114 protein-coding genes, 1 tRNA gene and 1 pseudogene (2 of these 116 only partly in view) are annotated in these 112,267 nt (G+C 55.6%); 46 read left to right on the forward strand and 70 right to left on the reverse strand.

Annotated elements, in window-relative coordinates; genetic code table 11:
- Both ACYVHB_RS15900 and ACYVHB_RS15905 read left to right on the forward strand, forming a co-directional pair.
- Positions 1–301, forward strand: partial view of a Uma2 family endonuclease gene (locus ACYVHB_RS15900; protein ID WP_461052746.1) — the 3' portion only. 74 nt of this gene lie to the left of the window's left edge; 301 of the gene's 375 nt are visible here — the last part of the coding sequence; its start codon lies off the left edge, out of view; its stop codon occupies positions 299–301.
- A gap of 17 nt (positions 302–318) precedes the next feature.
- Complete coding sequence (locus tag ACYVHB_RS15905) at positions 319–498, forward strand: hypothetical protein (RefSeq protein WP_461052747.1); 180 nt, start codon at positions 319–321, stop codon at positions 496–498.
- Between the two features lie 47 nt (positions 499–545).
- Here ACYVHB_RS15905 and ACYVHB_RS15910 read toward each other — a convergent pair whose 3' ends face one another.
- From ACYVHB_RS15910 to pdxH, 10 genes are all read right to left on the reverse strand, one after another.
- Positions 546–1,745 carry a hypothetical protein gene (locus ACYVHB_RS15910; protein WP_461052748.1) on the reverse strand — a complete coding sequence of 400 codons (1,200 nt, stop codon included), beginning with the start codon at positions 1,743–1,745 and terminating at the stop codon, positions 546–548.
- Between the two features lie 106 nt (positions 1,746–1,851).
- The gene (locus tag ACYVHB_RS15915) at positions 1,852–2,397 is read right to left on the reverse strand and encodes a Uma2 family endonuclease (RefSeq protein ID WP_461052749.1); all 546 of its coding nucleotides are present in this window, start codon (positions 2,395–2,397) and stop codon (positions 1,852–1,854) included.
- A gap of 149 nt (positions 2,398–2,546) precedes the next feature.
- Positions 2,547–3,275 carry a 3-keto-disaccharide hydrolase gene (locus ACYVHB_RS15920; protein WP_461052750.1) on the reverse strand — a complete coding sequence of 243 codons (729 nt, stop codon included), beginning with the start codon at positions 3,273–3,275 and terminating at the stop codon, positions 2,547–2,549.
- Positions 3,276–3,315: 40 nt separating this feature from the next.
- On the reverse strand, positions 3,316–4,746 hold the full coding sequence (locus ACYVHB_RS15925) for a PQQ-dependent sugar dehydrogenase (RefSeq protein ID WP_461052751.1): 1,431 nt from the start codon (positions 4,744–4,746) through the stop codon (positions 3,316–3,318).
- A 198-nt stretch (positions 4,747–4,944) separates the two neighbouring features.
- Entirely contained in the window at positions 4,945–5,235 is a 291-nt protein-coding gene (locus ACYVHB_RS15930; protein WP_461052752.1) for a protealysin inhibitor emfourin, read from the reverse strand.
- A gap of 29 nt (positions 5,236–5,264) precedes the next feature.
- Positions 5,265–6,299: a M4 family metallopeptidase gene (locus ACYVHB_RS15935; protein WP_461052753.1), complete on the reverse strand. Its 1,035-nt coding sequence runs from the start codon at positions 6,297–6,299 to the stop codon at positions 5,265–5,267.
- Between the two features lie 170 nt (positions 6,300–6,469).
- Positions 6,470–8,365: an acetate--CoA ligase gene (gene acs, locus ACYVHB_RS15940; RefSeq protein ID WP_461052754.1), complete on the reverse strand. Its 1,896-nt coding sequence runs from the start codon at positions 8,363–8,365 to the stop codon at positions 6,470–6,472.
- Positions 8,366–8,448: 83 nt separating this feature from the next.
- Positions 8,449–8,670 (reverse strand): DUF6814 family protein, encoded by a 222-nt coding sequence (locus ACYVHB_RS15945; protein WP_461052755.1) that lies wholly within the window; start codon positions 8,668–8,670, stop codon positions 8,449–8,451.
- Between the two features lie 72 nt (positions 8,671–8,742).
- Positions 8,743–10,305: an MFS transporter gene (locus tag ACYVHB_RS15950; RefSeq protein ID WP_461052756.1), complete on the reverse strand. Its 1,563-nt coding sequence runs from the start codon at positions 10,303–10,305 to the stop codon at positions 8,743–8,745.
- 164 nt (positions 10,306–10,469) lie between these two features.
- Positions 10,470–11,111, reverse strand: a complete 642-nt coding sequence (gene pdxH, locus ACYVHB_RS15955) for a pyridoxamine 5'-phosphate oxidase (protein ID WP_461052757.1) — start codon at positions 11,109–11,111, stop codon at positions 10,470–10,472.
- A gap of 95 nt (positions 11,112–11,206) precedes the next feature.
- Here pdxH and ACYVHB_RS15960 point away from each other — a divergent pair, with 95 nt between their 5' ends.
- The gene (locus tag ACYVHB_RS15960; protein WP_461052758.1) at positions 11,207–13,696 is read left to right on the forward strand and encodes a DUF349 domain-containing protein; all 2,490 of its coding nucleotides are present in this window, start codon (positions 11,207–11,209) and stop codon (positions 13,694–13,696) included.
- A gap of 126 nt (positions 13,697–13,822) precedes the next feature.
- Positions 13,823–13,906 (forward strand) — tRNA-Thr (locus ACYVHB_RS15965).
- Positions 13,907–14,195: 289 nt separating this feature from the next.
- Here the strand turns inward: ACYVHB_RS15965 and ACYVHB_RS15970 are convergent.
- Complete coding sequence (locus ACYVHB_RS15970; protein WP_461052759.1) at positions 14,196–14,924, reverse strand: LytR/AlgR family response regulator transcription factor; 729 nt, start codon at positions 14,922–14,924, stop codon at positions 14,196–14,198.
- A 17-nt stretch (positions 14,925–14,941) separates the two neighbouring features.
- Positions 14,942–16,063, reverse strand: coding sequence for a sensor histidine kinase (locus ACYVHB_RS15975; protein ID WP_461052760.1), 1,122 nt, complete (start codon positions 16,061–16,063; stop codon positions 14,942–14,944).
- 277 nt (positions 16,064–16,340) lie between these two features.
- On the opposite strand from ACYVHB_RS15975, the gene ACYVHB_RS15980 reads away from it, so the two are divergent.
- Together ACYVHB_RS15980 and ACYVHB_RS15985 are read left to right on the forward strand one after the other, a co-directional pair.
- On the forward strand, positions 16,341–18,806 hold the full coding sequence (locus ACYVHB_RS15980) for a TonB-dependent receptor domain-containing protein (RefSeq protein WP_461052761.1): 2,466 nt from the start codon (positions 16,341–16,343) through the stop codon (positions 18,804–18,806).
- A gap of 297 nt (positions 18,807–19,103) precedes the next feature.
- Entirely contained in the window at positions 19,104–19,832 is a 729-nt protein-coding gene (locus ACYVHB_RS15985) for a DUF547 domain-containing protein (RefSeq protein WP_461052762.1), read from the forward strand.
- Here ACYVHB_RS15985 and ACYVHB_RS15990 read toward each other — a convergent pair.
- Positions 19,819–19,989, reverse strand: coding sequence for a hypothetical protein (locus ACYVHB_RS15990; protein ID WP_461052763.1), 171 nt, complete (start codon positions 19,987–19,989; stop codon positions 19,819–19,821). The genes ACYVHB_RS15985 and ACYVHB_RS15990 overlap by 14 nt on opposite strands.
- A 166-nt stretch (positions 19,990–20,155) precedes the next feature.
- Between ACYVHB_RS15990 and ACYVHB_RS15995 the strand changes: the two genes are divergently transcribed.
- From ACYVHB_RS15995 to ACYVHB_RS16020, 6 genes are read left to right on the forward strand one after another with little or no spacing between them, the layout of a single operon-like run.
- Positions 20,156–21,712, forward strand: coding sequence for a GMC oxidoreductase (locus tag ACYVHB_RS15995; RefSeq protein WP_461052764.1), 1,557 nt, complete (start codon positions 20,156–20,158; stop codon positions 21,710–21,712).
- A gap of 43 nt (positions 21,713–21,755) precedes the next feature.
- Positions 21,756–23,084: an alpha/beta hydrolase gene (locus tag ACYVHB_RS16000; RefSeq protein WP_461052765.1), complete on the forward strand. Its 1,329-nt coding sequence runs from the start codon at positions 21,756–21,758 to the stop codon at positions 23,082–23,084.
- A complete protein-coding gene (locus tag ACYVHB_RS16005) occupies positions 23,081–24,112 on the forward strand; it encodes a VOC family protein (protein ID WP_461052766.1) in 1,032 nt (343 codons plus the stop codon). Before ACYVHB_RS16000 ends, ACYVHB_RS16005 begins: the two co-directional genes overlap by 4 nt.
- A gap of 42 nt (positions 24,113–24,154) precedes the next feature.
- A complete protein-coding gene (locus tag ACYVHB_RS16010; protein ID WP_461052767.1) occupies positions 24,155–24,706 on the forward strand; it encodes a YHS domain-containing (seleno)protein in 552 nt (183 codons plus the stop codon).
- Positions 24,707–24,734: 28 nt separating this feature from the next.
- Positions 24,735–25,211 (forward strand): GlcG/HbpS family heme-binding protein, encoded by a 477-nt coding sequence (locus ACYVHB_RS16015; RefSeq protein WP_461052768.1) that lies wholly within the window; start codon positions 24,735–24,737, stop codon positions 25,209–25,211.
- A 1-nt stretch (position 25,212) separates the two neighbouring features.
- Entirely contained in the window at positions 25,213–26,847 is a 1,635-nt protein-coding gene (locus ACYVHB_RS16020; protein ID WP_461052769.1) for an SMP-30/gluconolactonase/LRE family protein, read from the forward strand.
- Between the two features lie 4 nt (positions 26,848–26,851).
- Here ACYVHB_RS16020 and ACYVHB_RS16025 read toward each other — a convergent pair whose 3' ends face one another.
- Positions 26,852–26,989: a hypothetical protein gene (locus ACYVHB_RS16025; protein WP_461052770.1), complete on the reverse strand. Its 138-nt coding sequence runs from the start codon at positions 26,987–26,989 to the stop codon at positions 26,852–26,854.
- 152 nt (positions 26,990–27,141) lie between these two features.
- Between ACYVHB_RS16025 and ACYVHB_RS16030 the strand changes: the two genes are divergently transcribed.
- The 8 genes from ACYVHB_RS16030 to ACYVHB_RS16065 are packed head-to-tail and all read left to right on the forward strand — an operon-like array spanning position 27,142 to position 35,565.
- On the forward strand, positions 27,142–27,957 hold the full coding sequence (locus ACYVHB_RS16030; RefSeq protein ID WP_461052771.1) for an SDR family oxidoreductase: 816 nt from the start codon (positions 27,142–27,144) through the stop codon (positions 27,955–27,957).
- Between the two features lie 17 nt (positions 27,958–27,974).
- Positions 27,975–30,629 (forward strand): MGH1-like glycoside hydrolase domain-containing protein, encoded by a 2,655-nt coding sequence (locus tag ACYVHB_RS16035; RefSeq protein WP_461052772.1) that lies wholly within the window; start codon positions 27,975–27,977, stop codon positions 30,627–30,629.
- A gap of 11 nt (positions 30,630–30,640) precedes the next feature.
- Positions 30,641–32,602: an amylo-alpha-1,6-glucosidase gene (locus ACYVHB_RS16040; protein WP_461052773.1), complete on the forward strand. Its 1,962-nt coding sequence runs from the start codon at positions 30,641–30,643 to the stop codon at positions 32,600–32,602.
- A gap of 11 nt (positions 32,603–32,613) precedes the next feature.
- The gene (locus ACYVHB_RS16045) at positions 32,614–33,453 is read left to right on the forward strand and encodes an MIP/aquaporin family protein (protein ID WP_461052774.1); all 840 of its coding nucleotides are present in this window, start codon (positions 32,614–32,616) and stop codon (positions 33,451–33,453) included.
- Positions 33,454–33,457: 4 nt separating this feature from the next.
- Positions 33,458–34,141, forward strand: a complete 684-nt coding sequence (locus ACYVHB_RS16050; protein ID WP_461052775.1) for an SDR family NAD(P)-dependent oxidoreductase — start codon at positions 33,458–33,460, stop codon at positions 34,139–34,141.
- An 11-nt stretch (positions 34,142–34,152) separates the two neighbouring features.
- Complete coding sequence (locus ACYVHB_RS16055) at positions 34,153–34,395, forward strand: hypothetical protein (protein WP_461052776.1); 243 nt, start codon at positions 34,153–34,155, stop codon at positions 34,393–34,395.
- Entirely contained in the window at positions 34,392–34,811 is a 420-nt protein-coding gene (locus ACYVHB_RS16060; protein ID WP_461052777.1) for a hypothetical protein, read from the forward strand. Before ACYVHB_RS16055 ends, ACYVHB_RS16060 begins: the two co-directional genes overlap by 4 nt.
- 43 nt (positions 34,812–34,854) lie before the next feature.
- Entirely contained in the window at positions 34,855–35,565 is a 711-nt protein-coding gene (locus ACYVHB_RS16065; protein ID WP_461052778.1) for a response regulator transcription factor, read from the forward strand.
- Positions 35,566–35,609: 44 nt separating this feature from the next.
- On the opposite strand, the gene ACYVHB_RS16070 is transcribed toward ACYVHB_RS16065, so the two are convergent.
- Positions 35,610–36,425 carry an enoyl-CoA hydratase/isomerase family protein gene (locus ACYVHB_RS16070; protein WP_461052779.1) on the reverse strand — a complete coding sequence of 272 codons (816 nt, stop codon included), beginning with the start codon at positions 36,423–36,425 and terminating at the stop codon, positions 35,610–35,612.
- A 294-nt stretch (positions 36,426–36,719) separates the two neighbouring features.
- On the opposite strand from ACYVHB_RS16070, the gene ACYVHB_RS16075 reads away from it, so the two are divergent.
- The 7 genes from ACYVHB_RS16075 to ACYVHB_RS16105 all read left to right on the forward strand — a co-directional run bounded on the left by ACYVHB_RS16075 (position 36,720) and on the right by ACYVHB_RS16105 (position 43,213).
- Positions 36,720–37,610: a helix-turn-helix domain-containing protein gene (locus ACYVHB_RS16075; RefSeq protein WP_461052780.1), complete on the forward strand. Its 891-nt coding sequence runs from the start codon at positions 36,720–36,722 to the stop codon at positions 37,608–37,610.
- A gap of 176 nt (positions 37,611–37,786) precedes the next feature.
- Positions 37,787–39,013 (forward strand): hypothetical protein, encoded by a 1,227-nt coding sequence (locus tag ACYVHB_RS16080; protein ID WP_461052781.1) that lies wholly within the window; start codon positions 37,787–37,789, stop codon positions 39,011–39,013.
- A 216-nt stretch (positions 39,014–39,229) separates the two neighbouring features.
- The gene (locus ACYVHB_RS16085; protein WP_461052782.1) at positions 39,230–39,772 is read left to right on the forward strand and encodes a carboxymuconolactone decarboxylase family protein; all 543 of its coding nucleotides are present in this window, start codon (positions 39,230–39,232) and stop codon (positions 39,770–39,772) included.
- 72 nt (positions 39,773–39,844) lie between these two features.
- Entirely contained in the window at positions 39,845–40,303 is a 459-nt protein-coding gene (locus tag ACYVHB_RS16090) for a nuclear transport factor 2 family protein (protein ID WP_461052783.1), read from the forward strand.
- Positions 40,304–40,331: 28 nt separating this feature from the next.
- A complete protein-coding gene (locus ACYVHB_RS16095) occupies positions 40,332–41,243 on the forward strand; it encodes a helix-turn-helix domain-containing protein (RefSeq protein ID WP_461052784.1) in 912 nt (303 codons plus the stop codon).
- Between the two features lie 88 nt (positions 41,244–41,331).
- On the forward strand, positions 41,332–42,393 hold the full coding sequence (locus ACYVHB_RS16100) for a Rieske 2Fe-2S domain-containing protein (RefSeq protein ID WP_461052785.1): 1,062 nt from the start codon (positions 41,332–41,334) through the stop codon (positions 42,391–42,393).
- The gene (locus ACYVHB_RS16105; RefSeq protein ID WP_461052786.1) at positions 42,380–43,213 is read left to right on the forward strand and encodes a hypothetical protein; all 834 of its coding nucleotides are present in this window, start codon (positions 42,380–42,382) and stop codon (positions 43,211–43,213) included. The genes ACYVHB_RS16100 and ACYVHB_RS16105 overlap by 14 nt, the downstream gene beginning before the upstream one ends.
- A 95-nt stretch (positions 43,214–43,308) precedes the next feature.
- On the opposite strand, the gene ACYVHB_RS16110 is transcribed toward ACYVHB_RS16105, so the two are convergent.
- The 28 genes from ACYVHB_RS16110 to ACYVHB_RS16245 all read right to left on the reverse strand — a co-directional run bounded on the left by ACYVHB_RS16110 (position 43,309) and on the right by ACYVHB_RS16245 (position 69,291).
- On the reverse strand, positions 43,309–43,623 hold the full coding sequence (locus tag ACYVHB_RS16110) for an integrase core domain-containing protein (RefSeq protein ID WP_461052787.1): 315 nt from the start codon (positions 43,621–43,623) through the stop codon (positions 43,309–43,311).
- Between the two features lie 733 nt (positions 43,624–44,356).
- Complete coding sequence (locus tag ACYVHB_RS16115; protein WP_461052788.1) at positions 44,357–44,929, reverse strand: DinB family protein; 573 nt, start codon at positions 44,927–44,929, stop codon at positions 44,357–44,359.
- A 78-nt stretch (positions 44,930–45,007) separates the two neighbouring features.
- Positions 45,008–45,754 (reverse strand): hypothetical protein, encoded by a 747-nt coding sequence (locus ACYVHB_RS16120; protein WP_461052789.1) that lies wholly within the window; start codon positions 45,752–45,754, stop codon positions 45,008–45,010.
- 95 nt (positions 45,755–45,849) lie between these two features.
- Positions 45,850–46,239: a cupin domain-containing protein gene (locus ACYVHB_RS16125; RefSeq protein WP_461052922.1), complete on the reverse strand. Its 390-nt coding sequence runs from the start codon at positions 46,237–46,239 to the stop codon at positions 45,850–45,852.
- A gap of 172 nt (positions 46,240–46,411) precedes the next feature.
- A complete protein-coding gene (locus ACYVHB_RS16130) occupies positions 46,412–47,467 on the reverse strand; it encodes a ScyD/ScyE family protein (protein ID WP_461052790.1) in 1,056 nt (351 codons plus the stop codon).
- A gap of 48 nt (positions 47,468–47,515) precedes the next feature.
- Positions 47,516–47,830 carry a S8 family serine peptidase gene (locus tag ACYVHB_RS16135; protein WP_461052791.1) on the reverse strand — a complete coding sequence of 105 codons (315 nt, stop codon included), beginning with the start codon at positions 47,828–47,830 and terminating at the stop codon, positions 47,516–47,518.
- A gap of 33 nt (positions 47,831–47,863) precedes the next feature.
- Positions 47,864–48,205 carry an agmatine deiminase family protein gene (locus ACYVHB_RS16140; RefSeq protein ID WP_461052792.1) on the reverse strand — a complete coding sequence of 114 codons (342 nt, stop codon included), beginning with the start codon at positions 48,203–48,205 and terminating at the stop codon, positions 47,864–47,866.
- Positions 48,202–49,176 (reverse strand): agmatine deiminase family protein, encoded by a 975-nt coding sequence (locus tag ACYVHB_RS16145; protein ID WP_461052793.1) that lies wholly within the window; start codon positions 49,174–49,176, stop codon positions 48,202–48,204. Before ACYVHB_RS16145 ends, ACYVHB_RS16140 begins: the two co-directional genes overlap by 4 nt.
- Before the next feature lie 186 nt (positions 49,177–49,362).
- Positions 49,363–50,025 carry a DinB family protein gene (locus ACYVHB_RS16150; RefSeq protein WP_461052794.1) on the reverse strand — a complete coding sequence of 221 codons (663 nt, stop codon included), beginning with the start codon at positions 50,023–50,025 and terminating at the stop codon, positions 49,363–49,365.
- 27 nt (positions 50,026–50,052) lie between these two features.
- Positions 50,053–50,448: a hypothetical protein gene (locus ACYVHB_RS16155; protein WP_461052795.1), complete on the reverse strand. Its 396-nt coding sequence runs from the start codon at positions 50,446–50,448 to the stop codon at positions 50,053–50,055.
- Positions 50,449–50,556: 108 nt separating this feature from the next.
- Entirely contained in the window at positions 50,557–51,402 is an 846-nt protein-coding gene (locus ACYVHB_RS16160) for a helix-turn-helix domain-containing protein (RefSeq protein ID WP_461052796.1), read from the reverse strand.
- 37 nt (positions 51,403–51,439) lie between these two features.
- Positions 51,440–51,937, reverse strand: coding sequence for a GNAT family N-acetyltransferase (locus ACYVHB_RS16165; protein ID WP_461052797.1), 498 nt, complete (start codon positions 51,935–51,937; stop codon positions 51,440–51,442).
- A 30-nt stretch (positions 51,938–51,967) separates the two neighbouring features.
- Positions 51,968–52,336, reverse strand: a complete 369-nt coding sequence (locus tag ACYVHB_RS16170) for a hypothetical protein (protein WP_461052798.1) — start codon at positions 52,334–52,336, stop codon at positions 51,968–51,970.
- A gap of 412 nt (positions 52,337–52,748) precedes the next feature.
- On the reverse strand, positions 52,749–53,711 hold the full coding sequence (locus tag ACYVHB_RS16175; protein ID WP_461052799.1) for a cytochrome-c peroxidase: 963 nt from the start codon (positions 53,709–53,711) through the stop codon (positions 52,749–52,751).
- Positions 53,708–54,097, reverse strand: a complete 390-nt coding sequence (locus tag ACYVHB_RS16180) for a hypothetical protein (RefSeq protein WP_461052800.1) — start codon at positions 54,095–54,097, stop codon at positions 53,708–53,710. Before ACYVHB_RS16180 ends, ACYVHB_RS16175 begins: the two co-directional genes overlap by 4 nt.
- Positions 54,098–54,147: 50 nt before the next feature.
- Entirely contained in the window at positions 54,148–54,522 is a 375-nt protein-coding gene (locus ACYVHB_RS16185; protein ID WP_461052801.1) for a hypothetical protein, read from the reverse strand.
- Positions 54,523–54,931: 409 nt separating this feature from the next.
- The gene (locus ACYVHB_RS16190; RefSeq protein ID WP_461052802.1) at positions 54,932–55,864 is read right to left on the reverse strand and encodes an alpha/beta hydrolase; all 933 of its coding nucleotides are present in this window, start codon (positions 55,862–55,864) and stop codon (positions 54,932–54,934) included.
- A gap of 1 nt (position 55,865) precedes the next feature.
- Entirely contained in the window at positions 55,866–56,480 is a 615-nt protein-coding gene (locus ACYVHB_RS16195; RefSeq protein WP_461052803.1) for a hypothetical protein, read from the reverse strand.
- Positions 56,481–56,569: 89 nt separating this feature from the next.
- On the reverse strand, positions 56,570–57,238 hold the full coding sequence (locus ACYVHB_RS16200; RefSeq protein WP_461052804.1) for a hypothetical protein: 669 nt from the start codon (positions 57,236–57,238) through the stop codon (positions 56,570–56,572).
- 222 nt (positions 57,239–57,460) lie between these two features.
- Positions 57,461–58,096 carry a DUF3575 domain-containing protein gene (locus ACYVHB_RS16205; RefSeq protein WP_461052805.1) on the reverse strand — a complete coding sequence of 212 codons (636 nt, stop codon included), beginning with the start codon at positions 58,094–58,096 and terminating at the stop codon, positions 57,461–57,463.
- Between the two features lie 26 nt (positions 58,097–58,122).
- On the reverse strand, positions 58,123–60,540 hold the full coding sequence (locus ACYVHB_RS16210; protein WP_461052806.1) for a M20/M25/M40 family metallo-hydrolase: 2,418 nt from the start codon (positions 60,538–60,540) through the stop codon (positions 58,123–58,125).
- 59 nt (positions 60,541–60,599) lie between these two features.
- Entirely contained in the window at positions 60,600–62,372 is a 1,773-nt protein-coding gene (locus ACYVHB_RS16215; RefSeq protein WP_461052807.1) for an erythromycin esterase family protein, read from the reverse strand.
- Between the two features lie 18 nt (positions 62,373–62,390).
- Positions 62,391–63,035 (reverse strand): hypothetical protein, encoded by a 645-nt coding sequence (locus ACYVHB_RS16220; RefSeq protein WP_461052808.1) that lies wholly within the window; start codon positions 63,033–63,035, stop codon positions 62,391–62,393.
- Between the two features lie 106 nt (positions 63,036–63,141).
- Positions 63,142–64,941, reverse strand: a complete 1,800-nt coding sequence (locus ACYVHB_RS16225; RefSeq protein WP_461052809.1) for an amidohydrolase family protein — start codon at positions 64,939–64,941, stop codon at positions 63,142–63,144.
- 64 nt (positions 64,942–65,005) lie between these two features.
- Positions 65,006–65,950 (reverse strand): alpha/beta fold hydrolase, encoded by a 945-nt coding sequence (locus ACYVHB_RS16230; protein ID WP_461052810.1) that lies wholly within the window; start codon positions 65,948–65,950, stop codon positions 65,006–65,008.
- Between the two features lie 37 nt (positions 65,951–65,987).
- Entirely contained in the window at positions 65,988–68,072 is a 2,085-nt protein-coding gene (locus tag ACYVHB_RS16235) for a phospholipid carrier-dependent glycosyltransferase (RefSeq protein ID WP_461052811.1), read from the reverse strand.
- A 261-nt stretch (positions 68,073–68,333) separates the two neighbouring features.
- Positions 68,334–68,807, reverse strand: coding sequence for a hypothetical protein (locus tag ACYVHB_RS16240; protein WP_461052812.1), 474 nt, complete (start codon positions 68,805–68,807; stop codon positions 68,334–68,336).
- Positions 68,808–69,069: 262 nt separating this feature from the next.
- Entirely contained in the window at positions 69,070–69,291 is a 222-nt protein-coding gene (locus ACYVHB_RS16245) for a hypothetical protein (RefSeq protein WP_461052813.1), read from the reverse strand.
- A 199-nt stretch (positions 69,292–69,490) separates the two neighbouring features.
- On the opposite strand from ACYVHB_RS16245, the gene ACYVHB_RS16250 reads away from it, so the two are divergent.
- Both ACYVHB_RS16250 and ACYVHB_RS16255 read left to right on the forward strand, forming a co-directional pair.
- Complete coding sequence (locus ACYVHB_RS16250; RefSeq protein ID WP_461052814.1) at positions 69,491–69,868, forward strand: hypothetical protein; 378 nt, start codon at positions 69,491–69,493, stop codon at positions 69,866–69,868.
- Between the two features lie 176 nt (positions 69,869–70,044).
- A complete protein-coding gene (locus ACYVHB_RS16255) occupies positions 70,045–70,623 on the forward strand; it encodes a dTDP-4-dehydrorhamnose 3,5-epimerase family protein (protein WP_461052815.1) in 579 nt (192 codons plus the stop codon).
- Here the strand turns inward: ACYVHB_RS16255 and ACYVHB_RS16260 are convergent.
- The 6 genes from ACYVHB_RS16260 to ACYVHB_RS16285 form a co-directional block, all read right to left on the reverse strand.
- The gene (locus tag ACYVHB_RS16260; protein WP_461052816.1) at positions 70,532–71,425 is read right to left on the reverse strand and encodes a glycosyltransferase family A protein; all 894 of its coding nucleotides are present in this window, start codon (positions 71,423–71,425) and stop codon (positions 70,532–70,534) included. The two genes, ACYVHB_RS16255 and ACYVHB_RS16260, sit on opposite strands and share 92 nt — an antisense overlap.
- A 14-nt stretch (positions 71,426–71,439) precedes the next feature.
- On the reverse strand, positions 71,440–72,339 hold the full coding sequence (locus ACYVHB_RS16265; RefSeq protein ID WP_461052817.1) for a Gfo/Idh/MocA family protein: 900 nt from the start codon (positions 72,337–72,339) through the stop codon (positions 71,440–71,442).
- Between the two features lie 79 nt (positions 72,340–72,418).
- Complete coding sequence (locus ACYVHB_RS16270) at positions 72,419–73,921, reverse strand: tagaturonate reductase (protein ID WP_461052818.1); 1,503 nt, start codon at positions 73,919–73,921, stop codon at positions 72,419–72,421.
- Positions 73,922–73,990: 69 nt separating this feature from the next.
- On the reverse strand, positions 73,991–74,674 hold the full coding sequence (locus tag ACYVHB_RS16275) for a bifunctional 4-hydroxy-2-oxoglutarate aldolase/2-dehydro-3-deoxy-phosphogluconate aldolase (RefSeq protein ID WP_461052819.1): 684 nt from the start codon (positions 74,672–74,674) through the stop codon (positions 73,991–73,993).
- A gap of 115 nt (positions 74,675–74,789) precedes the next feature.
- A complete protein-coding gene (locus ACYVHB_RS16280; protein ID WP_461052820.1) occupies positions 74,790–75,797 on the reverse strand; it encodes a sugar kinase in 1,008 nt (335 codons plus the stop codon).
- A 6-nt stretch (positions 75,798–75,803) separates the two neighbouring features.
- Positions 75,804–77,147, reverse strand: a complete 1,344-nt coding sequence (locus ACYVHB_RS16285; RefSeq protein WP_461052821.1) for an MFS transporter — start codon at positions 77,145–77,147, stop codon at positions 75,804–75,806.
- 150 nt (positions 77,148–77,297) lie between these two features.
- Here ACYVHB_RS16285 and uxuA point away from each other — a divergent pair, with 150 nt between their 5' ends.
- Complete coding sequence (gene uxuA / locus ACYVHB_RS16290; RefSeq protein WP_461052822.1) at positions 77,298–78,485, forward strand: mannonate dehydratase; 1,188 nt, start codon at positions 77,298–77,300, stop codon at positions 78,483–78,485.
- A gap of 48 nt (positions 78,486–78,533) precedes the next feature.
- Here uxuA and ACYVHB_RS16295 read toward each other — a convergent pair whose 3' ends face one another.
- On the reverse strand, positions 78,534–79,085 hold the full coding sequence (locus ACYVHB_RS16295; RefSeq protein ID WP_461052823.1) for a putative glycolipid-binding domain-containing protein: 552 nt from the start codon (positions 79,083–79,085) through the stop codon (positions 78,534–78,536).
- 247 nt (positions 79,086–79,332) lie between these two features.
- Between ACYVHB_RS16295 and ACYVHB_RS16300 the strand changes: the two genes are divergently transcribed.
- The 6 genes from ACYVHB_RS16300 (at position 79,333) to ACYVHB_RS16325 (ending at position 83,950) form a co-directional block, all read left to right on the forward strand.
- Entirely contained in the window at positions 79,333–80,214 is an 882-nt protein-coding gene (locus ACYVHB_RS16300; protein ID WP_461052824.1) for a cell division protein FtsX, read from the forward strand.
- A gap of 119 nt (positions 80,215–80,333) precedes the next feature.
- Complete coding sequence (locus ACYVHB_RS16305) at positions 80,334–80,690, forward strand: DUF3098 domain-containing protein (protein WP_461052825.1); 357 nt, start codon at positions 80,334–80,336, stop codon at positions 80,688–80,690.
- Between the two features lie 85 nt (positions 80,691–80,775).
- Entirely contained in the window at positions 80,776–81,621 is an 846-nt protein-coding gene (locus tag ACYVHB_RS16310; protein WP_461052826.1) for an undecaprenyl-diphosphate phosphatase, read from the forward strand.
- A 44-nt stretch (positions 81,622–81,665) separates the two neighbouring features.
- Complete coding sequence (locus ACYVHB_RS16315) at positions 81,666–82,274, forward strand: hypothetical protein (protein WP_461052827.1); 609 nt, start codon at positions 81,666–81,668, stop codon at positions 82,272–82,274.
- On the forward strand, positions 82,275–83,024 hold the full coding sequence (truB, locus tag ACYVHB_RS16320; protein ID WP_461052828.1) for a tRNA pseudouridine(55) synthase TruB: 750 nt from the start codon (positions 82,275–82,277) through the stop codon (positions 83,022–83,024). It abuts the gene before it with no gap.
- The gene (locus tag ACYVHB_RS16325) at positions 83,021–83,950 is read left to right on the forward strand and encodes a bifunctional riboflavin kinase/FAD synthetase (protein WP_461052829.1); all 930 of its coding nucleotides are present in this window, start codon (positions 83,021–83,023) and stop codon (positions 83,948–83,950) included. The genes truB and ACYVHB_RS16325 overlap by 4 nt, the downstream gene beginning before the upstream one ends.
- Here ACYVHB_RS16325 and ACYVHB_RS16330 read toward each other — a convergent pair whose 3' ends face one another.
- Positions 83,951–85,180, reverse strand: a complete 1,230-nt coding sequence (locus ACYVHB_RS16330) for a BaiN/RdsA family NAD(P)/FAD-dependent oxidoreductase (protein WP_461052830.1) — start codon at positions 85,178–85,180, stop codon at positions 83,951–83,953.
- Between the two features lie 157 nt (positions 85,181–85,337).
- Between ACYVHB_RS16330 and ACYVHB_RS16335 the strand changes: the two genes are divergently transcribed.
- A complete protein-coding gene (locus ACYVHB_RS16335; protein ID WP_461052831.1) occupies positions 85,338–86,426 on the forward strand; it encodes a DNA/RNA non-specific endonuclease in 1,089 nt (362 codons plus the stop codon).
- Positions 86,427–86,971: 545 nt separating this feature from the next.
- On the opposite strand, the gene ACYVHB_RS16340 is transcribed toward ACYVHB_RS16335, so the two are convergent.
- Complete coding sequence (locus tag ACYVHB_RS16340) at positions 86,972–87,712, reverse strand: MarR family winged helix-turn-helix transcriptional regulator (protein WP_461052832.1); 741 nt, start codon at positions 87,710–87,712, stop codon at positions 86,972–86,974.
- Positions 87,713–87,843: 131 nt separating this feature from the next.
- Between ACYVHB_RS16340 and ACYVHB_RS16345 the strand changes: the two genes are divergently transcribed.
- The 7 genes from ACYVHB_RS16345 (at position 87,844) to ACYVHB_RS16375 (ending at position 94,184) form a co-directional block, all read left to right on the forward strand.
- Positions 87,844–88,527, forward strand: coding sequence for an ABC transporter ATP-binding protein (locus ACYVHB_RS16345; RefSeq protein ID WP_461052833.1), 684 nt, complete (start codon positions 87,844–87,846; stop codon positions 88,525–88,527).
- Positions 88,528–88,547: 20 nt separating this feature from the next.
- Positions 88,548–89,573, forward strand: coding sequence for an HlyD family secretion protein (locus ACYVHB_RS16350; RefSeq protein ID WP_461052834.1), 1,026 nt, complete (start codon positions 88,548–88,550; stop codon positions 89,571–89,573).
- 2 nt (positions 89,574–89,575) lie between these two features.
- On the forward strand, positions 89,576–90,700 hold the full coding sequence (locus ACYVHB_RS16355; protein ID WP_461052835.1) for an ABC transporter permease: 1,125 nt from the start codon (positions 89,576–89,578) through the stop codon (positions 90,698–90,700).
- A gap of 54 nt (positions 90,701–90,754) precedes the next feature.
- A complete protein-coding gene (locus tag ACYVHB_RS16360; RefSeq protein WP_461052836.1) occupies positions 90,755–92,074 on the forward strand; it encodes a TolC family protein in 1,320 nt (439 codons plus the stop codon).
- Positions 92,075–92,085: 11 nt separating this feature from the next.
- Positions 92,086–92,751 (forward strand): YdeI/OmpD-associated family protein, encoded by a 666-nt coding sequence (locus ACYVHB_RS16365; RefSeq protein ID WP_461052837.1) that lies wholly within the window; start codon positions 92,086–92,088, stop codon positions 92,749–92,751.
- 95 nt (positions 92,752–92,846) lie between these two features.
- Positions 92,847–93,461 (forward strand): TspO/MBR family protein, encoded by a 615-nt coding sequence (locus ACYVHB_RS16370; RefSeq protein WP_461052838.1) that lies wholly within the window; start codon positions 92,847–92,849, stop codon positions 93,459–93,461.
- A 54-nt stretch (positions 93,462–93,515) separates the two neighbouring features.
- On the forward strand, positions 93,516–94,184 hold the full coding sequence (locus tag ACYVHB_RS16375) for a GNAT family N-acetyltransferase (protein ID WP_461052839.1): 669 nt from the start codon (positions 93,516–93,518) through the stop codon (positions 94,182–94,184).
- Between the two features lie 195 nt (positions 94,185–94,379).
- Here ACYVHB_RS16375 and ACYVHB_RS16380 read toward each other — a convergent pair whose 3' ends face one another.
- From ACYVHB_RS16380 to ACYVHB_RS16425, 10 genes and pseudogenes are all read right to left on the reverse strand, one after another.
- Entirely contained in the window at positions 94,380–95,468 is a 1,089-nt protein-coding gene (locus ACYVHB_RS16380; protein WP_461052840.1) for an NAD-dependent epimerase/dehydratase family protein, read from the reverse strand.
- Positions 95,469–95,532: 64 nt separating this feature from the next.
- Positions 95,533–96,111: a Crp/Fnr family transcriptional regulator gene (locus ACYVHB_RS16385; protein WP_461052841.1), complete on the reverse strand. Its 579-nt coding sequence runs from the start codon at positions 96,109–96,111 to the stop codon at positions 95,533–95,535.
- A gap of 72 nt (positions 96,112–96,183) precedes the next feature.
- Positions 96,184–96,912, reverse strand: a pseudogene (locus ACYVHB_RS16390) (SDR family oxidoreductase).
- Between the two features lie 65 nt (positions 96,913–96,977).
- Positions 96,978–97,259, reverse strand: coding sequence for a hypothetical protein (locus ACYVHB_RS16395; protein ID WP_461052842.1), 282 nt, complete (start codon positions 97,257–97,259; stop codon positions 96,978–96,980).
- A gap of 78 nt (positions 97,260–97,337) precedes the next feature.
- On the reverse strand, positions 97,338–98,969 hold the full coding sequence (locus ACYVHB_RS16400) for an MBL fold metallo-hydrolase (RefSeq protein ID WP_461052843.1): 1,632 nt from the start codon (positions 98,967–98,969) through the stop codon (positions 97,338–97,340).
- A gap of 330 nt (positions 98,970–99,299) precedes the next feature.
- Positions 99,300–100,505 (reverse strand): DUF763 domain-containing protein, encoded by a 1,206-nt coding sequence (locus tag ACYVHB_RS16405; protein ID WP_461052844.1) that lies wholly within the window; start codon positions 100,503–100,505, stop codon positions 99,300–99,302.
- A gap of 25 nt (positions 100,506–100,530) precedes the next feature.
- The gene (locus ACYVHB_RS16410; RefSeq protein ID WP_461052845.1) at positions 100,531–101,163 is read right to left on the reverse strand and encodes a DNA-3-methyladenine glycosylase I; all 633 of its coding nucleotides are present in this window, start codon (positions 101,161–101,163) and stop codon (positions 100,531–100,533) included.
- A gap of 26 nt (positions 101,164–101,189) precedes the next feature.
- Positions 101,190–102,791, reverse strand: coding sequence for a DHA2 family efflux MFS transporter permease subunit (locus tag ACYVHB_RS16415; RefSeq protein ID WP_461052846.1), 1,602 nt, complete (start codon positions 102,789–102,791; stop codon positions 101,190–101,192).
- Between the two features lie 25 nt (positions 102,792–102,816).
- Entirely contained in the window at positions 102,817–103,932 is a 1,116-nt protein-coding gene (locus ACYVHB_RS16420; RefSeq protein ID WP_461052847.1) for an HlyD family secretion protein, read from the reverse strand.
- 20 nt (positions 103,933–103,952) lie between these two features.
- Positions 103,953–105,224 (reverse strand): TolC family protein, encoded by a 1,272-nt coding sequence (locus ACYVHB_RS16425; protein ID WP_461052848.1) that lies wholly within the window; start codon positions 105,222–105,224, stop codon positions 103,953–103,955.
- 287 nt (positions 105,225–105,511) lie between these two features.
- Here ACYVHB_RS16425 and ACYVHB_RS16430 point away from each other — a divergent pair, with 287 nt between their 5' ends.
- Positions 105,512–106,174 (forward strand): MarR family winged helix-turn-helix transcriptional regulator, encoded by a 663-nt coding sequence (locus tag ACYVHB_RS16430; protein WP_461052849.1) that lies wholly within the window; start codon positions 105,512–105,514, stop codon positions 106,172–106,174.
- Positions 106,175–106,619: 445 nt separating this feature from the next.
- Here ACYVHB_RS16430 and ACYVHB_RS16435 read toward each other — a convergent pair whose 3' ends face one another.
- The 3 genes from ACYVHB_RS16435 to ACYVHB_RS16445 form a co-directional block, all read right to left on the reverse strand.
- On the reverse strand, positions 106,620–106,766 hold the full coding sequence (locus ACYVHB_RS16435; protein ID WP_461052850.1) for a hypothetical protein: 147 nt from the start codon (positions 106,764–106,766) through the stop codon (positions 106,620–106,622).
- An 18-nt stretch (positions 106,767–106,784) separates the two neighbouring features.
- Positions 106,785–107,201, reverse strand: coding sequence for a Crp/Fnr family transcriptional regulator (locus ACYVHB_RS16440; protein ID WP_461052851.1), 417 nt, complete (start codon positions 107,199–107,201; stop codon positions 106,785–106,787).
- 452 nt (positions 107,202–107,653) lie between these two features.
- Positions 107,654–108,592 carry an SDR family oxidoreductase gene (locus ACYVHB_RS16445; RefSeq protein WP_461052852.1) on the reverse strand — a complete coding sequence of 313 codons (939 nt, stop codon included), beginning with the start codon at positions 108,590–108,592 and terminating at the stop codon, positions 107,654–107,656.
- A 110-nt stretch (positions 108,593–108,702) separates the two neighbouring features.
- On the opposite strand from ACYVHB_RS16445, the gene ACYVHB_RS16450 reads away from it, so the two are divergent.
- Positions 108,703–109,062, forward strand: a complete 360-nt coding sequence (locus ACYVHB_RS16450) for a winged helix-turn-helix transcriptional regulator (protein ID WP_461052853.1) — start codon at positions 108,703–108,705, stop codon at positions 109,060–109,062.
- A 237-nt stretch (positions 109,063–109,299) separates the two neighbouring features.
- Here ACYVHB_RS16450 and ACYVHB_RS16455 read toward each other — a convergent pair whose 3' ends face one another.
- From ACYVHB_RS16455 to ACYVHB_RS16475, 5 genes are all read right to left on the reverse strand, one after another.
- Positions 109,300–110,112: a type 1 glutamine amidotransferase domain-containing protein gene (locus ACYVHB_RS16455; RefSeq protein WP_461052854.1), complete on the reverse strand. Its 813-nt coding sequence runs from the start codon at positions 110,110–110,112 to the stop codon at positions 109,300–109,302.
- 318 nt (positions 110,113–110,430) lie between these two features.
- Positions 110,431–110,898 (reverse strand): RidA family protein, encoded by a 468-nt coding sequence (locus ACYVHB_RS16460; RefSeq protein WP_461052855.1) that lies wholly within the window; start codon positions 110,896–110,898, stop codon positions 110,431–110,433.
- Between the two features lie 13 nt (positions 110,899–110,911).
- A complete protein-coding gene (locus ACYVHB_RS16465) occupies positions 110,912–111,082 on the reverse strand; it encodes a hypothetical protein (RefSeq protein WP_461052856.1) in 171 nt (56 codons plus the stop codon).
- 21 nt (positions 111,083–111,103) lie between these two features.
- On the reverse strand, positions 111,104–111,853 hold the full coding sequence (locus ACYVHB_RS16470; RefSeq protein ID WP_461052857.1) for an SDR family oxidoreductase: 750 nt from the start codon (positions 111,851–111,853) through the stop codon (positions 111,104–111,106).
- Positions 111,854–111,979: 126 nt separating this feature from the next.
- A protein-coding gene (locus ACYVHB_RS16475; RefSeq protein WP_461052858.1) for an SDR family oxidoreductase crosses the window boundary here: on the reverse strand, positions 111,980–112,267 show its 3' portion. The gene runs 426 nt beyond the window's last position; 288 of the gene's 714 nt are visible here — the last part of the coding sequence; the start codon falls outside the window, past its right edge; its stop codon occupies positions 111,980–111,982.

A 112,267-nucleotide genomic window follows, 5' to 3' on the forward strand; every position in this document is an offset into this window, starting at 1 on the left:
TCCTGAACTGAAGATTGAGCGCGATGAGAACGGAGATTTATTCATCGATATGTCTCCCACCCACCTTCTGACAAGTACAAATAACAGCGAACTGAACGGTGAATTTGTTATCTGGAACCGCAAAACTAAAGCCGGTAAAGTGGTTGATTCAAACGGCGGTTTTTTTCTGAACGACAAATCCATGAAGGCTCCCGATGTGGCTTGGATTCGGCGCGAACGCTGGGAAGCATTGAGCAAAAAAGAGAAACATTCATTTCCGTATCTCGCTCCTGAGAGTTGGTCAGTGATTCGGACAACCTGAATGCCGTAAAAGCGAAGATGGAGAAGTGGCTCGCCAACGGCGTCCGGCTGGCGTGGCTGGTTTCGCCCGACGAAAAAATCACGTATATCTACCGCCCCGACCAACCCGCCGAAACTAAAACCTTCATCGAAACACTGTCGGGTGAGGATGTATTAGTGGGCTTTGAAACGGTACTGGCGGAGATTTTGGAGGAGTGAGGTTACGTTAAAACTCAATGAGTCGTTGTTGATCCGCAAGCTGCCGTTCAGTTTTTGTGAGCCAACGTAAATTCCTTTTGTTTTCCGTCCTGGCCCAACAAGATGATCCGATAATTATCCGAAGGCAGCACCAAGGCTTTTTTCTCGTCTGCCCGTTTCAACTCAATAACATCTACGGGTATTGCCTGATCGAATGGCTTCGTTCGGCTGCTGGTTTCGCCCGCCCGATAGGCCAGAACGAGACACGGAAAATCAAACGATAACTGCTCTTTCGTCAGAAAGTAAGGTTTCCACCCGCCGTCTCTATACAACCAAGTTGGGCGGCCGTGCCGGTATGTGGTGCGGGGATGAACAACCTGAATATCAGTTTGGGCAGCAGTTGTGGCGGGGTAGGCTTTCCCGGCTGCATTGATGTAGACAGAAGGCTTTTTGACGTTCATCAATTTATACAAAGGCTCCTCTTTTGACGACTCACCCGACTCGGTCCATCGTTGTTGATTGATAGTAAACGGATTGATTCCGGTGAACTCTTTTACCCGACCTGCCATCGCCTTTTCCCAATCACTTTCTAAGGGAGTCTCAATAACGTGAGAATAACCGCAATGAATCAGAATCTTTGCTTTGGGGTCTCGCTTGATTATTGTTTCGATGTGACGGGCTTGAGCAATCTCCCTGGTTTTGCCACTGGCGAACTCTTCCGGAGTAGCGGCTTCGTAGGGAAATAACTGATAGCCAAGTTGAAGAGCTTCCCGAATCAGGTTACTGTATTGAGGTTCTTTCGTGTAATAGCCTGATGCTAAAGTGGGGTATTTGCGCTGATTCAGCAAACTATCTTCGTGGCTCAATGTCTCCGCACCCAGATAGCGGAAACCTGACTGATACAATTCTTTCAGTAGAGTCGATGTGAACACCCGGTGTATGGGAATGTGGTGCGCTTCATTAAGAATAATAATCTGTTCGTTTTTGGCCCGTTGTATGATGTATTCTTTAGCATCTATTGGTTTAAAAGTGAGAAAGTTAAGGCTATCACTGGTTGCCAGGCGTTCCTTTTTTGCGTCTTCCTGATCAAGATAGACTAAAGCTTGCTGATAGTCGCCAATGTACGAGAAGGCGTAAGACGCCATGTAAATTCGACTGTGTGTCGTGTCTTTTTTGTACGAGTCTATAATCTGACTGGTTAGCTGGTACGGAAAAGCAGGTTCGTCGTCAAGCAACTGCCAGCTACTCAGGATTACCAAGGCAAGCAACCATACAACACGGTGGATATTCTTTCTTGGTAGAGCCGGTTTAAAGGATTTCATAAGACGGTAACTTACAAATAGTTTATGGGTTAAATAAGCCGGTGATACAAGGTTATTTCCTGAACAACTCCGCTACCGTCATTGTCAATTCCGGCAGGGCCGGGGCCGCACTCAGCATGTCATCGTCGGTGCAGATGGTGACGGTTTTGGGCGAGGTATAGACGTAGACTTCTTTGGGCGAGGTATAGACGTAAACTTCTTTGTACAAAGGATATACCCACCAAAGGACCCTCACACCGGCCGCGAAGTATTCATGTCGTTTAATCAGACTTTTTATTTCGATATCACTCTCAGATAAGAGTTCAACAACGAAACTGGGGACGACTGATTCGCCAGTGGCCATCAAACGAAGTTGGTCGGCTGTAAAATAGGCTATATCAGGGCGACGCATTTGCTTTTGGGTAGGCCAGACATCCATTTCAGCGCGTAAGCGGTCACCGGTTCTGAATGAATCCGTTTGATAAAACCGATTCTCCATATTAGTCAATAAGTAGTCTTCGTCCTGTCTCATGCCAGTGGTGGGTTCAAGTACGCCGTCGTTGAATTCGTAGACGTAGTTATCGTCCGATTCCCAACGCAGGAAGTCGTCCTTAGTCATAGTTAGGCCAGCGTACTTCGGGACCCCGTATCGCTCGTTACCTATGGTGGCTATCGTTTCCATATTTGTATGCGTCTTTTCACCAAAGATAACCAAAAACGCCGGACGTTTTCGCCCGGCGTTTTGCCCATGACTCCATCAGAAACGCGCTACAACCGGCGAATCTTGACGTTGCGAAACCAGACGGGACTGCCCCAGTCCTGCAAGCCGATGCGACCGGCAAACTGACCTTTGCCGATGGGGGCATCTTTCAACTTACTGGCCGCTACGCGCTGTTTCCAGTCGGGGCTGCTGAGGTCGTGTTCGTGAATGGTAAAGCTGTTCAACGAAACGGTTAGCTTGTTCTTTTTTAGCACGAAATGCACCTGATTCCACGCGCCCACCGGGTTCACTTCCCGCACCCGCGCGTTGGCAACGCTGAAGAAATCGCCCGCCCGGTGTTTGTTTTCGTCGGCCCCCTCATAAATCGCATTGTCGAGCACCTGGAGTTCGAGTCCCGTGTCATATGGATTTTTGTAGGTGGGCGTTTCCTGCACGAAGAAGAAAATGCCGCTGTTGGTTAGCCGCTCCACTTTCCAGTCCGCCTTAAGCTCAAAATCGCCGGAGAACGCGGCATCCGTGACTAAGTCACCCCCGTTTTCCGCTTTGTTGCCCATCCGTTTTGGCACGGACAAATGCAGCGCACCCTGCTCCACGCGCCACGCTGACCCAACGCCCTTGCTGCCGTAGGTGTGCCAGCCTGCCACATCACGACCGTTGAACAGCAGTGACCAGCCCTCTTTTTTCTCTTGGGGCGACAAGGTATTGAGCGCTTGCGCCTGCCCCGATAAGTGGGCGAAACTGAGCAATGATGCGAGTAACAGAAATCGGAAATGCATGGTAATAAAGGAGTTAGTCAGTGAGGTATAGACCATTACATTACTGACTAACGGGCATCAGCCGGAACACGTACCCGGGGTCCTCGACCGATACGTACAGGTAGCCATCCAGCCCCATGTTGATGTTACGGAGTCGGCCGATGTTTTTCAGAATATTCTCCTGGCTAACGATTTTGTTGCCGTCCATCACGCAACGATTTAAATACTGGAATCGGAGTGAGCCAACCATCAGATTGTCTTTCCAGCCGGGGTATTTTGTGCCTTTCACGAAAGCCATGCCGCTGGGTCCGATAGACGGAAGCCAGTAGGTGAGGGGTTGTTCCATGCCTTCTTTGGCCGTCAGGTTGGTGATCGGTTTACCGTCGTAGTTGATGCCGTAGCAGATAACCGGCCAGCCGTAGTTCGCCGACTTTTTGATGATGTTCACCTCATCGCCCCCGCGCGGACCGTGCTCGTGCGTCCAGATGGCGCCCGTGGTGGGGTGCATCGCCATGCCCTGTGGGTTGCGGTGACCGTACGAATAGACGGATGGGTGTGCGCTTTTGTCCTTCACGAACGGGTTGTCGGCCGGAATCCGACCGTCGTCGTGCAGGCGGTGTACTTTGCCGCCATCGCGCTCCAATGACTGCGGGTTTTCCTTCTCGTTGCCCCGGTCGCCCACCGACACGTAGAGGAACCCCTTTTTGTCAAACTCCAGCCGGGAGCCGTAGTGGTGGCGGGTTTTGGCGTAAGGCAGTGCCTCGAAGATGACTTTCTGGTTGGTCAGCGCACCACCCGACAGTTCGGCCCGCATCACGGCCGTGGTCGACAGGGTATCGCCACCTTCGCTCTTGAACGCCGAGTAGGACAGGTACACCAACTGATTTTTGGCAAAATCGGGGTGTAGTTCCACATCTAATAAGCCACCCTGTCCCTGAGCCAGCACCGACGGCCCACCCGACAGTTTGGCTTTCTGCCCGGCTTTATCGACCCGGTACACCTCGCCAGAGCGGTCGGTAATCAGCATACCGCCATCGGGCAGAAAAGCCAGTCCCCACGGCGACTTAAGCCCGCTGGCCACTGTGTCTAATTTAACGGTCATGCCCTCGGAGGTGAACACGTTGGACGTCGGCTTGTTAGCGAACTTATACTGATCGACGTTTTTCAGGCTGACCAGAATCAGGTCGGCCATGTCGTTGGTTTCCTGCTCACTCAGGACCCCTTTCCAGGCGGGCATGCCTAAGTCGACATAGCCGTGCGTAATGCTCTTTACCAGATCACTTTTTTCGGTGCCGTGTTTCCACCTGCGATCCACGAAGGCTTCTACTTTCTCGCCGTGGCACGAGGAGCAATAGTTTTCGTAATTCTCACGGGCCGTTTTGGCCCGGTCCCGGCGGGGAACCGCTGAATTGGCGGCTGGCTTTCGGTCGATAAGGAAACTGCTCAGGCAAAAAACGGCGACGAAGGCCGCGCCGATGGTGTAACGTAGCATAGTGGTTGTATGTGTTTGATGTAGAAACGCGGTATTTGCGATTTTTCTACTGATTGCTCGGAAAGTTGCCTGTCTGTCTTTACCGAGTTTACCCAACCACAACGTAAAAACGCCTGACTCAGTGGCCCGGCGTTTTTACGTTGTATCAACGTTGTACACGATTACGCGCCCATTTCCGATGCTCGACAATTAATCTCACTACGGCTTTTTGGTGCGTTTTTGCAGGTAGTCAATCAACGGCTGAACGTCGTCGGGTAAGCTGGAATCATCGAATGTCAGGCTGACTTTTTTGCGGCCTTTCTTTAGTTCCAACCGGTACTGGTAACCGTCCCGCAGATTGGTATTCATGGACCGGGACGCGTACGACTTCGGGTCCGCCAAAACAGCATCGACCACCTTTTGTAGGTTGGCGGGCAGATCAGTAGTGTCAACCTCCGTGTGCGCTACCTGGGGAAATAAGCCACCCTCGCGTGAATACACCACTTTCATAGGTCAGACTGCCGAAGCGGTTGTTTTACTCACAAACCGACCGACTGAAACGATTGTTTGGCCACGTTTTCTGCATCCGTTGGTATGCTCCCGGCTTTGGCCAATTTCTTAGCCTGCTTCAACAATGCCGTCTTGAAACTCGTGAAGTTCATGGTTGGCTTCAACGTTTTCAGGGTCTCAAACCAGAGCAGAGCGGCTTTGTCGGTTCCCATGGCCGTAGCAGCCAGAAAAAACACTTTGTTTGGAATACCGCTGTTGATGTGTACCCCACCGTTATCAGCCGATCCTTTATAGAGCCTATCCATGTGGTCGGGTTGCGGATCTTTCCCCATTAACTCATTGTCATAGGCGGTGCCGGGAGCTTTCATCGAGCGCAGCGCCTGACCTCGAAGCGTCGGCCCCATGATCTCGTCACCAATGAGCCAGTCGGCGGTGGCTGCGGTTTGCTTCTTGGCTACCTGCTTGATCACCGAGCCGAACACGTCGGCAAAATGTTCGTTGAGTGCTCCCGATTGTCCCTGGTATTTTAATCCAGCGGTGTATTGCACGACCCCGTGCGTAAGCTCGTGAGCGGTTACGTCGAGGGCAATGGCCAAATTCGTGAATACTTCCCCGTCGCCGTCGCCAAATGTCATCTCGTCGCCATCCCAAAAGGCGTTGGCGTAGGCCTTTCCGAAATGCACGTTCAGGATCAGGTCCGCGCCGTGATTGTCCACCGACAGGTACTTGAGCGCCGTCTTGAAGTACTCCCGCACCGAACCGGCGTTTTCGTAAGCGGTGTTCACGACGGAGTCTTGGGAGGCCGCACCTCCTTCCTTACGCACCAGCAGCATCCGCTGATTCTGGGTCGTTTTTGAATCATACACGAAGCGATCCGCGTTCTTATCGGGTGGTGGTATTATCGAATCGGCGGCACTCCGAAGCGCGAGCTGTTCGGCCCGGCGTGTCCGCAATTCCCGGTCAATGCTTTTCGTTTGGGAGGCTACATCAACGCCTGATTTCTTAAGCTGATCCACCACAAAGGGCGGAATAATGTGACAATTGCAACGGTGGTGATTTTTCATGCGACAGTAGAATTGGGGAGGTGGCTGGAGAACCGGAATCAAACAAGCCGGTTCTGCAAAGTTTTCCAATAAATCCCCCAAAGTCAACCCGGACTTTCCCCATTTTACCCCGTATTTCTACCTTTTTTCTGCCCTGCAAGGTCTTTTTGGAGACTTTGCAGGGTTAACCGTCACACCGCCCCCGCTTTGATCGCATCGACCACCGCCGGGTCGAGCAGGGTTGTTGTGTCGCCGAGGTTGCTTGTTTCGCCCTCAGCGATTTTGCGCAGGATTCGGCGCATGATTTTGCCGGAGCGCGTCTTGGGCAAACCCGTCACAAACTGAATTTTGTCGGGTTTGGCAATGGCACCGATAACGCGGCTGACGGTCGCCAGAATGTCGCGCTTAGTCAGGTCCGCGTCGTGGTCTTCGGGCATCTGATCAATGATCACGTAGGCGTAAATGCCCTGCCCTTTGATGTCGTGCGGATAGCCAACAACGGCGCTCTCGACCACGCCCGTGTGCATGTTGATGGCATTTTCGACCTCGGCCGTACCGATGCGGTGCCCCGACACGTTCATCACATCGTCTACCCGGCCCGTGATGCGGTAATAGCCGTCCTCGTCGCGCAGGCAGCCGTCGCCCGTGAAGTACAGGCCTGGATACGTGGCGAAGTAGGTGGTGCGGCAGCGTTCGTGGTCGCCGTAGGTCGTGCGCAGAATACCCGGCCAGGGAAATTTCAGACACAGGTTTCCCGAAACGCCGTTGCCTTCAATCTCCTTGCCGTTTTCATCGACAAGCACCGGTTGAACACCCGGCAGGGGCAGCGTGGCGTAGGTCGGTTTGGTTTTGGTAATGCCCGCCAGCGGTGAGATCAGGCAGCCGCCCGTTTCGGTTTGCCACCACGTATCGACAATCGGGCAGCGGTTTTTGCCAATATTATCATCGTACCAGTGCCAGGCTTCCTCGTTGATCGGCTCCCCCACCGATCCCAGCACCTGCAAACTGCTCAGGTCATGGTCCTTTACGAAGTCGAGTCCAAAACCCATCAGCGACCGGATGGCCGTGGGAGCTGTGTACAGAATGTTGACCTTGTGCTTGTCGGTAATGTCCCAGAAGCGCCCGGCGTCGGGGTAAGTCGGGATGCCCTCGAAGAGCAACGACGTAGCGCCACAGGCCAGTGGGCCGTATACGATGTAGCTGTGTCCGGTGATCCAGCCGATGTCGGCCGTGCAGAAAAACGTCTGGCCAGACTCGTACTGAAATACATTCTGGAACGTGTAAGCGGCATAAACCATGTAGCCCCCACACGTGTGCACCACGCCCTTGGGTTTGCCCGTTGAGCCAGACGTGTATAAAATGAACAGCATGTCTTCGGCGTCCATCTCCTCGGCGGGGCAGTCGGCCGTGACCTGCTTCAGTTCCTGCTCCCACCACACGTCGCGGCCTTTGCGCATCGACACCGGTGTTCGGGTGCGGGTCAGCACAATTACGCGCTCCACGCTTGGACAACCAATCAGCGCATCATCGACCGTGTTTTTCATCGATATTTCCTTATTGCCCCGGTAGGCCCCGTCCGACGTAACGATGAGTTTACACTGCGCGTCGTTGATGCGGTCGGCAATGCTCTGCGCCGAAAATCCGCCAAACACCACCGAATGCACGGCCCCAATGCGGGCGCAGGCCAGCACGGCAATGGCCAGTTCGGGCACCATCGGCATATAAACGCACACGCGGTCGCCCCTCACGACGCCATTGCGTTTGAGCACATTGGCAAACCGGCACACCTGATCGTGGAGCATCCGGTAGGTCAGTGTGGTGCCGGTTTCGTGGGGATCGTTGGGTTCCCAGATGATAGCCGGTTGGTCGCCCCGCTCGGCGAGGTGCCGGTCGAGGCAGTTTTCGGTGATGTTGAGCTTGCCGCCCACGAACCACTTGATGCTGGGTTCCTCGAAATTCCACTGCAGCGTTTTGGTCCAGGGTTTGCGCCACTGAAACTCCTGCGCAATTTCGGCCCAGAAGGATTCGGGGTCTTCAACGCTTTTCTGGTAAGCGGCCTGGTATTCGTCAAGGGTTCGGATGCGCATGATTTTTAAAGAGCGAAAGCGTGAAAGAGCAAAAGAGTGAATAAAAGAGTGTCGCAAATCTATCCGCTCTTTCGCTCATTCACTCATTCACTCGTTGAATACTCGCCGTCCATGGCGTATTTGCCGAACAAAATGAGTCCACCCACAACAATGGGGACCAATACGCACAACACAACGTAGCCGAACACGCGGTCTTCCAGGTTTGCGCTGCCGATTTTGGACCAACTGTCCGTGATGCCGTAGTAAGCGACGTAGACCCCCAGCAGCATCCAGAGAACGCCGAGGTATTTTTTGAGTTGTTGCATGTAGTCTGAGTCAGCCACTGGCTGCCTCGTTTATGATCCGCGAAAGAGCCAGCCAGAGGCTGACTCAGACTGTCAATCCTCCGCCGTGCGGTAATTTTTGTTGTCCAAATAAAGCAGTCCGATCAGGAAGCAAACACCAGCCACGATGATTGGATACCAAAGCCCCTCCAGATATGGTTTCCCGACTGATCCCGGCACAGCTTCGTTGGCTTTGTTAGCCGTGGCCACCAGGGCTGTGGCAATGAACGGGGTCAGCCCGCCGAAAATACCGTTGCCGATGTGGTAGGGCAGCGACATGGACGTGTACCGAATGCGGGTCGGGAACAACTCGACTAAGAAAGCCGCAATTGGGCCGTACACCATCGTCACGTACAACACCTGCACAAACACCAGTAGAATCATCAGAATTAGGTTGTTGGTCGGCATCGTCACCGCTTTCGTCAGCTCCGGTTTGGCCAAAGCCGCGTCAACCGCCAAGCCAGTCTGCTTCGTTATTTCCTTGTACGTCGTGCCGTCGGCGTAGACGTGCGTAGTCGTGGTGGTGATGATTGGATCGCCGTTGGGTTGATTCGTCTGCTTACGGTCGATCCGGCGGGCATCGGTGATCTCTTGTTTCTGGCTCAGGTCGGTCAGCCCATACATGGCGGTGTAGATGGGTCGGTAGGTCAGGATACCCAGCAGCATCCCGGCCAGCATGATGCTTTTGCGCCCAATGCGGTCCGAGAGTCCGCCGAAAACGAGGAAGAACGGCGTAGCCGCCAGCAGCGCTATAGCCACCACGATGTTCGACTGCACGAACTCGACGTTGCAGGCTTTCTGAATGAACGACAGCGCATAGAACTGCCCCGTGTACCAGATCACACCCTGCCCGGCCGTGGCTCCGAACAGGGCCAGCAACACCATTTTTAGGTTCTGCTTCTTGCCGAAGCTTTCTTTCAACGGGTTCTTTGAGAGCGTCCCGGCGGTTTTGAGTTTAGCAAACAACGGCGACTCGGCCATACGCAGTCGAATTACAATCGACACGCCCACCAGCACAATCGACAGAATAAACGGCACCCGCCAGCCCCAGTCGGCAAACACGTCGACGCCCAGTGTTTGCCGCGTAATCAGGATCACGCCCAGCGACACAAACAGCCCCAGCGTGGCCGTTGTCTGGATAAAACTCGTGTAAAATCCCCGTTTGTCTTCGGGCGCGTATTCGGCTACGTAGGTTGCCGCCCCGCCGTACTCGCCCCCCAGCGCCAGTCCCTGAATCAGCCGGAGCAACAAGACCAGCAGCGGTGCCCAGAAGCCAATAGTGGCATAGCCGGGAATTAAACCGATGGCAAACGTGCTGCCCCCCATCAGCACCAGCGTGACTAAGAACGTGTATTTCCGCCCAACCAGGTCACCCAGCCGCCCGAATACCAGTGCCCCGAACGGCCGCACCACGAACCCGGCCGCAAACGTCGCCAGCGTGGACAACAGCGCGGCCGTAGGATTGTCTTTGGGGAAAAACTGCGTCGACAGAATAGCCGCCAACGAGCCGAATATGTAAAAATCGTACCACTCAATCAACGTCCCCACCGACGAGGCCCCGATGACACTAAAGAGCGTACGTTTATCAACGGCTGGTTTGGCTTTTTTTGCGAGCATAAAGCAGAACAGTAAAAAGAGTAGTCATGGAAAAAGGGACAACGTGGGTGCTTTATACCGGTTTAATTCGGGTATTTCGTGTTTAGGTGCATGCGTGTCATAGGTTAAATTCGCACACACTCAAACACTAAACACTTAAAAACCTAACCACGCATACACTTCCCCTACGGCGACAGCCGCTCAACAACCCAATTCTGACCCTCTTTCCGGTAGCGAATCCGATCGTGCAGACGGCTGGGACGGCCTTGCCAGAACTCCAGCATGTCGGGTACTACGCGGAAGCCGCCCCAGTGGGGTGGGCGCGGCACCGGTTGACCCTCAAACTGCGATTCGAGTTCGCGCTGGCGATTCTCCAGCACCTCGCGGCTCTCGACAAGGCTGCTCTGCTGCGACACCCACGCGCCAATCTGACTCCCGCGCGGGCGGCTGTTGAAGTACGCGTCGGACTCGTCGGTGCTCACTTTCTCGACTCGCCCTTCGATGCGGATCTGGCGTTCGAGTTCGGGGTAAAAAAACGTAAGTGCGGCAAATGGGCGCTCGGTGAGCTGGCGCCCTTTGCGGCTTTCGTAATTGGTATAGAACACGAAACCCGCGTCCGACACGTCTTTAAGCAGCACAATCCGCCCATCGGGTCGATTGTCGGCGGTAATGGTGCTGACGTGCATGGCATTGGGTTCGGGCACACCAGCCCCGAGCGCGGCCTCGAACCAGACCTGAAACTGCGCAATGGGATCGGACAAAACGTCAGCTTTGTCCAGGCCATTGAGTGCGTATTCTTTTCGTAAATCACTGATTGCTGAGGGCATCAAGAGGGGTTGGTTACCGGCTTTTCACGGGGCCGACGTACAGGTAAATTCGCATTTTGTCGTACTTTTGCAAAAGTAATCGGTACGTTCCCAACATGGCAAACGAAGAACAGGAAATTAACCAGCAGCCGGACAACGCATCCCCGGTGACCGACGCGCTGGCCGTTAATACACCCGAAGAAACCGCAGGTAGTGAGCCTACAGCCACTGACGCGGTCGAATCGCAATCCGATGAATTAAGCGGAGACGTAACTGCTACGCCCGAATCATTGGTCGAAACATCCGATGTCGAGCCAATGGCCGATCAGCCTGTTGCGGTGACCGATCAGTCGGGGCCAACTGGTGTTGGTGAAGATGCCACAAGCGAATCCGAGCCGGACAGCCCGGACTTGTCAGTGCCCGACGATGTCGCTGCTGAACCGGCGGGCGAACCCGCCGTGACGGCGGTTGACGAAACGGATGAGCCGATGGCTGATACCGATGCGGCCGATACGCACACGGCAGAAGTTACTGAAACCCCTACCGCTGAACCGACTACAGACGAACCCGCTTCGGAAACTGTAGAAACGGATTCTGAAGTTGCGGCCGCGCCGGAGTTGACCGATGAACCGGCGGTTGATGAGACCATTACAGCGCAGTATGCCGACGTAGCCGAGGAGGCTGAAGAGGAAACGCATACTCAGCCCGCCGTCGATTATACGCAGTTCTCGAAGCAGGACTTCGTTTCCCTGCTCGAAACAAAGCTGGCGTCAATTAGTGGTACATCTGTTTCGCCCGGCGATTTCAAAAAAGCTGATCAGACGCTGAAAGAAGTTAAGCCCCTGTTCGATCAGATGAAGCGGGCCGAGCGCGAAATAGCCCTGCAAGCTTATGTAGCGGAGACCGGTTCTGAAGAAGGATTCGAGTATAAAAATGACGATACGGTTCAGCAGTTCGATGACCTCTACAAGCAGATCAAGAGCCAGAAGAATACGTATTTCCAGAATTTAGACAAAGCCAAGGATGGCAACTTCGCGTCTAAGACCGAGTTGCTGACCCGTCTGCGCGTGTTGGTCGAAACCGACGAAAGCAACGCGGGCGATCCCAAAACGAGCTGGAACGAGTTTAAGAAAATTCAGGACGACTGGAAAGCGGCCGGAAACATGAACTCGCCACATAACGCCACTCTGTGGGCCACGTACCACGCGCTCGTTGATCGATACTACAGCAACCGGAATATTTACTTCGAACTGAAAGAACTCGACCGCAAGCGCAACGTCAGCCTGAAAACGGAAGTGATCGAGCGGGTTGAAGCAATGGCGAAGGCATCGGAGGAGACGCCCGTTACGCGGCAGACCATCGACGACGCCAACGCGCTGTTTGAAGAATATAAGCACATTGGCCCGGCTCCCAAAGCCGATCAGGAAGTGCTGTGGGGACGGATGAAAGCGGCCCTCGACGTGCTGTATGACAAACGCCGGGGCCAAACCAACGAGCAGCGGAAGGAGTCAGCGCAGTTGTACGAAGAGAAATCAGCGATCTACGAGGAACTCGTGCCGCTGACCTCTTTCGCATCCAATAGCATCAACGACTGGAACGATAAGACGAAAGCCGTGATGGCATTGCAGGACCGCTGGAACGCCATTAAAGGGCCAATGCCCCGCGAGGAAGGCAAAGAGTTAAGCAAGAAGTTCTGGGCTGCGCTGAAGACGTTCTTTCATAACAAAGGTGAGTTCTTCAAGCAATTGGAAAGCAAGCGCGAAGAGAACCTGCGGGCTAAAGCGGATCTCTGCGAACAGGTCGAAGCGATTCTGGCATCGGGTGAAGAATCGCCCGAAGCGACGCAGACAGTCATTGAGCTTCAGCGTCAGTGGAAAAACATCGGGCAAGTTCCGGAGAAGCAGAAAAACTCCATTTTCGACCGCTTCAAAGCCGCCTGTGATGCGTTTTTCGATAAGAAACGCCTGAAAAATCAGGATACGGAGCGCGAGTTTGAGGGTAATTTAACCCAAAAAATCGCCCTGATCGAGCGCATCGAAGCGGCCGCGAACAGCAACGCTGACCTCTCGCAACTGGACGAGTTCAAAAAGGAGTGGACCAGCATTGGGTTCGTGCCCAAGAAAGATAAAGAATTAACTCAGAAGCGGTACATCAACGCAGTGAATGCGTTGGTGAGTGCCACGGGCAAGATTCCGGCAAAAGACAAGGAGCGGATCATGCTCCAAAGCGAAGCCGAAACGGTCAGAACCGGTGCTGCCCGGTCTGGGGGAGCGCGGAATGGTGGGGGCCGTGACCGAGACAGTCGGCCTGACCGGGGCGGTGACCGCTTCGACCGGGGTGGCGACCGTGGGTTCAGCCGGGATCGGGATGACCGGGGCGACCGCGATTACAACCGGAGTAGCGATACGGGCAACAAGCGCGAAAACGACATTCGTCGGCGCATGACGGCCATTGAGAACGATATTGCCACGTACCGTAACAACATTGAGTTCTTCGCCCGCTCCAAAAACGCCGATCAGCTTCGCGCCGATATTGACAAGAAGATTGCCGATGCGGAAAAGCAGTTGGACGAACTGAAACATCAGTTAAAAGTGGCACAGGCGTAACAAGTACTATACCAATCGATGGCTAACAAAATTGCCATCTGATGGGTAATATCAAGGCTTCACCTTGCAGAAAAGCCGCGAAAGTCTTACTTTTGCATCACGATTCGGAAACGGATTTTGGGTTCTGCCAGTGTCGGATAGCGGTCGATTCCGCCTGATTTGTAATCAGGATGCGCAAGCGCGTCGGGGGTTCGAATCCCTCCACTGGCTCGTTGATTAACAGCCACTTAGCATTTCTGCTGAGTGGCTGTTTTGTTTGGCGTGCAATGTAATGTGCAATGCGTTTGCGTAGATTGTCGACTCAGGGTTCTTTTGTATTCTCACGTTAAAATAGGCAGTAAACTTTCTGTAGCTCTGTTAAAATGGTAGCAGTTGATGAGAGTGACGGGTGTCTGATAAGTAATTTTCAGAAAAACGTTGATGACGGCGGGTTGAAGCAAGAATAGGGAGTGTACCGCAATAGATATAGATGTCACATAAGGAAAGCACTAAGCCATTCTTATTTTTTCCAGATTTTATTGGTCAAGATTTTAGTCATCACCTGATCGCGGTAGTGTCGGCTGATTGGAATGCGAGAAGACTGAATAAAAATTTCGTTGCCTTCAATACTGTCTATTTTATTGAGAGCAACCAGGTAGGATTTATGCACCCGGAGGAAGGAAATACTCGCCAGATTTTGCTCCAGACTCTTTAAATTCAACAGCGTTACGTACTTATTTTTATCGGTAACGATAGTTACGTAATTCTCCAGGCCTTCTACGTACAGAATAGCATCGAAATGAATCTTTTCGTATTTACTGCCGCATTTAACGAAGAAATAATCGTCAACCGTTTCTCCTTTCTGCGGGTCTGGGGAGCCGGATTTGCTGAGGAGCCGATAATAGTCTTTGGCTTTATTAGCGGACTTGGAAAAGCGGTCGAACGTGATGGGTTTTAGCAGATAATCCAGCACATTTAACTGAAAGCCTTCCAGCGCGTAACTGGGAAACGCTGTCGTGATAATGACCATGGGTGGGTTTGGTACGATTTTCAAAAAGTCGATCCCACTCATCTTCGGCATCTGAATATCCAGAAACAACAGATCTACCGGTTGCTGGTCTAACCGGGTGACCAGTTTAAGTGGGTTTTCGCATATGCCAGCCAAGTGCAGGAAATCGACTTCCCGTACGTAACTGGCCAGACCTTCTCTGGCTAATGGCTCGTCATCAATAATTATACAACTGAGCATCGTATAGGACTGTATGGTTAGGCAGGTTGTAGGGCTGGTATCGACACAAAATCGGTGAGCGTTATCTCTAATTGTACATCAAACCGATTCGGCTCCCGTTGAACCGACAGCCGATACTGGTCAGGATACAATAAATCCAGTCGTCGCTGTACGTTTTTCAGGCCAATGCCCCCGTATTCAACAATCGGGTTAGCTCTCCCCGGAGAAGTGCTGTTGGCCACCTTAAAGGCCAGTTGTTTTCCATCCAGTTCCAGTTTTACTGTAATCCAGTTGGGTTGATTGCTGTGTTTGGATACGTGTTTAAACGCATTTTCAACAAAGGTCATCAGGATAAAAGGGGCAATACCCAAATGATCCGTGTAAGCAGGCTCTATTTCCACTGTAATTGCATTGTTGTTATTCTGGCGAAGTTTTTCCAACTCAATAAAATTTTCCAGATAAGCGATCTCCTTACCGAGCGAAATCTGGTAACCATTGCATTCGTAAAGTTGATACCGGAGCAAGTCGGAGAATTTGGCTAATGAATTAGAGGCCATATCCGGGTTTTTATGAATGAGAAAAAAGATGGAGTTGATAGTATTGAACAGGAAATGCGGATTAAATTGATTTTTGAGAAACGTCAGCTCCGTTTCCAGTTTTTCGGTTTCCAGCAATTGCTGACGTTGTCGGGTCTGTATCCAGTTTTTGGTCAATTTAATACTCATCCCCAGCGTCATACTGGCCACTGTCGAGGGCAACGCATTTCCCAAAAACGAATTGAAGCAGGCATATTCACCATACAGATCGTTTATCGTTCGGCCACTCACGTAGGCGCTGAAATAATACCCACCGACCGTGCACAGCGTCGCACAGAACACCGTCAGCAGTAAATAGCTGATGTAAGCGGTAAATCTGTTTTTTTCGAGGTACCTCGGAATGAGAACGTATAGGTTAAAATAGACCGCCAGTGCCTGAAAAATGACGTAGAAACTGTACTTGATTGCATAGGGTAAAATAACAATGGTATGAAAGACTTTAACCGGATTGCCCAACGTAACAATCCACCAGAGGTAATGGTAAAGAAACCAGAACGGAAGGTGATGTAGTTTGTATCTGAAAAACCAGTACTGGTTTAACTGACTATCAGGCAGTGCGATCATGGTCGTTTGGCACGGTTAGCCGGTTTGTAGCTCCTGCGTCTCCAAGTTACATCGATTGCCTGGATTTGGCCTGTTCTGCTACGTGAACGAGTCAAACTAATTGACCAGCTACCGGTTTGGCTGGATAACCGGTATTCCCGCCCTGACAAAGCCGCCTGCTTCCAGTTTCGGGCGGTTTTCGGGTACGTCATCAAGTAGTTTCAACGGGTTATCATTCAGCTTACTGAATCGGTTGCGGTCCTTATTTCTTTGCCTGCGGAGTTTTACCAAAGCAGCTATGAAAACCGTACTCGCCAACCTGATTTTGTTCTGGATGTCCCCAATAGCCTTTGGTCAAGTGTCCGGCCAACTGACCACAATCGCTGGCCACCCCATCCCATTTGCCAGTGTATTGCTCCTGCGGAGTGTGGATTCGTTGTTGGTAAAAGCCACGCTGACGAACGATGCCGGGTTTTACCGATTTGACACCACTGCATCGGGAATGTATCGCCTGCGGGCTGGCAGCTTAGGTTACCAACCCTGGCATTCTCCGGTTTTTGAACTGACCGCTACCCAAAGGGCGAAGGATTTTGGAACCCAGGTTATGAAGGACGATACCAAGCAATTGGGAGAGGTAATCGTGCGGGCCGCAAAACCCCTTTATCAACCAATTACGGAAGGAACGGTAATCAACATCGAAAGCAGTGTATTGTCGAAAGGCAGTTCTGCCCTGCAAATTTTAGAGCGTTCGCCCGGTGTGGTGATCGACTATCGGAATAGCAGCATTGGGCTGAACGGAAAAAATGGGGTGGTGGTCCTGTTGAATGGCAAGCCAATGCGGATGCCTGTAGAGCAGGTTGTTGCGTTGTTGAATGGGATGACTGCCAATGATATTGAGAAAATCGAATTATTGACGACCCCCGGTGCCCGCTACGACGCCGAGGGCAGTGCCGGTATGATCAACATCGTGCTGAAAAAGACGACCAAACCGGGTACCAACGGGTCAATTTCGCTCACGGGCGGGTATGGTGTGGGCGAAAAAGGAACCAGCAGTATCAACCTGGTGCACAACACCAGAACGGTCGGCCTCTACGGCTCCTATTCGTTTTTGCACGACCGAACATACAGTGACCTGTTTATTCACAGCACACAAAACATGCCGGTACTGGGTGGTAAGCTGGACGTTTTGGTTTACGACACCATCAGAGCCGTCCAGAATAATCACGATGTTACCGCCGGGTTCGATCTGAAATTAAATCCAAAAAGCACCGTTGGGGGCAGCATTTCCTGGAACAGGAGTGTCCGGTCGGCCACTGATTTTAACCAGACGGGTTATACGATTCTGCCCGATTCGCTGCTGCTTTTTCGGGGAACGATCAGTGGCAAAAGCCGCTGGCAAAATCTGATCAGCTCCGTTTATGGTGAACGGAAATTCCGGGAAGGCGAACAACTCAACAGCGCTATAGACTACCTGCATTTTACAAATACAAGTCCGTCCGAAGTGCGCAGTACCTTTCTTACCCGAGCCGGTACCCAGGCTGGAAACAACGACAGTCTCTTCGCCCCCCAGCAACGGGGTTTTGCCAACACAACCATCCAGGTTGGGGTGGCTAAGCTGGACTACACCAGGCAACTGGCTCCCCGAACGAAACTGGAAGCCGGTTTGAAAGGTACGTATACCCGAAATTTGAGTGGGGCTGGCATTGAGAGCCTTGTCGATGATGCCTGGGTGAGCAGGAGCGAAACCGCTACCCGTATTGTGATGAGGGAGCGCATTGGGGCGGCCTATGCGTCCGTCACTTCACAAGTAAACCAGTCTACAAACCTTGTTGTCGGTGCCCGGTATGAATACTCCCGCACCAAACTGGATAATTCTGAAACGGAAGAAAACCTTGTCGATCGAAAGCTTGGTGTACTATTTCCCAGTATATTCTTCACCCGGAAACTGACTGAGCATACGGAATTACAGCTATCCTATACGAAGCGAATCAGCCGACCTTCTTTTACGGATCTGGCTTCCTTTGTTCGGTACAGCGATCCTTCGGCTGTTTACGCTGGTAATCCCTTACTGAGGCCCACCATCACGAATAATCTAAAACTGGGGTATACCTACCGGGGCTACTCACTGTCCCTGCTTTTCAGCCGGGACAATCATCCGATTGCCCGTTACCAACTGACCGAAGGCCCGGCCAGGAATCTGTTGTATGTATCCCCGCAAAACCTTGCCTGGCAAAATAATATCACGTTGCAGGTCAGTGTGCCCCTAAAAATCAACAACTGGTGGGACATGAGCTACGGATTTACGGGTGGCATCAGGCAGTTTAAGGCGGAATACACCCCGCAGCCCGTCCAAAAAACGTATTTCGGGTATTCGGTCAATGTCAACCAGTCTATTAAACTCCCCCGAAGTTTTTCGACCGAACTGTCGGGTTGGTACAATTCGGTTTCCTACAACGGAACGATTAACGTAGGCGGCATGGGTGCGCTGAGTGCCGGTATCAAAAAAGAATTAAAAAATAACGGGGGCAGTTTTCAGCTATCCGTGACCGATCTGCTCCGAACGATGCGGATCAACACCTACTACGGAACCATTACGGAGGAGGCTTTTTCAATCAAAAACCACGTCAGTATCAATACCGAATCCAGCCTGTTTCCTATCATGAAATTGACGTATACAAGATCGTTTGGACGTACTCATATAACAAGACAGAGCCGACGGGAGAGCGGCTCTCAGGACGAGCGAAATAGAGTCGATAAAAATTGACGGGAGCTATACTTAATTGCTGTAGCTTGAGCAATCCCCACAAAAAGGCTCGTCAAGCCCTATAAACGGTGAGGCCTTTTTCAATATTGAACTATCTACCCCCACCAGAAAACTCAACCAACAAGCGTGTTGACAGCCACTCCGGCACAATAAAATTTGGGGTATAACGGCATTGTTTACTAACAGATGTAGCCAACAACGCGGCAAATTCAGCCGTAATAGCCTACTTGTCATTTTTGCGACACACATTGATTGGAAATGTACGTTGGTTTGAGCCGCCCAATCAACCACTCATCAATGATAAAGCCAGTTTTCTGCCTGCTCTTCTTAGGGGTGTTTCTGCTCACCCCTTCGCTGTCCGCCCAAACCACTCCCGGTGCCTTCACTGACGAGGTTGACGCGTTTGTGAAAGCCCACGTCGTGAATGACCGCGTGGACTATGCACAACTCAAAAAATCAGATAGCGACCTGACCAGCCTTTATAAGAAGGCGGGCGCGGTCAGTCTGGCAGGCGCATCCGACAAACAAAAGAAGGCATTTTACGTCAACGCCTACAACGTGGTAGTCATTTATCAAGTCGTGCAGGCGTTTCCCCTTAAGTCACCGTTGGACAAGCCTGGTTTCTTCGATCAGATTAAGCATCGGGTTGCCGGGCAGGAGATGACTCTGAATCAGCTCGAAAAAGACAAATTGCTGGCGGCCTACGGCGACGCACGGGTCCATTTCGCTGTGGTCTGCGCGGCCGTTAGTTGTCCACCCTTAGCCAACTTTGCTTACAGCGCCGATAAACTGGATGCTCAATTAGACGAGCGTACCCGGCTCGCGCTCAACAACCCGTCGTTTGTCCGGGTGAACAAGGGGCAGAAAAAGGCCGAACTGTCTAAAATTTTCGACTGGTACAAAAGTGATTTTACGCAGGGTGGACAAACAGCGCTGGGCTTTGTGAATAGCTTTCGGCGCGAGAAAATCCCCGGCGACTACGCGACCGGCTTCTACGAGTACGATTGGACACTCAACGGTCGGTAAGTATTTTCTCCGCTACCGAACCGACTACCGTAGGGTTATCAGTGCCAATGGCCTGAACCGCCCCAAATACATCTTCATCATCGGCAACGGCATCGCGGGTAGCACCCCGTCTGGCAACAATGACGTTCGGGTTACTGCCCGGTAAATAAATGGTCATACGGTCAAAGTGACCAGTTCAATATTGCCCCAGTGTTAACTATTGACGCACTTGTCATGTAAGCGACATCCGCTTTGTTGCTGCCGGATTACTTGCGTACAGAAATTACAATGGTCTGAATTGACGGAGACCTGCGTTGTCTACTCCCTAACTTTCTTCGCAACCCATGCAATCTTCCTGCTACGATGTTATCATCATTGGTACTGGCTCCGGCGGGGGCACCATCGCGCAACAATTAGCCCCTTCCGGCGAGAAAATTCTGATCCTCGAACGGGGTGGTTTTATTCCCAAAGAAAAGGAAAATTGGGATGTGGAGGAGGTCGTAGTCAAAGGCCGTTACCGCGCTGACGAGACTTGGTACGATAAAAATAACGAACCGTTTAAGCCCTTCACACACTATGTTGTCGGTGGCAACAGTAAGATGTATGGAGCCGCCAGTTTTCGGTTGCGGGAAACCGACTTTGAGGAGCGGCACCACGCCACGGGTATCTCCCCCGCCTGGCCGCTGACCTACGCCGATTTTTCGCCCTACTACACCCAGGCTGAGCGGCTCTTCAGTGTGCATGGCGTTCGGGGCAGCGATCCCTTTGAGCCGCCCGTGACTGACCCCTATCCATTTGGGTCTATTCCGGTTGAGCCATTTACCGATGAACTCTACCGGAACGTGCAGAAAACGGGGCTCAAACCGTTTCCGATTCCAATGGCCGTACGCCTGGCGGAAGACAACACCTACTGGCCCGACGCCCCCACGGTGCTGGGCAACTTCGACGGCTTCCCCGACCCAACCGAAGCCAAAGCGGATTCGCACGTTACGGGGGTCCGGGCGGCTTTGCAGTACCCCAACGTAACCCTGCTGACCAATGCCTTTGTCAGCCGACTCGATACCGACGCAACGGGACGACGCGTGACAACGGTGCAGGTTGAGCGCAACGGTCAAACCGAGCTGTACAAGGCAGGTGTAGTCATTCTGGCGGCCGGGGCCATCAACTCGGCGGCTCTGCTGCTGAGGTCCGCCGACCAAAAACACCCCAACGGGCTGGCTAATGGCAGTGGGCAGGTGGGTCGCAACTACATGGCGCACATCAACGGATGCCTGATTGCCTACACGCCCGACAAACTCAACACGTCGTTTTTTCAGAAGTATTTCTGCATCGGTGACTACTACCTGCCGACGGCCGAAAACCCGTACCCGCTGGGCGAAATTCAGTTGATGGGCAAAAACGACCCGGCCACGGTGACTGGCTTGGGAGCACCTTTCTTTCCAGATAAAGACGCGGCCTGGCTGTCGGCGCACAGCATCGACTTCTGGCTCACGGCGGAGGATTTGCCCGACCCCGAAAATCGGGTGACGCTCACCCCCAACGGACAAATTCAACTCATTTACCACCGCGAACAAAACAATGTGGTGGCGTTTGAGCAGTTGAAGCAGAAACTGAAGGACCTCTTCGGGAAGCTGAGCGAGATCGACCCGGCTCTAAAAACCGTGCATTGGGGCGGCTATGATTTAGGCATCAGTGGCGTATCGCACCAGTGCGGCACGTTGCGCTTCGGTACTGACCCAGCCACGTCCGTGCTGGATATCCATTGCAAGGCCCACGAACTCGATAACCTGTACGTCGCCGACGCCAGCTTTTTTCCGTCGTCGGGGGCCTATAACCCTTCTCTAACAACGGCCGCCAACGCCCTGCGGGTTGGCGAACACATACTGACTATTGTTCTTTAACTGCCTCTGTTCACAAAACCACTGGCTTCACTGGTAAGGTACTATGACTGGTAACGAGCCGCTCATCCTCCGGGTGACAACGCTGGAGGATCATCCGGCCGACGAACCCATATTTCTGGCGGGTGACATTAACGACTGGCAGCCGAATGACGAGCGGTTTCGGCTGATAACCGACCCGGCCGATGGTGTGCATACGTTACGGATTCCGGCTCCGCCCAGTCGCATAGTCTACAAATTCACACGGGGGTCATGGGCTTGTGAGGAGAGGAACGCACAGGGTGGGCCGATTGACAACCGAACGTGGGAAGCCCGCTCGGACGGACCGCTGGTGTACGCCCGCATTGCAGGCTGGCGCGACTGGCCCGACCGGATGGCGATTGAATTAGAGGAAGTAAACGTGTATGTCTGGCACGACGCATTGTGGATGCCTTCCCTCCAGCGACACCGGCGCATTTGGGTGTATCTGCCGCCCGATTACGACAAAACCGACCGGCATTACCCGGTACTGTATATGCACGACGCTCAGAATCTGTTTGTCAATGCCGCGTCGCCGTATGAGAAATGGCAAGTGGCCCGGACACTGAACCGGCTCGCTGCCGAAACAAACTGGGGTTGCCTTGTCGTCGGTATTGAACACGGCGAGACGGAGCGACTGGCCGAATACTCGCCCGTGGCTAATCCGCAACACGGCGGGGGTGATGGCGGGGCGTACCTGACATTCCTGCTCGACACGCTGAAACCGCTGACGGATACTACGTTCCGAACGCGGCCCGACGCAGCCAATACGGTCATGGTTGGCAGTTCGATGGGCGGGCTTATTTCGGTCTATGCCGCCCTGCGCCACGGCAACGTGTTTGGCAAGGTGGCTGCGTTCAGTCCGTCGCTGTGGTGGAGCGACGATGTGTACGCGCTGGCCGCTGCCGCCCCGTACAACTTCGTTCACAAACTGGCCCTGCTGGGGGGCGAGCAGGAGAGCGAGACCATGCTGCCCGATTTGCTGGCACTCTACTACACGCTGGTGGACAACGGCTACTACGAGCACAAAATACAGTTCGATTTTTACCGGGATGGTACGCACACCGAGCACTTCTGGGGCCGCGAACTGGAACGGGCAATTCGCTGGCTGTTCAGCGAAGAGCTTGGGCAGATGCCCGATCAACCGGCGGCTGTGCTCGACGAATCCACCCGCGAACTGCGGCTGCTGAAGCCGTTCGTCAGGGCTGATCTGCTGAACGGGTACGGGAAAGTGATTTTTACGCTCGACGGATCGGTGGGTGACCGAATTCCGATTCAACCCCACTGGCGGGGTTTGTTTGCGCTCAAATGTCTGCTGCCCGATCAGCGGATTGAACTTAAAAAAGTAATCCTATGAAACACCTGCTCTTCTTACTAAGTCTGCTCAGTTGGGCGGCATCAGGCCAAGCGCAGGTAGCTCGTCAGGTCCTGCACCCGACAATTACGGTATCGGATTTAGGCCGGGTACTGCCGTTCTACACCCAGACGCTGCCGTTTGAGCTCGTCGGTATCCGCACGGTGGCGTCGGCCCCGCTGACCCGGTTGTTTGCCCTGGCCGATTCGGGGGCCACGGCCCGGATTGCGACGCTGCGGCTCGGCAACGAAACCCTCGAACTGCTCGATTTTGTGCAGTTTACGAGCGGACTGCCCGAAACCGGCCTGCCTATTCCAGCCGATTCGCGTAGCAACGACGGCTGGTTTCAGCACGTGGCCATCGTCGTAAGCGACATGGACAAGGCGTATGGGCAACTGCGGCAGGCTAAAGTCGAGCATGTTTCGTCGTCTCCCCAGACGCTCCCGGCTTACATCACAGCCGCAGCCGGGGTACGGGCTTTCTACTTTCGCGACCCCGACGGCCACGTGCTTGAACTGATTTCGTTTCCACCGGGCAAGGGTAATCCGAAGTGGCGACAGACCAACACCAACCGGGACGCCGGTCGGCTCTTTCTGGGTATCGACCACACCGCCATCGGCAGCGCCGACACCGATTCGTCGCTGGTCTTCTACCGGGATTTGCTGGGACTGAAACTCGGTGGTAGCAGTGAAAATTACGGTCCTGAACAGGAGCACCTGAACCAGGTATTCGGCGCACACCTGCTGATTTCCGGACTAACAACCGGGTCGGGTGTGGGTATTGAACTGCTGGATTACGTAGCCCCACCCGGCGGACGGATGTATCCGGCTAATTCTCGGCCCAACGACCTCTGGCACTGGCATACGGCGGTGCTGGTTAGCGGACTCGACGCGCTACATGCCAGGATCGTTGACAAAAAATACACCCTTTTGACGCCGGGCATTGTGCCACTCGACGGTTTAGGACTGGCCGCCCGACGCGGATTCCTCGTCCGCGACCCCGATGGTCATGCGGTGCTGCTGTGCGAATGAACCAATAATTCCTTCACATACCTAACGATTAATTAATTGATTATGAAAACGACAATGATTGCCTCGCTCGTCCTAAGTTGCCTGCTGGCTCTGCCCTCCCTCGCTCAGGTCCCCCAACGGAGCACCGACAAAAAGCACCTGTTGAACCTCGATAAAGACGGTTACGCCCTGCAGGGCTACGACTGCGTAGCGATGTTTACCATGCCCGACAGCACGATCAAGGGCAAACCCGAATTTGAGTCGATGCACGAAGGCGCGAAGTACCTGTTTACGTCGGCGGCTAACAAAACGCTGTTCGACGCCAGTCCCGCCAAATACGCGCCCCTCTACGGTGGCTTTTGCGCCATCGCCGTGGCGGAGGGCAATCTACGGCCCATTCAAATCTGGACGCACCGGATCACGGACGGGCACCTGACCGTGAACCACAATGCTAAAGCGCTGAAACTGTGGCTGGCAAAGCCCGAAAAAAACCTGAAAACGGCGGAGGAAAAATGGCCGACCGTCAGTCAGAAAGAGCCGAAGTACGACCTTATCAAAAAAGGCGAAACTCAGGAATCAGTAGCCGCAACCTCCTACGAAGGGCCGAAAGAATAAACGTATCTAACCGTATCCCCATTCACGCATGAATCATTTGAAGACACTCCGATCACTTGGCTTTTTCCTGGCCATTATCACGACCGCTCAGGCGCAGGTCAAAACGACCTATTTATTGACGCAGGAAAGCTGCAAAAAAATGGCGGCTACCGCAATCAAATACGCCGTGGACAACGCGGCTCCGGGCGGCAGCGTCGCCATTGTGGACGCGGGTGGGCATCTGCTCTACCTCGAACGCATGGACGGAACCTTTGCACAAGCCGCCGAAGTGTCGTTTCAGAAAGCCCGCACGGCCGCGCTCTTCAAAAAGGAGACCAAAGGATTTGAGGACAACATCAACGGCGGCCGGGTGGCGCTCACGACCGTTGGCCCGGTGATGTTGCAGGGCGGCTTCCCGATTATCTACAAAGGCGAGGTGATTGGAGCCATCGGTGTGAGCGGGGCTAAAACCGCCGACCAGGATACCGAAATCGCCAAAGCCGGGGCCGGTACTAAACTCGAATAACATGAAGAAATGGTCCCTACTATTCCTGCTTCTAACGCCGTGGGGCGGGTTGATGGCGCAGGAAATCCGCGAGCTGGCTTGGGGCAACGCAACGGCCGTGGTCGATTTGCGCACTCCGGCTGGTAGTGAGTTGGTGAAAGCGCGGTGGAAAACGCTCAACGCACAGATTGTTGCGGCTCCGTTCAACGCGCCCGGTCCGTCGGCTACCGATAAAATGCTACTGTATCCGACGGGTAAATCAGTTAGTACGTTTGCGCTCGAACCCCGTTGCGGCACTTCTGCCTTTGAGCAGGCGGCCTGGCAAGACGTGACCGCGACGGACCTCGAAACCCGGCGCGGCAATGGGTTGCTAAGTCACGTCTGGTACCGGGTGCGTGTTACAATGCCCGACAAGGTAGGGACGTTTGCGGTGGCCAGTTCGCGGATAATGTTCGAGTTGGTGGCCGACGATTACAGCGAGGTCTGGATCAACGGCAAACTCCGCAAATCATTCGGGGCGCGGGCCAACGGCGTTATCAACGGCTACAACGCCCGTCAGCGCGTCTGGCTCACCGACAATGCCAAACCCGGCGACACAGTCGATCTGGCCATTTTAGTCACGAACGGACCCGTTGCCGACCTGCCCGATAATTACGTCTGGATCAGGAGCGCGACGCTGGATTTTTACCCGGCCAAACCTACGCCCGACCTCTGGAAGAATCTGGGCCAGGTAACAATGGTGCAGGAGGAACTGAAATCGGTGATTGACCCGGCGGCTAAAATTCAGAAAATTGCCGATGGGTTTCAATTCACGGAAGGCCCCGTTTGGCATCCCGACGGCTACCTGCTGTTCAGCGACCCGAACGCCAACGTCATCTACAAATACGACCCCACGATGGGCAACGTCTCGATCTACATGACCAAGACGGGCTACACGGGTTTCGACATTGGCGACTACCACCAACCCGGATCGAATGGCCTGGCTATTGACCCGACCGGGCACCTCATCGTCTGTCAGCACGGCAACCGGCGGATCATCCGCGACGAAATCAAGGGACCGATGACGGTGCTGTCGGATGGTTACGGCGGTAAGAAACTAAACAGCCCGAATGACTTGGTTATCCATTCAAACGGCGATGTCTATTTCACCGATCCGCCCTACGGCCTGCCAAAAGCCTACGCCGATCCGCGTAAGGAAACGCCCCATTCTGGGGTGTACCGCATTCACAACGGCAAAACCGACTTGCTCACCACCGACCTCGGCGGGCCCAACGGCATTGCCTTCTCGCCGGACGAGAAGTACTTATACGTCTCGAATTGGGACATCCGCGACATTCACAATACCAAAACTTTGTGGCGATACGAAGTGAAACCCGATGGGACGCTGGCGAACGGCAAAGTTTTTTTTGACATGAACCAGACCGACGATGACGAGGCCCTCGATGGCATTAAAGTCGATACCAAAGGCAACGTGTTTGCGTCGGCACCGGGTGGGGTTTGGATCATTTCGCCAATGGGCAAATACCTCGGCAAGATCATCGGCCCCGAACGCCCGGCGAATATGGCCTGGGGTGACGACGGGAAAACGCTTTACCTGACGGCGCATACCGGCTTATACAAAATTGCTACGCTTAACGGCGGGAAACTGGCGAAGTAGCTACTTAGACAAGCCGGGTGCGGGCTTTGGTTAAGCTGATGAACAAGTCAAGGGCCAGAAACTGCTCCAGTTCGATCTGCTCATCGTGGCTGATGACTCCGTCTTTTTTACGAGTAATGAGTGTTTCGACCCACTCCGACATTTGGGGGAGGCTTTCAGGTTGCTGATTTTGTCAGGAGCCATTTGGGCAAGACTGGCGGCCACATCGCTAAATGCTTCGGTAACACTCATGCTGAAGGGGTTGAGAGTACATCAAAGATACCATAAACTACTTATTATTCACTGACGCTTCAGATGTACCAGAAACCAAATCAGCGGCTTGTCGGGCAGACGGCCATCATTACCGGCTCCAGCTCGGGCATCGGCAAAGCGTGTGCCATTGCCTTAGCCAGCGAAGGAGCCAACGTCGTTATCAATTACATTGGCAACCCCGCCGGAGCCGAAGAAGCGGCCGCGTTGATTCGGGCGGATGGCGGTCAGACGCTGCTGGTGCAGGCCGACATTAGCAAAGAAGATGACGTAACGCGACTCTTCGCACAAACGGTCGCGACGTTTGGCACCGTCGATATTCTGGTGAACAATGCGGGCTTACAGAAAGATGCGCTGTTCATTAACATGACACTGGCGCAGTGGCAATACGTGCTGGACGTGAACCTGACGGGCCAGTTCTTGTGCGCCCGCGAAGCCGCCCGTGAGTTTCTGCGCCGGGGACCGCGCCCGGACGTGTCGCAGTCGACCGGCAAGATTATCTGCATGAGTTCAGTCCACGAGTTTATTCCCTGGGCGGGCCACGCTAACTACGCGGCCTCGAAAGGGGGCGTGATGCTGCTGATGAAGTCCATCGCGCAGGAGTTGGGCGAACATAAAATCCGGGTCAACAGCGTCGCACCGGGTGCCATCCGAACGCCCATCAACCGGGGGGCGTGGGAAACGCCACAGGCCCTGAGCCACCTGATGCGGCTGATTCCGTACAAACGAATCGGCGAAACATCGGATATTGGGGCATCCGTCGCGTGGTTAGCCTCCGACGAAGCCGACTATATTCACGGGCATACGCTCGTTGTGGATGGCGGTATGGCGCTGTACCCCGGCTTTGAAGACAACGGTTAATCCTCTTCTACGTGATCATGACTACTCAAAAACCAACCTCTGAACAACAGCGAATCGACACTGGTCAGGCATGGCTCAAGTGGGGGCCTTACCTATCCGAACGGCAGTGGGGCACCGTCCGCGAAGACTACAGCCCGCATGGCACGGCCTGGGATTCTTTTCCGCACGACCACGCCCGCAGCCGGGTGTACCGCTGGGGTGAGGACGGCCTGGCTGGTATCTCCGACGACCGGCAGCGGCTGTGCTTCGCCGTGTCGCTCTGGAATGGCCGTGACCCGATTCTGAAAGAGCGGCTGTTCGGGCTGACCGGCCCGGAAGGCAATCATGGCGAGGACGTAAAGGAACTGTATTATTACCTCGACAGCACACCGACGCACTCGTACATGAAGCACCTGTACAAGTACCCGCAGGCCGAATTTCCCTACGGCGACCTCGCCTACACCAACGGGCAGCGTAGCAAGCACGAACCCGAATACGAACTGCTGGATACGGGCGCTTTCCACGATAACCGGTACTTCGACGTCGTCACCGAATACGCCAAAGCCGATGAAGAAGATATTCTGATCCGCATCACGGTTCACAACCGGGCCACCGAGTCCGCCGATCTGACCCTGCTGCCAACGATCTGGTTTCGCAATGGGTGGTCGTTTGGGCTAACAAAGGAAAAACCGAATTTGGCGTTGGTCGCGCATGAGCCGTTCGGGCACGTTCGGGCACGGCACGAAGAACTGGATGACTATCAGTTTTATTTCCAGCCCGCTCAACGCGCCTTATTTACTGAAAACGAGACAAATACCGAACGGCTGTATAGTTATCCCAACTCGTCTCCCTTCGTGAAGGATGCGTTTCACCGGGCGGTTGTCCATAACGATTTTGACTGGATGGAAGGCCGAACAGCGGGTACGAAGTTCGCACCGATGTACACGCTCACGGTAGCGGGTGGGGATAGCCAGTCGGTTTGTCTGCGCTTAGCAAAAAATTCAGTGAAGGGAAACCCGTTTGGCAAATCGTTTGACAAGGTTTTCGCTAACCGGCAGCGCGAAGCCGACGAGTTTTACAGCCAGTTTGCGGCTGCGCACATCGACCCGGAATTGGCCAACATTCAGCGGCAGGCATTTGCCGGGATGCTGTGGAGCAAGCAATATTACAACATTGACATTCCGCGCTGGTTGGCGGGTGATCCGGGTCAGGTGCCGCCCCCCGCCAGCCGCAAAACGGGTCGTAATCACCAGTGGGAATCGCTCAACAACGAGGATATCATTTCGATGCCCGACAAATGGGAGTACCCCTGGTACGCGGCCTGGGATTTAGCCTTCCACTGCGTACCGCTGGCGATGGTGGACCCCGGTTTCGCCAAAAGCCAGTTGCTGTTGTTTCTGCGCGAATGGTACATGCACCCCAACGGCCAGATACCTGCCTACGAATGGGCGTTCGGCGACGTGAATCCGCCCGTTCATGCCTGGGCCTGCTGGCAGGTGTACCAGATTGAAAAAGAACGCAGGGGCGTTGCCGACGTTGTTTTTCTTAAAAAAGCCTTCCACAAACTGAGCCTGAACTTCACGTGGTGGGTGAATCGCAAAGATGCGCACGGCAAAAACGTGTTCGAGGGTGGGTTTCTGGGGTTGGACAATATCGGCGTGTTCGACCGGAGCGCGGCTATTCCGGGCGGGGGCCATTTGGAGCAGGCCGACGGCACCGCATGGATGGGCATGTACTGTTTGAACATGCTCGAAATTGCGTTGGAAATCACCCGACATGATGCCTCATTCGAGGACATGGCGACTAAGTTTTTCGAGCATTTTGTCTACATCGCCGAATCGCTCAACCGCATCAGCCACGATCCCGACATGTCGGGGTCGTGGGACGAGCAGGAAGGGTTTTTCTACGACGTGCTGGCCCTGCCCGACGGTCGCCATGTGCCGCTCAAGGTGCGTTCGTTGGTGGGGCTTTCGACGCTGTTTGCGGTGCTGCCGCTGGAGATGAACCTATTGGAGAATGCCCCCGACTTTACGTACCGGTTGAAGTGGTTTGCCGAATACCGGGCCAAAATCGTCAACTACCAGGTCGTTGACGCTACTGATCCGCAGCAAATCCTGCTGTCGCTCATTCCGCCCCGACGCTTGCAGCGGCTGTTGCAGGCCATGCTCGATGAGAGCGAGTTTCTGGCACCGGGGGGCATCCGAAGCATCTCCAAAATTCACCAGAACGGGTATCAGGTCGACATTAATGGCGAACAGTTCGGCCTGCGCTACGATCCGGGCGAGTCGTCGACGGGTGCATTCGGGGGTAACTCCAACTGGCGCGGGCCGATCTGGATGCCCATGAATTATTTGCTGGTGCAGGCGCTCCGGCGATACGACCGCTACTACGGCAACACGTTGCAGGTGGAGTACCCAACGGGCAGCGGTCAATGCATGTCATTGGGCCGCGTAGCCGACGAACTGACCGCTCGCTTAATCAGCCTGTTCCGGCCCGATGGCGGAGGCAACCGACCGATTCACGGGGGCGACGAACGATACCGCACCGACCCGCATTTCCGCGACCTGGTGCTGTTCTACGAGTATTTCCACGGCGAAACGGGGCGGGGCGTCGGGGCCAGTCATCAGACGGGGTGGACGGGCGTTGTCGCGCAACTGATTGACCAGACGTACCTTACAACCCCCACGCCTTAACCAAACCGGCCATGTATTACTTCCTCAACAGCGATTTTGAACACCTCGCCGGGCGCGAGTGGTTGGTGACAAACGGCCTCGGCGGCTACGCCAGTAGCACGCTGGCCGGGGCCAATTCCCGGCGCTATCACGGCCTGCTGGTAGCCGCCCGCAACCCGCCCACTGACCGCCAGGTGCTGGTGTCCAAAATCGAAGAAACGCTCTTCACCGAAGGGGACACGTTCGGGTTGTCGAGCAACCAGTACGGCGACGTAGTGCATCCGCAGGGCTGGAAACATTTAGTGTCCTTCGAGCGGATGCCGCTGCCGCGCTGGGTGTTCAAGGCAGGTAATTATACCATCGCCAAAACCGTGTTCATGGTCCAGACGGCCAACACAACCGTCGTGTGCTATCAGAACGTGGGCCATCAGGCCGTTACGCTGCGCCTGAATCCGCTGTTCGTTCACCGCGACTACCACAGTCTGTTTCACCAGAACGACTACTTTAACTACCACCTCGAACGAACCGATCATCGGCTGAAGCTCTACGCCCATTTCGGCGCAGAGCCGCTGTACTGGGCTTTCTCGACCGGCGTTTTCATTGAGAACCGGGCGTGGTTCAACCGGTTCACGTACCGGCAGGAGCAGCAGCGTGGGCTGGATTTTACGGAAGACGCTTATACGGTCGGTTTTGTGGAAGCGCGGCTGGAGCCGGGCGAAGAATGTTTTCTGACGTTCTCGACCGACGAGCGGTTTATGGCTAATCAGCCCGATGAACTGCGGGCCTGGGAAATCAAACGGATTCAGACGCTGCGGGGCGCACCCGCGCGGGCTACCAACGGCGATTCGTTTTTGCAGGATCTCGTCGTGTCGGCCAATCAGTTTATCGTGCAGCGGCAGTCGACGCAAAGTGAAACGATCATTGCCGGTTATCACTGGTTTGCCGACTGGGGCCGCGACACCATGATTGCCTTGCGCGGCCTGTGTATTTCGCTCGGTCAGCAGCAGACGGCGCAGCGGATCTTAGACACGTTTTTTCGGTATCTGGACGATGGGATGCTGCCCAACCGCTTCCCCGACAACAGCCGGGACCCCGTTGAATACAACACCATCGACGCGACGCTCTGGCTGTTCGTGGCGCTCTATGAATATTACCTTCGGTTTGATGATATAGGGTTTATCGAGCAGCATTTCGAGCAGTTGCTCACGATTCTGGATGCCCACCGCGCCGGTACCCGCTACGGGATTCACGTCACCGACGACGGGCTGCTCTACGGTGGTAAAGGCACAGCGCAGCTAACGTGGATGGATGCCCGCGTGGGTGATTACGTGGTGACGCCCCGGCACGGTTGCCCCGTTGAAATCAACGCTTTATGGTACAACGCTCTGCAGATCACCATTTTCTTTGCTAAGCAACTTCGCCGGAAGCCCGATTTTTACGCCCTGCAGCTCAGAAAGTTCGAGGAAAGTTTCGCTCCGCATTTCTGGAACGAGAACGGGTATTTGAACGACGTCGTGATTCCCGGTGGCGCTCCTGATACGAGCATTCGACCTAACCAGATATACGCCCTTAGCCTGCCGTTTCCGCTGCTCAACCCTGACGCCCAGCGCAGGGTACTCGACACGGTCGAAAAGCACCTCTACACGCCCTACGGTTTGCGGACGCTCTCACCCCAGGACCCGGCGTTCGCGGCCGTCTACGGCGGGGATCAGTGGCTGCGCGACACGGCTTATCACCAGGGAACCGTATGGCCGTTTCTGCTGGGTGAATACTGGCAGGCGTTTCTGCGCATTCACGGCCAGTCGGAAGCCGCTAAGACCCGAATGTACACCGAGTTGGCGACGCTGAAGCAGCACTTCTACGAGCACGACTGTCTGTTCGGGATTTCGGAAATATTCGACGGGCTACATCCCAAAGACGGACGTGGCACGGCGAATCAGGCGTGGTCGGTAGGGGCGTTGATTAAACTCCTGTCGGATAACCCCATGCGTTAACTAAGTAACTGATGAAACAGACAATCCGCAAAAAATGGCCAACCTACCTCATCGAAGCCTGGGCGTTGGGTACGTTCATGCTCGTGGCTTGCTTAATCGTGATTGTGGTAGAACACCCGGCCTTTCCGGTGCGGGCTGCGGTGCCATCTCCCCTGCTGCGACGGGCGTTGATTGGTGCGGTGATGGGCCTGACCGCCGTCAGTCTGATCTATTCGCGCTGGGGAAAACGGTCGGGGGCGCACCTGAACCCGGCCGTGACGCTGGCGCAGTGGCGGCTCAACCGCATCGCCCTCGCCGACGCGCTGGGGTACATTGGGGCGCAGTTTGTGGGCGGGTCGCTGGCCGTGGCCGCGCTGCACTATCTGATTCCTTATTTCATGACGCACCCAACGGTGAACCACGTAGCGACGGTGCCCGGTTCGGCGGGTATCTGGGTGGCGCTGGCGTTCGAGTTCGGCATGGCGTTTTGCATGCTGACGATGGTGCTGGCGCTGAGCAACTCCCGGCGGCTGGCCCCCTACACGGGCTATTTTGTGGGCATTTTGGTCGCGCTGTACATTACGTTCGAGGCCCCGTTTTCGGGCATGAGCATCAACCCGGCCCGGACGGTCAGTTCAGCGCTGTCGGCCGGTATCTGGACCGGCTGGTGGATTTACTTCGTGGGGCCAATTGCCGGCATGTCGCTGGCAGGATGGTTGTACCGACGGCGCTACCGACGACGTTACGGCGAGTGCCGGTCAATGGCGATGCACCTGTCGGGTCGGCGGAACGGCTGTCGTACCTACGAAGTGCTTTGGTGGGCCGAAGAAGGGCCTGACCAACAACATGTTGATCATCCGTCAACCAACTGAATCTATGAAAACGGTACTCATCACCGGCGCATCGGGCAATCTGGGCAGGGACGTGGTCGAACACCTGCATCAGCAGGGGTACGCGGTGCTGGCCACGTTCGGCTCCAGCCGCGAAATGGGCATGTTTAACCACCTGCCCCAGGTGAAGACGCAAGTAGTCAACGTACTCGATGCCGACAGCGTGACCGCCTTTCTGGACGAACACGAAGCGGCAAACCTGCGGGCGGCCGTCTTGCTGGTGGGTGGTTTTGCGATGGGTTCCATTCGGGAGACTGATGCCGACTTGCTGCACAAGATGTATCAGCTTAACTTTTTGTCAGCCTTCAACGTGGTGAAGCCGTTGCTGGCGAGGTTTGAGCAGCAGCGGGACGGGCAGTTCATTCTGATTGGTGCGCGTCCGTCGCTTAACCCCGACGAAGGCAAAAACGTGGTCGCCTACGCGCTGAGCAAAACGCTGGTGTTCGCGTTGGCCGAACTTATCAACGCCGAAGGCAAAGCGCATCAGATCACGGCCAGTGTAGTGGTGCCGGGCATTATCGACACGCCCGCTAACCGGAATGCCATGCCTGACGCCGATCCCAGCCGCTGGGTGCCGACCGATAATCTGGCCGAACTGATCGCTTTTCTATTAAGTGATACGGGCCGCATGACTCGCGAAACCGTCGTCAACATCTACAACCACTCCTGAATCGAAAGCCGATGAGTGCTGAACTGTTCGTGTATCTGTTCTACGGTTACCTCGCGCTGGGGGCGGTATTTGGCGTTTATTTCGTCGGCTGGGGAGCCGCCCGCATCGACCCCAACGCCCACGGAATGCACCTCGCGCTGAAAGTCCTGCTCTGGCCCGCATCCGTTGCACTCTGGCCAGTGCTGCTGGTCAAAGTCTGGCGCGGTCAAACTGGATTATCCAAAGAAAACCACTCCAAACCAACGCAGCCATGACGCCATCCCTCCAACGCGCTCACCGTATGATCTGGTTGCTGCTGGTGGTTATGCTGCCGCTGGGCTTCGTGGCGGCTTTGCTGGCGTACCAATCCCCGCAGCAACAGGAGCCGATTACCCTGTCCCCGCCCGCGCCCCTGCCGGTTCTGCTGCGTTCGGTGGCGTCGGACAGCGTTGTCGTCCACCTGCGCCGGGCTGCTCAGGGCGGTGCGCTACAGCTTGACATCGCGCTCGAACAGCCGTTCGAGGTGCCATCGGCAGTGGTGCGCGTCCGACAAGCCGGTGCGTGGCGGGCGGTGGGCCTGTTAGACGCGCCGGGAACGTACCGCTTTCCGCTACCGACCACGGACAGTCACCCGCGTATTGAGATTGTAGACGATCTGCACCAGCGGACCCTACTGACTGTTGAATTCTGACGGGACCCGCACTGAAAACTGTATCCTCAACCCAAAAACAGCCATGAAATCTTATCCCAAAAGAGTGCTGATGATCGACAGCGACACCCACATGGTGGAGTCGATCCGCACGCACCTGCGCCACCTGCCCGCCGACCTGATTGCGACCAACTCCGGTCAGGACGGGCTTATTCTGATGGCCCGGCAACCCGTGGACCTGTGCATCTTAGACAGCCATTCCTCGGACATGTGCGGCTTAGAGGTGTGTCGGCAGATTCGCCAGGTCGATGCGGCCACGCCCATCATGATGCTCACCGCAATGGCTCAGGAAGCGGATAAAGTAAACGGGCTGGAGGCTGGGGCGGACGATTACCTGACCAAGCCGGTTGGCATCGGGGAGTTTATGGCGCGGGTGCGGGCCATGCTGCGCCGGAGCAGTTTGAACCTGTCGGCGGTTCAGACTGCCCCGCCACGGATTGTGCACGGAGCGATGGAGATCGACGTGGCTGCCCGCATCGTGACCATCGACGGCACCCGAATTAATCTGGCACCCAAAGAATTTGATCTGCTGGTGTTGATGGCGAAGACGCCCGGCAAGAGTTACCGGCGCAAGGAGTTGCTTAAACAAGTGTGGCAGTACCAGTTCGATGGCTACGAACACACCCTGACGGCCCACATCAACCGCTTGCGCAACAAGATTGAGCCGAATTTCAGCCAGCCGACGTACATCCTGACGACGTGGGGCGTTGGTTACCGCTTTGCCGACCCCAAATGAGTTGGTAACGGATAGAACCTATTTTTGGATGCGCCAACACCGGTTCAGGCTTGCGCTTCAGCCGCGCTTTTGAGGTCGGTAGCTGTGATCCCTTCAACGGCTAAGCCGTAGCCAACCTGTTCGAGCAGGGCTTTCCGCAACGGCAGCACAAACATGGCCCGCATATGCCGCCGGGTGAGTTCGGGAATAGCCAGCATTGTTTCGGCCACCGCGTAGGCCCGTTGGTGCAGGGCTTCAAGCGTGGGCAGCACTTCGGACACGACGCCGAGGGTGTGCGACTCCTGAGCCGAGAGTTTTTGCTGAGTGTACAGAAAATACTTGGCCCGGTGGTCGCCAATAGCCCGCGTCCAGACGGTTTGTATCCCGTCGCCCGGTACGATGCCGAAGGCAAGGTGCGGGAAATCCTGAAAATAAGCATTTTCGGATGCCAAGATGATGTCGGCGGTCAGGGCATATTCGGAGTGAACAGTGGCCGGGCCGTTGATGGCGGCAATCACCGGTACGCCGATGCTGGTGAGGTTTTGCAGCACTTGCTGGCCTTCCCACCAGGTTTTGTCCCATTCACGCGGGTTGGTGATGTCGCCCAGGCTAGGGCCATCAATCTGGGCAAAAAATTCAGTGCCCGTTCCCGTCAGAATCACGACTTTGTTGTCGCGGTCCTGGGCAATGCGCGAGAAAGCTTCCACAAAATCGTGGTGGTCTTTGCCGGTAAAAACAATCGGGCCGTTGTCGGTCGTGAGCCGAACTTCAAGAATTCCGCTGGTGGTACGACTGAATTTCAGGTGGTCGAATTGGGTGAAATAAGCCGGGCTTTGTCCTTCAGTCAGGAATGATGTGCCGGAGGTGGTGTTGGTTTCCATGTGCGTTGGTTTGTTCTGTTTTGGTTGATTGAGAACAGGACAAAGGTCAGGCGCTAAGCACAACTGCGCCATATCGTTTTGGCCCGGTGTGCTGCCAATTCTTCCCGGTTGTTACATTTAATCGGGAACATCATGCAGGTCGGAAAGGTATTCACAAGCACAAGACGGCACTTTCTGGATAAGGGTAGGAGGGAGTCGGGAAAAATAGATAACTCGTCGGGCAGAACAGTCAGCGCTTAACCAATCAAATGAGCCACCTTCACGGCACCAGTCAGTTTCCCAAATAACCCAGTTATGCTCGCTACCTACCAGGACCCAGCCACGCATGGTACGATTCGATTAGTGAAGTACGAACCTGCGTTTTATCGCCAGTTTTTCGATGAATCCATCATGGCCGGACAAGCCCCGACGGGACGTCGGCAACGGCTGCTGACCGTTGTCTGGAACACAGGAGCCGACCAGACCGTCCGGCTCGATGGCGTGACGTACCCGTTTCCGGCGCAAACCATGCTGCCGCTAATGGTGAATCAAACGTTTCAATTCGACCGGCCCGGTGAACTGATCGCCTGGCAGTTCGACCGGGAATTCTACTGCATCATCGACCACGACAAAGAGGTGTCGTGTTCAGGTTTCTTGTTTTACGGTTCGTCGGAACCCATGTTTTTGCGCTTAACTGACCATGAACAGGCCTCGTTTTTGGCCCTGTTGTCGGTCTTCGACGAAGAGTTTGCGACGGGCGACATTATTCAGGGTGATATGCTCAGGATGTTACTCAAGCGGTTGATTATCAAGCTGACCCGGCTGGCAAAAGTCCAGTATGCAGCGCATTCAATGCCCGGCGCGGGGGTAGAACAGATTCGGCAGTACAGAATGCTGGTTGAGCAAAACTACCGGCAGCACCATCAGGTAGCGTTCTATGCGAACCAACTCAGTAAGTCGCCCAAGACGTTGAGCAATGTTTTTGCGCTGCATCAGCAGGATAGCCCCCTGCAAATTGTCCATGACCGCATTGGACTGGAAGCCAAACGATTATTGCTTTATACCGACAAGTCGACCAAAGAAATTGCCTATGAACTGGGCTTTGAAGAAGTAGCGCACTTTAGCCGCTTTTTTAAAAATCTCTTCAATATGCCCCCGTCAGATTTCAAGACGCAACAGGTTCCAAAACAAGCTAACAGCGCATAAACCGGTCAGACGACTGTCCGGCTGACGGCATCAATGAATGAATTGTAACATTTTTATAACTATCTGATAATGTGATCTTTTTGTGATAACTATCTGCGTTTCTGCACCGTTTTCAAAGAGGATGCCGGGTGGTATCACTACTGTAATCTTACCCCTCTTCAACGCAGAAATTAGTTATGAAAGCAACCCTGACTTACCTCTTTGGCGCCTGCCTCTTAAGCTCAATACTGGCTGGCTGTAATCCCGAAAAAACCGAACAAACTCCGGCGCTGAAGCCCGAGAAAGGAATGGTCGACGAGGCATCGGCTCTGAACGAAGCCAACAGTCTGCTTGCCACGGCGAACGGTTCGGCGGGGGCACGGCAGGGCGTCCGGTTCACGCGTGACCAGAACGTATTCTTTCCCAGTGCGCTGGCCATCAACTTCCAGAGCAACCCGAAAACAGTTACGCTGCCGCTCTATAAAGGCATTGGCCCCAGTGGTAGCCCGACCTATTACATCATCACCGAAGCCGCCAACTTCTACGTAGCCAAAATCCTGGGCGTAAACTTCGCGCCCAAGCTTATTTTTGGCCGCGACACAGACGGTGCCCAGGAGGTGACCATCGACGGCGGGATGATCAAGTTCCGGGGCGACGTCAACTTCAGTCCGCAACGGGTGCTTCAGGCGGGTCCTGACCCCAACACGTTCCCGCCCGCCGTCGCGCAACCCGGTGCCGTGGGCGATGCGGAGTATTCGCCACTGCTCGTGCTGCCCAGCGGCTCGGTCATCAATGCACCCATCGTGGCCAACAGCACGGGGGTACACGACCACTTAGTGAGCATCGACTACGAGAAAGGGACCGTTATCTTTGAATTATTGGACGGATTTCAGGGCGGGGCGCAGTATTATTTTCACTTAGTTACCGAGTCGTCGGATGTGGGCGCGGCCACCATCGAGCGGGGTACGTACACGCCCCGGTTGGGCAACTTACCCACGTTTGGTCAGAGTTTGCCAACCGATGAATCCGCTTTGCTGGGCTTCTCGCCGGTATCCAATGGCGAAACGGGCTTCAATAACCCCAACCGTCAGGGCCTGAACTCAACTATCTTAGACGGTAACCTGGCTGACCCCATCAATATTTTCCCGCTGGACCCCGACAATAACAAGCAGTATAACAACAACTACAGCCCCATGTGGGACGCCCACCTGAACGCCTGGACTCCGCAGGCGATTCAGGCTGGAAAACGGCGACGAATCCGCAGCCTCGAAGACCTCCAGCAGTTAGTGAAGGAAGGGTTGGTAACCAATTTCGCAGGCAATTCGGGTCAGCCCAATGGCTTCGTGGCCGGGCTGAAACCAACGAATGTCATTATCAACTGCCCGGTCATAGCCCAGCCCGTCGGTTCATTGGTGACGCCGTAACCGCACCCGTCTACCGAATGTCAATGAGCGAACCCACTTGGTAACCATTCAATCCCAATCAGCCAGCCGGAATGTCGGTTGGCTGATTGGGATTGAACGGTTACGGCTTTGGGAAAACTGTCCATCCATCAACGACGTTTAGCCATGTTTTGCCGGTACGGGCCCCGGTACTTTTGTCAGGTCAATACCGACAAACAAATTAATCAACACAACGCCATGAGCCAGTTCACGGTACCAACCCGCGACGACGTTTTGCCCAACAATCAAGTCCTTTTTGATAGTCTCAAAGCCGGTTTAGGCTTTGTTCCCAACCTCTACGCAATCATCGCTTACTCGACCAATGGGCTGGGGACGTACCTGCAACTGCAAAACGCAAAAACATCGCTGAGCAAGAAAGAGAAAGAAGTGGTTAACTTAGTCGTCAGTCAGGAAAACGACTGCCGCTACTGCCAGAGCGCCCACACCGTACTGGGGAAAATGAACGGCCTGACCGACGAGCAAATCCTGGACATCCGGCAAGGATCGGCTCCGTTCAACCCCAAAGTAGATGCCCTCGTGCGGCTTACCAAAGAGATTACGGCGCAGAAAGGTCGCCCGTCGGCAGCCGCCTTAGACGCCTTTTTTGCGGCCGGGTACACCAACGAGAGCTTAGTGGACATTATCATTGCCATTGCCGATAAAGTAGTGATGAATTACCTGCATAATATTACCGAGGTGCCCATCGACTTTCCGCTGGCCCCTGAACTCGAAACCGTTTAATTATTCACCCATTCAGCCGGGCAATTTTAGTTTAGTAGTTGCCCGGCCGAATGAGCTTACTTCGATAACCACATGGATACGGACCAAACAGCCGGTACTGACGGGCTTCGGCCACCGCTGCCGCCGTTCACGCTCGAAACAGCCCGGCAAAAAGTGCAGATGGCCGAAGACGCCTGGAACAGCCGCGACCCACAACGGGTGGCACTCGCCTATTCGGAGGATACGGAATGGCGAAACCGAACGGAGTTTCTTAGGGGACGCGACGAGGTCCGGGCGTTTTTAGAACGCAAATGGGCGAAGGAATTAGACTACCGCCTGAAGAAAGAACTGTGGGGATTCCGCGAGAACCGGATGGCCGTGCGCTTTGAATACGAGTGGCACGACGAAGCCGGACAATGGTACCGCAGCTACGGCAACGAACTATGGGAGTTTGACGAAGCCGGGCTGATGCGCAAACGATTCGCCAGCATCAACGACCTGCCGATTGACGCCACCGACCGGCTCCTGTTCGCTATAGAGAAGGCCGCTTAACGAGTCAAACCAAACGAATACGCAGACCATGACGCACCCGGATAACGCAATGATGTCAACGAATCCACTGACGCTGATTGACCCGCAGAATGGCAATCTGGCCCTGAAACTGGTCGATTTCACGGATAATAGTGGGTTCGACCATCTTCAACGCCACAACTATTTCTCGATTATCTGGATCAAACAGGGACAGGCGCTCCTGAAAGCCGACTTCTCGGAGTATGCCATTGATAAGGACACGATGCTGTGCTTTGCGCCCTATCAACCTTTCCTCCTAGCCTCAACCGGTGAACTACTGGGGTCGGCGGTGTATTTTCACCCGGATTTCTTCTGCATTTTCCGGCATCAGGCCGACATTGAAAGTAACGGCGTTCTGTTCAATAACGTCTATCAGCCACCGTACGTACGGGTTGATAGCCCGGCGGCCCTGACGTTCGACAATCTATTAACTCAGATGCGGACCGAGATGCAGCGACCGGCCCTGTCGCAATACGAACTGCTGGTTTCGTACCTGAAGATCCTGCTCATTCAGGCCACCCGCCTGAAAGTTGACCAAACCCCCGAATTACAGGCTGAAGCGGTTCCATCGGACGAGCCATTTGTTCTTCAGCAACTGAAAGGCAGCATTGAAGCCCATTTTCGGTCGAAACACACCCCTGGCGACTATGCCGATCTGTTAAGCCTGACGCCTAAAGCGCTGGGCAAACTCACCAAAAAGCATTTTCAGAAGACGCTCACCGACCTGATTGCCGAGCGCATCGTGGTAGAAGCCAAACGGGAGCTGTACCTGACGGGCAAACCCGTGAAGTCGATTGCCTACGAACTAGGTTTCGGAGACGAGTATCACTTTAGTCGTTTTTTTAAGAACCACACCGACGTCAGCCCGCAACGCTACCGCACTACGGTTGGCTTTGGTCGCCAAACGGCTCTGCTTTCGTAGAAATCAATTGCGATAGCGCGATAAATTCCTTATTTTCAGACCTTGAACCGGCATCTAACCCGCATCGTCCATTTACCATTGACCCTGCATGGCCCTTCAGTATAGTCCCGTTTTATTCAACCGTCAGAAACGGCTCTACGATCTGACCATCGCTGGTTTAGTCGTCGTTTATTTATTCGTCTTCTGCGCATTACAGGTGGTTTTGTTTCCGCCCGTAACAACCGAAACCATCATCATCCGGGCGACGAGTACGCTGGCGTTTTTGATGCTGCACGTTATTCTGATTATCGGCCCGCTCTGTCGGCTCGATCAACGGTTTCTGCCGTTGCTCTACAACCGTCGGCATCTGGGCGTCAGTATGTTCGTGGTGGCGGCCGTTCACAGCGTCTTCAGCGTACTGCAATTTCACACGCGGGGCGATGTTGACCCATTGGTTTCGCTGTTTACGTCGGAGGGGCAGTACGGCAGTTTGGGCCAGTTTCCGTTTCAGCCACTCGGTTTCCTGGCCCTGCTGATTCTGTTCGTGATGGCGGCTACCAGTCACGATTTCTGGCTCAAGAACCTTAGCCCGCACGTCTGGAAAGCCCTGCACATCGGTGTTTACATTGCCTATGGCCTGATCGTGATGCACGTGGCGCTGGGTATTCTGCAACAGGAAACGTCACTGGTGTACGCGGGTTTGCTGGGCGCGGGCCTATTCACGATAACGGGTCTGCATCTGACGGCGGCATTCGTCGGCAACCGGCACGAACTACACCCGACAAATACCGAAACGGACGGCTTTGTGGCTGTCTGTGACGTGGAGGATATTGCCGAAAACCGGGCTAAAACGTTGCTGATCGACGGGCAGAACATCGCTCTGTTTCGGTACGAGGGTAAACTGTCGGCGGTGAGCAATCTGTGCCGCCACCAGAACGGGCCGCTGGGTGAGGGTAAAATTATTGACGGCTGCATCACCTGCCCGTGGCACGGCTACCAGTACCTGCCCGAAAACGGCCATGCGCCCCCGCCCTTTACCGAGAAATTAGAAACGTACGCCGTGCGCTGCGTCGGCACGACAGTCTGGGTTAACCCCCAACCGAATCCACCCGGTACTCCACAACCACCCGCCCTACTCCCCTCAACCGCACTGACCGATGGCAAACCCTGAACCTGATTTTTACATTGGCTGGCAGGACAAAGCCCCGCCCCTTTACGCCAGAGCCGTTCGCTGGGCGATTGGGCTGTTAATTGTGCTGGTACCGGCCGTAGCCGCCTTGCTTGTCTGGCAGCAGCGGGGCTTCTCGGAAGCGGTGTTTGAGTACGGTCAGTTGACCACGCTGGAGGGCCAGTTGATTCGTCAGCCCGTGCCGTTCCTGCGGGTACCGGTAAAAAACGCGGCTCCCGACGCGCCCCTATTCGAGCGAATTTTGCTCATTGGTTACGGTAAGCACGGTGCCGACGCCACCTTACACCAGTGGGAACAGCGGTACGGCTCGTTGGCGGGTAAAACCTTGAAAATTCGGGGAACGCTCATCTACCACGAAGGCCATGCCGCCCTCGAACTGAGCGAAGAAACCGACGCACTCCGAACCGTAGCGACGCCCGCCCAATCGCCAGCGGCTCCGGTTGTTTCATCATTGGGACAAGCCGTTTTACAAGGTGAAATCACCGATCCGAAATGTTTCCTTGGCGTGATGAAACCCGGCGACGGCCGACCGCACCGGTCGTGCGCCGTACGCTGCATTGCGGGCGGCATTCCACCCTTGTTGTGGGTTCGTAACGGCACCGGCCGGGAAAACGGTTACCTGCTCGTCGGGCCGAATGGTGAACCCATTAATGAGCAGATATTAAATGATGTAGGACGCGGGGTACGCGTCGAAGGCCGCTTAGAAAAAGCCGACAACTGGTTGATTCTGTACGTTGATGGACCGGTTGGTGTAGCTCGGCTGCGGGCTGATGTGGTGGCCCAGATTGCCATGTGCAGGTGAATTGTTAAGGTGGTTTATCTGCAAAAACCGGCCAGAGAAGACAGATTAGACATTTGGAATGTGCTTAAATCTACCTAATCAGTTGTATTGAGTGATTAGGTTGTGCAACGACTGACAGCATGTAGCGGATAGTCGCGTCGATAAACAGAAACAGGAGTTTGGTTGTCTAACCCCTGATGGGGACGCTCGTGATTGTAGGCCATCCCCCACAGTCTTACCTGATAACGTCGGTCCTCCGAGTCTGGAAAACGAACGTAGTTAAACAACTCGTCTTTGTCGGTGCGGTTGCTGCGTTCGATGAAGCCATTGCGCCAAGGTATGCCTTTCTCGAGCAGACCATGAATCCGACCACTTTCTTCTGCCGTTTTGGTGAATCGGGTTTTGCCCTCGGGATGAGCGGTGTACTTCATAGTGAAACTCATGGCCTTGTCGGTGAAGGTGATAAAAAAGGGGGGAGGCCATCGATCGACCGCTTGAAGACCTCAGCGATGGTGGCACTTTCATAATCGTCGTGGATTTCCGAATACCTGATGCGAGAAGCCAGATGAATGATGGAAATCTTATATTCGAAGCCGGTTTTCCTGTCAGAGCAGGCAATTGCTGGACATTCCTCTGTGTCCGGTAGCGACCCGTTGCCAAAGGATGGATAGCATAGGCGGAGGTTTGGGCTTGGGCGGCAGGCTTTGGTCCAAAATGAGTCGTACCGTACCGTACTGAAGGCAAAGGGGCCATACTTGGCGCGTAATTTCTGTTCGATGCGAACCGGTCCGTGATGAGGGTGAGCCAGCCGGTAGTCAATGAGCGCCTGACGGTAAGTACCTGTCACGCGCCGGTAGTGGTTTTTTGGGGCACTGGTTTGGTCACGGCCGTTGTCACGTTTGACCCATTTTGGGATGGTTCCGAGGCTGGTATTGAACTTAGCCGCCAATTGGGGGTAGCTGAATTGGCGGGTTGCCTACAATTGTTGAATGTGTTGGCGCTGGCTGGGGGTAAGAGCCGCATTCTTATGAAGTTTCATCAAGTCCATACCTAACAAGATTCAAGCCAATACACAACCTAATCACTCAATACACATAAACCACTACTCAGCGACCTCATCCGGGAGTTGCCACGACCGGATGGTGCAGGTGCCACAGTCGATGGTCATAAGATGGCATCGGGATTGGGGAAACAGCCACCCAACTGTCGACGGTGCCGGTCGATGTGAAACCGCAAAAACTCGAACCGCTGCCGAATGTCCAATGGACCCGAAATGGGATGCGGATGAATGACGGTTTTCAGTTCATCCTCCCTGACCATGCGGCTAAAGGCCAGCAGCAAATGCTGTAAATTCAGGAGTGAAGCGCACCAGAACGCCAGTGAGCCGCCCATGCGCGGGGCGGCAATGGCCGGGACCTGCTCTTTGGGTTGCCAGGTTTCTGCCACAATCGCTTCAATCGAGCGGCCCCGGTTGGTGTGTTCACCGGCCCAGACGGGACGACCGCTACGTTGGGCTTCCACGGCTCGCCACATACCCCAGATGCCGCCCTGCTCGGCCCAGACCAAGTGTTCCGTGATGTCGACGGCGCTCCACACGTCGGGTGCCGGTTTGCGTTGCGCCTGCTCATCCGTCAACCGCAGGGCAAGCTCGACGTAGCGGCCACGGGCGGTGGCAACGTCCTGAAGGAGTGGTTGCAAGGTTGGGGGTACCGAAATAACTTCACTGTAATCGCCCATATGCGTTTAGGGTAGCTCAGTCCGAATAATCAGTCTTAGAGTCTTACGAGTAGTGGTTTAGAGCGTCCAAGATAGGCATTATCCGGAAACCGCCCCTACCAATAACAACAGCGTGAAAAGTCCGGTCAGTAGTCCCCACGCCAGCCAGAAGCGTCGGCCTGCTCGTCGGCGTTCGGCGGGTTCCATGTCGCGCAGGCGTTTTACCTCCCGTTCCGACGCCCGGCCCAGGAAGTAGATACCACCCGCCAAAAAGCCCAAACCGAGTATGAACACGATGGCCGCAAAAAAACCGTAGCCTGAGCAGAGAATACCGCAGGCTAAGCCCGTCGTGAACAACATGAGGGGTAGACTCAGCACAAACAGCAGCGCGAAGCCGGTGCTTCGGCCCCGCTGATTGTCGCTTCTGCCCCCTTTCCGAACCGCTGCAGCGCCTTCGACGGGGCGTAGCGTGTCGGGTCGGACGATGTCGACCCGGCTTTCGATGCGCCGACTGCCCCACACGCCGACCGGTACGTCGTGCGACTGAAAGCGGGGTGCCGTTAATCCACCCAGCAGCCCGAACAGCAGAAAATTACCCAAAAACGCCCCGAACAAACACCAGCGTCTGAAGTGAAAATCAGGTCCACCGCTATGGGCCAGAAGCCGGACGCCCACCGCCAGACAGATCGTTACTGCGACACCCGCGTGCAAGCCAGCCACCGGTAGCGTGTCGAACCAGGTAGCACCCAGCACGAAGCCATTGAAACCATTGATAACTTCGCACAGAGTAATCAGTGCAATGGCGAGCGGTGCGTGTCGACTGGCCCATTGAGAAAGGTTTTTCATCGGGGTTGGTGGGTTATATTGATGTTGACGAAACATCTGGGGTCTAAGCTAAGGCCGGTTGTACTGCTTCGTACAGCTTATCACAAACATAGTGCTTACTCAGTGGGCAGTGGCGGGCCGAGGATTTCCATTCCATGTGCCCGGAAATGTTTTTGCGATTCTTCGGCCGTCGGACGACGTTGCCGCTTGCCAGATTCAATGAAGAAAGCCTCCATCTGGCCAGCGGGTTGAAAAATGATGGTCAGTTTACCAACGCCTTCCGACACGTGGGCTAACGTATGCGGAACGCCCCGCGGCCCCAATATGCAATCGCCCGCTTTCAGCCGAAACGTTTCGTCACCGATCCGGAACACGAATTCACCTTCCAAAATATGAAACCATTCATCCACGGCATGGTGAACATGAAGCGGTGGCCCGCCCTTTCCGGTAACCGTTGACTCGAAAATGCACAGGTCCCCATTGGTGTCTTTCCCCGACAGTTTCAGAAGATTGGGTTGGCGATTCGGCGAGCAGGGGAGCCGCCAGGCTGGATTTCAAAAAGATGCGACGTTTCATAGCTGTTTTATCAAAAATAATGTCATCGCCCGCAGACGAGATCAGGCAGCCAGCCTATGTCGTACCGGCAGCGGTCCAATACGGCCGGTAGTAATGCGTAAACTAAAGGGTTATCTTCTGAATGGTGCCGTCGAAGGTCTGAGCGACATAGTAGGTGTTGGGGCCGCTTCGTTTGATTGAGTTGGGGTAGTTCAACCCCCGCAGCAGGAACGTATTGCCCTGCGCCGTTGACCGCACAATCGTCCCGGAATTGTCCGTAAAGCCCTGACCCGTCCAGGTGCCATACTCCAGGACAATGGGTTGCCCGGTAGCGTCCAGTTCAATATCCGTCAGCGTCGACAAGCCGGTCTGGTAAACTGACACGGTGCCGTCGAGCTGAACCTGGTAGATGGGCGCTTGTCCGGTCGGAAACGGAAAGCCCGTAAAGCTGCTGACCAGGAATTTCTGACCGTCGAACACAATCCCCGTCGGTACCGCTTCCAATGTATCGGTTCCCCTGGCTGGGTTACTGGTAATAATCGGAGGAAGCGTGGCAAATACACTCAGGGTCTGGGTGGAGGAGGCCTTTCGGCGGATAACGGCATTGGCTGCGGCATCCACAATGAACAGGTCTCCCTCCGGGCCAATCGTCAGATTAAACAAATCGGTCTCATCGGTATCGTTGGCAAACGGGTAAGCTTTGACAAAGTCGCCCACGGCCTCATAGGCGAGCGATTGAGCCAACACGGGCGGGTTACCCGGCTGAAATTGATTGATGTCGAACCGATACAGCCGACCTTCGACACCGTGCAGTAGATACAGCGTAGTTCCCTGAAGCAGCAGGTGATTGAGACCAAAAACCGCGCCTTCCGGACTAACCTGGGAGACAAAACCGGTCACTACCGGCCAGACCTCACCTTGTGGGGTTATCATCGACAACTGGCCATCATTGGCCGTGCCGCTCCCCGCCTGGGTAACCCAGACTTGTCCCTTCGCGTCCGTTTCCACACCCAAAGGCGCGACCAGACCGCTGGCGAACGGGCTAATCTGGGATTGGGGCGGGTCCCGATGGTCCTCACAACCCGTAGTTCCGATCAGGGTCGCCAGCAATAGGGAGAGGGGTGCACACAGCCGAACAAACCGAATGCGGACAAATAATGGGCAGATGAGAGTTTTCATGAGAATTGACGTTTGAGGGATATTGAATCGGAGTAAGTCGGGCTTGCCTTATTTCTTAGCGGTCGGTGACGACTGCGCCAAGGCCAGCTTCACCGCTTCGTAGAGGTTGACGATGCCGCCCGTTTTCGACAGGGAGGCAAAATCCACTAATTGACGGATACCCGGTTTGTAGACCATCGTATGGAGTGGAGCTGCCGATTGCATGATAATCCGTTTGATATCCTGGGGAGTGAGTTGCGGAAAATACGATTTCAATACGGCCGCTATACCCGCGACCACGGGAGCGGCCATGCTGGTACCACTGTTCGGGTCGTAGCCATTGCCCGGTACGGTCGAGGTGATGGCCACGCCGGGGGCAAACACGTGTTTTCATGAGGATGGATTAGTCGATGAATGTCATTTCGAGGAAACAGCAGTTGATTGAACAGGTGGCTTTCCAGCGGGCTGCTGCTGGGTGACGCAGTGCATTCCGCCCGACGAATAGTTGTATTTTATGGGGTTAATGGGCACTAATTTCCGGTCTGGAAAGTGTTTTTTGAACAATGCCAGCACCTCGGCATCACGCTTTTTGTCCGCGTCCGGCATACCCGGTTGCCAGTAGGCTGGTAGCAGAATCACCCCGTTGGTGATGACATAATTCAGGTAGCTGGTAGTGGGCACGAGGTAGAGTATTGTGCCCGATTTGACGTTAGGACGGGCCAATTTTATATTTTTGTAGAACGGGTTGCTTTCGGTCACCACTCGCTTTCGGTAGTCGATTTGCGGGTGAAGGGCTTACCATCCTGGTCGGTGGCCTGCTGTAGGATTTTCAGGTTCCCGACCATTCGATCATGGGTAATCCGCTTCACGGGGTCTGTGCCAATCTCGTCTTCATCAATCCAACCCAATAGAATCGTGCTGGCATTAGCAAAGCGGCAGAACTCATCCACGTGCCCCCCCGTGCCTCGTACTGAGTACAGCACCGAATCGCCCAGCAACCCCAGCCGGTCATCATCGGCGGTGCCTTTTTTGAGCCAAATAATCTTTTTCACCCCCAGTACCCGCTTCAAATCATGCTCGATGGCTTCTTTAGACAAATGCGGATTGCGTTGCAGTGTGACGGATTCAACCTGGGGCAGGGTGCCTTTGCCGTTCACCTCGATGGCCCCGCCTTCCATGAAAACGCTGGAGGTGATAATCGGCAGTTTCAGCCGCCGGGCGATGTCGCGGTCGATGCCGTCGTGTTGGCGGGCGCGTTCGGTTAGCGAGTCCGGGTGCCCGCCGTAATTGCTGTACCGGAAATCGACGACGGCCAACTGACCTTCGGCGTTGCGAACGAACACCGGTCCCGGATCGCGGTACCAATAGTCCGTCGGGTCCTGTTTGATGATCGTGATTCGGCTGGTGTCGATGCCAAACTGAGTAAACCAGCCTTTTCCTTCCCGAAACAGGGTATCTTTTTCCAGCATCAGATTCACCCGGACGAACGGAGATAGCGCCCGAACCATCTCAATCGTCGTGGTGTCGTGCCGCTTGTGCGTATCCTCGGTGCGGAGGCCCATCCAAACCGCATCCTGCGGCTCCCACTCGGCAGGCATGGTGTACGTTGAGCGGGTCTGTGCCTGACTCAGCGTCGAGACAAGGCAAATGAGCAGGGTGGTAATCAATAGCTTACTAATGTGTATTGCTGAAATTTTCCTGCGTACTACCATCAGAAATGATTCGTGCATGGCGAAGTCGGTCGGGCTCTGAGGTAACGACCCAGATCGGCGTAGCTCAGGTATTCGACAAACTCGTTCATCATACGCGTACCGGAGCGATAGAACGTCAGCAGCCGATACGTGAAAAGACGCGACAGGCGAAGGATATGTCATGACAGTTGATGAAAGAGGAAGGCAACTAAGAACGGTCAGGAATCAGTCTTTTACGGGCTTATCGCCCGGTAACCTGCCTTTAATCCACTTAATCTGACCATTATGATTGCTCTCGTGCTCCGCGACGTGGAACCATTTGCAATAATTATTCGTCGGTTGGTTGCCAAAGAACTTGGGGTCTACCGTCATCAGCCAGGCATCGTCACGCTGTTTGAATTCCTGCTTCGTCTTATTGCGCACCTCGCTCAGCGCGTTCAGGTAATAATCCAGATTGTTACCTTTAATCTGCTGGCGGGCTGTATCACCCAGTTCACGGGCAACCTCCCACTGCTTTTTCTCCGCTTCGTTAAGATCGTTGCGTCCCTCAAACGTGTTTAGCTGATACAAAAATTCAATAGCGGCTAAGTGCATCAGCATGGCCCCGATGGAGTTAGCTTTAGGGTCGTGCAGGTAATCCAGATCAGTCTGCGATAACCCCCGCAACGACCGCAGTACGGTAGCCCGCATCCAGTTCATCATCGACAGTAGTGTACCAATCTGGGGGGCGTAGCCTTCCATCGGCCCGACGATGTTGAGACCGGTCACGGGCGCGGTTGGTTGGGTGGCCCAGCCTGTTTGCGGCAACAGGCTCAGGCCAGTGACTAAGCCGGTAGCCGTTGTGAGAAACCCCCGGCGGTCAACCGGGTGGGATGCGTTCAGCTTCATGATGATTAGGAGTAAGGGTTTAGGCAATCACTTGACCGGGATGGCTACTTTCTTGAAGGGCTTGTCGATCCAGGCGGCTTTACGATCCCGGCAATCATCGGTAATGGGCCTGAGTATCATAGTGTCATTTTTTAGCGCAAACTGAAGCGTTCCAATTCCCTGCGTGTCGCACGGGCTGTTGCCGCTCGTCTTTCTCAGCGTGAGCGTATCGGCTTTTGCTGTGTATACCATCGTTTCCCCCAGGTACATATCAGGGTAGATGTACATGTAGGCACTGTCGGCCTTGAAATGCAGAATAATGGTGGCTTCATCCGGCACATTGGCCTGACCCTGCCAGGCGGTGTTCGCCAGCGAATTTTGCGCGTGAACACCAGACAAGGATGCCGCTCCACCGAGGAGCAAAAACAGAATGAATGATTTCATGAGATTAGATGAATTGATTAACAGATAAGGTTTTACGCAGACAAAGATCAGGCGTCTCTACGCCAAAGTATTGGAAAAAACGGCCATTTAGGACCGCTTGCTCAATTCCTATTCGTAAAGGGCATCGTGCAGACCGGCGGCCTCGCTTTCGTAGATCCGGGGCGATGAACCGGTAAAATGCCTGAACTCATTAATTAGGTGGGCCTGATCGTAGTACCCGGTTGAGGATAGAATGGCTGTCCAGTTCAGCCTGGTTTGCTGCTCCAGCCGGCGCCGGGTATGGATGAAGCGCTGCATCCTGATGTAATACTTGGGCGAGACGCCCACCACTTCGCTAAAGCGCCGACGAAAGGTTCGTTCGGAGGTATTGAGCTGATGGGCCAGCTGTTGCAGGTTTACCCGAGCGGGCTGACGCTGCATGTAGTCAACGGCCGCTTCAATACGGCCATCAGTGCGCAGTTGATTGGCCCGATTGGCCTGGGCCAGTCGCCGGAGCAAAAACCCCTCCAGCAGGGCAAACCGCTGGGCTGTGGAACGAACTTCGCGCATCTGGTCGGTCAACTCCCGGACTTCCGTAGTAATCACCGCCGTCAGGTCCAGACTCTGGTCAGTAATTTCATGAACGGGCAGCTGCCATAGGGTTTGCAGGCCGGTAGGCGTAAAATCGATGACGATGCCCAGTGTTGGCCCACTGAAATACTTTGTGTAGGGTGTGCTAAACATACCAAACACGGTACTTTCGTAAATATTCATGGGGCTGCTCGTCTGCTGGTAGCATTGAAAGGGGCTTTCCAGACAGAAAACGAAGTGCGACCGACCCGTGCAGCTAAAGGGTACCGCGATGGTTTGGCCGGGCGGTAGATTGTGCCTTATTTCCCAAAAACATCTGATGTAGGGCGTTAAAGCCTGGCAGGGAAGGTATTGCTGTATGCGCATGACAGATGAACAGGCCATTTACTACCATTGATGTTCTCTAAAATATTTACTACGATTAGCGTGAAGTCCGGTAATACACCGTGGCATCGTCGGTTTCCAGATGTGTCATACCTAATCGCTCCATCACCCGCACCGACGCCAGGTTGGGTGGGTCGGTAGCGGCAATAATCTCGGTGAAGCCCACCGTATCAAATCCGTAGTTGAGTCCGGCGCGGGCAGCTTCGGTGGCTAATCCCTTGCTCCACCAGGCGGGCAGTAACCCGTACATCAGTTGTAGGGGGTGTTTGAGGTGTTCGAACCGCCAGTAGCCGCAAAAGCCGATGATGGGCCGTTGACCAGTTTCCCGAACGGCCCATAAACCGTAGCCGAGGTCACGGAACATGACGGTGCTCTTCTCGACCACGTCAAGTGTCCAGCTCTGTTCCACAATCATGTCGTCCATGAGGTAACGCCGGACGTCCGGGTCGACAAATAAGGTGTGTAGTTCGGCCCGATCAGCTTCGGCAAAAGGCGTCAGCGTCAGCCGGTCGGTCTGGAGGGTGAATGGGGTCATTTTGTTGAGCGGAGTGTACTGACAGTCGAGTTAATTACTGAGCTGCCCCGCCCGAATCCGGGCCGATACCATCCGAAGCTCGGCGCGGTTGGTTCGGGCAATGCAGCTTTCGACGGGGCGTTTCGGCTGCCAGTGCAGTGGGGCGGAATGAATAAGCCGTAACTCCGGCTGAACGGGTTTCCGTAATGGATAGCGCAGGATGAGCAGCAGGCTGCTGAATAGCAAAGCGATTGCGGATAGCAGGCCCGCAACTAATAAGCCATAATAAGCAAAGTTGTCGACTAATTGGCCCGTCTGATTACCGAACTGGTCGACCAATTGCTGCACTTCCGGCGGCACCGTCGGGGCGATCTTTTGAGTGAACTGGTTGACTACGTAAAGGCTGGATAAGGTGTTCATGATTGAAAAAGATTTGCGTTTCAGGGTTGTTCGTTAGTCGTGAAAAAGGAGTGCGCTGGCTACAGATTTTTTATTATTTGTTCATCCGTTAAAAATCAGTCATCCGTCAGCGGGTGCAGAACGCTCGCCGACGAATGACTGATTAACCCCGCCAGCCGGGGTGCTTAGTCAGAGTCTGGCAGTACCAACTGCTCCGAAGGTGCATCAACCGAATTGTTGGGTCACTGATGCAGGCGTCAGGCGTAAAGAGAAAATGCCGACATGGACATACGTAGTTTGGTAAGGGCAGACAATAGTCGGGTTTTACGCAGCGTATCCGTATCAGATTTGGGGCAGGTTGTCCCACTTTTGGGGTAAGCGGGCCGCCAATGGGAAAAATAATGGAGGAGGGCAGGTTTTGCTGGTCGTTCGGTTACGGCTTCTGCGGGCCTTTCGCCAGTAGAAAGCGTTTATCCGTCAGGGAGCGCAGGAAACTTTCTAAGTCCAGCTTTTCCTGTATCGTTAATCCCAGCGGTTTGGCTAACAGCGGGTCGCGGTTGAGCGCGTTGGGTACGACTTTGTCCGGGTCATCGTAATAATCAATGACCTGAGCGAGCGTTTTAAACATCCCGTTGTGCATGTAGGGGGCCGTCAGGGCTATGTTGCGCAGGGGGCCAATCTTGAATTTACCCACATCAGCGGCCCGTTTGGTAACAACCGCCCGGCCACTGTCGGCCAGCGTCGTGCCGTTGAACAGGCCGATGTTGCGGAAGTCCGAATTATTGAAGTTGGCTCCGAAGTGACACTGTACGCAGTTGGCTTTGCCGTTGAACAGGGCAAAACCCCGCTTGGCCGACTCACTCACGGCGGCTTCGTTGTCGTTCATCCGCCAGTCGTCCAACGGCGACTCATTCGTTTCGAGCGTTCGCTGAAACTCGGCGAGTGCCGTTGCCAGGTTGCTTTTGCTGGGTAATTCGCCAAACACGCGCCCGAACTCAGTCCGGTACGTCCGGCTCTGGTTCAGGCGTTTGAGGGCAACGTCGATGGGCAAGTCCATTTCGTCGGGATTGACGATGGGAATCAGCGCCTGTTCTTCCAGCGTTTTGGCCCGCCCGTCCCAAAAGAAACTGGCCTGCAACAGCACGTTCATGGCCGAGGGTGTATTGCGTTTTCCCGTACGGCCAAATACCCCCAAACTGAGCGCCGACGAATCGGCAAAGGCAAACTCTTCCCGGTGGCAACTGGCGCAGCTAATCGTGCGGTTGCGCGACAGAATCGGGTCGAAAAACAGGCGTTTGCCTAAGGCGGCTTTGTCGGTCGGTTCGTCCGTCACGAACGTTGCACCGATCCCGACAAAGGCCATAATTGCGGTCAGAAAGCAGGCATACGTTTTCATGGCTTGGCTGGATTGACTGCACCGGCGGACCATCGGCCCGCCGTAAAGTTGTGCATGTCACGGTTGCGCGGTTTGCAGGTATCCTGAACCGTGACGAACCGGACCGAATCAGGGGCGAAAAAGCCGAGTTTGTAGGTGCCGTAGTAAGCCGGGTTGCAACCAGGGTCGGCAAGCGCGAAGGTATCCTGCCGGATAGTATACTGCCCGCTGGTGAATAATTTACCGTTGACGAAGATGTCGAATGTATTGTCGGCCCGGAAGGCAAGCAACGCTGTGGCACCCCTTACCTTTTGTTGCCAGCGTCCCACCAGCGAACCGGGTGGATTAACAAATGAGACAGCGACTGAGGCAAGGAGAATGATCGGAAATAGAAAGGTTTTTTTCATGGTAGTTGTGTTGTGATTGATTAGTCGTGAACGAACGCTTTGATGTCAACTTATGGCTTAGCTGCTTTTAACCGGCCCGCCGTGAAGTTATGGAAAGCACCGTTGCGAGGCCTGCACGTATCGGCAAGGGTCGTAAACCGGACCGAGTCCGGCGCGTAAAAGCTCAGTTTGTAGGTGCCGTAATAAGCAGCGTTGCAGGCAGGATCAGATAGCGCGAAGGTGTCCTGCCGAACTGTGTACTGACCACTGACAAAAGTTTTGCCATTGACGAAAATATCGTACGTGTTGTCGGCTCGAAAGACAAGCAACGCGGTTGCTCCTTTAAACATTTGCTGCCAGCGTCCCACCAGCAGATTGGGCGGGTTAGTAAATGACAGGGCGACTAAGGCGAGGAGACCAAGCGGAAAGGGTGAGGCTTTTTTCATGACCGTGATTGGTTAATGGTTTGAGATACGTTCCGTTTGCTACCTATTCTTCAGATGAAAAAGTGGGGTCGGAAACGATGGACAAAACAAGCCGATGCCCTCCAAACTGATGTTTGCGCACGTTACAAATGCGTTTGAAAACGTTGCATGGCAAACGTTGCCCGGCCGGAACGCAACCCGCCTTCTTTCGCGCAGCCACAAACCGAATCTTGGACGTAGAAACGTAGCGGATACGTACCAGAGTGGTTCACGTTAAAATACAACTTCAGCCAACTGAATTCACGTGGTCGGTTAACTCGATTCGGCGTCGGTACGCAGGCCTGCCAGCTAACCGGAATCTCTTTCGCAACTTCATCAGTCCAGATGCCGGAGACGCGGGTGGCCGTCCGTTGCACGACTCAGGCAACGCTCACCGCAACACGCGGGCCGCGATGTCGGTAAAGGCGGCTGTCTGGTTCTCCCGATCCTTCGTCGTAACCCCGTCCCGCAGTTGCAGCCGGGTGTAGACGTGCAGGTCTGAGTCGATTAGTTGAACGGTAACGGGCTGACCATCGACCGTTTTAACACCTTTGTAGATCAGGACCGCGCTGACCGGATCGGCCGATGAATCCTTCTTCGACTTGTACACCTTCAGGGCGCAGTTCCGGGGCAGCCTTACGCCCTTCTCCAGATTTTTACGCACAACGGTGAGCAGGCTTTGCAGTTCCTGCAACGTCTCCTGGGGCCGAAACCGGTAGTACACTTTGTCTTCCTCCGCCGACTGATCCGTTTCGATGTAGCCCAGCATGGGGCCGAGCAACTTGACCAATGATAATGATTTATAGGACGGAATCACGATGGGGTCGACCAGCAGCAGGTTGCGCGGGGCGGTCCGGTTCGCGAAATACCCGGAAGCCATTAACTCCAGCAATAGGGCTCCACTGGTCGAAGACCCCAACAGACTGATGTTCTGATAGCCCGCGCTGACAAGCGCGTCGTACTCGGCGACGATGGCGGCCTGCCAGTCCCGCCAGGTCGACTTTTTGAACTCTTCGTAATTGCGGCCGTGCCCGCCGAGCAGCACCTGCGATAGCCGGAAATCGGTGCGGCCGTTGGCCCAGGTACGAAACTCGTCCCACTCAAATGTAGTGGCGCTGTAGCCGTGACAGGCAATGATAATGGGTCGGCGGGCCTGCTCCGGCGTCGGGTTAGGAGTGGCTCTGGAGACGAGGTACTTTTCCGGGTTATAGAGCGACGGGTCGAACAGTGTCCCTCCATCGAGCATGTCCGGCGTAATATCGGGTTCCGACGAGCAGGCCAATCCCAGGCTGACGATGGTTAGTAGCGTTATCAGGGTTTTCATGTCAGTTTCTTGATTTTCTCAATACGTTCCAGGTGAGGCTCGTTTGCACAAAGACGGGGTATAGTGTGCCCGGCCCCGATGTTCCGTCACCCGAAAAGACGTTGTAGCCAACGGACGCATTGATTTTGAGCGGAAAATTGGGACAAAAACACAAACCCAGTTCAGGCGACGCCAGCAGCGATGAGTGGGGCAGTTCATTGAACAGGACGTCGCCATAATCAGCAATGAAATAACCGACGTTCGCCCTGACGACTGGACGAATCAGCCATTTCGGTCGGAAATAATACGACGCCGACACGAACACGTTATCCTGCCTGATGGCGTTGGAATTCAGCGCCGTACCCAGCCGCGAGGTGACGTAACTCAGTCCGAAATACAGCCGCTGCTTAGCCAGTTTCTGGTTGGTGTACTGCGCCGTCACGCCATTCTCAGTGTAGAAACTGACCGACTTCTGTAGTCGGACGCCCACGTCGAGTACGCTGGACCGCGAACCGGTAGCCTGGTGGGCCTGCCCGAACGAAGGCGGGAGGGTCAGTCCGGCAAGCAAAAAGGTGACGGTCAACAAGGCTTTTTGCCTGAGTTTTTCCTTCTGAAACGGTGCCTGATTTGTTTGCACTGGATTTATGGAGATAAAGTGGATGGTTAACTACAGATGTAGCCGGACATGCCCGCCCGGTGTTAGTCGGGAGAGCCGGACTGCCATACTCATTTCGTCATATCGACCGATGTGCTGAACACGATATGTGCCTCGGCCCGGTCGCGGTACAGGTTAATGTTATTCGGAAATTTGGTGAAGGTGATGGGATTCCTGATCTCGACGTACTGAACCGGTGCAACAATGGTGGCTCCGCTGCCGGTCGTGTAATTTAGTTGCAGCGTAAACGCGACCCGTTTGGGCCGGATGCCCGGCTCCGGTAAATTAGGAGCGACGTTAACGGTTTTAACAACCTTTACTTCGCCCGGTGATATTGGACTGGTAACCGTTGACGTACCGATCTGGTAGAAGCCTGCCAACGGTTTAGGACCTGGAAGAGGGCTTGGCTTGGGCGAGAAGCTGGGGGTGTTGATGCGCTTGAAATCGAGCGATACGTTGTAGAAGTACGATTCACCACCCGACGACGGAATCATTTTGACTGCCTTACTTCTGGGCAGCTTGACGCTCGTACTCGTGGGCGTGATCTTACCGACTATTTCGTTGTTTTTGCCCAGAATGAACATCGTCACAATCTGAAACTCGCAGGGAAATGGCCGATTCTGACCATTGCTCATTTTGCAGAGAATCGGCACAGGCGGGGCCGCAGTGGGGACGGTAATTGGGGTGAAATTCAGGCTACACAGAGCCGCGAGAATGGAGAAGAGCAGGATTGTTTTCATGAGACAGGATTGATTTAGAAAGTAGTTGCCATTCGAATTAGTCGTCTGTTTTGCCGGGCGGGAAATGGCCCTGTTATACTCCCTGGGTAGCCGGGTTGTGAATTAGGGCCGATGCGGCCAACGGTATCAGGAGGATGAGGGAAAGGACGGGTAGCGCATTTTTGAGCAGTGGTGAATTATAGTGGAGAGGAAGTAGATATGGATTGATAAAGCCGGGTGAACTTAGAAGGCGTAGCCCAAACTAACCCCGGCGCGCCAGTCCATCTTCAGGTAGTCGTTGGTTGATCGGGTCGTTACTGTGCCATCGCTCTCCAACCGACGGTAACGGCTAAGAACGGCTGGCATCCCACCAAATCCGTGAAAAATCTCGACCACAAACCCCCGGCGGCTCACCCACTGGTAGCCAATTGTTACGCCGAAGCCAACCGATTTTATGGTTTCTTTCTCAAAAACATCCGGGTTGATACGCACATGGTCGTTTACCCGCAGCGACCGGGCCTTTAGGTACGGATTGACGAAAAAGCCGGTTGGGTGGCCCTTTGCCGTTAGGTTGACCAGTCGGGCGGTGTAAAATTTACCCTCAACGGTAGCGTTTATGAACGTCTGCTCGTTAAACGTACCACGGGGTAGCTTCAACGCCCGCGCACTGAGCCGAAGCGCGAACCGGCGCGTCAGGGCGCGTTCGTAGAACACCGAGACTGGAGCCAGCAGGTTCGTTTTCAGTACGTTCGGGCGGCTCCATAATCGGGTGGTGTCCTGCGCCAATCCGCCAACCGGCCCGGCGAGGGAAAGCAGGATAAGGCCAAAAATCAGCCGTCTGGCGTGGCTGTGTTGAATGGCGGTCAGGGTGTTTTTCATTGACGGGCGATAAACGGTTTCTGATGTCAGAACTGGTACGTTTTTCCGACGACTGTCAGGTTACTCATGCGGCCCTGCTCCGGCACGACGTACGCCGGTCGGGGTATGGTTATTAAGTCAGGTGGCAGGCCAATGGACTGGTCAGACAGCAGCAGTCGGAGCGAATTACCCACCGGTATATCAAGCGTTAACTGAACTTTTTTGCTGACGGGCAGACCAAAAAGCAACAGGTCGATTGCCGGACCGCTGGTGGTTTGCTGCGCCTTGACGGACACCGACTCGCCATTCACGCGAACGGCCCGGACGTTGCCCGCCTGACCGGGGAACAGCATAAGGTCCAGATGAGCGGCTCCGCGGGGCGACCAGAGTTCGAGGGTCAGCCGCCGACCTGAGCCGGTTGTCCTGTCGGAGATAATTCTGGCGACGGGCGGAAGATCCGGCAGGGAAGGGGCCGGGTTTTTGAGGTACGTTCGCCCATCGGCAGGCTGGGTCTGCGGGTGAATTTCCGTCAGTTTGCCCGTCGTTGGTTTCGGAAAGAACTGCCGGTTCCAGTCATCGGTCTCTAAGAGTCCAAATGAGGCCCAGACGGCCCGTTTCGTATCAGCATTCATAAAATACGAAACGTGGCTGTGCAGGGGCTGCCCGGCGGTCGGGGCTTCGTTTCGGATGGCCGTCACGGCAAAAATCCCACCAAGAAGCAAGGCCAGCAGGGGTAGCACGGCCACCCTTTGCCACCGTAGTCCGCTGAACCTGAGTCCGGCCTCAATCAGCAGCCAGAGTGGCAGCAGTACGAGGAGAGTCAGGCTCAACAGCAGCATTGGTACAACCGACAGCAGCAGGTCGAACGTAACGAACAGCGACTGCACTATGGGCAGGATGACAAACAACGTCGGCAGGGCGGCTATTAACAGGAGCAGGGCATACATGGGCCGTGCTTCGTTCTGTCGGCTCGTTTGCCACAGCACCACCAGCAGCCCAATCAACGCGCCGAGCAGGGGGAACAGCAGCAGATACACCCCCGCCGGGAGCAGAATAAACAACGTGAGCGTCAGCCCGTACACCAACCCGCAGGCTCCCATAATCAGCGACAGCGGTCTCAGCCAGCGCAGCGCCAGCCGAACCAGCAGCCCAAACAGCCCCCCCGTCAGCAACGCATAGGCCACGAAAAACTGCGCCGAGCCGTAGGTGCCGTTGATGAACGTATGCGTTAGGGGCAAGGCCCGCGTAATGCCCAGATTGACGAGCAGACAAAAGCCGCCAATCAGCAGAAGCATCCCAAAGGACAGCGCCATTCCGCCGATTACCTGCCCGGCCGTTAACTTCTTCTGCCGAAAGCCAACGACAAACGCAGCTATGAACGCCCCCGTCAGCAGGACCATCCAGAGCCAGTTCAGAACCATTGGATAGGAGACTAACCAGTGGCCCGCCCCGTTGAAAAATACCTTGTCTGGTGCTCTGACTGCGTCGAGCGGGGCGTTGCCGACGTGCCGGGCCAGGGCCAGCAGGTTCTCGCCCTGGTGCTGAACGCTGTTCGGGTTGAGGTTGTCGGGTGAGTCGGTTAGTTTGTGGTAGTGGACAAAGCCGTCGATAAAGGCCGCGTTGACGCCCGCATAACCCGCGTCGCGGAAAACGGTAAAATCGGTACTGTTGGGTAACTGTTTGTAGATCTCGTAAGCGAGCGACGAAGCCATTGGGTGCGGAACGGCCCGCGCTACCTGCTCGACGACCCAGCCATTTTGGGGGTTGGTTTCGAAAATCTGGCTGGGTCCGCTGTTGCCCCGCGCTTCGAGGTTAATAACGAAACCTACGTCCTTCGCCCACGGATGGCGCAGAAACGCCGACGCCCCAAACAGCCCGTATTCCTCCCCGTCGGTGAAAAGCAGGATAACGTCGTGTTGCAGGGACGGCCCCTGCCGCATGGCCCGCACCGCTTCCAGAATGGCCGCTACGCCCGCGCCGTCGTCGGCCGCGCCGAGCGCGTTGGGTTGCGAGTCGTAGTGCGCCACCAGCAGCAGCGCCTTTCGTGGCCTGGCCTTTCCTGGCTGAGCATTGCCCGGTTGCTTTCCCCGGAGCCGGGCCATGACGTTATAGGTATACCCGACCCGCGAAGCCAGCCCCAGCATCGCGCCGGATGGGCTTGGCGATTGAGGGTTGGTCGGCTGACCCACAACCGTCGCTTCCTGCACCTGCGGGTCAAGCCCAAGCGAACGGAGCGTATTGATCAGGTAGGTCCGCACGCGGGCGTGGCCGGGTGTGCCCATTGCATGGGGTTCGCGGGCGATCTGTCGAATGTGCTGCATAGCCCGCTCCGCCGAAAACTCGGTTGGCGGAGCCATGGCAGGTTTCGCCTGCGGTGGCCGGGTCAGGTAAACGCTCCACCACGACAGGGCGATTAAGGCCAGCAGGAGAAGTAACGAAAGGCGTGGTGTAAGCGTGGGGAGCATTCGGTTGAAGTAAAAGGTCAATGGTCATTCCAATCACTGCTTAACTGACAAAGCGGTGACTATTTATCGCCCCGCAGGTCGCTTTTTACCGATGGGTTAGGCCGCGCCCGCGTAGTGGTTTCGATGAACAACAGCCCGTCGTAGAGCTTGCTTATTGGGGCAGTTCTCTGAAACATACTGGCTTCGTATTCCGGCTTGAAATACCAGCCAACGCCCCCCCACACAGGCTGCGGAGTCGTCAGCCAATGGCGAACATCCCCGTTTTGTTGCCCCGCCCGAAAATCAATTACAAACTTGTCTATGCCGGTCTGGGCCAAATACCAGTCTGCCGAGCCAGCCGGTGCTGGTTTGACCGTGAACTGCCGCATAACCCGTTTGGCTGATACGTCTACAGTACCCGACGCCTGAAATGATCCCTGATTATAGACAAGGCCAAGTGCATAATAGTCTGGACCATAGGATTTTCGCAGATACGCACCAATGGGCACGAACGAACCATTGTCGTCCGTGGCAATGTGGCTGTTATGCGCCCACACCACCACCCGCGTACTGGCTGGTTGCTGATTGACCAATCGGGTGAAGTTCTCGGCCATGTAGCGGTCGCGGATGGCCGGTCCCTGCCGGGAGTCGGCTGGTATGGCCATGTCGATGAACTGCACCAGCATCCGGGCGTACTCGTGCATCTGCTCATAGTCGGCTTCGGACGATTTAGCCACCAGCGCGGTCCGGTTCGACTCTAAAAAGGTGTACAGGTCGTTGTAGGGAATTTTCAGCAAGTTTAGTTTTGCTCCGGCTGCTTTGCCCGCGTCGGTCTGCTGTTGCGTGAAGGCTGTGCTGAATAAATTCTCTTCGTCAATCGCCAGCAGTGAGTCCGTCCGGGTCGCCCGGTCAGGGGCAGTTTGTCTCAAGTAAGCCCGCAGCCGTTCTTTGCCAGGCTTGTTCACCTGCATATCAAAGCCAATGAATTTAACCCGTTTTCCGGCCGTAACACCTGCGTTGTAGGCCCGTGCCCAATCGAGCATGGCCCGCACTTCTTCCGTGTTCCAAACCGCGAAGCCCTGCCCGTCGAGGGCTTTGGTGCCGTCGTCCATCCGGCCCATCACGTAGTCGTTGATGACTTGCAGGGCCGAATAGCTCCCTTCGAGGGCAAACACGCGGTAGCCCATCTCACACACCAGAAATTCCAGCAGCCGGTGCTTGACCTGAAAAAACTCGCGGGTGCCGTGCGTGGCTTCCCCCAGACCGACGAAGCGCACGTCTCTGAGCGTTTTCTTGAGTGGCTGTAAATCGGCAAAGCCGTTGCCCGCTTCCACCGTTTTCAACGGAATAGCATTGGTTTTCAGCCAGCTAATCACGGCCTGTTGTTTGCGGAGCGCTTCGGCCACCCGTGCTGCATAAGCTTCGGGAGAGAGCACGGCGTTAACGCGGACTTCGTAGCGGCCCGGCCTGGCGTCTTTTTCGAGCGAGCTAACGTCAATCCGGTACGTTCCGGTGGCTTTAGCTTCGAGTCCGATGAGTTCGTCGCCCTGATCGCCGTTGGGCGAGTCAATTTCGGCCACGGTTAAACTACTGGGGCCAACCACACGCACCATCACATCAATGCCGCGCTGGTTGACGGCGGCATCCAGAAACTGTCCTTCGGTAAGCGCGACGGTGTAGCGGTGGGTTTCCCCGGCTTTCAGTTCGCGCTCAATAGGATTGCCTGGTTCAAGGCGTTGGGCTTCGACGGGAGTGATTGTTGAGGAGACCGGTTGTTGAGCAACTGCCGGACGCGCCCACACACCGGCAATCATGGCCAAAAGCGCGTACAGATAAGTGGTTAATCGTCGCATGGCTGTCGGGGGGGTAGGTTATTTTTGAGCATTGACCGACAGTTGTAACGTGCGCCATGCTTCGGCCCGGTCACGGTAATGGTGCAGCTTCGACAACTTGCCGAACGTAATCGGGTTCTCAATCTGAATTAGTTGAATCGGTGCCACCACGGATTTATTCAACTTTTCGTAGTTCAATTGCAGCGTAAACGCGACCCGGTTGGGCCGGATGCCGGGCGGAGGCAGGTTGGGGCTGACCTTGATTGCACTGTTGATCGGGCTGGTTTCGCCCGGCGAAATTGGGTCCTGAACGGTAGACTTGCTCAACGTATAAGCCGGGGTCGAAGCCGAAGGCAAGGGCGTGTTGATCCGCGTAAAATCGACCGAGACGTTATAAAAAAACGCGACACCGTTTGAGCCGATGTCCTTGCTGCTGACAGCCTTACTTGCGGGCAGCACGATGGACGGCCCACCGACGAAAGCATTGTCCGTACTCTTGGCCAGCACCTCGTTGTTCTTGCCCAAAAAAAAGACCGTGTTGATCCTGAACTCACAGGGAACCGGCCGGTCTTTGCCATCGAGCATTTTGCAGGCGGTGGCTGTAGGGGCTGGATTGGCCGGGTTGGCAGCCGGGCGCGTCCCGACCAGCAGGGCCATGATCGAAAGAAGAGCAAGCGTTTTCATGGAAAGCAGGGTTTAGTTTAGAAAAATGGAAGTTGAACAGGAGAGTACGCAACTTACTATCTTACCGTGATCGGGCTAATTCATTGGATTCTCACCGGGTAACTCCTTACCGGGTAAAATACACTTTCTTGATTTTGCCGTTTTCAATTTTGTAGATGGCCACGGCCTCCGTCGGGGCTTTATCGGCCGCAAACGTGACGCGCTCGTGGTCGATGACGGTGTTGTTTACCACCATCCGGTTCACTAATTCACAGTGAAGCACGGGCGTTCGGGTAAACATCCCGGCGTATTGTTTCCGCATGGCGTCTTTGCCTTTACCAATGAGCTTTTCGGGCATATCATAAAGTTCCACGTCGTCGGCGTAGGGTTCCAGAAAGGCGTCGATGTCGCGGGCGTTGTAGGCGTTCAGTTGCCGCTGCGCGAGGTCGGCGGGCGTGTCGGGCAGCAGTTGCGCCGGGGTCATGACGAAGCCCCGGTTAATAATCGTCTCGATGCGGGTCAGCGTACTCAGGTCGGCCAGCGGGTTTTGCGGCAGCACCAGCACGTTGGCCTGTTTGCCTTCGACCAGACTCCCAATCCGGTTTTCCTTACCCAAAATCCGGGCTGCGTTGATCGTCGATGCCCGCAGCAGGTCGGCGTTGGTCAGGCCCGCGGTTTGCATTGCCCGTAACTCATCCATGTACGACGTACCGTGGAAGGTGCCGGGGTTGCCCGCGTCGGTGCCCGTCACGACGTTCACGCCTGCTTTCCAGACCCGACTCAGGTTGGCCCGCACGATGGAATCGCTGCGGCTGCGTTGTTTCTGGAAGGCCGCGCTGGTCAGAAATCCGCTGAATCGTTTCTGCATGGCGGGTTCGGGCAGGTGCTTCATATCGTACAAAGTACCCAGCACGTAGGGGTTGGCCCGCGTCAGCTCGTAGGCCGTCAGCTTGCGGCTATCTGTGAAAAAGCCGTCGTAGCCACTGGGGACAACCATCGTGGGACAATAGCTGACGTTTCGGCTTTTCATCAGCGCAATCAATTCGTCGTCTACCAAACCATCTTCGGGGCTGTGTACTAAATAGTCCGCGCCGAATTTCACGCCTAATTTGGCGGCCAGCAGTTCCTGGGTGTGAATGGCCACTTTTAGCCCGTGTTTGTGGCTTTCGTCAATGGCCGCTTTCACCATCGCCTGCGTTTCTTCGCTCCCGCCCACGCCCCGCACGATGTACCAGATTTTGATGAAATCGGGCTTGTAAGGCAACTGCTTTTGCACCTGTTCGCGGGCTTCGTCGGGCGTGTTGGCTTTGATAATCGGCGAATCATCAATCTTAAACTCGTCGGGCTGGTAGGTTGAAATCAGCGGGCCGGTCAGCAGAATCTGGGGGCTGGTGTATTGCTGGTTGAAGCGGTCGCGGTACGGAAACTGATACATCGGCCCGCCCACGTCGATGACCGTCGTGATACCGCAGGCTAAATACCGGCGCAGCAAATCGCTCATGTTGTCGCGCAACCACTGCCGCTCGGTCTCGTAAGGCCGGTATTTGGTCAGGTTAAACCCATCGGGCCGGGTATAAAGACCACCCGACTGAAACAGATGAATGTGGCTGTCGATGAGGCCCGGCAGCAACCATTTACCCCGCGCATCCACGATGGTCGCTCCGGCTGGCACAGCTAAATTCTTGCCAATCTTCCGAATTAGTCCGTTCTCGATCAGCATACTCACGCTCTCACGCACCCGGCCCGTTTCCACGTCGATCAGGTTGCCATTGGCCAGCAGCACCGGCCCCGGTGGAGCAATTGACAAGGAGTCACGGGCATCGGGTCGCCGTGCCGAGATACCCGTGGGCGACTGACTAAACGCGGCTGCGGACACGAGCAGGGCTGACCCAATGAGCAAACGGGCCGGGAGGGAATGCAATTTCATTTGATAAACTGAGAGATACGTTGATCGTAATACCTAATGGCCAGTGCATGCTTCCTGACTACCCTCAGGGCCGGGTTTTGGGTTTGGGTATATGTCGGCCCAAAAAGTCGTTGACAATGTCGAAAAAATTTTCGGGTTGCTCCAGATTCGGGAAGTGACCGCAGAAGTTAATGCCCTGCACCTCGGCTTGGGGCAGCGTTTGCTTATACGGGTAAAAGGTGGCGGCACCAATGGCATCCTGCCAGCCGAAAACAAGCAGCACGGGACCTTTGTAGGCCGATAACGTGCTATCGAGGTTGAAGCGGGAGCGAAACAGATCGCTCCACATCAGGTCGCCCATTTTCTGATTCATCACCCCTTTGCTAACCTGCAGGCCGTACTGGTCAATTTTTTTGGTGTTGTAGAAGTAGGGCATACGGCCCAGCCGACGGCGTTCCAGTGCCGCCCGCTGCCGGTCGCGCTGAACGTTGACCGAATCAGACCAATACTTCAGGCTATCGGCGAAGGGTGCCCGTCGCAGCTTCATATTGGCTTCGGTAATAAAATAGCGTTGTACGTTTGCTTCGCCAGCTCCCACCAAAAGCAGCGAATTCACCCGGTCGGGATGCTTAGCCGCGTAGGCTGATGCCAGCATACCCCCCCACGAATGACCGTACAAGTTCAGCTTATCCACGCCTAATCGCTTACGCAGTTGGTCGAGATCGTCGATGGCCGTAGCGAGATTGATGGTTGTCTTGTCGAGGGGCCTGGTCCACGAGCGGCCCGTACCGCGCTGCTCGAACAGAACGGTCCGGTAGGTTTTGCCGAGGTTTTCAGCTACGTCCGATTCCTGAAAGGCACTGATGCCCGGCCCGCCACTCAGGATGACGATGGGCGTACCGGTGCCGTAGGCGTGGTAGTACAGCATGGCGTTGCTCAGCGCTATCGAATCGGTTGTGACGGGAGTAGTCTGGGCCGTTGCGGAAAGGGCCACGAGCAGCAGCGTGAATAGGAGGAAAACTGGTTTCATTCGGTTTTATGGAAGTATGTTGGTTGATACGCTGGGATTACTCCGTTTTAGGGTTCCTCAGGACGGGTATCCGGCGGATGTCGCCCGTCCGGAGCCGGTTAATATGGGCAGTCAGCATGGGCTTCAGGGTCTCCTCCAGACAGTAGGTACGGGCCAGTTCAAAGGATCGGATGGCTTTCTGGCGGTCACCACGCCGGACGTACAGGTTGCCCAAATCCCAATGAACCGAAAACACGTTTGGGTATAGCGCGATACCGGCTGCCAGATACCGTACCGCTACGGTCGAGTCAATCTTGCCGGGGCCATACAGAGCGCGGTAACCCTTACCCATCATCCAGTAAGCCCGGTCGTGGGGCAGGTAGAAGCGCCCCCGATACACCAGCAGATTGCCCAGGCGGGCCACTGGTTTGGCCCGGCGAAACACGGCTAACTGGTCTTCTTTGTCGTAAAGATTAGGCACCAGGGCCGTCGTGGGCATAAAGAACGTTCCCGCTAAGTAGCTCGACACATAACGAATGCTGTCTTTATCGGGAAACTCGTTTACCCAGTGCAGTTTGTAGCGTTCCTTTTCGGCGCGTCGCATTCCGTACCAGATAAACGGCACCTCACCCGTCGGTTCGAGGTGTTTTTTGTAGTACCCAATAAGCTCACCTGACCGCTGGCATAAATCAACGCCCTCGTCGTCGAAATACCGGTAGCTGTTGGTCGACCCACCCGCCAGTTCATTAAAATACTCCCAGGGGCGCACCACCGGACCGGCCATCGCTAAACCCGCAACACCCGCCAGCGCAATTGGAACCCTGAACCACACCGACCCACTCGCCCAGGCGGTTGTTACGGCCAGCGCACCCAACACAGCCAGCAGGGGCAGCAACGATAGGGCGTGACGTACCCCGCCGTAGGTCGACCCGGTGGCTAAGGCCAGCCAGAATAGTCCCGCCAGCAGGCCCAGCCCAGCCAGTGGCAACGCCGACGAGCGGGGTAATTTTCGTAGCAACAGCAGGACAAGTCCGGTCAGGGTGAGCAGCAACAGCCCGATGGGGAGTTTGACGGACCAGATACCGGGCGCGTAATAGAAAGGAGCACGGCCCAGATACGCGGTGCCGAACGCAAAAGCGGTACCCGCCCGGCCCTCAACGCCCGCCCGGAAGGTGTCAGCCAGCCCCCAGAGGTACGACGCGGGCAGCAGATGGTCGTCGGCCAGTCCATGCAGCAGCGTTTTGGGTATCTCCGAGCGGATGTCGTCGATTTTGGTGGCCAGCGGGCGGTTAAAAAACTCACCCACTGCCGGGCTGTCCCGGTATCGGAACCCGTAGAAACCCCACAATACGATCACCGCGCCCATCAGCACACCGGCCACCAGTCCCAGCCGCCGGGCGCGTCCAGTCAGCCTGCCCCGCCCAGTTACCGCCAGCACCGTGCCCAGCAGACCCACGCCCACTACCGTAATGATGGCCGAGTGTTTGGCCGCCAACGCCAGGCCCAGACAACCAGCTACTACCAACAAATCGACCCATCGCCAGGATCGAAATGCAACCACGGCCGCCAGCATGGCCGCCCCCGATGCCAGCGCAACGGGCAGGTCGGTCATGACCACGGGCAGGTGAGCCGCCACAGTGGGGTCGATGACTAAGTAGGCCAGCGTCAGCAAGGCCACGGTTGGCCCCAGCGTTTGGCGAAGCAGCGCGGTGAACAGGAGTAACAGCAACTCGTTGAGTGCAAACATCGCCCACCTTGCCTGCTGCTGCACGGCTACCGGGTCGTTTTTCTGGTAAACGTCTTCTTCGGCAAACTTGCGCTCCTCGCGTTTGTCGGCTAAGGGTTTGAACGGAGCCAGTTTGTAGCCGTTGGCCAGCACCACCACGCCCACTGCTAATTTGGTCAGCGGTGGGTGTTCGGGGTTAATGCGAAACGAGCCGGTTTTGGCATACGACGCCCCGGCCATGATGTGATAGGCTTCGTCCAGCGTAAAGCCGTCGAGCCGCGTCGCCCAGTTTGAGCGACCAATACTTCCCCCTACCAACAATAGCGAGAGTCCCCAGAAAACGAGTTGTTTTGCCCGACGTTGGGAAGGACGAGCTGCTACGGGAATGGCCGGGTCGATTTGTGTGGAGACTGACATGGAATGAATGGAATAGCGGGTTCGTTTCCACCAAACAAGAGTCGGATTTTTATTGCCGGGAGGAACACACGTTTGGGGCAATTTGTATCAATTTTGGGGCAATGTGGGGACACGTTTGAGCAAACGGTCAACTGCTGAAAGTGACCGTACTCACGGGGTTGGGCAATAGAAGCCGGTAAACGACCGGGTCTGTTGACCCCAGCCGCGCAGGAAAGTACGACCGAACACCTCATGCAGTCGGCCGGGCCGTTGGGGGCTGTTTCACCTGGGTCCCGGCTTATGCGTCGGCGAATTGGGCGAAATAGCTATGATGTAGAAGCCAGTAACCATAGTTGACCCGGCGGGCGGAAAATCCCCCGGCCGTTCATTGGCTGATGGCTCGCTGTTGAGCCGGGCTGGTTGGGGGGAGACAGTCCAATTTGAACTGTTGCGAATCGGTGGGGGGAGGGTATCAAAAACGGTAGCGACCGTGTGTAAAACAGTTACCTCACCGTTTGGTTGACGTATCCGTTCCTCAACCACGGCAAATGCGCCGGTAGAAACCGGTTGAGCGGTGGCCTGACCAATGCCCGCCATCAGCAGGCCGATAAGGAGCCATTTCGGCAGGAGGGGACGGGTTGAGCCGTTTAGAAACTGGCTGGTCATTAGCCAGGCGGCCGCAATCAGAGCCAGACTAATGGCCGTTACGAAGACCGTTAGCGCCATAGAAAGCACTGTCGTTGATAGCCGTTGCATTGACGTACTTGGTTAAGGTTGAAAAAGGGTGTGGATAAGATGGTCAGCGTTCATCAATGCAACTCCCGAAGTATTAACAAAAACGGCCCTATTCCAATCATTTAGTCGAAATAGGACCCGTTAGTGGAAACTGCCTGTTTGGTTGTACTCACCCGCAACAGCAACACCCCACTGGGATCGCCTGTGTACTGGGTCAGAAGCACAAATTCCCGCCCGTCACAGAATGAGCAGGAATTCGAGCTGGATAGGCAGTGGCGGGAAGCTATCGACGGGGTATCAGAACTTCCGACGATGGCTGCTCAACGATAACGACCGGCGGATCAGCGACCAGCGTATCGGGAATGACGGCCGGTCCAATTGGCCCGTAAGCCGATTTAGGTTTTACCGGCTCCGTTGACTCGCAGGACGACAGGCCGATAAATAGGGTGAGCAGCAGGGCTGCGGTGACCAGAGGCCGGGTGATTGTTGCTGTGTTCGGTTTCATGGCATTCGACGCTTAGTTGGTTGTTTACTATGTGGATAATACGGCTGAGTCGATGCCCGCTGTGAAATAAGAAACGTCGGTTGAGCGAACGGTAAATCAAAAAATACGACCTGTCTGCGAACCCACGATTAGGTTTGCACTACATTCGCCCTATTACCTCACACCACCGTTTCGTTCGACCGTTTAGTAGCTACTCCGCATGAAGACACTACTTAAGCGTTTGGCCCGGTTCGCCTTTCGACAATTACCGGGCAGTTGGCGCTACGCGATGCGTCGTAACCGGTACGGTACGTTTGAGAGGTCAGCGCAATTTCAGCGCGTGCGCCGGGATTTGTGCCGAATACCCCTGACGGAGCAGGCGTTCATCGACGTCTTCTGGAAAGCATTACCTATTGGCCGGGGACCAGCCGCTTCGGTTGTTGTGCAGGACCAGGAAATACTGCGATTCGATTGCTTTGGTCCAGGGGGTGGGCATTTACACGCGTCTCTTTTTGAGAATCGCCAGCTTCGGAATTCCGTTTGTGGTTTCCGGAGAACGTGGTCACTGAGCAGATTGAGCGTTCCGTTTTTGAGCTGACCCACAACCTGTACTATTACACGCAGCGCAGCCCTTATGCTGAGGTGCGAACGTTCCGGGCCGACCAGGTGCTCGTTCAATGCGCGGGCGAACAGATGCGGGTGAAAATGAACGAGTATATCTTAGTCAGCGAAACTCATTGATGCTATTTCCTCTACGTTTGAAACTGTGTAGTTATGAATCACAACCTGAATTTGCCCGTCTCTCAATTAACCGCCGGGGCGCTTCTTGACGGCGTTGAATTGAGACGACTGAACGAAATTTCCGATCAACGGGGGTCATTTACCGAGACGTTTGCCCGGCAATGGGGAGTCGGTATTGCACCCGCCCAGTGGAGTTTGGTGCGTTCGGAGCCTCGTGTGCTGCGGGGGCTGCACATCCACCAACGGCACGATGAGTATTTCTGCCTGATTCAGGGCCATTGCTTAGTGGGCCTGTACGACGCCCGTCAGGACTCACCAACGGCTGGGCAGTATGCGCTCTACGAACTGTTTAGCACTCAGCTACAGGCGCTCATTTTCCCGGCTGGCCTGCTGCACGGCTGGTATTTTTACACGCCGTCGATCCACCTGCAGGCAGTTTCTGAAAGCTACTGCGACTATGCGGACGACGACAATTTAGGGTGCCGCTGGAACGACCCGGCCCTGCGCATTCCGTGGGGTATCAGCGAACCGATTTTGTCGGAACGGTCGGCTCGTTTTCCTCCCCTTTCGGAACTGCTGACCAGTTTAGCCAACGCCGAAGTTTCCCGATAAACCAACCGGGCAGCTCTGTCAGTCGCCGACCTTTGACCAATACCCAGCTCTCCCGGAACCGGTTACGCTCATACATGATATTGGCTATCGCCTGATTGACAGCCGGTTGCAGGTCATTCGGGGAACGAAGCAGGGCGTCCCAGCGGGTCAGTTCCTCAAAGCGCCGGTGGGTCGGCCAACCCGGGTGATCGTCCCGCTTAAAATACAGCAGCGTGGGTTGCCAGGCTACTTCGACCCGGCAGTTCGGCTGCGCCAGCATCTGCTCCCACATGTACAAGTCGGTTGGGCGGTTGGCAGGCGTTGTTCGCCAGCCGTGGGGCAACGTGCGGTAAAAATCGAGCCGGTGACCAGCCGCCGACAGAATGCCCCTAACCGTTTGCCGGGGTGCCACGGGCAGATACGGCAACGCCAACTGCTGATCGCGCCGGACGAAATAATAGTTGGTGGTTACCAAAGATGCCGTTTTGAGGTGGTGAGCCAGTGTTTCGAGGTGATGGAGCAACCACAAATCACGGTCGCAGAGGTAAGCAACAAAATAACCCCGCGCCTGCCGGAGTGCCTCATGCCGGTAGACCTCGCCCCGGCGGGGATGTTTCTGATGATCAAAGAACCGGATGCGGGCATCCCCGCGCACCAACTCCCCAATAACGGCGCGGGTCTCGGCATCGACGCCATCGCCGATAATGAACAGCTCAAACGCCTGTAAAGTCTGCCGCTGGACGCTGGCTACCGAAAGCGGGAGCAGCAGCCCCCGGTCGGCGGTGGTGGGTAAAATGATGGTGGCCTGAACGGTTGCGTCCATGTGGTAAACAGGCGTTAAGTCAGGCGCTCAATCTCGTCCAGCAGGCGCATCAGTTCGATGCCTTCCTGGAGTGGGCTGATGGGTTCGGGGCCTCCCCGAAGGTACTCGATAAACGCCCGTAACTCAAGCCGCAACGGGGGTGTCGGATCGAAGAAACGCCGTTCGTGCTGCCATTGGCTCGTTGGTGTCCGGTCAGAACCGTACCAGATGTCGACCGCATTCGTTCGCTCGTCGGTTAGCACGGCCACCCCGCTTGTTCCGTGGAGACGCACCTCCCGGCGCTTATCCGCGTAACGTGTCGATACGTCGATTACGCAGCCGGGCTTATCGCCCAGCAACACCGTCAGGCCCCGAATCTGCCCATTGTGTCGTTCGGCTATTGCTGCTTTGGGCGCGGGAACTTGCCCCAGAATGTGCAGAATAATAGACAGATCATGCGGCATGAGCGTTCGGAGGGTATCCGTATCGGTGCGCGGGCTTGTCCAGTTGGTCCGCGTGGTTTTCACCGACAGCAATTCCCCCAATTCGCCCGATTGCCCAATCGTTTTTAACAAATCAATGCCGGGATGATACCGCCAGATGTGCATCAGAAACGTGGGGGGCAGCGCTAAACGACCAATGGCTAAGGCGTCGGAGTAGGTAGTAGTCAGTGGTTTTTCGATAAATAGGGGCTTGCCGAATGGGGCAACCTGTTCCAGTACGGCGCGGTGCGTGGAGGCCGGGGTCGCCACGATCAGACCATTGAGCGGATGGAGGGCATCGAGTGAGTAGGTTACGGCCGCAGCGCCCAGCAGCCGGGCTTTTTCGCACTGGTCCGGGTTGGTGTCGCAGACGGTTACGGTTACTGACAGATCGGTCAGATTCTGTAAGATGAGCTGACCCCACCGGCCACAGCCAATCAAACCAATGTGCATACGCGTATCAGGGGCGTCATACGTTGTTGTCGGCAGAAATAAGTAGCCAGCCGACGTTTATTATTCAGCTTTGGATACGCTACAACGACTTCGCCAGGGTCTTTGCGGCTCCGTCGGCCAGCAGCGCCCGAAGATTAATCACCACCGCATCGGCAAAACCCGGTAGCGCGTTCAGGTCGGTTTGCCAAAGCGTCAGGTCCGACAGAACGCTCGTTACGAATGTGCTGATGGTGTCTGGCTTGCTAACTTTCACCACCTTCCAGTCGCCGTAGAAATAAGCCGCCCGTTCGTCGCGGATGGGATAGGTAAGCACCCCACTGCCCACCTTGACTTCACCAAAAAACTGGCCTTTCTCTTCCCGAACGGCTTTCATGAACAGCAGATACGCGGCAAAGCCCAGGGCCATGTGTTTCGGTACAGCGTTGAACTGAGCGTAGTATCGTTGAATCGTGGCTACGTTGCGCGACTGCATCTTGGCCGTTTCCTGAAGCGAAATATTCAGCAGCAGGTGGTCGAGGTGGGGGTTTCGGAAGCGGTCGAGCACGTCGTGGGCAAACTGCGCCACGGCCGCTTTGTCCATCCCCGGAATACCGTAGTCAGGCACCGTCGGCACGATCTCATCGAGCATCAGCGATTCGACAAACCGGCTCATGTCGGGGTGTTTCATCTCGTCGGCAACGGTTTCCAGACCCAGCAAATAGCCCAGCGGCATGGTGAGGGTGTGGGTGCCGTTCAGCACGCGAAGTTTGCGCTCCCGGTAAAAATTAATGTCCTCATCAATGATAATCTGGGGCGTCGAGGCATCGGCGAAGGAAAGCGTTTTCCGGACGCGGTCGTCGCCCTCAATGGCCCACAGGTGGTACGGTTCGGTGAAGGTGAGCAGTTCGTCTTCGTAGCCGGTTTGGACCTGTAGCGCCTGCCGGGCTTCGTCGGTGGGGCGCGTGACGATGCGGTCCACGAGCGAGTTGCAGAACCGGACGTGAAACTTCAGCCACTTGGTAAACAGCTTACCCAGCTCGTTGAACGTGGCTAATTTCTCGACGGCTTCGCGGAGTTTAAGCCCGTTGTCGGTCACGAGTTCGGTCGGGACCACCACTAAACCTTTGGCCCGTGAGCCACCCACGCTGCGGAATCGCTCGTACAAAAAAGCCGTCAGCTTAGCCGGAAACGACTGCGGTGGCCGCTGAAAAATACCTTCTTCCACGTAGTTCAGCCCGACTTCAGTGGTGTTGGAAATAATGATCTGTAAATTCGGATTGCGGGCAATGCGCAGCACCTCGTCCCATTGGGTTTGTGCAGCCAGCACCCGGCTCACCGCCGAAATGATGGTTGTCTCGGACACGTCCTGCCCCTTTTGCACCCCCCGAACGGCCACCGTGTAGAGATTGTCCTGCTCCGTAAACTCATCCGTCTGGCTGTCGGTCGATTTCACGACTACGATAGAGCCGTTGAACCGCCCTTCGGCGTTGGCCTTCTGAACCAGATAATCAGGTAGGCCGCGCAGCAGCACACCCGTGCCAAATTGCAGAATTCGTTCGGGAAAAACAGGGGCGGGGTGGGTTGTGCGGTTCAGTCGGGACATCTTCAGTTGGTCAGTCAATCAGTTGATCATTCAATCAGTTGGTTAATCGGTGAGTAGCTGGCGCAAGCACTAACCAACTGATTGACTATTTTTTATTTCGGCAATAATACGAACAACATCGCGAACCGTAGTTTCAATTTTATCAAAAGCGTGGTCGGTTAGTACCGCTTTCGGGAAAAGCTGCGACCCCATGCCAACGGCTACCGCCCCGGCCCCGAACCACTTGGCTAAGCTCTCGCGGTTCGGCTCTACGCCCCCCGTCACCATAGCACTGGCAAAGGGCAGCGGTCCACTCAGGCTTTTGATGAAGCCCGGTCCCAACACCTCACCCGGAAATACTTTCACAATTTCGACGCCCCATTCGTGGGCCGTGGTGATTTCGGTGAGCGTAGCGCAGCCGGGCATGTACGCTACTTTCCGGCGATTGCAGACGCGAGCCACCTCGTCGCTGAAGGTCGGTGCGACAATGAAATCGGCACCAAGCTGTAGATACAGCGCGGCCGTTGGCGCGTCCAGAATTGTCCCCGCACCGAGGGCCAGATCGGGAAAGTCGCGGGCGCAGAGTCGGCTCAGGTCGGCAAACCGCTCGTGGGCAAAGTCGCCCCGGTTGGTGAACTCGAAGGCCCGGACGCCCGCCCGGTAACACGCGCTCAGCACACCCGCGCACACCTCAGCGTCGGGATGGTAGAAAACGGGCACCAGCGGTACGTCTCGAATGGTTTGGTAAACGGAAAGGCGGGGAATGCGGGCCATAAAGTCAGTTAGTGAGTTAATGAATCAGTGAGTTAATGGGTCAGTGAGTCGATGAGTCAAACAGATACTAATTGACTCATCGACTTACTGACTCATTAACTCACCAACTGTTTTGTCATCGTTTCAATTTGCCTGATCCATCGCCCCGCTCCAGCGTTTCGACTTCGGCTACGGTGGCCAGATTCACGTCGCCGGGGATGGTGTGCTTCAGCGCCGAGGCTGCCGCGCCAAACTCAACGGCCCGCTGTGGATCGTTGAAGGTGAGCAGGCCGTAGATTAGCCCGGCCATATACGCGTCGCCCGTGCCAATGCGGTCCACAATCGGCTGAATGTCGTACACCCTCGATTTGTAAACCGCTTCGCCGTCGAACAGCTTGGCCGACAGCTGGTTGTGCGATGCGCTGATTGAACTACGCTTGGTATCGGTTACGTAGCGAACACGCGGAAACCGTTCCATGAGTGCCTGTCCGGCTTCGGTAAAGGTACTGCCCACAACGCCATAAAGTTCCGAGAACAGCGCCTTACTGCCCAGCACGAGGGTGCAGCCTTCGGTGAGCGCGGGCATAATTTCCTGCGGAGTTCGGCCGTACTGCCACAAATTCGAGCGGTATACGATGTCGCCCGAAACGGGAATACCTAAGCGGTTGGCCGTTTGAATGCCCGCCAGCAAGCAGTCGGCGGCCCCCTGCGACAGGGCGGGGGTGATGCCGGTCCAGTGAAACCACGAGGCTGGTGTTCCCGTTGGTCCGGTCAGCGCCGACTCCCAGTCGAGCTCGTCGGGCCGGATGCGGGCGAACGCCGAGTCGACCCGGTCGTAGATGATTTGGCTGGCCCGGCTTCCGGCACCCGTTTCCAGAAAATAAAGGCCCATTCGTCCATCGCCAAACCGAACCGATCCCGTATCGACGCCGTACCGACGCAGGTAGCCCGCAGCCGCCCGGCCAATGGCATGGTCAGGAAAGCGTGTGACGTGGGTGGCCGATAACCCGAACTGCGCCAGTGACACGGCTACATTGGCTTCGGTGCCGCCAAAATGCATGGTCAGCGCGTCGGCTTGTGCAAACCGGTCGACACCCGGTGGGCTAAGCCGGAGCATGACTTCGCCGAAAGTGATGATGTTCATGCGGAGTCAGACAACCGGTTCGTTAATAAGTTCTTCGGTCTTTATCGGTTCCAGCCGGGGCAGAATCAGGTGAATGATTCCCAAGGCAATCAGGTAGGCGCAACTGGCAATAATAAACATCGGCAGGTAACCAAACGCCGTGATGATCCGCCCGGCCAGCAGCGCCAGCAAGATACCGCCAACGGCTCCGAACATACCGCCAATGCCCGTTACGGACGCGACCACGTTTTTGGGGAACAAATCTGACGCAAAGGTGTACATATTGGCCGACCAGCCCTGATGCGCGGCCGTTGCCAGGGCAATCAGGGCAATCGCCACCGTGAGGCTGCTGGTTTGGGCCGCAAAGAAAATTGGAACTACGCACAGCGCACAAATAAGCATGGTCGTTTTGCGGGCACGGTTGGCTGACCAGCCCCGGTTCATGAATTGGGTTGTGAGCCAGCCGAAGAAAATGCTGCCCGCGTCGGAGACGACGTAAATAATCAGGAAGGGAATACCGAAACTTTTGAGGTCGAGCTTCTGGTCGAGGGCGTCGTTGGAATTGAAAAAATCGGGTAACCACGACATGTAAAACCACCAGATCGGGTCGGCCATGAACTTGCCGACGGCAAACGCCCACGTTTGTTTATAGCCCAGCAAACGGCCCCACGATACTTTTATGGGCGCTATCTTCTCGTCGTCACTGCGAATGTACGCCAGTTCGTCGGACGAAAGTTTGGGGTTTTGCTCCGGTTTGCTGTAGGTAAACCACCACAGTGCCAGCAGCCCGAACCCCAGCACGCCCGTCACCAAAAACGAACTGCGCCACCCAAAGTTGAGAATCAGGTACGGCACGGCGAGGGCCGTCAGGATAATGCCGACGTTGGCCCCGGCGTTGAACAAACCGTTGGCGAAGGATCGTTCGCGCCGGGGAAACCACTCGGACACGGTCTTGATGGACGAGGGGAAATTGGCGGCTTCGCCCAGGCCCAGCAACGCCCGCGCCCACCGCAGTCCGGCAATGTTGCCCACAAAAGCAGTCAGCATACCGGCGAAGCTCCAGACAATGATGCCGATGGAAAAGCCGCGTTTGGTGCCAATCCGGTCAATGAGCCAGCCCGCAATCAGAAAACCAATGGCATAGGCGAATTTAAAGGCCGCGTCAACATCGCCGTACAACACTTTGAAGCGGTCGGTCGCTTCTTTGGTCAGCACAGCGTCGGGAGACAGATCGAGCATTTCTTTGCGAAATACTTCGTCGGTCATCGTAAACGAAAGGACCTGCCGATCCACGTAATTGATGGTCGTGGCAATGAACAGTAACGCGACGATTCGCCACCGAAAGCGGCCGGATGTGGTAATGGTTTGCAAAACACGAGGAGCTTAGTTGGGGAGAAAAGCGGAGGAGTGCGCTTTTTTACCTGAACGTACCCATGGGCTTCAGCCCGTGTCTGCTTTTTTTAAACAAAAAATACGGGGAGTTACAAAACAAAATACGGGCTTCAGTCCGTGATACCTTTCATGCTTGAACAAACATGGCGCTGGTTTGGCGATTCGCCCGGCCCTAAAGATCCCGTATCGCTCGCCGACGTGAAGCAGGCCGGAGCCACCGGCGTCGTCACGGCACTCCATCACATCAAAAATGGGGAGGTGTGGCCGTTGGCTGAGGTCATCAGTCGGAAGTTACAAATTGAACAGGCTGGGCTGACGTGGTCGGTGGTGGAAAGTATTCCGGTGCACGAAGGTATCAAAACCCGCACCGGCGACTACCGGCGTTACATCGAGAACTACAAGGAGTCCATCGTCAATCTGGCGCAGGCGGGTATCGACACGGTCTGTTACAACTTTATGCCCGTACTCGACTGGACCCGCACCGACCTCGACTTTCCCATGCCCGACGGCTCCACTGGCCTGCGCTTCGACGCGACCGAGTTTGCCGCCTTTGAGTTGTACATCCTCCAACGGCCCGGTGCCGAATACCTGTACACCGACGAGCAGCAGCGCCGGGCACGCACCCGGCTCGACGCCATGACCGACGCGCAGGTTAAGCGCCTGACCCGCACCATCATTGCAGGCTTGCCCGGCTCTGAAGAAAGTTACACCGTTGAGCAGTTTCGCGAAGCGTTGGCAACCTACGCCGACGTGGGCGACCCGGAACTGCGCCAGAACCTGTACTCGTTTTTGCGCGAAATTGTGCCCGTAGTGGAGTCAGTGGGCGTTCGGCTGGCCATCCACCCCGACGATCCGCCGTATCCAATTCTGGGACTGCCGCGCGTGGTCAGTACCGAAGCCGATGCCCGTGCGCTGCTAACGGCGGTCGATTCACCTGCCAATGGGCTGTGTTTCTGCACCGGCTCGTACGGCGTCCGGCCCGACAACGACCTGATTGGCATGGTCGAACGACTGGGACCCAGCATTCACTTTATTCACCTGCGCAGCACTGAGCGGTCGGCTGACGGCAGTTTTCAGGAAGCCAACCACCTCGAAGGCGACGTGCCAATGGTGGGCGTGATGCGGGCACTGCTGACCGAGCAACGGCGCAGGCAGGAAGCGGGGCGGACGGATTTGCGAATGCCGTTCCGGTCGGACCACGGCCACCGGATGCTCGACGACCTGACCTCGGGTAAGCGAACGAATCCCGGCTACACGGCCATTGGTCGGCTGCGCGGATTGGCTGAGTTGCGCGGGCTGATGCTGGGCCTGTCGTAACAGGATATTCGGGCAGTGTCTCAATCGCAATTTTCACTGTGGGCGTTGTCAATGCACGATTTCCCAAAGACCTGGATAAACCGCAGCAAAGCCGCTTGGAGTTAGAACGATGGTTGCGTGGTAATCGACGGTAGGGGAGTTATAATCGTATTCGAATTCGGAAATTCGCCGATATTCCTGCGGTAGCCGCTGGAGTTTTTCGTCACCAGCCTCCAGCCAGACAACATCAAAGTGGGCAGCCTCGTTGACGGCCAGGGAGGTACGTTTAAGCTGCAAGATGTTGGTTGCCGGGGTGAAACCCAGGTCCAGGTCAACCACCCCTGCCATCCCATAATTAGTTCCGTTCAAGGTCCAGCCCTCTGGTGAGCGGACAATGTGGGCGTCAACCGGGCGTTCGCCGATGAATCCGGTAATATGCCCCTCGATGGTTGACCAGTCAGGTTCTAAGGCCAGGACGTAGCGCAACGCTGCTGGCCCCCGTGAATCCAGAAACACAGACTGCCCGAAGAGTTCATAACCGCGTGCTGTTTGGCTCACGCTGGCCGCATCGTGACCCGGTACGTCCAGGCGACGCCAGAAAGCCGTAATAACCGAAGTCATCAGCGAATTTTTCGAATGGTCAGGATTTAGTTTAGTGTTGGTGCAGCCTTCAAAATCTGCTTTTTAGAAAGATGAATGCCCGGTGCAAAGGTAATTATGGGGCGGACAGAATGGCCAAACCAGCCTAAATTTCAACGTGAGACACTATCGATATTCGGGCTTTTACGGTTCTCCTCTTAAATTTCCTTAAATTGGGCCGTTTCCTGGTCGGAACGATTATTTTTGTCTCAACAACACGAACCCCTGAATGGCTCGTACGAAAAAGAAAGTAGGTACGTATCCCAGCGGCATGATTTTGTTTAGCCTGACGCTGGCTCTGTTTTTAATTGGTTTTTGCGGCCTGCTGGCCATCCAGTCGAAACGATTAGTAACGTTCATCCGCGAGAACTACGAGATGCGGGCTTTTCTGGATAAAGATCTCAATCCGGCGAAGATCAAGACCCTGCAACGGACCATCGCTGAGCGGCCTTATATCCTGAAAACGGGCGGGGAACCGCAGGTTAGTCTGGTTACGAAAGATGTAGCGGCTAAGGAGTTTATTGCGGAGACGAAAGAAGATTTTTCGAAGTTTCTCGGCGAAAATCCACTCCGCGACAGTTATAGAATTAAGCTCAACGAAGAATACTTTGATGAGACTAAACTACAGGGAGTAAAAGAAGATTTAGAGCAAATCGACGGGGTATTCGAGGTCGTTTATCAGGAAAATTTGGTGGACAGCATTAACCGGAACATTACCCGGATTTACATGGTGATGTCGGCGTTTGCAGTGGTTCTGCTCATCATTATCGTTGTGCTGATGAACAATACGATCCGGCTGGCGCTTCACTCACAGCGCTTACTGATTCGGAGTATGCAGTTGGTAGGAGCCACGAACGGATTTATTACGAGGCCGTTTCTGGGCCGGGGCATTATGCAGGGTTTGCTGGCGGGCGTTATTGCCGTGGTCATGTTGCTGATTGCACTGCAGGTTGCCACTCACAACCTGCCCGAGTTGGCGGCATTTCAGGAACCGGAGAAAATAGCGATGCTGTTGGCGGGCATTCTGGCATTAGGTGTTCTGATTGGCTTTATCAGCACCTTCCAGGCCGTTCACCGCTATTTAGGATTGACATTGGATGAACTTTATTAATAAATAACGTACCGCACGGGCGATCCCGAATGCATAGTGAGCAATGATATGGTGAAGTGCTGCCAGTTGAAGGCCATTTTCCATTCTACACTGTTCACTATCCATTAACCTTTAAGAAAATGGCAAAGGACAAACAGTATGGCGGCCCGGCGACGCTGACCCGCGAAGAACCCGCCAAAAAGACGACGGTTGTGGCAGCACCAACGGCACCCGTTACCAGGCCCGCACCGACCCGGCCATTGATGACCGAACCAACGCGCCGGGCCGATTCGGCGGCTGCGCTGCCTTTTGGTCGGCGCAACTACACGCTCATGCTGATTGGCATTGGCGTTATCCTGCTGGGCTTTTTTATTATGAGCCTCGACAAAGAAGAATTTGGATTCGGATTCTTGGGCCTGACGCTCGGTCCCCTCGTGGTGATGAGCGGCTTTGTGCTCGAATTTTTTGCCATTCTGGCTCGCCCAGCAAGAGCGTAGGCGATTTTTGTAGTGTTTATGTGTTTGCGTGTTTACGTTTGTAATTAATTACAGACGCGAACACGCAAACACTTTTTACACCTGAATGGACCTTATTCACGCCATTGCGCTGGCCATTATCGAAGGATTGACCGAATTCCTGCCGGTTTCTTCAACGGGCCACATGATTATTTACTCCTCGCTGGCGGGCATCGCCGGGAATGAATTCACCAAACTCTACACCGTCAACGTTCAGTTCGGCTGCATTCTGTCGGTGCTGGTGCTTTACCACCGCCGGTTCTTAGTCGACACCCGCACCGATGATTTTGAGGCCCCGGTTTGGGTCCGGCGCTTACCACAAAAGACGCAGCGGTTCGTCGATTTCTACGCCAAAATCCTGATTGCTTTTCTGCCAGCCGCCGTCATTGGCTTTCTGCTGAACGATTTCATCGACTCGCTGCTCGAAAACGTTGTTGTCGTAGCCATTACGCTGTTGGTGGGCGGTGTCGTGCTGGTGTTTATCGACCGGATCGTGAAGAGGTTACCCAAAGACGGCGACGTAACCGCCCCCGATGCGCTTCGTATCGGTTTCTTTCAGTGCATCGCCATGATTCCAGGCGTGTCGCGGTCGGCGGCCACGATCATCGGCGGCATGTATCAGGGGCTGACCCGCACCCAGGCGGCTGAGTTCTCGTTTTTTCTGGCCGTGCCGACCATGGCGGCTGCGTCGGGCTACAAACTCCTCAAAACCTACAAACTGCTGCAACCCGCCGATTACCAGACGCTGCTCATTGGCAACGCCATCGCGTTTTTGGTTGGCTTGCTGGCCATCCGTGCCTTCGTCGGTTTTCTGACTAAGTATGGCTTCAGAGCGTTCGGTTACTACCGCATTGCGTTGGGCCTGCTGCTGCTGGGACTGACGGCCGCCGGGGTGAAATTAGATGTATTGTAGCGGTTGTTTGCGCGTAACTTTGATTGGCTAACCGACCGTTTGCTATGCCGTACAGCGATTTCACGTTAGAGAAAATTCAGGAACGGTTCGGTATCAATAACCGGTTGCAGTCGCTTTTTGACGACATAACGCCCGTTGTCGCCAGCGAACGGCTTATCGCTGATCTTGACGAAACGCACGAGATTTTGCTGCGAAGTGAAAAGGCAAAGTCAGAGTGGATCGTCGTGCCGGTCCTTAAGGAAATTAAACGGCGCAATAATCCATTCCTCACGATCCACTCCGGCGAGAACTTAGACGCCGATGTAGCGGCTGGGCTTGATGGTGAGTGTGACTTTATTCTGGCTAAGGACACCTGTTCCTACAGCATCAATTTTCCGGTCATTCAGGTTGTCGAAGCAAAGAAGCAGGATTTCGACATTGGCATTTCACAATGCGCGGCTCAGTTGATTGGCGCCGACCTGTTCAATAAGAAACGTGGTGTCGTTCTCGATAAAATCTACGGCTGCGTAACAACCGGAGCCAACTGGCAATTTCTGGTTTATGAGGCCAATACGATTTACATCGATCCGAAGCTATACGCGGTGACTGATGTCGATCAGGTACTGGGCGTCTTTCAGTACATCGTTGATTATTACAAAACGACTTTAGATTAATTGTCTGCTCCAACGACTCCACCGGTACAAGATCCCGGCCAACTCATTCTAATCGACAAGCCGCTGACGTGGACCTCATTCGACGTAGCCAACAAGCTGAAATACGCCTGTAAGTTCAAGAAGATTGGTCATGCCGGTACGCTCGATCCGCTCGCCACGGGCCTGCTCATTCTGTGCACGGGCAAGATGACTAAGCAAATCGACCAGTATCAGGCGCAGGAGAAAGAATATACGGGTACGCTCGTACTGGGAAAAACCACGCCCTCCGTTGATCTCGAAACCGAATTTGATGGGGAGTTCGACACGGGTGGTATCACCCCCGAACAGATTAACCAGGCTGCCCGGCAGTTGACCGGCGACATCACCCAAATACCGCCCATTTATTCCGCCGTGCGGGTCAATGGGGAACGGCTGTACGAAAAAGCACGTCGCGGTGAGACCGCCGATTCGGTCGATGGTGGCATCAAAAGTAGGCTGGTAACCGTGTCCGTGTTTGAGATTGATACCAGCCGTTTCCCCGCGGTAGATTTCCGCATCGTGTGTTCCAAAGGCACGTACATTCGCAGTTTAGTGCGTGACCTGGGCTTACTGCTCAACAATGGAGCGTACATGAGCGCCCTGCGCCGGACCCGCATTGGCGACTTCCGGGTTGCCGATGCGTACACACTTGACAATTTTATTGCCAAATGCCGTGACAGTCGGGGTCTGGATGCTGACCCCCAAGTGACCGCATCAGATACAACACTATGATCGTTCATCGTGGTCTCGACGACCTCCAGCCCCTGCCTAACGCCGTTGTCACCAGCGGTACCTTCGACGGTGTTCACCGGGGCCACCAAACCATTTTGGCCCGACTCACCGAAGTGGCTGACGCCAGCAGTGGCCAATCGGTGCTGATTACGTACTGGCCGCACCCGCGCACCGTCGTCTCCAACGACAGTCAGAACCTGAAGCTGCTGACCACACTCGACGAAAAAATTGACCTGCTCGATCAGGCGGGTGTTGATCATTTAGTCGTCATTCCGTTTACGCGCTCGTTTTCGCAGTTATCGTCGGAGGAGTACATTTGGCAGATTCTGATCGAAAAAATAGGAACGAAAAAATTGGTCATCGGCTACGACCACCGCTTCGGCCGCGACCGGGAAGGCGGGTTTGAATACATCAAAGCCCACCAGGGCGAATACGGGTTCGAGGTGGAAGAGATACCCCGGCACGATGTTGAAGCGGTTGGGGTCAGCTCGTCCAAGATTCGCACTGCCCTGACGGAGGGTATTATTCAAACGGCCAATCGGTTTCTGGGTCGGCCGTATAGCCTGACGGGTACCATTGTGAAGGGTCGGCAATTGGGCCGCACGATTGGCTTTCCAACGGCTAATATGCAGGTCGACGATGCGAATAAGCTCGTGCCGGCCAACGGCGTTTACGCAGTCGATGTGCTGTATGCCGGGCAAACCCTGGCCGGGATGCTGAATATTGGGTTTCGACCCACTGTGGCCGGTACGAACCAGACCATCGAAACGTATATTTTCGACTTCGACAAGGACATTTACGGTGAACATCTGACCCTCCGGTTCCGGGAGTTTTTGCGCTCTGAACAGAAGTTTGACGGCTTGCCCGCGTTGGTTGCTCAGTTGAAGCAGGATGAAGAAACGGCGCGGTCGGTGCTGGCGGGTTAATTACCGCCCAATGTGCAGACCCGCTACGTAGCCCGTTGTCCAGGCACTTTGAAAGTTAAAACCGCCCGTGATGCCGTCAACGTCCAGCACTTCACCCGCGAAAAACAAGCCCGGCTGAATTATGCTTTCGAGCGTTTGCGGGTGCAGTCCACCCAGCGCCACCCCGCCACAGGTTACGAACTCATCTTTAAATGTGCTTTTACCCACCACGTCAAACTGACTGTTTGTTAGGCGGTTGGCTAATCGATTCAGCGGTTTGGCGGGCAGGTCGGCCCAGCGTTGTTCGTCGGCGATGCCGGATTCCTGCACCATGGCCTGCCATAACCGCGACGGCAATCCAAACGGATTCTGCGACGATACCTGTTTGCGGCCGTTCTGCTGCCGGAAGTCCTGCAACCCTGCCCGCAGCGTGTTGTCGTTGAATGTGGGCACCCAGTTCACCCGCAACGTGAAGCGATAGTCAACATCGGCCAGTTCGCGGGCTGCCCAGGCCGACAGCCGAAGCACGGCGGGTCCGCTGAATCCCCAGTGTGTCAGCAGCAACGGCCCGCGCTGTTCCTGCTTCGTACCCACAACGTAGACACTGGCATCGGGCACCGATACGCCCGCCAGGGGCAGCAATGGACTGTTAGGGACGTTGAATGTGAACAGCGACGGCACCGGCGACAGCAGCGGCTCGGCCTGACCGGGCAGCCAGCCATAGGAGGGAAGCTGAGGATAACCACCCGTAGCGACCAGAACGCGGTCGGCCCGCAAGGTGCTGCCGTCCAGCATAGAGAGTTGCCAGCCCGTGTGGTCGGGTTGCTGAATTAGGGTGCTGACTCCGCAACTGGTCCGTATTTCGATACCAAGCCGCCGGGCGGTGCTGAGCAGGCAGTCCACGATGGTTTCGGAGGTGTTGGTAGCTGGAAACATCCGGCCGTCAGCTTCGGTTTTGAGCGCGACGCCCCGGCCTTCAAACCAGCGTACCGTGGTAGCCGCGTCGAACTGGTCCAGGAGTGCCCGAAGCGGCTTTTCGCCCCGTGGGTAGTGCTTCGCCAACTGCCGGTTGTCGAAACAGGCGTGGGTCACGTTGCAGCGTCCCCCGCCCGAAATACGGACTTTGTTGAGTACGGTGCGGGTTTTTTCGAGAATCGTGACGGTGGCATCCGGGAAGGTTTCGGCCGCCGTGATGGCACCGAAAAAACCGGCCGCTCCCCCCCCAATAACGATAATGTTTACTGATGACATGAGGTAAAAACAGCGGTTTTGGGTTTGTAGTTCGTGATTTGTAGTTAGCTGACGCGTAAGCTGGATGCCGGTCCGCCGGGACTGACCGCACCGGCGGGGAACCGCAACTACAAACCACAAACTACAAACCTAAAACTCCTTTCGTAACTTTACCCCTATGCGTTTCACTCCACGAGTCAATACAGAAAAATACCATCGCCGGGGATTTCGGCTGCGTGGCAACACGCTGGTGCTGCTGTTCATCTTTTTCCTGATCGGTCTATTTCTGCATTATGGGGGCCGTACGCAGCCCGTTGTGGCGTTCTGGGACGATATTCGTCAGCTTGTTGGGCTGGGACGGGACCGGCCCGGTCAGAAAGCAGACAACCCCTACAAAGCGCCCGAACCTACGGGGGCGGAAGACGTAGCGACTGATAACCGGAACGATAACCCCACCGATGCGGAGGGCGAAGCGTCCGATGACCGACCGTCCGGTTCGGCCAGCGACAACGCCGGACCGACGCCCTCGATCAGCACCACCCGGAAAGTCTTTTTTGACTTCGAGAAGCAGGCTAACTTTAGTTTGCCCGCCACCAGCTCATCCGACGAAATCGTCCGGCATGAAGGCTACGCGCTCCGCTTCCGGGACGCTTACAAGCAGGCTGACTGGGTGGCGTATCCGCTGTTGCCCGAGGAGATAAACGGCGATACCGACCGCGAAGGCTCCCGATTCGTCCCTGACCCGGCCGTGTCGACCGGCTCGGCTCTTTCGTCCGATTATACCCGATCCGGCTACGACCGGGGTCATTTGGCTCCGGCGGGCGATTTTAAGTTTTCCCGCCGGATGATGCAGGAAACGTTTTTTATGAGTAACATCAGCCCGCAGGCTCCGCAGTTTAACCGGGGCATCTGGAAAGAACTGGAAGAACTGGTCCGGCGGTGGGCGTTGCGCGACAATGGCCTGTACGTGGTGACGGGTCCCGTGCTGAAGCCCGGTTTGCCGACTATTGGCCGCGTCACGGAAGTAAGCGTCCCGGGTAAGTTTTACAAGGTGATCTTGTACTGCAATAAGCCCGACATTCGGATGATCGGTTTTCTGCTCGACAACGAACCGAGCGACAACTCGCTGAAGCAGTTTGTGGTGCCGGTGGACCAGATTGAGCAACTGACCGGCATCGACTTCTTCCCTAAAATCCCCGACAATCTGGAACGGGAACTGGAAAGCAAGGGGCGGGGTGAGATGGTGGCGGAGTGGTATTCAAATTAATGGATGAGTTTGTGGAGCAACTTGTCACCTTAGTTCGGATGGCTCAGATCTGCCTGATCGGTTTACGAGTACATGCACAACCCTAAACTTCGTTAATCGCCCATGCGCCTGTCTCTTCTTTTGCTCTTGTATGCTGGCCTGACCGTTTCGGCCACGGCTCAGCCCAAAACGCCCACCAGCAAGTTCGCATCTGGACAAACTGGCGAGCATAGCCTTTCCATTTTAGGCGGGCTTTGCCATAGTAAGTGGAACCGTTCTTAACTAAGTTTGTCGAGCGGCAGGCAGGGCAGTTATGTTGTTGAAACATGGCACGTAGCCATGAGTTTGGCGACCTAAAACTACGGCCCGACTGCGGCCTTTGCTGATTATCATTACTTTCTGAGGACTACCTAAACATTGATGTCACCTGAGAAAAACGCTACTCAATATTCATCAGAAGCGTAACGACGGGGGGTGAACTAATTTCTTGCCCATACGAAGCATGTCGGAACTCTACATCGATAATCACTACATTTAACTGTATGTGGATTTGTATGAGGCAACATTTATTGCTTGTTCTTTTCGTCCAACTGGTCTTTCTTCCCCACCATACGGTTATATACTTCCTCGAAATCAGCGTTCTTGCTTCGTTTATAATGTTCGTCGTGGTAGCGGTAGAGTTTGTCTAAAAGCTGCACCAGCAGGGCTTTTTCGCCCGCCGTCAGCGAGCCAAAGGCCACGTCGAGTAACTGCTCCATTGCCGGAAAGACTTGGTAAATCATCGCTAAGCCAGCCGGCGTGATTCGTAACCGCTTCGACCGGCGGTCATGCTCATCGGGAAATTCATCAATCAGGCCCAGCCGGACCAGCCGGTTGATGATCTCGATACCCGACGCGAACTCGGATACCATCTCATAAATCAGTTCGCTCTTCTTGGGCGTACCCATCTGCACTAAGGCCAGCAGGTACACCGGGTCATCGACTCCGCTGAAGCGGAACGGCTGCATGGCCTTCTTCGAGTAAAAGTCAATGTAGCCCGCCATCCGCCCCACTAACTCGCCCAGCCTGATTTCGGGCCGGGGCATAAAAACCGCGTCGCCCGCCGGTTTGACGTAATGCTCCACAGCCGGGACCGGATGCGTGTCAACAGCCAATGCATCTCCCTCCCCCGACTGCGATAGAGTTGAGTCTGTGCGTTCGGTCAGGTAATGCAGGCAAAACCCGGCGATGTCGGCGTTGGGTGTGGCCGTGCTGTAGGCAGCCCAGGCGTTTACCAGCACTACCAATTGTTCTTCTCCCTGCTCCATTTTACTGTGGTTTGATACTGTTAAACCAAGTAATAAAAATTTTTATTACAAGAATTGATCTTTTTTCTTTCAGTTATAAAACGTTTACTCAATTTTCGTAGTAATATTGTCGTATAAATGAATGGAAAGATATGGTAGCACAACTTAAGGGTACTGATAAGGAATACAAAACAGGCGACCAGACCATAGTCGCGTTACAACCAACTACGCTTCAGCTCAACACGGGCGAATTGCTGCTCATTATCGGGCCGTCGGGGTCGGGCAAAACCACCCTGCTCTCGTTGCTGGGGTGCGTGATTTACCCCACTCACGGCGACTTGTGGGTGGACGGGCAACACGTTAACCAGCTCAAACCGAATGCGCTGGCCAAGCTTCGGCTCGGCACCATCGGGTTTGTGTTCCAGAATTTCAACCTGCTGGCTCCGCTCACCGCCGAAGAAAACGTGATGGTGCCGTTGCAACTTCAGGGCGTAAGCGGCTCCGAAGCCCGCGAACGTACCCGGCAGGCGCTGAAAACGGTGGGCATGACCGACCGGCGCAAGAACCTGGCCCGGCAATTATCGGGTGGCCAGCAGCAGCGCATCGCTATCGCCCGCGCCCTCGTCACTAACCCTAAACTCATCCTTTGCGACGAACCCACGGCTTCGCTCGACAAAGATTCGCTCGGTATCGTGATGCAGGAATTACGCACCCTGGCCGACGGCGGCAAGTCGGTGGCGGTCGTCACCCACGACCCGCGCCTGAAGCAATATGCCCACCGAATCGTGGAAGTCGATAACGGAGTCGTAAAAGAATTGGCCGAATTCACCGAATAAAAATCCTTACAATCATGCTAATGAACAAACAATCAACCCGCGCCACCGCCCACACGGCTGCACTCTCTTTCAGCCAGCCCTGGCAATTCAGCCGGGTTGCTCTGGCGGTCGCTCTGTGGGCCTGCACGGTCGCCCTGGCGGCCTGCGACAGCGAAGAAAATTCGTCGGACACCACGCAGAGCGACACGGTTCGAACGGTGCAAACGCCCAGGCACGTTGACGAGGTGCTGGGCATCGCTGTGATCGAACCGGCGGCCCGCATCAGCCAACTCTCCGCCGAAACGGGCGGGTTAGTCCGGCGCATCCACGTCGAAGTGGGGCAGCAGGTCCGGCGGGGGCAGGTCATGCTGGAATTAGACAACGCGGTCGAGTCGGCGCAACTGCGACAGGCGGGCGTAAAAATCAGTACGCAGCGGAACGCGGTCGAATCGGCCCGGCAATCGGTACAGACGCTCCGGGTGCAGTGGCAAAAAGCCGACGCCGACTTAAAACGCAACCAGACGCTCTTCGCCGGAAACGCCCTGACCCGCAAGGACTTAGACAATTCGCAGTACCAGGTCGATAACCTCAGCCAACAGATTCGCCAGGCTGAAGCCCAGGTCCGTCAGGCCGAGGGGCAAATCCGCTCGCTCCGCACCGACGTGCAGTACGCCAGCACGGTATCGGGCCTGAAAAGGGTGAAGGCCCCCGCCAACGGGACGCTGTTGAGTTTGGACGCGAAGGTGGGCCAGTACCTGAGCAGCAACCAGTCCGTCGGCGATTTTGCCCCCGCCGGTCCGCTCGTGGCAGTGACCGAGATTGATGAACTCTTCGCCCTGCGCGTGAAAGTCGGTCAGAAAGCGTACGTCCGCCCGCAGGGGAGCCGCGACCGCCTGACGACCGGCACGGTTGTACTGGCCTCGCCCTACCTCCGCAGGAAATCGCTCTTTGCCGACAATACGGCCAACCTCGAAGACCGGCGCGTTCGCGAAGTCCGGGTGCAGTTAGACGATCCGGGCCAGGTCATCATCGGGGCGCGGCTGGAGTGTATAATCAACGTGAAATAGCCATGGTACGAACAGCCGTCAAATTCATCCGCTACGACGGGTCCAAATCGCTGGGCGCGTTGGCGGGCATCCTCATCTCGGTGTTTCTTGTCGGGCAGCAGGCGGGAATTTTCATCTTCCTGGTCGACTCGATGGCCAGCCTCGTTGATAACAACCGGGAGTACATCTGGGTTACCGACGAAACGACCACCAACGCTAACCAGCTCAGTCTGCTGGACGTGCGGAAGGGCTACGAAATTGGGTCGTTGCCGGGTGTGGAGCGAGCCTATCCGGTGGTGGTGGCTAATGCCGGAGCCAAATTTACCAATGGCACCACGGGCGGCTTTGCGCTCATCGGCTCCGCAGCCCCGGCCTTCGTAGGTGGTCCGTGGGGCCTGTTCAACACCCGGCCCGACGCCATGATCCCGGACGGGGCCATCATCACCGATTTCTACGATGCCAACGCGCTGGGCGGTCTGAAATCAGGCGATTACTTCGAAGTCAATGGTAAGAAAGTCTACAACGCCGGACTGACCCGGGGTGCCCGTTCCTTCACCGGGGGACTGCTCGCCTTCTCGACCATCGAACGCGCCCGCTACCTCGCGGGCGTACCCACCGACAAGGTCAGTTTCTACCTTGTCAAGCCGAAAGTCGGAGTTTCGGAAGCCACCGTGATCGGGCAGATCAACCGGAGCATTAACGGCGTGCGGGCCTGGAATGCCGAAGCTCTCTCGAAAACGACCGTGCAGACGGTGCTGGCTACTAACGGCATCGCGGCCTCGTTCGGAAGCCTGATCGGATTCGCCATTATTTCGGGCTTGGTCATTATCGGCCTGACGCTCTATTCGGCGGCCATCGACCGCATCAAGGATTACGGCACGCTTAAAGCCATCGGCGCGACCAACGGCTACGTCAGCCGCCTGATTCTGACTCAGGCGCTGCTGTTTGCCATCCTGGGTTATGCGGTGGGTCGGCTGCTGGTGGAAGGGTTTCGGCTGGGCATCGCTCAATCGGGTACGTTGTTTTTCTTCCCACTCTGGTTCGAGGGTGCCCTGTTCATCGTCACGCTCGTCATCTCGCTCGGTGGCAGCGTCTTCGCCATCCGCCGGATCAACTCACTCGAACCGGCCTCGGTGTTCAGGGGATAAAGTATCCCGTCCCCCAAAGGGGGCTTAAATCAAAATCAGTAATCGCCTACAAAGATGAACGCATTCCGAAAAACTCAGTATTGGTTTACGCTGGCCGCGCTGGTCTATCCGTTTTGCGGTCGGGCGGCTTTTGGTCAGTCCATCACCCTCCCGCAGGCGTTGCAACAGGCGCAGGCGAACCGGCTGGAACTGACCAACCAGCAGCTACAAACCGAGATTGTGGCCAGTGACGAAGCCCGCCGACGCGCCCGATGGCAACCGCAGGTAAGCGCCGGGGCCGATTTTCGCTGGAATACCCAGATTCAGCGCAACATCATCCGCAACGCGCCCTTTGCCAATGGCGAAGACGTGACGCTGCTGTTCGGTACGCCCGTCACGAACGTGCTAAGCGTGCAGGCCGAGCAGAAAATCTACGACGCGCAAAGCCGCGTGGAGCGGAGCATCAACATATTGAGCGTTGAGGGTCAGCGGGTGGCACTCGAAAAGCTGAAGGTGGACGTGCGCCAGCAGGTGACGCAGGCGTATTATGGGGCGGTGTATAACCGGGAGAAGCAACGGCTGTCAGACCGTGCCCGTGAGCGGGCGCGTGGGTATCTGGAACAGGCCCGGACGCGGCTGAAGGCGGGTACGCTGCCCAAAACCGAACTCGACCGCTTCGCCCTGGACCTGAGCAACGCCGAACTCACCCACCGCAACGACGAGCGCGAATACACCCTGAGTCTGGAACATCTGCGCTACCGAGTCTCTGGCAACGGTCCCGTGGCACCCGCCGATTCGCTGGCCGCGCTGCTCGGGCCGACCGACCCGACCGCTGAGAGCGTGGACAACCGGCCCGAACTGAAGCAGGAAGATCTGACGAGGCAACTGAACGAGCTGAACCAACGGCGCGAAGGGGCACGGCTGGCTCCGGTCGTCGCGGCCTACGGTGCGTACTTCGCCCAGCAGTTTGCCGATACGTTCAACCCGTTTGAGTCAGGTACGTGGTTTCCCTACAATTACGTGGGCGTTCGGGTCAGCGTCCCTCTCTTCGATGGGCGGCAGGTACGGCTGAACCGGCAGGATTACGTCCGGCGGGCGCAGATGAGTCAGAACACCGTCCGGCGGTTGCAGGCCGATTTCGACTACGAACGACAATCGGCCCGCAGCACCTTAGCCCAGGCCCGCGAGACACTGGCCGAAACCGGGAAGAACATCGTCCAGGCGCAGCAGATTCTGGCCGTTGACCGCGTCCGGTTCGACGCAGGTACGTTGCTGCTGGCTGATTTTCGGGCCAGTGAATACAGTCTGCAACAGGCCGAGACCAATTACCTCCGCGCCGTGTACGACGTGCTGCTGGGTCAGTTGGCCCTCCAAAAAGCAACCGGAACGTTATAGCCAGCCGACCGATGACCAATCCCGTACGCTCACCGGCCCCGATTATTTCCCCAATATCGTCTCACCCGTTACTGAATCCACTGGCATCCCCCACCAAAACCCCGGACACCCTGGCTCCCAAAAGTGCCAGCGACTGGCGCGAGTGGCTGAGCAGACACCACGCCGACCGGCAGAGCGTGTGGCTCATGATTTTCCGCAAGCACGGCCAAACGCCCAGTCTGACCCACGACGAAGCGTTGGACGAAGCGCTGTGTTTTGGCTGGATCGACAGTGCCATCCGCAAAGGTGACGATGAGCATCACCGGCAACTCTTCTCCCAGCGCAAACCCAAAAGTAATTGGAGCCGTGTCAACAAAGAAAAAGTGGCGAAGCTCACAGCGGCTGGCCGGATGACCGAAGCGGGGCAGGCGATGGTGGATTTAGCCAAGAAAACGGGTACCTGGACGGCCTTAGACGAGGTAGAAAAAGGCACCATTCCGCCCGATTTGGACGAAGCGTTCAAGGCCAATGCTACCGCGAAAAACTATTTCGAAGGGTTCCCGCCCTCGGCCCGGCGGGGCATTCTGGAATGGCTGCTCAACGCTAAAACCGAAATGACCCGCACGAAGCGTATCACCGAGATCGTGGCGAAGGCGGCAAAAAACGAGCGGGCCAATTTTCCCGATAAGAAAAAGTGAGGCAGTACGTCCGGCCCGAAAAGTAAGTATCAGTGCCGATAACGTGGGTACGTTGCCGGAAAATCAAGTGTCAACTTTTTAAATCAATCAACCGTATGAAAACGCTTTTTGGCAACCCTCGTGTCCAGTGGTGGCACGGCGCTTTATTTCTGCTGGGCGTCAACGCGCTGGAATGGGCTTTGTCACCCCGGCGCACGAAAAACCAGCCCGACATTGGTGATTATTACGGCAAGCTGAAAAAGCCGCCCCTCTCGCCCCCCGACTGGGTTTTTCCGGTGGTGTGGCTGGGCATCAATTCAGTGCTGGTGGGTGGCAACGTCCGGCTGCTGAATGCGCCCGATTCACTGCCGCACAAGCGCGAACTGCTCCGCCTGCAGGGGGCCAACTGGCTGCTGTTTGCCACCTACAGTTTTGCCTACGCCCGCCTGCAAAGCCCGATTCTGAGCGCGGTCTGGACTAACGCCGGTGCCGTGATTGCCTGGCGGAGTCTGTATCTGGCCGCAAAAGGTGACCGGAAGATTGCCTTCTCGCTGATACCGCTGACGCTCTGGGAAACCTACGCCAGCTACCTGACCGCCTACCAGGCCCTGACCAACCGGGATGACTTGTTCGATACGCCCCCGCTGCTGGCCGCCCCTGACAACGCGAAGTCCGACGCCCCCGCCGGAGAAGCCCCTGAAACACCGGTGGTCAAGGCCATCTTGGAATAACGTTTCCGAGTAAATAATCAACTGCTTTGACGATCTGACTTAAATCAATTTCTTATGCAACCACACACTGGCGACCTGGTCCAATTCCGGTCCGCGACTCGCGCCGATCTGTCGTTCGTAGCCTGGTGCAACCGCCAGGCTACGTCGCCCGCCCCCGATTTTTGCTACTGGGATCCGCTGCTGGCCCACACGTCAACCGACACCGATCAGTTTTTACAAACTGTATACACCCACGACGCGCTGGCTTGGGGCCGGGTCGAGGACTTCGTGGTGGGTGAAGCCGATGGGCGGTTAATCGCCGGATGTTCTGGCTTCGTCATGAGCCAGACCGACTACCGTCCCCTGCGCCTGTCGCAGTGGCCCGCCGTTGTTGCCGCTTTAGCGTGGACCGCCGAGCAGTCGACTACGTTCATGACCCAGTATGCGGGTGTATGGCCCAACCCCCACGACGAAACTCTGAAACCATCGGGCGAGTGGACCATCGAGTGCGTGGCTGTGCATCCCGACTACCAGGGGCAAGGTATCGGCAAACAGCTACTGGAAGCGGCACTGGTGGCCGGTCGGCAACAGGGGCATTCGTCGGCGGGCATCTCGGTCACGATTGGCAACCAGCCCGCCGAGGCCCTCTACAAAGCCGTGGGCTTCGAGCCGTACATCACCTACTGGGGGGTCTACTCCGGTGGGGCATATCCGGGAAGTCATAAATACCGGAAGAAACTGTGAGGAGCGAATTTGTTTCTGTCTCATAGGCTCAACAAACCCAGGGGGGTAGCCTGGGTACTTGTGCGGAAAAGTACGGCAGCGGCTGACCGCAAAATTCGTCATTCGGCCATTGCATCTTTCGAGCGATATGCGCCAAATTCTACCCTTATTTAGTGCTTATCGGCAACCGTGCATACTGGGTTCGATCTGGTCTGCTCAGGCCGTCGCTACTTTGGTGTCTGGTCGGGCTGGATTAGCAGCCGGTGACGTACCGGGCAAGCCGGACAAGCGGGCGTAGTTGGCCTGTAGGTAAAGCAACGCGTCTTCTACCGCCTGGGCAGGTAGTTTGGGTTTAAAGCCTAAATCACGCCGGGCCTGGCTGATGTCGAAGTCCTGCTTTACGCCGTATAGCATGGAAACCAGGTTTGTTCGCAGTAGTGGGGCTTTGCCCGTGAAGCGGCTGCTTAGTTCCATCACGAACGCCATTACGTAAAGCAGTGCCCTGGGCACTGCGGGCGGTAGTTTAAGACCCAGATCAGGAAACAACTTCATCGTTAGGGCCGTCGTTTCGCGCAGGGTCATACTTTTCTCGTTGGCCAGAATGTAACGACGACCGTTAATACCCTGCTGGGCAGCCGCGTAACAACCGGCTGCCACGTCTTTGACATCCACCCAGTTGATGGTGAACGAAGTTTCGATGGGTATCTGCTTATCATAAACCGACTTGAGAATGGCGAACGACTCATTCAGGACAAAGGCTTCGCTCCCAATCATCGCCGACGGAAGCACGCTGACCAGGTCCAGCTTGTATTCCTTCGCCAATTGGAAGGCCAGTTGCTCGGAGTCGTTTTTAGACTTGTAGTACACGCTACGCCGGTCGGGGTTGAAGCCGTAACTTTCTTTCGTAGGCATGGTGCTGTAGTTGAGGGCCGCGACCGAGCTGACGTAAACCACTTTCTGAACCCCCGCTTCAGCGGCCGCTTCCAAAATGTTGCGCGTCCCCTGCATATTCACGTCGTAAATCTCTTTTTCCTCGTCTTTTGCCCACAGTTTGAAAACCGCGCCCACGGCATAAAGCGTTGTTACGCCTTTCATTGCCCGCACAAGCGATGGTTTGTCAACGAGGTCGGCCGCTACGACCTCACAGTCGAGATCGGCGAATGGTTCGCGATTTTTGGTATTACGAACCGAGGCCCGGACGCGCTCTCCCTGAGCGAGTAGATGACGAACCAAATTATTGCCTAAGTGGCCGTTGGCTCCGGTGACTAACGAAAGCGGCTGACCGCTTAGCTGTTGCGTGATCATTGTCGTATTGATTAATTGACACGACAAAGGTCAGCCCTGCTCCGCTGCGCTCACTTGACATAGGTTAGGAAATGATCTGCCGCCGAATACGACTAAGCGATTCGGGTTTGATACCAATGAACGATGCGATGTATTGCAGCGGCACGTTCTGGACAATGTCGGGTTGGTGGTGCAGAAGTTTCAGGTAGCGCTGCTCGGCGGTGAGCGTCACCAAATCTTTAGCGCGCTGCTCATTATAGCTGACCGACTGTTCAAAAATCAATCGACTAAACTCGGCAACGTGCTGGCTTTGCAAATAGAGTTGGTCGAGGTTAGGGCGGCTGATGGCCAGCAGTTGGCAATCGGTCAGGCACTCGACGCAGGTGGTGGACGGTGATTGATGAATGAAACTATCGAAGGCCGTAATAAACCCCGGCTGGCAGTTCAGATGGGAGGTAACTTCGTTGCCGTTGTCTTCGGTCGAGAACACGCGCACATAGCCCTGGTTGATGAAATAAAGCTGCCGCGCCACCTGTCCCGGCTCAACTAAACGCGTGTGCTGGACCACCGCAATGGGCTTGAAAAAAGCTTCCAGCAAAACCCGGTCGGCTTCCGTGACGGTCACTAAGCTCCGCATCAGGGTTAAGAGTTTGTCGTGCTTCATGTTGTTTTCGTATTTGCTGGGGCGTGATGACCCGGAGTGCTCTAAATAGCAACAGCCGTTTCTTCTTTACGTTCAACTACGCTGCATGATGCGCCCGGCTACACCGGGGAGCCAGCGGTGCAGAGTTAGCAGTGCCTTCGCCCGGCCAATCCGCATTTCAGGCCGGTTGGTTTGCCAGCCCCTCATAAATTCATCCACGAGCGCGCCCGGCGAAATCTTGCCAGATCCGCGCCCCGCCGTCATGGGCGTATCGACTAAGGGAGGTATCACTTCCATCACCTGTACGCCCGGTAACTGATAGCGTAGTGCCTGGGTAAAAATATGAATACCTGCTTTGGTCGCATCATACACCGGAGCCGACGCTTTCGGCACGAACCCCAACGCCGACGACACGTTCACAATGGCGGGGTCAGCGTTGGTTTTCAGCAAGGGTAGCAGGAGCGTAATCAGTTTGATCGGAGCCATCAGATTCGCCTTGATTTCATACTCGACCTTGTACAGAGCATCCGGCTCCGTATCGAATTGGTAGTTGTATTGCACCGATGCGTTGTTTATCAGCACGTTGAGCCGGGGATGGTTCTGTTTGAGGTAATGCACCAGTTCGTGGAGGTCTTAAGGTCGGCTCAGATCACCCCCGAACGTATGCAGGGCAGGCAGTTCGGTCTGAGCCTGCCGGAGTTTCTCCGCATCGCGCCCTGTAATGATGACTTCGTTGCCCAACCCGGCAAATCGCCGTGCCATCGCCAGGCCGATACCCGACGAACCGCCGGTGATGAGGATGCAGTTTCCTGTCGTTTTCATGAGCGTTGTTTGATAAAGCCGTAAGCCAATCCGGCTGGATTGGCTTACGGCTACTGGCTACTTGATTAGTTAGTGGCAATCGTTTCGACTTCGATCAAGCAACCGGGCGCGGTGGCCAGCATGGGCAGGGGTACGATGCTACTGGCGGGGAACACTTTTGCGCCCCACTCTTTACCCGCTACTTCGATGAGAATTTTCTTCTTTTCGGGGTTGAACAACCCGGTCGGGTTGATGAAAGTGTTCTTTTGTTGCTGAAGAACACGGCAGCGGCCGGCCGCCGGAGTTTGGGCATTAGCGATGGTGGCAGTCATGGCCAGAGCGATTAAATTGATGATTAGTTTTTTCATGGTGATCCCGCCGGGGCGGTGTTTTTAAACTACGTTGATTACTGAGACAAAGGAACAGGAGCAGCAACCCCGCTCCATTTACATAGGTAAAGAAAGGCGGGTGGCCCAGGTCTGTTTCTCAAACAGATACGGATTCTCCAGTACGATATCCGCCCGGTGGCGCGGTATCCGGCTCGTATCGTGGCCCGGAAACAGCACCAGCTCAGGCTGGGCGATGAGTAAGGCCCGGAGCTGATTCCGTACCTGTGCCGCCCGTGACCCGTCCGTCGAAACGCGCTCCACATCATCCGACCGCAGCCAGTCCCAGTGTACTACGGCATCGCCAGCCAGCAACACCGGACCGCTATCGAGGTTGACCCACGCCATCAGGTCTTCGGCGGAGTGGCCCCCGCCCCGAATCAGGCGAATGGTGCCATCGCCCAGTAGATCGTACAGATTTCCGATGGCCGACTGAACATGTTTGGCGGTTTCTGCCCGTTGAATGGCCTGTAAATGAGCCGGTAATTTTGTCGCGTCGGCGTTGGTCGCCAACACGATGCGGGCTTGCGGGAAGGCACTCAGATTGCCTACATGATCGTCGTGCAGATGCGACAGGATAACCTGCTTCACCTTCGCCGGGTCCAGGCCCACGCGCTTCATCTGCCGGTCGAGGGTCTGATTCGGTTCGCCCCGGCTCTCGAAGAGCACTGACATTGGGAAGGGTAGTGCCGCTTCGCCCCGGCTGGCCACGTCCGACGACAGCCCCGCGTCGAACACGATCAGACCCGCCGTTGGGTGCTCGATGACAAAAGCGGGGGCGGGCCGCCAGGTCGGATTGCCCGGTGCCAACGCCCGCGACATGCGGTTATAGCCCGTATTGAACATGTGCAGACGAACCCCCGTTTTTAGCTGATACGGAATCGGCGCAAAACTTTTGATTTCGGGTCCGGCCAGTCGTTGGGGCTGGTAGGCAAACAGGATGCTGAGCAGCAGCATCGTACCGATGAGTGCGCCCGCCACCAGACCAATGCCTTTTACCAGCCGGGTAACGGGTGCCGCACTGACGGGTTGGCGGTTAACGAGCAGTAACAACGTGGTGGCCACCGCCAGTATCGGCCCGTGCGGGATGTACTGAAACACCAGCGTGAACACGACCGCCAGCGGAACCACCAGAAACGGCAGCGCGGCAGCAATCCGGGACCGACCAGCAGAACGACGAATCCGAAAAGCAAGAATCGTGACCAGCCCCAGCGAACCCAGCAATGCGGGAACTTCGAGGTTCCAGAACAGCAACTCGCGGGCGGCTTTGGTCAGGTACTCGCCCCACCAGTACACCCCCGCATCGGCCAATGCGCCAAGGGTCAGCGTACCCAGCAGGCCGGTTTTAAGCCAACTTTGCGTAATGGTTCGTGTGAAAATAGTGGCCACCAATAAGCCGATATAGACCAGAATAAAGAAGTGACCGGCCTGAAAATACAACAGTGGCGGCTGACCCAGGCCGGAGGCAGCTACGTTGCCGAGCCAGTTCGGTGACAGCCATTGGGTGAGCAGCACCGAAGCCGGTGGCCCGCTGGGGCCGTTCCAGATACGGGATTGAAGCGGTAGCAGGAATGCCGCAATCAGAACGGCAAGCCCGGCACTGTAGCGGGCAATGGTATCCCGGAGTGAGGGAGCAGGGGATTGGGCCCGTTCGAGTTGCCGAACGGGCCCAATGAGTTGATTCGTTTCCATAACTGATACGTGTTTTGCGTTGATTAACAAGACAAAGGTCACGTACCCGCGAACGCCGGGCATTTACATAGGTAAAGAAGTGGGGTTGCCCCGATTGGCTACCGTCCGGCCATGCTCCGCCGAATGCGGCTGAGTTGAGTAGGCGTTACGCCGAGGTAGGACGCAATGTGGTACTGCGGAATAAGCGGCTCTAAGTGGCCATAATCGCGCTGAAACTGCTCGTGCCGCTGACCTGCATCGGGGTAGTTAGCACATCTCGGGTAAATCCGCCACGGACTGCCATTGGCTGGTCAATATCACTGATTTTTTGTTTATTCATGCATTGGCAAATTACACGTCAATTGGTGGCTGCGATGGGCCGTGGATACTCCGGCCACCGTATTGCCAGGAATCGTCGCGTTCTTTCTTGATCAGACCGGCAAAAGCTTGTTCGCCGTTTGGGTCGGGCGTGAAATTTTTCTCGGCTTCCTGCGCCATCGATGTTAATTTTTTCAGGGCTTGCTGCCGGTCCGTTTCGCCCAGCTTTGCCCGCTCGACCGACGTTTTTAGCGTCTGAATGGTCTCGTCGTACACCGTGGTCGGGACGGCAAATGGGCGACCACCTTTGCCGCCGTGGGCGAACGAAAACCGGGCCGGGTCCGAAAACCGCGACAGGGTACCGTGAATTACTTCGCTCACCAACGCCAGCGATTGCAGCGTTCGGGGACCCAGTCCTTGCAACAGCAGCAGATTCTCGAAATCGGCCGGGGCTTTCTCCTGCGCTAACCACAGGATGGACCCCAACCGTTTCAAATCCACGTCTTTCGCCCGCACGTCTTTGTGAGTCGGCATCACTAACTGTTTGATCTCGCGGATCATCCGTTCCGGTTCTTCGCCCACAATTTGCAGCATTGCCGCCTGCGACGGTTTGGCTTCCTTCGCCACCAAGTTCAGAATCGTGCCCTGCGACGTGCCGCAAACGGCGGCATGGGGTTCGTCCACAAACGAATGCAGGGCTTCCGAATGCCAGTGATACCGCCGGGCCTGGGCCAATTCGCCTTCCGTATTCATACCCTGCTGCACCACCGACCAGTTGCCCGACCGGCTGACCACGAAGCTGTGCAGGTACAACTGAAACCCATCCTGAACGGCGGTGTTGTCCACTTTCGCGCTTAAACGGCTGCACCGGGCCAAGTAGTTGCCATCCAAACCTGTTTTATCGCCCACGGCCACCAGTTCGTTCGGGGTTTGCAGCGAGTGTTTGCCCTTGCCGCCACAAACGTACAGCCCCAACTCGTGCGAACGTGGGTTGAGCGAGCGTTTGAGTGCTCCCATGACGGCGGTCGTTACCCCCGACGAATTCCAGTCCATGCCCAGCACGGCCCCGAAACTCTGAAACCAAAACGGGTCGGACAGCCGCCGGAGAAACTCGTCGTGTCCTTTCTCGACCAGAATGGCTTCGGCAATGGCCCCGCCGAGCGTGGTCATGCGGTCGAAGAGCCACCCGGGAATGGGGCCGCTGTAGAGGGGTATGTCGGCCGTGCCGGATTTTTTCATGATGAAGGAGCGATTGATTCGGGTGTTACGGGCGGTTCAGGTTGCGGGCCAGATCGAGGCAGTGCCGATGCCGGAAGCAGCTTACCGCATGGTCGTTGATCAAGCCCGCCGTTTGCATCAGGCCGTAGCAGGTGGCGGGTCCCATCAAGGCAAATCCCCGCTTTTTGAGGGCCTGACTCATGGCATCGCTCGCCGGGGTCGACAGCGGGGGTGGGTCACCGTCGGGCCGTTGGTTGTCGAGCGGGGTTCCATTGACGAAGGTATAGAAAAAGGCCAGCAGTTGCCCGTTTCCGCCCAGTTCGTCGCGCAGCCGTAGCCAGGCCCGGGCGTTGGTTACGGCGGCTTCCATCTTGCGCTGGTTCCGAATCAGCCGGGTGTTTTCGAGCAACTCGTCAATCCGGGCCGGGCCGAAATGGGCCAGCCGGTCGGGGTCGAAACCGGCCAGTTCCTCGCGGAAATGTTCGCGCTTTTGCAACACCAGATTCATGCCGATGCCGACTCCAAAGCCGTGCAGCACGATGTACTCGAACAGAACGTCGGTATCGGTAACGGGTTCGCCCCATTCGTGATCGTGGAAATCGCGCAACAGAGCGGGTTTTTCAAAAAAGCTGCATCGGGTGGGCGATGACCCGGCGGGGGAAGTTGTTTCGGGTGTCATGGGAGAATGGGTTAGTGGGGGACACGTCAATGCGCGGCACCGAGGTTGACGGGACCTTTTTTGATTTTTGCCAGTAAAACCAACGGCAATACAGCCGCGCAGATGATGCCGATGAGCATAAATCCTTCGGCGTAGCTGATCACGGCCGCCTGCGTCGAAACGGCCCCTTCCAGCGCACCCGTCGCCATCTTTTGGGCGTCCACTAATGAACGGCCACCGGCCTGAAACTGCATCACCAATCCCTGAAAACGATCAGCAGCCGCCGGATTCGACAGGGAAATATTGGGCAGTAAATCCATCCGGTGGACGCTCACCCGGCGGGCCACAAACGTGTTGACGACGGCGATACCCACCGCGCCCCCCAGCAGTTGGAGCATATTGGTGATGCCTGACGCCTGGGCAATGTCCTTGCCCCGTAACCCTGACAAACTCAGCCCGGCCACCGGCACGAAAATGAAGCCGAAGCCGATGCCCCGAATCAGTTGCGGCCAGAAGAAATCCGCTTCGCCCGCCTGCATCGTCGCACTGAAATAGGTCAGAATCTCGTAGGCAATCACGAAGTTAAACCCAATGATTACCAGTAGCTTCGGGTTCACGCCCTTGTTGATGGCGGCTCCCATCGCGCCCATCAGCATTCCCGTAATGAGCGACGAGGGCAACATCAGCAGGCCGGTTCGCGTCGCGTTCCAGCCCAGAAAGCCCTGCACGAACACCGGATACAAAAACACCGAGCAGTAAATACCCACCCCGAAGGCAAACCGCAGCACCGACCCCACCGCCACGTTGCGGTTGCCCAGCACCTTTAAATCCACCACCGGATGTTCGGTGGTCAGTTCGCGGTAGATGAACCCCGCCAGCCCGACGCCCGACGCCACGCCCAGCGCGACGATCAGGTGGCTGTCGAACCAATCTTTGCGTTCGCCTTCTTCCAGAAAAATCTGTAGACAGCCGATGCCGACGACCATGAACAGGATGCCGAGGTAGTCAATCTTGCCCGTCAGTTTGTGCTTCGTGCCTTTGATGAATTTCCACGACAAAACGGCAGCGATAATTCCGATGGGGATGTTGACGTAGAAAATCCAGCCCCAGTGGAAGTTGTCGGTCAGATAGCCGCCCAGCACCGGGCCGAGCGTGGGTCCCATCACGATGCCCGCCCCGAAAATGCCGTTCGCTTTGTCCAGTTCTTCGGGCGGGTACGTCTCCACCAGTACTGTTTGGGCCGTGGCCAGCAGTGCCCCCCCGCCAATGCCCTGCACAAACCGCCACAGAACCAGCATTTCGATGCTCTGCGCCGAGCCGCACAGAAACGACGCTGCCGTGAACAGCACGACCGATGCGGTGAAATACACCTTGCGTCCAAACAGGTCCGACAGAAAGCCCGTCAACGGAATAATGATGATGTTGGAGACCGCGTAAGCCGTAATGACCCAGGCCGTTTCCTCAATGGTAGCCCCCAGCGTACCGGCAATCTGCCGGGTCGCTACGTTCACAATCGACGTGTCGATCAACTCCATGATGGCGCAGGTGATGACCGTGATGGTGATGAGCAGCTTGCGGGTGCCAACCTCGTAGGTCGGCTCGGTCCGGGGCAGTGCCCCCGCCCCGGCAGTTGGATTGGTCGATTCCATGTGTGTTATGTGGTTGATGGTCAGATTAGTTCACGGTTACGGCTACGCTCATGCCCGCCCGCAGGGGAGTGGCCGGGTCGGTTTCGGTCAGGGCGATGCGGATAGGTATGCGCTGGGTTACTTTCACGAAATTACCGGTGGCGTTGTCGGGCGGGAGCATCGAAAAGCGGGCACCCGTGGCTGGTGACAGGGACTCGACTTTAGCCTTGAAGACCTTGTCGGGATACGCATCAACTTTCACCTCGGCGGGCTGCCCCACGCGCATCTCACCAACCTGGGTTTCTTTGAAATTGGCGATCACCCACACCTTGCTGTCGCCCGCGATCTGCATCAGCGTTTGCCCCGGCTGCACCACCTGCCCGATCTGAACGCTCTTGTTGGAAACAATCCCGTTGGCCGGGGCCGTGATGACGGTGTAGGAATGCTGAAGCCGGGCCGTTTCTAAGTTAGCGCGGGCCTGTTTCACGGCGAGTTCGGCCAGCCGGATGCCCTCGCCCGCGACCCCGGCCTGATTCGATACGGTCGTCACCTGTTTGCGGGCTGCACTCGCCTGTTGCTGCAACACCGTCACCTGCTGGCGGGCGGCATTGAGTTGGGCTTCCGCAGCATCACCCTCGGCTTTGGCGTTATCATACACGGCTCGGGGCGTCGATTGTTGCGCTAAGAGCTGCGCCTGCCGCTCGAAATTCTGCCGCGCCTGCAACGCCCGTACCTCGGCCACTTTGATGCCTGCCTGCGCCTGGGCGATACCCGCTGATGCGGCACCGGCATTATCGACCGCACTGCCCGTGCCGCTGCTGGCGGTTTGGGCGATTTTACGGGCCAGCATTACGTTGGCTTCCGCCTGCTGCACGGCTACGTCGGCCTGTTGCACCCGCAGGGCAAACTCGCGGGCGTCGAGAATGACCAGCGTGTCACCGAGTTTAGCGGGCCGGTTATCGTCGGTTCGGACAACGACTACGGTGCCGGGTACTTTGGAAATCACCGGGCTGATGTCGGCCTGCACCTGTGCATTGTCAGTTTCTTCACCGGAACCGCAGGCGGTCAGGGCAAGGGCTGTGAAAAGAACGACCGGACTAATCCAGCTACCGAATAAACAGTTGATAAAGAGACGCATGGCGAAAGGATATGATTGGTTCATGAATATGGACGAATGAGTTTTTACGGACGAACGGGCACGGACGGATTAATGCGCCCGACGCTTCTAAGCAGTTTCCAGCGGGCAAGTTCGGCGGTGGCCTGGGCCGATTGCTCATTGAGCCGGGCCTGGAGCAACTGCGTGTTGGCGTCCAGAAAATCGGCGGGAGTGGTCGTGCTGGCGTTCAGGCGGTTTTGCTCGACGCGGAAGTTTTCGGTCGCCTGTTCGACGGCTTGCCGGGCTACCCGGATTTTGTCGAGCGATTGCTGGTAGCCCTGGTACTGCGCGTTTACCTCTATCTGAATACCGTCGCGAAGCTGGTCGATACCCGAACTGATTTTGTCGATACCGTACTGGCTTTCCGCTTCTTTGGCCCGGTTGCCGTACTGCCCCGAAATATCGAAACTCAGAAATATGCCCACGTTCCAGGTGCCTTTGAAAGCCGGTTCGAGCGGGAACACCCGTTGATTGGGCCGATTATAGTCGTAACTGCCGCCCCAGCCCAATGTCGGCAGCCGGTTCGAGCGGACAATCCGCTGACCAATCAGAGCCGCATCGCGCCGTAGGCTGAGGGCTTTAAGTTCCGACCGGTTTTGCCCGGCTTCGGTCAGGTACGTAGTCAGCGGCTCCAACTCGCCACCAACGGCGGTCAAGGACGTGGAGTCAATGACGTACTCGGTAACAGTCGGTTCGCCGAGGGCCGTTGCCAAATTGAAGTTCTGGATGGCCTGCCCGCTTTGCACGTCGATCAGGCTGCTTTCGAGATTGGCAATGGCTAACCCAACCTTCAGCGCGTCGTTTTTGAGCACCAATCCCTGTTTTTCCAAGTTTTCCAGATCAGTACGTCGGTTCCTTAACAGCCGGACGTTCTGACGGAGGATGCGTTCGGTGGCATTGAGCAGGTACAGGTTATACCATATACTCGTGGCGTTGTCGGCGGCTTCGAGCCGGTACTGGGTGGCTTCCTGGCGGGTGGCTTCGGTTTCGCGCTCCGCGGCCTGAATGCCATAGCGGACCTTACCCCCGCCCCAAATCAGTTGCCGAACCTGCACGTTGTTGTAGGATTGATTCAGAATCTGCGGGTTCAGCACCAGGTTTTCCGCACCGGGCAGGCTGATGGTAAATGGGCGGATGTTGTCGCTGATGCGGACGTAACTCAGGTTTAGGCTGACGGCGGGCGCGTAGTTGTTGCGGGCCTGCTGGAGTTTAGCCCCGGCCATCCTCTGTTCGGCCGCATTGACTTTCAGGGCCTTGCTTTGCGTTGTTGCCCCGTTTATGGCGTCGGTGAGGGACAATGGTCGCCGGGGTTGGGCACTGACCGGTGTGAAGTGGGTTAGCCAGCCGGCTAGAGCGGTACATAGTAAAGCAGTACGATGCATACGTGATAAAGTTGGTGAATATTGGCTCGATTAGACGATAGTCCATTTGTGAACCTAATAAGTCCATAAATGGTTTATGTGATGAGCCAAGTTTTACAACTTATTTATCAACCTACACGCGTTCAATTCTTTACTTCCATTTATTTAATGCATTTATGGACAAACTGCGTTATACGGATAGACTTGTATTTTCTCAGTAGCCAATGAACACGACGTTAGTAAAAGACCTGCTCGACCTCGGCGATACGTTTGAGCAGGCATACCCCAACCCGGCAGATCAGACGAAGGCTAATTTTCTGGCTTGGGCGCACACCAACCAGTTTGATACCCCGGCTCTGGTGGAAGCCCCAACCTTTACCTATTATTCGGAGGAGGTACCCGTTCTGCAAACCCTGTTGTCGCACCTGGTAACCAATCTGGCCCGCTACTTTCGGTTTTACGTCAAGAAAGCTTTTGAGACCGTACCCCTGCTGTCATTCGATGATTTCATCGCCTTAGCCCACCTGGCCAAGCGGGGCAGCATGACTAAAACTGACCTCGTTGAGACGACCATTAACGAAAAAACGTCGGGGATGCTGGTCATCAAACGCCTGATCGACAACGGATTTGTGGTGCAGACGGATGACGAGATCGACAAGCGGGTTCGAAGACTAACCATTACCGACGAAGGAATGGCGACGCTTCGAGCCATTCAACCCGCCATGAATGGGGCAACTGCGCTGTTTGGAGGGGATTTGACGGAGTCTGAACAACGTCAGCTCAGCGGGCTGCTGGCTCGTCTGGATAAGTTTCATAGCCCGATTTATAAGGCTCACTTAACGCATAAAGACCGGTTTCCGGGTGAGTTGGGCCGGATAGCTGACTAATCGGGTCAACTAAAGCAGTTAGGGGGACCTCCCCCCATTTGTTGAACTGCTTAATGATTCAGGATTGGGTGTTCATTTGTTTTCTCTTTCCCTTCTATTTCAACCTTGTTGGGCCAGTCTGCCGTTGCGATTAATCCATCGAGCGAACTATCGGGTCGAAATGAGTTGAGTGCGATTAAAAAAAGATGATTTTATTAGTAAACCCGTAAGTACCAAAAGGCCGCGCTAAGATTCAACTGGCGTGACTTCTGGGTAGAATAATTATTTCAGCACAGACCAGCTACTGCTGCACCATAGATTAATAAACTACCTAAATCGCTTAGCGTAATTCTCTACCGTCCGCGGCTGCGGTCCACTTACTAAAAGAAGCTCGTAAAGGGAAAGCACGAAAGTCTTTTTCAGTTGGTCATTTGTATAAGTGAAGAAGTGGGGTTGCCCTGACTGGCTACCGTCCGGCCATGCTCCGCCGAATGCGGCTGAGTTGAGTAGGCGTTACGCCGAGGTAGGACGCAATGTGGTACTGCGGAATAAGCGGCTCTAAGTGGCCATAATCGCGCTGAAACTGCTCGTATCGCTGACCTGCATCCAGCAAGACCAGTTCGACCTCGCGCTATTCTTTCTGGGCAAAATACAATTCGGCATACCGCCGGGCAATGCGCTCCAGGTCGGGAAAGCGGTCGCAGGAGTCGTTGAAACGGGCGTAGTCGGCCACCCAGATCGTGCAGTCGGTCATGGCCTGCTGGTAGATCAGGTTGGGTTTTCCCGTCACTAAGGAGGAATAGGCTCCGATGCTGGTGGGGGCGGTAAAAAAGTGTTTGTTGTACTCGGTGCCGTCGGCGGTGCGGTAGAACACTCGAACCACGCCCTCACTCATAAACGCCAGCGTATCGGCCACCGGCCCGGCCTCCACAAAATAGTCGTATTTGTGGAGTAGTCGCTCGTGAAACAACGGCTCGATGGCCTGCCAGGTAGCCGCCGAAAGCGGGGCAATGCCGTTGAAATAGGTATAGAGCGAAGCCGGAGTCATAGTCAGTAACGAGTCAGTTGATGTAGCCCGTATTTTGTTGGCCGATGACGAGTTGCATCATCATTCAATGAATGCCTGGGTTCGTCGGCTGACCTGCCGCCAGATTTAGCAAACCATTTATGAGCAACTCAGCACGGAGAGATTAGTCGATGTCAATCAATTTGAGGGCCTGAAAGGCCGATTCAGGAGCCGCAGCGATACATAAGTACAAGTTAAAAGGCTCAGATATTGCTCTAAAGTTAAAATTTTCTGAAACCGTGAGATGAAAAAATAGTCCAGCCGGGCTATTTTGAGCCGGGCTACCGAAGTCGTAATGTTTGACTCTTCGTCAAGCGCGAAAGCAGGCGTTAAAGTTTAGGGTGGTGGAGTAGAAAGGTCATAACCGGGATAGCTGCCTGATGCGCTATCCCGGTTATGGTTAGTATAACGGACAGGCCGCCAGTGCGGTTGTTTTACGCAGCTACCGATTGGGAAAAGGCCGCCCGGTGCTGCGCTACCCACTCTTGGATACTGGTCATCCTGACGGGCAATTGGGCGAGAACGGGGGTCATATCGGCCCGATAGTTTGGGCGTTGCGTAGGATCATCCCACATCTGCTGGTAGGCGGCAGCTACCTCATCCCCCGCGCCCGGCCCGAACAACCCGTTCATAATGGCACCGAAATCCTGCGGAGGCATGGCGTAGTACGTTAGGTCGCGGCCCAGCCCTTCCGAAAAAGCCTGCGCCAAAGCCGGGCCATCGGGGTTTTCAAGTCCGCTGATGGACCAGTTGCTGCCCGCCAGATCGGGCCGTTGCAGGGCGGCTGCCACTAAGGCGCTCACGTCGTCAGAAGCGATCCAGCCTACGGGCATATCGGCGGGTATGGGGTAGGCTATGCGGTCTTCATTAATCACAAACGGGACCGTCCAGGGGCCGAGCAGGTTTTCCATATACACGCCGGGCTGAAGAATGATGTGCGGCAAGCCCGGGCCGCGTTCGGCACTCTCCTGAAGATACTGCTGAATATCGAGCCGGACATCGTAGGCCGGGTTTCCCGTCCGAACGGGCAGAATGGGCCCGCTGGTGTTCCAGACGAGCAGTTTCACTCCAGCGGCTTTGGCGGCATCAATGGCCCAGCGACCGTAATCGGCGACGTCGGCAGGATTGGCAAAAAACGGAATCAGTAACGAAACCGCGTCCATCCCTTCGCTCAGTTCATGCAGTCGGGCGGTATCGGCCATATCGCCCTCGACCACAATGGCCCCGGCCTGTGCGTGGTGGGCGGCTTTGTCGGCGGAGCGGGTCAGCACGTAAGGCTGGTGGCCTGCCTGTAGCAGGTGCGTTGGCACGGTTTGAGCCTGTGAGCCGGTGGCTCCATAGACCAGTACGTTTAGTTTTTTGTCAGTGTTCATACCAGATGATTGATTAAATCCGGTGTAAATGTCAGCCGAGCTTGCTATATATTATATATGTCTATACTTTTGTATACCGGTATACTTTTGTATAGAATTTGACAATCAACATGAGAGATACATTTTGCACGGCCAACCTTCGCCCGGTGGCCGATACACTTGAGCTTCTTAGTGGCAAGTGGAAACTACTGATTCTGTCACTGCTCCACGGCGAAGGCCCCCTGCGCTTCGGCGAAATGGGACGCGCTATTGGCAGCATTACCCCCCGAATGCTGTCCAAAGAACTAAAAGACCTGGAGCAAAACAAACTGGTCGAACGGCGGGTGTATTCGACCATGCCCGTTACGGTGGACTATCGTCTGAGCGACTACGGCCAATCGCTGGAACCCGTTATGATTGCTCTCGGCGAGTGGGGCAAAACCCACCGCAGGCGAATCATGCAACCACCAATAGAAGCCGTAGCCAGTTGACCAACCCTTCCACTTTTGACCGTAAAAAGCCCGATGGTCGAACAGATTAGTTCAGTTGATACGTATCAACTAAGTGCATTAACTGACTGACCGCTAAACAGCGTTGGCTGTGTTTCTGCTATGATTACGTACTGATAACGCCAACAAAAGCGCCACTAAGTCAGACAGTGGCGCTTTTGTTGGCGTTGTCGCAGCCGGGAACTCGTTTCTGAAGGCTGATTACGCCCGATGCGTGACTTACTGGCGGCTCACTTTGAGGTTCTGGCTGGTTGCGTACTGGCCAAGTGCCTCGACATACAACTTGCTGAAGGTCAGGTTGGAGTAGGGATTCTGACTCGTTACCAGTTCGCGGTCGCGGAGGGCAAACGCTTTCCTGTTGCCGCCTTTTTCGTAGACCAGCCCCAACTTCTTCAACTGCCGGGCAATGTGGCGTTGGTGCGGCTTCCCCTTCATCACGAACGTCTCAATGAACAACTCCTCCACCCCGGTTACGGCACTGACCCGATACCCGATAAAAGGGTTCTGCGCTTTGGGCATGGCCAGCAGCAGGGCCGGGGCGTGGCAGACCAGCCCAACGGCTTTACCCTGACCGGAGAAGGTACGCAGGATCTGCGCTACAGCAGGGTCTCTGACCAAATCGACCATCAGCCCCTGGCCACCCGGAATCACTACACCGGCGTACTGGTCGGCGTTGGCCAGTGCGGTTGCCAAGGGTAAGGGATGGCGGAAAGCGGGGTGCTGCCGGGCAAAGTCGGTTGCTTCCTGCCGGAGTGAATCCTGGCCGCGCCAGTATTTTTCCTTGTAGCTCTCCGGGTCTATCGACGCGGCTATACCCTGGGGCGTAGCAAACTCAACGGTGTACCCAGCCGCCACAATAGCTTTGTAGGGTATGTACACTTCACTCAGGAAGATACCCGTTGGGTGTAGTCTGCCATTTTTCAGGGGCAGCTCGTTGGCGGCACTGGTCAGAAACAGCACCTTTTTGGGTTGGGCAATGGCCCCTAAACTAAGCAGTCCGGCTGCTGCAGCGATTAACACTATTCTGGTCATAGCGGTATTGTTTTGGTTTGTTGAGCAAAACTACCGGGGCCAGCCGACGCCCACATTTACATAGGTAAAGAAAACAGGCTGACCGATGAGACTGATAATTACCCGATGAACTACTCCGTCAACCCCGTGGCTTGTCAGCCAATAAAACGTGTATGTATGGTCTCATTCGACATGGGTCAGATTCGCCCGAACCTGACTCGATTCAGGATTTTATGCGTAAATGCGGGGTAGTCCACACAGACGAGAGGTAGTTGATTTTGTCTGGGATCAATCAATGCACCACAACTTTTCACGGTGAATTTGTCCAACCAACCGAGGCTAAGACAATACATTTTTTAATGTAAATGATGTTGTGAGCGCAATTGGAGCGTTCATGGGCAGGCGATGAACGCCATATAAAGCCCGGGCGTGCCGCCCGGCATCACCTAACGTTTTTAAAAACAAACTTGACGCCCCATCTAATACCTTGGGGAAGTCGTCCCAATCGTCAACCGTGAGCATGTAGGCTTCGATCATGTTGAGGCTATTGATTCTTTCAAAACCCACATATTTATTGATTTGAGCTAACACATTCAACGCACATAACTCAGCGGCATGGTAACCATTCTGAGTAGTCAGTTCTAATCCCAATCGGCCCCGGTAGACCAGTTTGTTGTTTACCAAAGGAAATTGAATGGCCACGTAGGCTATGTTCTCTACAATTCGTACCGATTCATAAAGACCACCCGGCTTAGGAGGCTCTGGAAGCAACAAACCTTGTTCCGATAGCTTAGTGATAACGTCCATCTTAGATACCTGCTTAACCGGCTGACTCGGGGGCATGAGCTGAACTTTCGTAAAACGTATACCTACAGCCATTGAGGACCGTGCGGCCGACCAGAGCTACATCATACCCTGCTTTGCTAAATTGATTGGAGCCGGACCGGCTGATACCCGGCCCGGTGCCAATGACGGCGATGGTCTGTCTCATAGAGTCATCGGGTAGTTCGTATTACACTTGTACCAATCCGCCGTCCACGTAAATCTCGCTGCCCATCATGTACGACGAATCGTCGGAGGCCAGAAACAAAACCGCTTTAGCCACTTCGGTCGGGGTGCCGAAGCGTTTCATGGGTACGCCCGTCAGAATGCCTTCCGAAAAGCCCGCAATCTGCTCGGCCGACAAACCGGTTTTGTTGAAAAAGTCGGTCTGGATCGGACCGGGGCTAACCGCATTGACCCGGATGTTACGACCAATCAGTTCAGTAGCCAGTGTTTTATTGAGCGACTGAACGGCCGATTTAGCGGCTGAATACACCGACCAGGTGGCCAGCCCTAACTCGGTAGCGGTGGAGGTGTTCAACACGATGGCGCCACCCTCGCTGATCAATGGAACCAGATGCTGGATGGTAAAGTAAACACCCTTCACTAAGATGTTGAACTGCTCATCGAAGTGGGCTTCGTCAACCGATTCCATCAAACTGTAGCGGGCATACCCGGCGTTAACGAAGAGTGCGTCGATGCGCGGGCTGATAGCCCTGATGTGGGCCGCTAACGCCTTTACGTCGGTCATGTTTCCTGCGTCGGAGACAATGCCGTGCGCGGAGTTACCCAACTCGACTACAGTTTCGCTGACCGTTTTTTCATACCGACCAGTGAGAATAACGGTCGCTCCTTCCCGAATGAACTCGACGGCGGTAGCTTTGCCAATCCCACTCGTGCCGCCGGTGACAACGACAACTTTGTTATCAAATTTACCCATTGTTGCGCTTGATTTTGATGAAGACTTGATTAAAACTGGAGTGCCGCAGCCGGACCTTACCGGCGTTTCGGTTAAAACTTGGTGAGAATGGGGGCAGAACGACCCGCCTGAAACCTGCCGCTTTTGTCAGACTAAGCGCCCTCCGCCGTCGATGTGAATGATTTCGCCGGTGACCGACTCATTCCGCATCAAAAAAACGACCGCTTCGGCCACTTCTTCGGGCTGGGCAATTCGCCCAACGGGTAAGGTCTGAGCAACGCCGTCGAGTAGGGCCTGCTTGTTTTCGCCCAGGACCGTATCCCACATGGGCGTATCGGTCCAGCCGGGCGAAACGGCATTGAAGCGAATGGGGGCCAGTTCGAGAGCCAGTACCCGTGCCAACTGTTCAGCCGTTGAGGTGCCAATACCCGAAAC

Source organism: Spirosoma arcticum, assembly GCF_054779955.1.

What these genes read in the sequence shown, in the direction of transcription:
- ACYVHB_RS15905 (WP_461052747.1), top strand. Translation starts at nt 319, where the DNA reads ATGGAGAAGTGGCTCGCCAACGGCGTCCGGCTGGCGTGGCTGGTTTCG.
- ACYVHB_RS15915 (WP_461052749.1), bottom strand. Translation starts at nt 2,397, where the DNA reads ATGACTAAGGACGACTTCCTGCGTTGGGAATCGGACGATAACTACGTC.
- ACYVHB_RS15920 (WP_461052750.1), bottom strand. Translation starts at nt 3,275, where the DNA reads ATGCATTTCCGATTTCTGTTACTCGCATCATTGCTCAGTTTCGCCCAC.
- ACYVHB_RS15925 (WP_461052751.1), bottom strand. Translation starts at nt 4,746, where the DNA reads ATGCTACGTTACACCATCGGCGCGGCCTTCGTCGCCGTTTTTTGCCTG.
- ACYVHB_RS15930 (WP_461052752.1), bottom strand. Translation starts at nt 5,235, where the DNA reads ATGAAAGTGGTGTATTCACGCGAGGGTGGCTTATTTCCCCAGGTAGCG.
- ACYVHB_RS15935 (WP_461052753.1), bottom strand. Translation starts at nt 6,299, where the DNA reads ATGAAAAATCACCACCGTTGCAATTGTCACATTATTCCGCCCTTTGTG.
- acs (WP_461052754.1), bottom strand. Translation starts at nt 8,365, where the DNA reads ATGCGCATCCGAACCCTTGACGAATACCAGGCCGCTTACCAGAAAAGC.
- ACYVHB_RS15945 (WP_461052755.1), bottom strand. Translation starts at nt 8,670, where the DNA reads ATGCAACAACTCAAAAAATACCTCGGCGTTCTCTGGATGCTGCTGGGG.
- ACYVHB_RS15950 (WP_461052756.1), bottom strand. Translation starts at nt 10,305, where the DNA reads ATGCTCGCAAAAAAAGCCAAACCAGCCGTTGATAAACGTACGCTCTTT.
- pdxH (WP_461052757.1), bottom strand. Translation starts at nt 11,111, where the DNA reads ATGCCCTCAGCAATCAGTGATTTACGAAAAGAATACGCACTCAATGGC.
- ACYVHB_RS15960 (WP_461052758.1), top strand. Translation starts at nt 11,207, where the DNA reads ATGGCAAACGAAGAACAGGAAATTAACCAGCAGCCGGACAACGCATCC.
- ACYVHB_RS15970 (WP_461052759.1), bottom strand. Translation starts at nt 14,924, where the DNA reads ATGCTCAGTTGTATAATTATTGATGACGAGCCATTAGCCAGAGAAGGT.
- ACYVHB_RS15975 (WP_461052760.1), bottom strand. Translation starts at nt 16,063, where the DNA reads ATGATCGCACTGCCTGATAGTCAGTTAAACCAGTACTGGTTTTTCAGA.
- ACYVHB_RS15980 (WP_461052761.1), top strand. Translation starts at nt 16,341, where the DNA reads ATGAAAACCGTACTCGCCAACCTGATTTTGTTCTGGATGTCCCCAATA.
- ACYVHB_RS15985 (WP_461052762.1), top strand. Translation starts at nt 19,104, where the DNA reads ATGATAAAGCCAGTTTTCTGCCTGCTCTTCTTAGGGGTGTTTCTGCTC.
- ACYVHB_RS15990 (WP_461052763.1), bottom strand. Translation starts at nt 19,989, where the DNA reads ATGACCATTTATTTACCGGGCAGTAACCCGAACGTCATTGTTGCCAGA.
- ACYVHB_RS15995 (WP_461052764.1), top strand. Translation starts at nt 20,156, where the DNA reads ATGCAATCTTCCTGCTACGATGTTATCATCATTGGTACTGGCTCCGGC.
- ACYVHB_RS16000 (WP_461052765.1), top strand. Translation starts at nt 21,756, where the DNA reads ATGACTGGTAACGAGCCGCTCATCCTCCGGGTGACAACGCTGGAGGAT.
- ACYVHB_RS16005 (WP_461052766.1), top strand. Translation starts at nt 23,081, where the DNA reads ATGAAACACCTGCTCTTCTTACTAAGTCTGCTCAGTTGGGCGGCATCA.
- ACYVHB_RS16010 (WP_461052767.1), top strand. Translation starts at nt 24,155, where the DNA reads ATGAAAACGACAATGATTGCCTCGCTCGTCCTAAGTTGCCTGCTGGCT.
- ACYVHB_RS16015 (WP_461052768.1), top strand. Translation starts at nt 24,735, where the DNA reads ATGAATCATTTGAAGACACTCCGATCACTTGGCTTTTTCCTGGCCATT.
- ACYVHB_RS16020 (WP_461052769.1), top strand. Translation starts at nt 25,213, where the DNA reads ATGAAGAAATGGTCCCTACTATTCCTGCTTCTAACGCCGTGGGGCGGG.
- ACYVHB_RS16025 (WP_461052770.1), bottom strand. Translation starts at nt 26,989, where the DNA reads ATGTCGGAGTGGGTCGAAACACTCATTACTCGTAAAAAAGACGGAGTC.
- ACYVHB_RS16030 (WP_461052771.1), top strand. Translation starts at nt 27,142, where the DNA reads ATGTACCAGAAACCAAATCAGCGGCTTGTCGGGCAGACGGCCATCATT.
- ACYVHB_RS16035 (WP_461052772.1), top strand. Translation starts at nt 27,975, where the DNA reads ATGACTACTCAAAAACCAACCTCTGAACAACAGCGAATCGACACTGGT.
- ACYVHB_RS16040 (WP_461052773.1), top strand. Translation starts at nt 30,641, where the DNA reads ATGTATTACTTCCTCAACAGCGATTTTGAACACCTCGCCGGGCGCGAG.
- ACYVHB_RS16045 (WP_461052774.1), top strand. Translation starts at nt 32,614, where the DNA reads ATGAAACAGACAATCCGCAAAAAATGGCCAACCTACCTCATCGAAGCC.
- ACYVHB_RS16050 (WP_461052775.1), top strand. Translation starts at nt 33,458, where the DNA reads ATGAAAACGGTACTCATCACCGGCGCATCGGGCAATCTGGGCAGGGAC.
- ACYVHB_RS16055 (WP_461052776.1), top strand. Translation starts at nt 34,153, where the DNA reads ATGAGTGCTGAACTGTTCGTGTATCTGTTCTACGGTTACCTCGCGCTG.
- ACYVHB_RS16060 (WP_461052777.1), top strand. Translation starts at nt 34,392, where the DNA reads ATGACGCCATCCCTCCAACGCGCTCACCGTATGATCTGGTTGCTGCTG.
- ACYVHB_RS16065 (WP_461052778.1), top strand. Translation starts at nt 34,855, where the DNA reads ATGAAATCTTATCCCAAAAGAGTGCTGATGATCGACAGCGACACCCAC.
- ACYVHB_RS16070 (WP_461052779.1), bottom strand. Translation starts at nt 36,425, where the DNA reads ATGGAAACCAACACCACCTCCGGCACATCATTCCTGACTGAAGGACAA.
- ACYVHB_RS16075 (WP_461052780.1), top strand. Translation starts at nt 36,720, where the DNA reads ATGCTCGCTACCTACCAGGACCCAGCCACGCATGGTACGATTCGATTA.
- ACYVHB_RS16080 (WP_461052781.1), top strand. Translation starts at nt 37,787, where the DNA reads ATGAAAGCAACCCTGACTTACCTCTTTGGCGCCTGCCTCTTAAGCTCA.
- ACYVHB_RS16085 (WP_461052782.1), top strand. Translation starts at nt 39,230, where the DNA reads ATGAGCCAGTTCACGGTACCAACCCGCGACGACGTTTTGCCCAACAAT.
- ACYVHB_RS16090 (WP_461052783.1), top strand. Translation starts at nt 39,845, where the DNA reads ATGGATACGGACCAAACAGCCGGTACTGACGGGCTTCGGCCACCGCTG.
- ACYVHB_RS16095 (WP_461052784.1), top strand. Translation starts at nt 40,332, where the DNA reads ATGACGCACCCGGATAACGCAATGATGTCAACGAATCCACTGACGCTG.
- ACYVHB_RS16100 (WP_461052785.1), top strand. Translation starts at nt 41,332, where the DNA reads ATGGCCCTTCAGTATAGTCCCGTTTTATTCAACCGTCAGAAACGGCTC.
- ACYVHB_RS16105 (WP_461052786.1), top strand. Translation starts at nt 42,380, where the DNA reads ATGGCAAACCCTGAACCTGATTTTTACATTGGCTGGCAGGACAAAGCC.
- ACYVHB_RS16110 (WP_461052787.1), bottom strand. Translation starts at nt 43,623, where the DNA reads ATGAAGTACACCGCTCATCCCGAGGGCAAAACCCGATTCACCAAAACG.
- ACYVHB_RS16115 (WP_461052788.1), bottom strand. Translation starts at nt 44,929, where the DNA reads ATGGGCGATTACAGTGAAGTTATTTCGGTACCCCCAACCTTGCAACCA.
- ACYVHB_RS16120 (WP_461052789.1), bottom strand. Translation starts at nt 45,754, where the DNA reads ATGAAAAACCTTTCTCAATGGGCCAGTCGACACGCACCGCTCGCCATT.
- ACYVHB_RS16130 (WP_461052790.1), bottom strand. Translation starts at nt 47,467, where the DNA reads ATGAAAACTCTCATCTGCCCATTATTTGTCCGCATTCGGTTTGTTCGG.
- ACYVHB_RS16145 (WP_461052793.1), bottom strand. Translation starts at nt 49,176, where the DNA reads ATGCACGAATCATTTCTGATGGTAGTACGCAGGAAAATTTCAGCAATA.
- ACYVHB_RS16150 (WP_461052794.1), bottom strand. Translation starts at nt 50,025, where the DNA reads ATGAAGCTGAACGCATCCCACCCGGTTGACCGCCGGGGGTTTCTCACA.
- ACYVHB_RS16155 (WP_461052795.1), bottom strand. Translation starts at nt 50,448, where the DNA reads ATGAAATCATTCATTCTGTTTTTGCTCCTCGGTGGAGCGGCATCCTTG.
- ACYVHB_RS16160 (WP_461052796.1), bottom strand. Translation starts at nt 51,402, where the DNA reads ATGGCCTGTTCATCTGTCATGCGCATACAGCAATACCTTCCCTGCCAG.
- ACYVHB_RS16165 (WP_461052797.1), bottom strand. Translation starts at nt 51,937, where the DNA reads ATGACCCCATTCACCCTCCAGACCGACCGGCTGACGCTGACGCCTTTT.
- ACYVHB_RS16170 (WP_461052798.1), bottom strand. Translation starts at nt 52,336, where the DNA reads ATGAACACCTTATCCAGCCTTTACGTAGTCAACCAGTTCACTCAAAAG.
- ACYVHB_RS16175 (WP_461052799.1), bottom strand. Translation starts at nt 53,711, where the DNA reads ATGAAAACGTATGCCTGCTTTCTGACCGCAATTATGGCCTTTGTCGGG.
- ACYVHB_RS16180 (WP_461052800.1), bottom strand. Translation starts at nt 54,097, where the DNA reads ATGAAAAAAACCTTTCTATTTCCGATCATTCTCCTTGCCTCAGTCGCT.
- ACYVHB_RS16185 (WP_461052801.1), bottom strand. Translation starts at nt 54,522, where the DNA reads ATGAAAAAAGCCTCACCCTTTCCGCTTGGTCTCCTCGCCTTAGTCGCC.
- ACYVHB_RS16190 (WP_461052802.1), bottom strand. Translation starts at nt 55,864, where the DNA reads ATGAAAACCCTGATAACGCTACTAACCATCGTCAGCCTGGGATTGGCC.
- ACYVHB_RS16200 (WP_461052804.1), bottom strand. Translation starts at nt 57,238, where the DNA reads ATGAAAACAATCCTGCTCTTCTCCATTCTCGCGGCTCTGTGTAGCCTG.
- ACYVHB_RS16205 (WP_461052805.1), bottom strand. Translation starts at nt 58,096, where the DNA reads ATGAAAAACACCCTGACCGCCATTCAACACAGCCACGCCAGACGGCTG.
- ACYVHB_RS16210 (WP_461052806.1), bottom strand. Translation starts at nt 60,540, where the DNA reads ATGCTCCCCACGCTTACACCACGCCTTTCGTTACTTCTCCTGCTGGCC.
- ACYVHB_RS16215 (WP_461052807.1), bottom strand. Translation starts at nt 62,372, where the DNA reads ATGCGACGATTAACCACTTATCTGTACGCGCTTTTGGCCATGATTGCC.
- ACYVHB_RS16220 (WP_461052808.1), bottom strand. Translation starts at nt 63,035, where the DNA reads ATGAAAACGCTTGCTCTTCTTTCGATCATGGCCCTGCTGGTCGGGACG.
- ACYVHB_RS16225 (WP_461052809.1), bottom strand. Translation starts at nt 64,941, where the DNA reads ATGAAATTGCATTCCCTCCCGGCCCGTTTGCTCATTGGGTCAGCCCTG.
- ACYVHB_RS16230 (WP_461052810.1), bottom strand. Translation starts at nt 65,950, where the DNA reads ATGAAACCAGTTTTCCTCCTATTCACGCTGCTGCTCGTGGCCCTTTCC.
- ACYVHB_RS16235 (WP_461052811.1), bottom strand. Translation starts at nt 68,072, where the DNA reads ATGTCAGTCTCCACACAAATCGACCCGGCCATTCCCGTAGCAGCTCGT.
- ACYVHB_RS16240 (WP_461052812.1), bottom strand. Translation starts at nt 68,807, where the DNA reads ATGCAACGGCTATCAACGACAGTGCTTTCTATGGCGCTAACGGTCTTC.
- ACYVHB_RS16245 (WP_461052813.1), bottom strand. Translation starts at nt 69,291, where the DNA reads ATGAAACCGAACACAGCAACAATCACCCGGCCTCTGGTCACCGCAGCC.
- ACYVHB_RS16250 (WP_461052814.1), top strand. Translation starts at nt 69,491, where the DNA reads ATGAAGACACTACTTAAGCGTTTGGCCCGGTTCGCCTTTCGACAATTA.
- ACYVHB_RS16255 (WP_461052815.1), top strand. Translation starts at nt 70,045, where the DNA reads ATGAATCACAACCTGAATTTGCCCGTCTCTCAATTAACCGCCGGGGCG.
- ACYVHB_RS16260 (WP_461052816.1), bottom strand. Translation starts at nt 71,425, where the DNA reads ATGGACGCAACCGTTCAGGCCACCATCATTTTACCCACCACCGCCGAC.
- ACYVHB_RS16265 (WP_461052817.1), bottom strand. Translation starts at nt 72,339, where the DNA reads ATGCACATTGGTTTGATTGGCTGTGGCCGGTGGGGTCAGCTCATCTTA.
- ACYVHB_RS16270 (WP_461052818.1), bottom strand. Translation starts at nt 73,921, where the DNA reads ATGTCCCGACTGAACCGCACAACCCACCCCGCCCCTGTTTTTCCCGAA.
- ACYVHB_RS16275 (WP_461052819.1), bottom strand. Translation starts at nt 74,674, where the DNA reads ATGGCCCGCATTCCCCGCCTTTCCGTTTACCAAACCATTCGAGACGTA.
- ACYVHB_RS16280 (WP_461052820.1), bottom strand. Translation starts at nt 75,797, where the DNA reads ATGAACATCATCACTTTCGGCGAAGTCATGCTCCGGCTTAGCCCACCG.
- uxuA (WP_461052822.1), top strand. Translation starts at nt 77,298, where the DNA reads ATGCTTGAACAAACATGGCGCTGGTTTGGCGATTCGCCCGGCCCTAAA.
- ACYVHB_RS16295 (WP_461052823.1), bottom strand. Translation starts at nt 79,085, where the DNA reads ATGACTTCGGTTATTACGGCTTTCTGGCGTCGCCTGGACGTACCGGGT.
- ACYVHB_RS16300 (WP_461052824.1), top strand. Translation starts at nt 79,333, where the DNA reads ATGGCTCGTACGAAAAAGAAAGTAGGTACGTATCCCAGCGGCATGATT.
- ACYVHB_RS16305 (WP_461052825.1), top strand. Translation starts at nt 80,334, where the DNA reads ATGGCAAAGGACAAACAGTATGGCGGCCCGGCGACGCTGACCCGCGAA.
- ACYVHB_RS16310 (WP_461052826.1), top strand. Translation starts at nt 80,776, where the DNA reads ATGGACCTTATTCACGCCATTGCGCTGGCCATTATCGAAGGATTGACC.
- ACYVHB_RS16315 (WP_461052827.1), top strand. Translation starts at nt 81,666, where the DNA reads ATGCCGTACAGCGATTTCACGTTAGAGAAAATTCAGGAACGGTTCGGT.
- ACYVHB_RS16325 (WP_461052829.1), top strand. Translation starts at nt 83,021, where the DNA reads ATGATCGTTCATCGTGGTCTCGACGACCTCCAGCCCCTGCCTAACGCC.
- ACYVHB_RS16330 (WP_461052830.1), bottom strand. Translation starts at nt 85,180, where the DNA reads ATGTCATCAGTAAACATTATCGTTATTGGGGGGGGAGCGGCCGGTTTT.
- ACYVHB_RS16335 (WP_461052831.1), top strand. Translation starts at nt 85,338, where the DNA reads ATGCGTTTCACTCCACGAGTCAATACAGAAAAATACCATCGCCGGGGA.
- ACYVHB_RS16340 (WP_461052832.1), bottom strand. Translation starts at nt 87,712, where the DNA reads ATGGAGCAGGGAGAAGAACAATTGGTAGTGCTGGTAAACGCCTGGGCT.
- ACYVHB_RS16345 (WP_461052833.1), top strand. Translation starts at nt 87,844, where the DNA reads ATGGTAGCACAACTTAAGGGTACTGATAAGGAATACAAAACAGGCGAC.
- ACYVHB_RS16350 (WP_461052834.1), top strand. Translation starts at nt 88,548, where the DNA reads ATGAACAAACAATCAACCCGCGCCACCGCCCACACGGCTGCACTCTCT.
- ACYVHB_RS16355 (WP_461052835.1), top strand. Translation starts at nt 89,576, where the DNA reads ATGGTACGAACAGCCGTCAAATTCATCCGCTACGACGGGTCCAAATCG.
- ACYVHB_RS16360 (WP_461052836.1), top strand. Translation starts at nt 90,755, where the DNA reads ATGAACGCATTCCGAAAAACTCAGTATTGGTTTACGCTGGCCGCGCTG.
- ACYVHB_RS16365 (WP_461052837.1), top strand. Translation starts at nt 92,086, where the DNA reads ATGACCAATCCCGTACGCTCACCGGCCCCGATTATTTCCCCAATATCG.
- ACYVHB_RS16370 (WP_461052838.1), top strand. Translation starts at nt 92,847, where the DNA reads ATGAAAACGCTTTTTGGCAACCCTCGTGTCCAGTGGTGGCACGGCGCT.
- ACYVHB_RS16375 (WP_461052839.1), top strand. Translation starts at nt 93,516, where the DNA reads ATGCAACCACACACTGGCGACCTGGTCCAATTCCGGTCCGCGACTCGC.
- ACYVHB_RS16380 (WP_461052840.1), bottom strand. Translation starts at nt 95,468, where the DNA reads ATGATCACGCAACAGCTAAGCGGTCAGCCGCTTTCGTTAGTCACCGGA.
- ACYVHB_RS16385 (WP_461052841.1), bottom strand. Translation starts at nt 96,111, where the DNA reads ATGAAGCACGACAAACTCTTAACCCTGATGCGGAGCTTAGTGACCGTC.
- ACYVHB_RS16395 (WP_461052842.1), bottom strand. Translation starts at nt 97,259, where the DNA reads ATGAAAAAACTAATCATCAATTTAATCGCTCTGGCCATGACTGCCACC.
- ACYVHB_RS16400 (WP_461052843.1), bottom strand. Translation starts at nt 98,969, where the DNA reads ATGGAAACGAATCAACTCATTGGGCCCGTTCGGCAACTCGAACGGGCC.
- ACYVHB_RS16405 (WP_461052844.1), bottom strand. Translation starts at nt 100,505, where the DNA reads ATGAAAAAATCCGGCACGGCCGACATACCCCTCTACAGCGGCCCCATT.
- ACYVHB_RS16410 (WP_461052845.1), bottom strand. Translation starts at nt 101,163, where the DNA reads ATGACACCCGAAACAACTTCCCCCGCCGGGTCATCGCCCACCCGATGC.
- ACYVHB_RS16415 (WP_461052846.1), bottom strand. Translation starts at nt 102,791, where the DNA reads ATGGAATCGACCAATCCAACTGCCGGGGCGGGGGCACTGCCCCGGACC.
- ACYVHB_RS16420 (WP_461052847.1), bottom strand. Translation starts at nt 103,932, where the DNA reads ATGAACCAATCATATCCTTTCGCCATGCGTCTCTTTATCAACTGTTTA.
- ACYVHB_RS16430 (WP_461052849.1), top strand. Translation starts at nt 105,512, where the DNA reads ATGAACACGACGTTAGTAAAAGACCTGCTCGACCTCGGCGATACGTTT.
- ACYVHB_RS16440 (WP_461052851.1), bottom strand. Translation starts at nt 107,201, where the DNA reads ATGACTCCGGCTTCGCTCTATACCTATTTCAACGGCATTGCCCCGCTT.
- ACYVHB_RS16445 (WP_461052852.1), bottom strand. Translation starts at nt 108,592, where the DNA reads ATGAACACTGACAAAAAACTAAACGTACTGGTCTATGGAGCCACCGGC.
- ACYVHB_RS16450 (WP_461052853.1), top strand. Translation starts at nt 108,703, where the DNA reads ATGAGAGATACATTTTGCACGGCCAACCTTCGCCCGGTGGCCGATACA.
- ACYVHB_RS16455 (WP_461052854.1), bottom strand. Translation starts at nt 110,112, where the DNA reads ATGACCAGAATAGTGTTAATCGCTGCAGCAGCCGGACTGCTTAGTTTA.
- ACYVHB_RS16460 (WP_461052855.1), bottom strand. Translation starts at nt 110,898, where the DNA reads ATGGACGTTATCACTAAGCTATCGGAACAAGGTTTGTTGCTTCCAGAG.
- ACYVHB_RS16465 (WP_461052856.1), bottom strand. Translation starts at nt 111,082, where the DNA reads ATGAGACAGACCATCGCCGTCATTGGCACCGGGCCGGGTATCAGCCGG.
- ACYVHB_RS16470 (WP_461052857.1), bottom strand. Translation starts at nt 111,853, where the DNA reads ATGGGTAAATTTGATAACAAAGTTGTCGTTGTCACCGGCGGCACGAGT.